74 protein-coding genes, 1 tRNA gene and 1 pseudogene (1 of these 76 cut by a window edge) are annotated in these 83,127 nt (G+C 66.2%); 37 read left to right on the top strand and 39 right to left on the bottom strand.

Translation table 11 applies throughout. The features are described 5' to 3' along the window. The 3 genes and pseudogenes from AC57BR_RS01020 to AC57BR_RS01010 form a co-directional block, all read right to left on the bottom strand. Positions 1 to 202, bottom strand: a pseudogene (locus AC57BR_RS01020) (amino acid permease); the annotation flags it as partial. A 62-nt stretch (positions 203 to 264) separates the two neighbouring features. Then, the gene (locus AC57BR_RS01015) at positions 265 to 1,197 is read right to left on the bottom strand and encodes a glutaminase (RefSeq protein ID WP_496357928.1); all 933 of its coding nucleotides are present in this window, start codon (positions 1,195 to 1,197) and stop codon (positions 265 to 267) included. Next, on the bottom strand, positions 1,194 to 2,792 hold the full coding sequence (locus AC57BR_RS01010; RefSeq protein ID WP_496357927.1) for a PucR family transcriptional regulator: 1,599 nt from the start codon (positions 2,790 to 2,792) through the stop codon (positions 1,194 to 1,196). Before AC57BR_RS01010 ends, AC57BR_RS01015 begins: the two co-directional genes overlap by 4 nt. 199 nt (positions 2,793 to 2,991) lie before the next feature. On the opposite strand from AC57BR_RS01010, the gene AC57BR_RS01005 reads away from it, so the two are divergent. Then, positions 2,992 to 3,657 (top strand): cyclodeaminase/cyclohydrolase family protein, encoded by a 666-nt coding sequence (locus AC57BR_RS01005; protein WP_496357926.1) that lies wholly within the window; start codon positions 2,992 to 2,994, stop codon positions 3,655 to 3,657. 378 nt (positions 3,658 to 4,035) lie between these two features. On the opposite strand, the gene AC57BR_RS01000 is transcribed toward AC57BR_RS01005, so the two are convergent. Then, positions 4,036 to 4,830 carry an MBL fold metallo-hydrolase gene (locus tag AC57BR_RS01000; protein WP_496357925.1) on the bottom strand — a complete coding sequence of 265 codons (795 nt, stop codon included), beginning with the start codon at positions 4,828 to 4,830 and terminating at the stop codon, positions 4,036 to 4,038. 137 nt (positions 4,831 to 4,967) lie between these two features. Between AC57BR_RS01000 and AC57BR_RS00995 the strand changes: the two genes are divergently transcribed. The 5 genes from AC57BR_RS00995 (at position 4,968) to egtD (ending at position 10,095) form a co-directional block, all read left to right on the top strand. Then, positions 4,968 to 5,600: a dihydrofolate reductase family protein gene (locus tag AC57BR_RS00995; protein ID WP_496357924.1), complete on the top strand. Its 633-nt coding sequence runs from the start codon at positions 4,968 to 4,970 to the stop codon at positions 5,598 to 5,600. Positions 5,601 to 5,712: 112 nt separating this feature from the next. Continuing rightward, on the top strand, positions 5,713 to 7,005 hold the full coding sequence (gene egtA / locus AC57BR_RS00990) for an ergothioneine biosynthesis glutamate--cysteine ligase EgtA (protein WP_496357923.1): 1,293 nt from the start codon (positions 5,713 to 5,715) through the stop codon (positions 7,003 to 7,005). Further along, positions 6,995 to 8,344, top strand: coding sequence for an ergothioneine biosynthesis protein EgtB (egtB, locus tag AC57BR_RS00985; protein WP_496357922.1), 1,350 nt, complete (start codon positions 6,995 to 6,997; stop codon positions 8,342 to 8,344). Before egtA ends, egtB begins: the two co-directional genes overlap by 11 nt. A gap of 3 nt (positions 8,345 to 8,347) precedes the next feature. After that, complete coding sequence (egtC, locus tag AC57BR_RS00980) at positions 8,348 to 9,112, top strand: ergothioneine biosynthesis protein EgtC (protein WP_496357921.1); 765 nt, start codon at positions 8,348 to 8,350, stop codon at positions 9,110 to 9,112. Continuing rightward, positions 9,109 to 10,095 (top strand): L-histidine N(alpha)-methyltransferase, encoded by a 987-nt coding sequence (gene egtD / locus AC57BR_RS00975; protein WP_496357920.1) that lies wholly within the window; start codon positions 9,109 to 9,111, stop codon positions 10,093 to 10,095. Before egtC ends, egtD begins: the two co-directional genes overlap by 4 nt. A gap of 39 nt (positions 10,096 to 10,134) precedes the next feature. Here the strand turns inward: egtD and AC57BR_RS00970 are convergent, their stop codons facing one another. Beyond that, a complete protein-coding gene (locus tag AC57BR_RS00970) occupies positions 10,135 to 11,316 on the bottom strand; it encodes an aminotransferase class V-fold PLP-dependent enzyme (protein ID WP_496357919.1) in 1,182 nt (393 codons plus the stop codon). Positions 11,317 to 11,362: 46 nt separating this feature from the next. Here AC57BR_RS00970 and AC57BR_RS00965 point away from each other — a divergent pair, with 46 nt between their 5' ends. Continuing rightward, positions 11,363 to 12,181, top strand: a complete 819-nt coding sequence (locus AC57BR_RS00965) for an alpha/beta fold hydrolase (RefSeq protein ID WP_496357918.1) — start codon at positions 11,363 to 11,365, stop codon at positions 12,179 to 12,181. 146 nt (positions 12,182 to 12,327) lie between these two features. Next, positions 12,328 to 12,636, top strand: a complete 309-nt coding sequence (locus AC57BR_RS00960) for a DUF5956 family protein (protein ID WP_496357917.1) — start codon at positions 12,328 to 12,330, stop codon at positions 12,634 to 12,636. Between the two features lie 450 nt (positions 12,637 to 13,086). On the opposite strand, the gene AC57BR_RS00955 is transcribed toward AC57BR_RS00960, so the two are convergent. Further along, positions 13,087 to 14,529, bottom strand: coding sequence for a GntR family transcriptional regulator (locus AC57BR_RS00955; RefSeq protein ID WP_496357916.1), 1,443 nt, complete (start codon positions 14,527 to 14,529; stop codon positions 13,087 to 13,089). Between the two features lie 165 nt (positions 14,530 to 14,694). On the opposite strand from AC57BR_RS00955, the gene AC57BR_RS00950 reads away from it, so the two are divergent. Both AC57BR_RS00950 and AC57BR_RS00945 read left to right on the top strand, forming a co-directional pair. Then, positions 14,695 to 14,841, top strand: a complete 147-nt coding sequence (locus AC57BR_RS00950; protein ID WP_496357915.1) for a hypothetical protein — start codon at positions 14,695 to 14,697, stop codon at positions 14,839 to 14,841. An 873-nt stretch (positions 14,842 to 15,714) separates the two neighbouring features. Beyond that, complete coding sequence (locus AC57BR_RS00945) at positions 15,715 to 16,947, top strand: amidohydrolase family protein (protein WP_496357914.1); 1,233 nt, start codon at positions 15,715 to 15,717, stop codon at positions 16,945 to 16,947. A gap of 12 nt (positions 16,948 to 16,959) precedes the next feature. Here the strand turns inward: AC57BR_RS00945 and AC57BR_RS00940 are convergent, their stop codons facing one another. From AC57BR_RS00940 to AC57BR_RS00930, 3 genes are all read right to left on the bottom strand, one after another. After that, entirely contained in the window at positions 16,960 to 19,350 is a 2,391-nt protein-coding gene (locus AC57BR_RS00940) for an ATP-binding cassette domain-containing protein (RefSeq protein WP_496357913.1), read from the bottom strand. Between the two features lie 176 nt (positions 19,351 to 19,526). Continuing rightward, positions 19,527 to 19,937: a VOC family protein gene (locus AC57BR_RS00935; RefSeq protein WP_496357912.1), complete on the bottom strand. Its 411-nt coding sequence runs from the start codon at positions 19,935 to 19,937 to the stop codon at positions 19,527 to 19,529. Between the two features lie 9 nt (positions 19,938 to 19,946). Beyond that, positions 19,947 to 20,390 (bottom strand): helix-turn-helix transcriptional regulator, encoded by a 444-nt coding sequence (locus tag AC57BR_RS00930; RefSeq protein WP_496357911.1) that lies wholly within the window; start codon positions 20,388 to 20,390, stop codon positions 19,947 to 19,949. Between the two features lie 110 nt (positions 20,391 to 20,500). Between AC57BR_RS00930 and AC57BR_RS00925 the strand changes: the two genes are divergently transcribed. The 4 genes from AC57BR_RS00925 to AC57BR_RS00910 all read left to right on the top strand — a co-directional run bounded on the left by AC57BR_RS00925 (position 20,501) and on the right by AC57BR_RS00910 (position 24,278). Then, a complete protein-coding gene (locus AC57BR_RS00925) occupies positions 20,501 to 21,682 on the top strand; it encodes a type III polyketide synthase (protein ID WP_496357910.1) in 1,182 nt (393 codons plus the stop codon). 68 nt (positions 21,683 to 21,750) lie between these two features. Then, entirely contained in the window at positions 21,751 to 22,404 is a 654-nt protein-coding gene (locus AC57BR_RS00920) for a class I SAM-dependent methyltransferase (RefSeq protein WP_496357935.1), read from the top strand. Beyond that, positions 22,401 to 23,534: an FAD-dependent oxidoreductase gene (locus tag AC57BR_RS00915; RefSeq protein ID WP_496357909.1), complete on the top strand. Its 1,134-nt coding sequence runs from the start codon at positions 22,401 to 22,403 to the stop codon at positions 23,532 to 23,534. Before AC57BR_RS00920 ends, AC57BR_RS00915 begins: the two co-directional genes overlap by 4 nt. Before the next feature lie 78 nt (positions 23,535 to 23,612). Further along, positions 23,613 to 24,278 carry a peptide deformylase gene (locus AC57BR_RS00910; protein WP_496357908.1) on the top strand — a complete coding sequence of 222 codons (666 nt, stop codon included), beginning with the start codon at positions 23,613 to 23,615 and terminating at the stop codon, positions 24,276 to 24,278. A gap of 26 nt (positions 24,279 to 24,304) precedes the next feature. On the opposite strand, the gene AC57BR_RS00905 is transcribed toward AC57BR_RS00910, so the two are convergent. After that, positions 24,305 to 26,377 carry a S9 family peptidase gene (locus AC57BR_RS00905; protein WP_496357907.1) on the bottom strand — a complete coding sequence of 691 codons (2,073 nt, stop codon included), beginning with the start codon at positions 26,375 to 26,377 and terminating at the stop codon, positions 24,305 to 24,307. A 74-nt stretch (positions 26,378 to 26,451) separates the two neighbouring features. Between AC57BR_RS00905 and AC57BR_RS00900 the strand changes: the two genes are divergently transcribed. The 4 genes from AC57BR_RS00900 to AC57BR_RS00885 all read left to right on the top strand — a co-directional run bounded on the left by AC57BR_RS00900 (position 26,452) and on the right by AC57BR_RS00885 (position 29,785). Then, positions 26,452 to 27,477 carry a putative RNA methyltransferase gene (locus AC57BR_RS00900; protein WP_496357906.1) on the top strand — a complete coding sequence of 342 codons (1,026 nt, stop codon included), beginning with the start codon at positions 26,452 to 26,454 and terminating at the stop codon, positions 27,475 to 27,477. A gap of 122 nt (positions 27,478 to 27,599) precedes the next feature. Beyond that, positions 27,600 to 28,061 carry an NfeD family protein gene (locus AC57BR_RS00895; protein ID WP_496357905.1) on the top strand — a complete coding sequence of 154 codons (462 nt, stop codon included), beginning with the start codon at positions 27,600 to 27,602 and terminating at the stop codon, positions 28,059 to 28,061. A 103-nt stretch (positions 28,062 to 28,164) separates the two neighbouring features. Beyond that, a complete protein-coding gene (locus AC57BR_RS00890) occupies positions 28,165 to 29,142 on the top strand; it encodes an SPFH domain-containing protein (protein WP_496357904.1) in 978 nt (325 codons plus the stop codon). A gap of 295 nt (positions 29,143 to 29,437) precedes the next feature. Then, positions 29,438 to 29,785, top strand: a complete 348-nt coding sequence (locus AC57BR_RS00885) for an RNA polymerase-binding protein RbpA (protein ID WP_003802221.1) — start codon at positions 29,438 to 29,440, stop codon at positions 29,783 to 29,785. Positions 29,786 to 29,892: 107 nt separating this feature from the next. Here the strand turns inward: AC57BR_RS00885 and AC57BR_RS00880 are convergent, their stop codons facing one another. From AC57BR_RS00880 to AC57BR_RS00795, 18 genes are all read right to left on the bottom strand, one after another. Further along, on the bottom strand, positions 29,893 to 30,630 hold the full coding sequence (locus AC57BR_RS00880) for a polyprenol monophosphomannose synthase (protein ID WP_003802223.1): 738 nt from the start codon (positions 30,628 to 30,630) through the stop codon (positions 29,893 to 29,895). Between the two features lie 533 nt (positions 30,631 to 31,163). After that, positions 31,164 to 32,825: an amidohydrolase gene (locus tag AC57BR_RS00875; protein ID WP_496357903.1), complete on the bottom strand. Its 1,662-nt coding sequence runs from the start codon at positions 32,823 to 32,825 to the stop codon at positions 31,164 to 31,166. Positions 32,826 to 32,921: 96 nt separating this feature from the next. Further along, positions 32,922 to 35,816 (bottom strand): DEAD/DEAH box helicase, encoded by a 2,895-nt coding sequence (locus AC57BR_RS00870; RefSeq protein WP_496357902.1) that lies wholly within the window; start codon positions 35,814 to 35,816, stop codon positions 32,922 to 32,924. Between the two features lie 24 nt (positions 35,817 to 35,840). Continuing rightward, complete coding sequence (gene tatC, locus AC57BR_RS00865) at positions 35,841 to 36,635, bottom strand: twin-arginine translocase subunit TatC (RefSeq protein ID WP_496357934.1); 795 nt, start codon at positions 36,633 to 36,635, stop codon at positions 35,841 to 35,843. A gap of 48 nt (positions 36,636 to 36,683) precedes the next feature. After that, entirely contained in the window at positions 36,684 to 36,953 is a 270-nt protein-coding gene (tatA, locus tag AC57BR_RS00860) for a Sec-independent protein translocase subunit TatA (RefSeq protein ID WP_494021288.1), read from the bottom strand. 35 nt (positions 36,954 to 36,988) lie between these two features. Continuing rightward, a complete protein-coding gene (locus tag AC57BR_RS00855) occupies positions 36,989 to 37,357 on the bottom strand; it encodes a hypothetical protein (RefSeq protein ID WP_496357901.1) in 369 nt (122 codons plus the stop codon). Between the two features lie 42 nt (positions 37,358 to 37,399). Beyond that, positions 37,400 to 39,409: a helix-turn-helix transcriptional regulator gene (locus AC57BR_RS00850; protein WP_496357900.1), complete on the bottom strand. Its 2,010-nt coding sequence runs from the start codon at positions 39,407 to 39,409 to the stop codon at positions 37,400 to 37,402. A gap of 222 nt (positions 39,410 to 39,631) precedes the next feature. Further along, positions 39,632 to 40,027 (bottom strand): FKBP-type peptidyl-prolyl cis-trans isomerase, encoded by a 396-nt coding sequence (locus tag AC57BR_RS00845; RefSeq protein WP_307102959.1) that lies wholly within the window; start codon positions 40,025 to 40,027, stop codon positions 39,632 to 39,634. Between the two features lie 47 nt (positions 40,028 to 40,074). Continuing rightward, positions 40,075 to 41,004: an FKBP-type peptidyl-prolyl cis-trans isomerase gene (locus AC57BR_RS00840; RefSeq protein WP_496357899.1), complete on the bottom strand. Its 930-nt coding sequence runs from the start codon at positions 41,002 to 41,004 to the stop codon at positions 40,075 to 40,077. Between the two features lie 108 nt (positions 41,005 to 41,112). Further along, positions 41,113 to 42,477: a Pup--protein ligase gene (gene pafA / locus AC57BR_RS00835; protein ID WP_496357898.1), complete on the bottom strand. Its 1,365-nt coding sequence runs from the start codon at positions 42,475 to 42,477 to the stop codon at positions 41,113 to 41,115. 1 nt (position 42,478) lies between these two features. Then, positions 42,479 to 43,186: a proteasome subunit alpha gene (gene prcA, locus AC57BR_RS00830; protein WP_496357897.1), complete on the bottom strand. Its 708-nt coding sequence runs from the start codon at positions 43,184 to 43,186 to the stop codon at positions 42,479 to 42,481. 1 nt (position 43,187) lies between these two features. Continuing rightward, a complete protein-coding gene (gene prcB, locus AC57BR_RS00825) occupies positions 43,188 to 44,009 on the bottom strand; it encodes a proteasome subunit beta (protein WP_496357896.1) in 822 nt (273 codons plus the stop codon). 84 nt (positions 44,010 to 44,093) lie between these two features. Continuing rightward, positions 44,094 to 44,294, bottom strand: coding sequence for a ubiquitin-like protein Pup (locus tag AC57BR_RS00820; protein WP_076802936.1), 201 nt, complete (start codon positions 44,292 to 44,294; stop codon positions 44,094 to 44,096). An 84-nt stretch (positions 44,295 to 44,378) separates the two neighbouring features. Continuing rightward, complete coding sequence (dop, locus tag AC57BR_RS00815; RefSeq protein WP_496357933.1) at positions 44,379 to 45,998, bottom strand: depupylase/deamidase Dop; 1,620 nt, start codon at positions 45,996 to 45,998, stop codon at positions 44,379 to 44,381. A 50-nt stretch (positions 45,999 to 46,048) separates the two neighbouring features. After that, the gene (gene arc, locus AC57BR_RS00810; RefSeq protein ID WP_496357895.1) at positions 46,049 to 47,794 is read right to left on the bottom strand and encodes a proteasome ATPase; all 1,746 of its coding nucleotides are present in this window, start codon (positions 47,792 to 47,794) and stop codon (positions 46,049 to 46,051) included. 82 nt (positions 47,795 to 47,876) lie between these two features. Continuing rightward, positions 47,877 to 48,944: a tRNA (adenine-N1)-methyltransferase gene (locus AC57BR_RS00805; protein ID WP_496357894.1), complete on the bottom strand. Its 1,068-nt coding sequence runs from the start codon at positions 48,942 to 48,944 to the stop codon at positions 47,877 to 47,879. Between the two features lie 129 nt (positions 48,945 to 49,073). Further along, positions 49,074 to 50,243: a site-2 protease family protein gene (locus AC57BR_RS00800; RefSeq protein WP_496357893.1), complete on the bottom strand. Its 1,170-nt coding sequence runs from the start codon at positions 50,241 to 50,243 to the stop codon at positions 49,074 to 49,076. An 11-nt stretch (positions 50,244 to 50,254) separates the two neighbouring features. Continuing rightward, on the bottom strand, positions 50,255 to 50,983 hold the full coding sequence (locus AC57BR_RS00795; RefSeq protein ID WP_496357892.1) for an HAD family hydrolase: 729 nt from the start codon (positions 50,981 to 50,983) through the stop codon (positions 50,255 to 50,257). Positions 50,984 to 51,144: 161 nt separating this feature from the next. Between AC57BR_RS00795 and AC57BR_RS00790 the strand changes: the two genes are divergently transcribed. Then, positions 51,145 to 52,050 (top strand): PAC2 family protein, encoded by a 906-nt coding sequence (locus AC57BR_RS00790; protein ID WP_003802259.1) that lies wholly within the window; start codon positions 51,145 to 51,147, stop codon positions 52,048 to 52,050. 15 nt (positions 52,051 to 52,065) lie between these two features. Here the strand turns inward: AC57BR_RS00790 and mshC are convergent, their stop codons facing one another. Beyond that, a complete protein-coding gene (gene mshC / locus AC57BR_RS00785) occupies positions 52,066 to 53,358 on the bottom strand; it encodes a cysteine--1-D-myo-inosityl 2-amino-2-deoxy-alpha-D-glucopyranoside ligase (RefSeq protein ID WP_496357891.1) in 1,293 nt (430 codons plus the stop codon). A gap of 15 nt (positions 53,359 to 53,373) precedes the next feature. Beyond that, the gene (locus AC57BR_RS00780) at positions 53,374 to 54,207 is read right to left on the bottom strand and encodes an undecaprenyl-diphosphate phosphatase (protein ID WP_496357890.1); all 834 of its coding nucleotides are present in this window, start codon (positions 54,205 to 54,207) and stop codon (positions 53,374 to 53,376) included. Positions 54,208 to 54,257: 50 nt separating this feature from the next. Here AC57BR_RS00780 and AC57BR_RS00775 point away from each other — a divergent pair, with 50 nt between their 5' ends. Continuing rightward, positions 54,258 to 55,196, top strand: coding sequence for an aldo/keto reductase (locus tag AC57BR_RS00775; protein WP_496357889.1), 939 nt, complete (start codon positions 54,258 to 54,260; stop codon positions 55,194 to 55,196). A gap of 27 nt (positions 55,197 to 55,223) precedes the next feature. Here AC57BR_RS00775 and AC57BR_RS00770 read toward each other — a convergent pair whose 3' ends face one another. Then, the gene (locus AC57BR_RS00770) at positions 55,224 to 55,487 is read right to left on the bottom strand and encodes a hypothetical protein (protein WP_496357888.1); all 264 of its coding nucleotides are present in this window, start codon (positions 55,485 to 55,487) and stop codon (positions 55,224 to 55,226) included. Positions 55,488 to 55,526: 39 nt separating this feature from the next. Here AC57BR_RS00770 and AC57BR_RS00765 point away from each other — a divergent pair, with 39 nt between their 5' ends. Continuing rightward, positions 55,527 to 55,760 (top strand): DUF5703 family protein, encoded by a 234-nt coding sequence (locus AC57BR_RS00765; protein WP_003802269.1) that lies wholly within the window; start codon positions 55,527 to 55,529, stop codon positions 55,758 to 55,760. 61 nt (positions 55,761 to 55,821) lie between these two features. Here the strand turns inward: AC57BR_RS00765 and AC57BR_RS00760 are convergent, their stop codons facing one another. Both AC57BR_RS00760 and AC57BR_RS00755 read right to left on the bottom strand, forming a co-directional pair. Next, positions 55,822 to 56,982, bottom strand: a complete 1,161-nt coding sequence (locus tag AC57BR_RS00760) for an acyl-CoA dehydrogenase family protein (RefSeq protein ID WP_496357887.1) — start codon at positions 56,980 to 56,982, stop codon at positions 55,822 to 55,824. An 8-nt stretch (positions 56,983 to 56,990) separates the two neighbouring features. Then, positions 56,991 to 58,295 carry a M20/M25/M40 family metallo-hydrolase gene (locus AC57BR_RS00755; protein WP_496357886.1) on the bottom strand — a complete coding sequence of 435 codons (1,305 nt, stop codon included), beginning with the start codon at positions 58,293 to 58,295 and terminating at the stop codon, positions 56,991 to 56,993. A 194-nt stretch (positions 58,296 to 58,489) separates the two neighbouring features. Between AC57BR_RS00755 and AC57BR_RS00750 the strand changes: the two genes are divergently transcribed. The 7 genes from AC57BR_RS00750 to AC57BR_RS00720 all read left to right on the top strand — a co-directional run bounded on the left by AC57BR_RS00750 (position 58,490) and on the right by AC57BR_RS00720 (position 69,334). Then, positions 58,490 to 58,572, top strand: a tRNA-Leu gene (locus AC57BR_RS00750). A 346-nt stretch (positions 58,573 to 58,918) separates the two neighbouring features. Then, the gene (locus tag AC57BR_RS00745; protein ID WP_496357885.1) at positions 58,919 to 59,290 is read left to right on the top strand and encodes a DUF3311 domain-containing protein; all 372 of its coding nucleotides are present in this window, start codon (positions 58,919 to 58,921) and stop codon (positions 59,288 to 59,290) included. Beyond that, positions 59,287 to 60,960: a monocarboxylate uptake permease MctP gene (gene mctP, locus AC57BR_RS00740; RefSeq protein WP_496357884.1), complete on the top strand. Its 1,674-nt coding sequence runs from the start codon at positions 59,287 to 59,289 to the stop codon at positions 60,958 to 60,960. The genes AC57BR_RS00745 and mctP overlap by 4 nt, the downstream gene beginning before the upstream one ends. A gap of 112 nt (positions 60,961 to 61,072) precedes the next feature. Next, a complete protein-coding gene (locus AC57BR_RS00735; protein WP_496357883.1) occupies positions 61,073 to 62,191 on the top strand; it encodes an aminotransferase class V-fold PLP-dependent enzyme in 1,119 nt (372 codons plus the stop codon). 380 nt (positions 62,192 to 62,571) lie between these two features. Beyond that, complete coding sequence (locus AC57BR_RS00730; RefSeq protein ID WP_496357882.1) at positions 62,572 to 65,727, top strand: efflux RND transporter permease subunit; 3,156 nt, start codon at positions 62,572 to 62,574, stop codon at positions 65,725 to 65,727. Positions 65,728 to 65,742: 15 nt separating this feature from the next. Continuing rightward, positions 65,743 to 66,198: a hypothetical protein gene (locus tag AC57BR_RS00725; protein WP_496357881.1), complete on the top strand. Its 456-nt coding sequence runs from the start codon at positions 65,743 to 65,745 to the stop codon at positions 66,196 to 66,198. Position 66,199: 1 nt separating this feature from the next. Further along, the gene (locus tag AC57BR_RS00720) at positions 66,200 to 69,334 is read left to right on the top strand and encodes an efflux RND transporter permease subunit (RefSeq protein WP_496357880.1); all 3,135 of its coding nucleotides are present in this window, start codon (positions 66,200 to 66,202) and stop codon (positions 69,332 to 69,334) included. 35 nt (positions 69,335 to 69,369) lie between these two features. Here AC57BR_RS00720 and AC57BR_RS00715 read toward each other — a convergent pair whose 3' ends face one another. After that, positions 69,370 to 69,825 carry an SRPBCC family protein gene (locus AC57BR_RS00715; RefSeq protein ID WP_496357879.1) on the bottom strand — a complete coding sequence of 152 codons (456 nt, stop codon included), beginning with the start codon at positions 69,823 to 69,825 and terminating at the stop codon, positions 69,370 to 69,372. Between the two features lie 169 nt (positions 69,826 to 69,994). Here AC57BR_RS00715 and AC57BR_RS00710 point away from each other — a divergent pair, with 169 nt between their 5' ends. The 4 genes from AC57BR_RS00710 to AC57BR_RS00695 all read left to right on the top strand — a co-directional run bounded on the left by AC57BR_RS00710 (position 69,995) and on the right by AC57BR_RS00695 (position 74,923). Beyond that, positions 69,995 to 70,909 carry a LysR family transcriptional regulator gene (locus tag AC57BR_RS00710; RefSeq protein WP_496357878.1) on the top strand — a complete coding sequence of 305 codons (915 nt, stop codon included), beginning with the start codon at positions 69,995 to 69,997 and terminating at the stop codon, positions 70,907 to 70,909. 137 nt (positions 70,910 to 71,046) lie between these two features. Continuing rightward, positions 71,047 to 72,144: a tartrate dehydrogenase gene (locus AC57BR_RS00705; protein WP_496357877.1), complete on the top strand. Its 1,098-nt coding sequence runs from the start codon at positions 71,047 to 71,049 to the stop codon at positions 72,142 to 72,144. Positions 72,145 to 72,288: 144 nt separating this feature from the next. Then, positions 72,289 to 73,761 (top strand): C4-dicarboxylate transporter DctA, encoded by a 1,473-nt coding sequence (gene dctA, locus AC57BR_RS00700; protein ID WP_496357876.1) that lies wholly within the window; start codon positions 72,289 to 72,291, stop codon positions 73,759 to 73,761. A gap of 1 nt (position 73,762) precedes the next feature. Continuing rightward, positions 73,763 to 74,923 carry a glycerate kinase gene (locus AC57BR_RS00695; protein ID WP_496357875.1) on the top strand — a complete coding sequence of 387 codons (1,161 nt, stop codon included), beginning with the start codon at positions 73,763 to 73,765 and terminating at the stop codon, positions 74,921 to 74,923. A gap of 67 nt (positions 74,924 to 74,990) precedes the next feature. On the opposite strand, the gene AC57BR_RS00690 is transcribed toward AC57BR_RS00695, so the two are convergent. Next, entirely contained in the window at positions 74,991 to 75,188 is a 198-nt protein-coding gene (locus tag AC57BR_RS00690; protein WP_496357874.1) for a hypothetical protein, read from the bottom strand. Between the two features lie 99 nt (positions 75,189 to 75,287). Next, a complete protein-coding gene (locus AC57BR_RS00685) occupies positions 75,288 to 75,752 on the bottom strand; it encodes a GatB/YqeY domain-containing protein (RefSeq protein ID WP_496357873.1) in 465 nt (154 codons plus the stop codon). Positions 75,753 to 75,930: 178 nt separating this feature from the next. Here AC57BR_RS00685 and AC57BR_RS00680 point away from each other — a divergent pair, with 178 nt between their 5' ends. Genes AC57BR_RS00680 through AC57BR_RS00665 form a run of 4 tightly spaced genes read left to right on the top strand, consistent with a single transcriptional unit; the run spans position 75,931 to position 79,180 of the window. Beyond that, positions 75,931 to 76,089, top strand: a complete 159-nt coding sequence (locus tag AC57BR_RS00680) for a hypothetical protein (protein ID WP_214854297.1) — start codon at positions 75,931 to 75,933, stop codon at positions 76,087 to 76,089. Between the two features lie 40 nt (positions 76,090 to 76,129). Further along, on the top strand, positions 76,130 to 76,894 hold the full coding sequence (locus AC57BR_RS00675; protein WP_496357872.1) for a M50 family metallopeptidase: 765 nt from the start codon (positions 76,130 to 76,132) through the stop codon (positions 76,892 to 76,894). A gap of 9 nt (positions 76,895 to 76,903) precedes the next feature. Further along, positions 76,904 to 78,040 (top strand): glutathione S-transferase family protein, encoded by a 1,137-nt coding sequence (locus tag AC57BR_RS00670; RefSeq protein ID WP_496357871.1) that lies wholly within the window; start codon positions 76,904 to 76,906, stop codon positions 78,038 to 78,040. Between the two features lie 18 nt (positions 78,041 to 78,058). Then, positions 78,059 to 79,180, top strand: coding sequence for an FUSC family protein (locus AC57BR_RS00665; RefSeq protein ID WP_496357870.1), 1,122 nt, complete (start codon positions 78,059 to 78,061; stop codon positions 79,178 to 79,180). 40 nt (positions 79,181 to 79,220) lie between these two features. On the opposite strand, the gene AC57BR_RS00660 is transcribed toward AC57BR_RS00665, so the two are convergent. From AC57BR_RS00660 to AC57BR_RS00650, 3 genes are read right to left on the bottom strand one after another with little or no spacing between them, the layout of a single operon-like run. Beyond that, entirely contained in the window at positions 79,221 to 80,132 is a 912-nt protein-coding gene (locus tag AC57BR_RS00660) for a MaoC/PaaZ C-terminal domain-containing protein (RefSeq protein ID WP_496357869.1), read from the bottom strand. Then, positions 80,129 to 81,463 (bottom strand): 3-oxoacyl-ACP reductase, encoded by a 1,335-nt coding sequence (locus AC57BR_RS00655; RefSeq protein WP_496357868.1) that lies wholly within the window; start codon positions 81,461 to 81,463, stop codon positions 80,129 to 80,131. The genes AC57BR_RS00660 and AC57BR_RS00655 overlap by 4 nt, the downstream gene beginning before the upstream one ends. Beyond that, entirely contained in the window at positions 81,456 to 82,808 is a 1,353-nt protein-coding gene (locus AC57BR_RS00650) for an acetyl-CoA C-acetyltransferase (RefSeq protein ID WP_496357867.1), read from the bottom strand. The genes AC57BR_RS00655 and AC57BR_RS00650 overlap by 8 nt, the downstream gene beginning before the upstream one ends. 61 nt (positions 82,809 to 82,869) lie before the next feature. Between AC57BR_RS00650 and AC57BR_RS00645 the strand changes: the two genes are divergently transcribed. After that, on the top strand, positions 82,870 to 83,127 hold the 5' end (the start) of the coding sequence (locus AC57BR_RS00645; RefSeq protein WP_496357866.1) for a TetR/AcrR family transcriptional regulator. 429 nt of this gene lie beyond the right edge of the window; the window shows 258 of its 687 coding nt (coding positions 1-258); its start codon is at positions 82,870 to 82,872; its stop codon lies off the right edge, out of view.

Raw genomic sequence — 83,127 nt, 5'->3', positions numbered from 1 at the left:
GGCCGGCGGCGTTGAGCCGGCCGCCGGCGCCCAGGAACAGGCCGGTGCCGATCGCGCCGCCGATCGCGATCATCTGGATCTGCCGCGGCTTCAGGCTCTTGTGGTAGCCCTTGTCCTCGGCATGGAGAAGGTTTTCGGTGGCGTGCGAATGGCCGCTGTCAGCATCGTACTGGGCAACCTCGTCATTGGGGTTGTTGGACATGGGGGATCCTTTCGACCGGTTGAAGATCTAACTGAGGGTGGAACGGGAGAGTGCGGGAACGCTTAGAAAACAGACCAGCCGGTGCGGTCTGAAAGATCGGCGAGCGCGGCGCTGCCCGCCAGGGAATTGCCTTTTGCGTCCAGGCGGGGACTCCAGACGGAGATGGCGCAGTGGCCCGGGACAATGACCAGGATGCCGCCGCCCACGCCGCTTTTTCCTGGCAGCCCTACCCGGTAGGCGAATTCACCTGCCGCGTCGTACATGCCGCAGGTCAGCATGATGGAACCAATGCGTTTCGCCTCGCTCCGGGACACCACGGTTCCCGAGGGTCCGCGGCCTTCCTGTGCGAGGAAGAGCCCGGCCTTGGCCAGTTCCACACAGGTCATCATGATGGAGCACTGGCGGACATAGTTGTCCACCACAGCTTCGGCGGACCGCCTGAGGTTGCCGAAGTCTTTGAGGAAGTGGGCCAGGGCCAGGTTGCGGCTGCTGCTGGAGAGCTCACTGATCGCGGCGGGCTCGTCGATGAACGGTCCTGGTTCCCCCGTCTGTCCGGTGAGGAAGCGCAGGAGCGAGGTGGCGGCGTCGGGAGTCTCTTCCATCAGGTGGTCGGTGACCACCAGGGCGCCGGCGTTGATGAACGGGTTCCGCGGGATGCCGTGTTCCACTTCCAGCTGGACGAGGGAGTTGAAGGCTGTCCCGGACGGTTCCCGCAGCACGCGGGACCACAGCGTTCCCGAGCTGTCCCGGCGTAGCGCCATGGCCAGGGCGAACACCTTGGAGATGCTTTGGATGGAAAAGGGGACATGGGCGTCACCCGAGGCGAAAACGTCCCCGGCTGCGGTCGCGACAGCTATGCCGAACCTGTCGAAGGGAACGGCCGCCAGGGACGGGATGTTCGCCGGGACAGAGCCAGCTTCCCTCTGCGGTCTGTGGCTGCGGACGATGTCATCGAGGATCGGGCCCAGGGGCGGAGCGTCGAGTGTTGTGGTCATTTCCTACCCTGAATTTGTTTGTGGATGCCAGCCCATTCCTGGACGTGCAGCAGTGCCACCAGAGCATCGCGGGGGTTCCCGAAGTCCAGGCCGGTGACCCTGGCAGCCTTGCTGATCCTGTAGTAGACGGTGTTCTTATGCAGCGCCATGCGTTTGGCGCACTCGGCGACGTCGAGTGAGGCTTCGAAGTACACAAGCAAGGTTTCGGCGAGGTCGCCGTCGTCCCGCAGAAGAGTGGAGAGGCTGCGGTGGCGGAATGTCGAGGACAGAAAATTCCGGACGGCGTCACGGAAGAGGATTTCGCCCTCGAAGTCAGCCACCGTGGCCACGGTGGTGCCAGGGGAGGTGCTGATGCAGTCCAGCAGGGCCTCGGTGATCGGGGTAACCGAGTGGAGAGCCAGCAGATCCGGGGCCACCGGACCGACGGCGGCGAAGGGGCTGATGCCGAGGTGTTTCGCGGCGTCCCGGACGATGGATTCTGCCAGGCTCCGCAGCCCGGGTTCCCCCGCGGTCGATTGCAGGCCGGGGACGATGACGGCAGTGCCGCCCTTGAATTGCCCGACGACGGCGGATGCCTTGTACGCGGCGGCGTGGATGGATGCCAGGCTGGCGAGCTCGCCGTGCTTCAATGCGGCATCATCGGCCTGCACGTCGGCGCGGGACATTCCGATCAGGATCAGTGCGGCGGGACGCTCCACCGGGATTTTCCCGCTGCGTGCACTTGCAGCGGCCTCCGCGGGGCCGGACAGGAGCCGGGCGATTCGGTCTTCGCGCATGTGCACGGACTGCTGGTTGCGGTGGCGGATCAGTTCGGCGGAGGCACGGGCCGCGGATCCCCTCAGAACGTAGTCAACGTCCTCGCCGAAGCCGTCACCCGTCTCCTGTAGCCAGATGTAGCCCATGATCCGGTCACCGGCGCACAGCGTGATGGCCACCCGTTCCCTGAGGCCGTCCTGTGGCCGGGCCGGCACACGCACCGGCAGACGGGTCCTGTGCAGTTCGCGGTAGGCGCCGAGGTCCTTGAGCAGCAGTTCGTATTTTCGCGGGCCCCGCCGGGCCAGGATGGATGCCTTGCGCAGTTCGTCGATATCGTTCGAGACGGTGGAGTAGGCCAGGACCTTGTTGGCGGCGTCCTCGATAACCACATGGCTGGAGGTCAGCCGTGCGGTGGTCTGGGCGATGGCAAACAGGTCCTCTTCCAGCAGTGTCAGCACTTCACTCTGGTAGCTGCGCGGCTGTATCCGGTCTTTGGCGATAGACAGCAGCCGGTCCCAGTCGGCCGCCGGGTCCACGAGCAGCAGCCCGCTGCCCGCCGCGGCCAGCAGCTCTTCGGCATCGGTCAGCTCTTCGCGGGTTCCCTTGACCGCGACAACCGGCGGCGGGTTCTTCAGGAGCCGGCGCAGTGCGGGCAAAGCCGAGCGGCCGCGGACGCCGATCAGCAGGACAAAGGCTGATCCGGCGTCGGAGGTTTCATCGTCGGCGTCGACGATAAGAAATCGTTCGACCGCCGAATGCTCCGGGGCGGGTCGCAGGATGAGGGTAGCGAAACCCAGGGGGAAATCCGAAAGGATATCGTCCACCGTAACCGCGGCCATGGGGTTCCTTCTGCGTCGATCCACCCGGACGACTCTGTCCGGTCACCTCATGCTATCGAGTCGGGATTCGCCGAAATATGTGACGGGACCCAAATAGGGTTGTACGTTTTCGGTTTCCGGTCCAATGCGCCGCACGTTTCAGTTCCCGGCCGGCCCGTCGTCCTGACCGTGCGGCGTGGGCTTCGGGCAGACTGGTGCCATGAGTGATGATTCGAAGGCGGTTACGACTCAGCGTTCGACAGTTGAGGACTGGACGCAGGCGCTGGCGCAGTCCGTTGGTTCTCCAGGTGGTGGGGCCGGGGCGGGCGTGATGCTTGCCATCGCCGCGTCACTGGCATCCATGGTCGCCGGATATACGGAAGCTGACGGACACCAGCGGCACGAACTGGAGGATGTTCACGCGCGGGTGCGTTCGCTGCGGGAGGCCGCTCTTCAGCTGGCTGACAATGACGCGTCAGCATCCCAGGCTTTCGGGGCCGCCTTTCGACTGGACCCGGGGCCGGCACGGGAGGACGCGATACACCGGGCATCGGTGGACGCCGCCAAGGCTTCTGCTGTGCTCGGCGAGCGCGCCATCGATGCCATTGAGGACCTGGAGTGGCTGGCCTCCAACGGGAACGCGGCCCTTGTTGCCGACGTCGTCGTCGCACTCGGGGCCCTCCGGGCAGCGGTGACCGGCGCCCGGACCAACGTGAGTTTTGACCTTGCTGCGCTCACCTCTGCAGGCCGCACGCTTGAAGAGGTCCGGCAAGAGCAGCCGGGCCTGTGGTCGACAGTCGAAAACCTTGACACCGCAGTTGAGCGGATCGACCGGCTGACTGCCGAGGTCAATCACCGTTCCCTTCCTGCCGGGTCCGGTTCATAGGACTGTGACGGGCGGCCGTGATTCAGCCTGCCACCTGGTCAGGTTCCGACGCCGGGACAACAGTGTGACCGAGCGCTGAACCGAACAGTTCACGGGGCTCACACCCGGCAGCCCGTATCCAGAAAAGATCTCCGGATGGCGTGGCAGTTTCCAGGTAGCCCACGCGGATGACCCTTCCTGCGTGTTCCACCCTGACCTCTGTCCCTATTAGGTCGCGGGCATCGTGTTTGCTTGCTGCAGCTGTCCCCGGCGTCACTGTCGGTGGCTCCTTCGCTTCGAATGGCGTCGGCCTGACCCCTGGGGCCAGGCCGAATAAATGAATGACATTCATTTTATGCGACCGGCGCCGTTATTCATAGCGGCCAAGCATGAAGTAGCTCAGGAACCTGCAGGCTTCGGGGCCGGCGCCTGGCTGCGCAACTTTTCCAGTGCGTCGGCCAGAGGCATGCGGAGAGCAGCACCATGGCCCGGCAGCAGCACTGAGGCGTCGGTTTGGTCCAGGCGGTGGGTGGCCGCGAGCGCCTGCGCCGGGTCGGCATGGAACATGCGGTGCAGCATCTGCGGTCCGGCGGTCCGGCTCAGCGGATGGCCGCTGGCGAACGAATCACCAACCGCCATCACACCGGCCTCAGGAAGCAGGAGAGCGGCATTGCCCGGTGTGTGCCCTGGCAGCAGAACGGCTTCCGGCTTGCCGGGAAGGTGCTTCAACGTGTCGGCGCTCCAGGCCTGGGCACCCGTTGCAGGCTTCGCCTTGAGGGCTCCCGACTTGATGACATGGAGCATCCAGCGGAAGACGCGGGGCCGCCAGGCGCGGACGACGACCTGGCCGAACGTGACCTGGTGCTTTTCCTTGCCCTGGACGTGGGCCAGCTCCTCCGGCGCGCACAGGATGGGCGTGCCATATGTTTCGGAGAAGTAGGCCGCTGAACCGGTGTGGTCGACGTGGCCGTGTGTGATGAGCATGGCCCGGGCGTCAGCCGGCCGCAGGCCCAGATGGCGGATGGATTCAAGGACCAGGGGACGGTCGGACGGGTAACCGCTGTCGATGATCATGAATCCGGTCTCGTCGCGGACCACCATCCAGTTCGATGCGGGTCCCTCGACGAAAAAAACTCCGGGAGACGGCTCGGAAGTACGGGAGGAGGCCTGCCACGCATGGCTCTGCTGCTTCACATGCACATCCTAGCCACCGGCCAGCCGGGCGGGGCGCCCATTTCGCCCTCGCGCGGCTACCGCAAGTGTGCTTGTCTGTAGCAAGTAGCGCAGATCCGGCAGGGGTCCGCGGCCGTTGTCCGACGAGGTGACACCACATGAGGCTGACCACCACGACCAACGTCTCCGTCGACGGTGTCATGCAGGGGCTGGGCGGACCCGAGGAGGACCGCAGCGGCGGCTTCGAACGCGGCGGATGGGCCATTCCGCTTCTCGACGCTGAAGCAGGGGACTATCTCAACCAGGTTTATGGCGGCGCGGACGCGTTCCTCCTTGGCCGCCGGACGTACGAGATCTTCGCAGGCTACTGGGGAGCGATGCCCGACCCGGACTCGAACCCGATTGCCGCGGCGCTGAACAGCCGCCCCAAGTACGTGGTGTCCACCAGCCTGGCCGACCCGCAGTGGGCGGGCACGACTGTCCTGCAGGGCGACGTTGCCACGGCCATCGCTGAACTGAAGGCGAATCACGACGGCGAGCTGCTGGTGCCGGGAAGTGGTGCCCTCGTTAGGTGGCTGCTGGCCAATGACTTGGTTGACCAGCTCGACCTGCTCACTTATCCCGTCGTCGTCGGCCAGGGGACACGGCTGTTCTCCGAGTCCGGTCCCGATATCGCGCTCGAGCTGGTCAGCTCGCGGACCACGTCCCGGGGCATCACCATCCAAACTTACCGGCCCCGCGGGCGACCGGAGTATGCGACGTCCACCGCCGACCCCGAAGACGTGGTCTAGCTGCGCCGCCTGGCTCAGCCAGGCCGGTTTCCGATGGCTGGACCGTTGACAAGGCCAAAAGGGGGCTGTTTAGCTTGCCGCCAGAAGATTACCGTCGTCGAAGGAGCGCCGCGTGAACTCCGCTTTGCAGGCAGGGCGTGACATCCGCCCGCTTTCCGAGTCCGAGGCCGAGGTGTATGTGGCGTCGGTGTGTTTTAAGACCGGACCGCCGGGTGCTGCCGGCGTGGAGGTCGAGCGAGTGGTCCACGACGTTGTGAATCCACTGCTCCCCGTCCCGGTGGCACGGCTGAGTCAGGCCATGACGGCATCCCCGGGGCCGCTGCCCGGCGGTGGGATCGTCACCTTTGAACCAGGGGGCCAACTGGAGGTGAGCTCAGCCTGTGCCCCCGGTCTTCCGGCTCTTGTCGCCGCCACCCGGGCAGACCTGGCGGCCGTAGCGACCCGGCTCTCAACGGCTGGTCTTTGCTTTGGACCCATGGCTCTGGACCCTGGCCGGCCGGCTGTGCGGTCATTGGCGCATCCGCGGTATGCGTCGATGGAACGGCACTTCGACGGCTTCGGCCCAGCCGGCCGAACGATGATGTGCTCCACGGCTTCCCTCCAGATTTCACTGGAAGCCGGATTCGACAGTCCGGGGTCCACCGGTGCAGTGCAGCGCTGGGATCGCCTGCATAATCTCCTGCCGGTTCTCGTGGCGATGTTCGCCAATTCGCCTTTCCTTCACGGCGTCCCGAGCGGATGGCACAGCAACAGGCAGCGTACCTGGCTGGACATTGACCCGACGAGGACCGCCGCGGTCCCTCGTTCGGAGGATCCGCGCCAGGCATGGGCGCGCTACGCCCTCGACGCTCTCGTGCTGTGCATCCCGTCAGAGGAGCCATGTTGGGATCCGCCGCGGGGGCTGACGATGAGGGACTGGCTGCAGGGGAGGGGGCCCAGGCCCGCAACGCTGACTGATCTGAATTACCACCTGACAACCCTTTTCCCGCCCGTGCGGCCTCGCGGTTTCATGGAGCTTCGGGTGATCGACGCACAGGCGGGGCATGACTGGGAGCCGGTCACGGCGATTGTCACAGCGCTCATGGATGACGAGCTAGCTGCCGATCTCGCCGCAGAAGCCTGTGCACCCCTTGCCGCGCTGGCCGATCCGATGAGAACCGCCGCCCGTGAGGGGCTGACGAATCCTGTGCTCGCCGCCGCTGCCATCGGCTGCGCGGAGGCTGCCCTGATGGCGCTGCCCCGGTTAGGAGCGGACACCACCACCCGCGCGCGGGTTGAACAGTTCATGGAACGCTATACGGCGCGTGGCCGGTGCCCGGCGCAGGAGCGCCTGGACGTGTGGCGAAGAACCGGCAGCTGGTTTGCCCGACCAGAGCCGGACGAGGAGGACGACCATGCAGAGTGACCTTCCCGGAGCCCCTGCCGATCCCGAGGCTCTCAGGGCCTTCATCGCCGACGGACTGGAAAGGGCCCGGAACCGAACCCATGCGCTGACCAGCTGCGACGACGAAGATCTCCTGAAGCAGCACTCACCGCTCATGTCACCTCTGGTCTGGGACCTGGCGCATGTGGGCAGCCAGGAGGAACTCTGGCTGGTACGTGACGTCGGCAAGATGGAACCGCTGCGGTGCGATCTCGACCAGATGTACGACGCGTTCCAGCATTCGCGAAGCAGCCGGACGGCCCTGCCGCTGCTATCGCCGCAGGAGTCACGGAAATACATCGCCCAGGTCCGCGACAAGGCGCTCGACATCCTGGAGCGGACCCCCTTGGAGGGCTCACCGTTGGTGGACCGGGGATTCGCCTTCGGAATGATCATCCAGCACGAGCAGCAGCATGACGAAACAATGCTTGCCACGCACCAGCTCCGGCACGGGGCGCCGGTCCTCCACGGTCAGCCTTTCGCGTCCGGCGTCGTCCCCCTGGATCCAGCTGTCCTGCCAAGGGAGGTTCTCATCCCTTCAGGGCCTTTCACCATGGGGACGTCGGTGGAACCGTGGGCCCTGGATAACGAACGCCCGTCCCATGCGGTGGACGTGCCCGCCTACTGGATCGACACCGTTCCGGTGACTAACGGCGCCTACCGGCATTTCATGGCGGACGGCGGCTACAGGAATCCCCGCTGGTGGACCGAGGAAGGTTGGGACCACTGCCGGGACGCCGGGCTGGTGGCTCCCAAGTACTGGGAACGCGACGGCGACGGCTGGAGCAGGACCAGGTTCGGCGTCGTCGAGTCTGTTCCGGACGATGAGCCGGTGCAGCATGTGTGCTGGTTCGAGGCGGACGCGTACGCCCGCTGGGCGGGGCGCCGGCTCCCGACCGAACCCGAATGGGAAAAGGCGGCGCGCTTTGACCCCCGGTCCGGGCGTTCCCGGCGCTATCCCTGGGGGGACGATGATCCCGCGCCTCACCACGCCAATCTTGGCGGGTCCAACCTCCGCCCGGCTCCGGCCGGCTCCTTTCCCGCGGGCGCCTCGCCGTCAGGAGCGCGGCAGCTCATCGGCGACGTCTGGGAATGGGTCTCCAGCGACTTCCGCCCGTATCCCGGATTCACGGCATTCCCGTATCCGGAATACAGCGAGGTGTTCTTCGGGTCCGACTACAAGGTGCTCCGGGGAGGGTCCTGGGCGGTCGATCCCGCTGCCTGCAGGGGCACTTTCCGGAACTGGGACTATCCGATCCGCCGGCAGATCTTTACCGGATTCCGCACAGCGCGCGATGCGACACCGATGGAGGTCCGCTAGCCCATGTGCCGTCATTTCGCCTACATCGGGAAGCCGATGCCGCTGGCCGAGCTGTTGCTGGCCCCCGACCATGGGCTCCTGCAGCAGTCGTGGGCGCCCCGCCGCCAACGGTACGGGACAGTCAACGCGGACGGATTCGGCGTCGGCTGGTACGCCCCGGGCGATCCTGTGCCTGCCCGCTACCGCCGTTCCATCCCGATCTGGGCCGACAGGTCCTTCGCCGACGTTGCCCGGGTTACCTCCAGCCGCGCCGTACTGGCAGCCGTCAGATCAGCAACGCCCGGGATGGCGCCGGAGGAGTCAGCCGCCGCGCCGTATGCGCATGGATCCTGGCTCTTTAGCCACAACGGCCGCGTGGATGGCTGGCCGCAAGCGGTAGAAGAACTGGCCGGTTCCCTCCCGCCATCGCGCCTGCTGGCCCTTGAGGCGCAGGTCGATTCTGCGCTGCTCTGGGCCCTCGTACTGGAACGGCTTGCCGCTGGCGATGCCGCCGGGGAGGCGCTGATGCATGTGGTGACCGCTGTCTCAGCCGTCGCTGGAGGCCGATTCAACTTTCTGCTCACCGACGGCGCGGCGATCGCGGCCACGGCCGCCGGCGACAGCCTTTTTTGGCGGAGCGGCACAGGGGGCGTCGTGGTCGCCAGCGAACCATCCGACGACGGCCCGGACTGGCAGCAGGTCCCGGACCGTTCCCTCCTGACTGCCACCGCAGGCAACGTCGAAGTACGTCCAATTCCGGCACTCACGAAGGAACACGCAGCCCCATGAGCCTCTCCGCCGACCGCACCGACATCATTCATCACCTGCCCCCGGACCACCTGGAGCGCAGCCTGCGCGCAGACGTCCGCGCGGGCCTCACCTCGTCACCGAAAACGCTCCCGCCCAAGTGGTTCTACGACAAGGTGGGCAGCGCATTGTTTGAACGCATCACGGACCTTCCCGAGTACTACCCGACACGCGCCGAACGTGAAGTGCTGGAGCTCTTCGCCACCGAAATGGCGGCGGCGAGCCCGGCAGAGACCCTGATCGAACTCGGATCCGGTTCGTCCCGGAAGACCCCGCTGCTGCTGGATGCCTTGAGGAAAGCGGGGCCGCTCCGCCGTTACGTCGCCGTGGATGTCAGCGATAGCGCGCTGCTGGACGCACGCAATGAATTGGCTCCAGCCTTCCCCGACCTTCAGCTGGAGGCTGTGGCAGCGGACTTCGAAACCCAACTGCACGTTCTCCCTCGAACGGGGCGCCGGATGGTGGCTTTCTTGGGCGGCACCATTGGCAATTTTGAGCCCCAGGCCAGGGCACGCTTCCTCTCGGGCATCCGCGAACTCCTCGGCGGCGACGGCGGTTCGCTGCTTCTTGGCACGGATTTGGTGAAGTCACCCCACATTCTTGTTCCGGCCTATGCCGACGCCGAGGGGGTCACCGCGGATTTCAATCGGAACGTGCTCCGTGTCCTCAACTCCCAGCTGGGCGCCGATTTCGAGGTCATGGCCTTTGACCATGTCGCGTTGTGGGTGCCCGAGGAAGAGTGGATCGAAATGCGGCTGCGCGCCAGGAAACCGATGCTCGTTCGTCTGCCGGGAGTGGGGATGGACGTCCGGTTCGACGAAGGCGAGGAACTACGCACGGAGATTTCCGCAAAATTCCGGATCGAGGGCATCGCCAGCGAGCTGGAATCAGCCGGATTCTCGATCGCAGGGCAATGGACCGACAGCCAGAACCTCTACGCGATGACGCTCGCGGAGGCCCTCTAGCCTGGCGGCTGCGGCAACCGGGCAGCGAGCGCACGACGCTCACCAAAGTAAGCGCACGAGCCGCTGAATCTCGGCCTCGGTGTTGTAATAGTGCACCGAGGCCCGCACCACCATGACCGCCGCATGTGGTTTCCCTGCGAGGACAGAGTCGACCTCATCCGAAGGCAGGGGAACCACCGAGACATTGATTCGGTGATGCGCCAGCTTGGCCTTGACGGTGCCCGCATCGCTTCCCCGCACCGAAAACGTGACGATGCCGCACCGGGTCACCCCGACGTCGTGGACAGTTACCGCGGGAACCGTAGATAACGTGTTTCGAAGGAGCTCCGCGAGCCGGGTCACACGCTCCTGCACGGCGTCCAGCCCAAGGGCCAGGGCGTAATCGACGGCGCGGCCCAGACCCAGCCTTCCGGCGACACTGGTCTCCCAGGTTTCAAAACGCCGTGCATCGCCGCGGACTTCAAATCCGCTGTCGCCTGACGGAACGGCCGAGTGCCCGTCCAGCATGACCGGCTCAAGCCGGTCCAGAACCGAGGTGCGCACATACAGGAAGGCAGTGCCGCGGGGACCGCGCAGAAACTTCCGCCCGGTCCCCGCCAGGACATCGCAGCCCAGCGACTCCACGTCCAGCGGCATCTGGCCCACCGACTGGCAGGCGTCGAGTACGAACAACACGCCGGCAGCCCGGCAGAGCCGTCCCACCTGAGTTGCCGGATTAACCAGTCCGTTCGCCATGGGCACATGGGTCAGGGCGACCAGCGCGACGTTTCCGCGCTCGAGCTCCCGCTTAAGGTGCCCGACGTCGACCTGCCCATAAGGGTCGTCGCGGAGAACCACGATCTGCATGTCATGTCGGCGCGCCAGCTGCCGCAGGGCGATGACGTTGCCGGAATACTCCGTGCGGCCAATCAGCAGCCGTGTCCCGGAGGTAAAGGGAAAGCTGTAGACACCCGCACCCCACGCCCGGCTGCCGCTCTCGGCCAGGGCGATCTCGTTTGGCTGGGCCCCGACCAGCCGCGCCACCGACGAGTACACGTCTTCCAGCCGGTCAGCAGCTTCCTCGGCAGCTTCGTAGCCGCCAATTTCCTCCTCACGGCGCAGATGGCCCACCACGGTCTCCGCCACAGGGCGGGACACGAGCGAGCTTCCCGCATGGTTCAGATGGGTCACGTTCTGGACGCCGCGGGTCTCTCGGCGCACCGCTTGCAGATCAATGGACATGAATCACATCCTGCCACTGACCAAGGGCCTAAATTAGGCTGACGCTGTGGAGTACAGAGCACGCGAAATACCAGTACATTATGTCGAGCACGGCGACGGGGCTCCGATCCTGGTGTTACACGGTGCCGGCGTGGATCACCGAGAGATGGTCGGTGCCATGGAGCCGATACTCAGCGGGCTGTTTGATTGTCGGCGCCTTTACCCTGATCTGCCGGGCATGGGGCACACGCCGGCGGGGACCCTGGCCAGTGCCGACGACGTTTTGGACGTCCGGCTCGCCTTCATAGATGGTGTGATCGGTGATGGGCAGTTCCGGCTCATAGGCCATTCCGCCGGAGCGTACTATGCCCGAGCCATCGCCGGCAGGCGCCCGGAGCAGGTGACAGGGCTCGCGTTGATCTGTCCGCTGGGGGAGAACGTTCGGAACCTTCCTGCGCACCAGGTCTTGCAGGCCACGGCGGATCCGCGCGAGACGCTCAGCCCGGCTGAGGAGAGCGTGTTCCGCGACTACTTCGTGGTGCAGACGCAGGCCACGCTGGAGCGATACAAGGAGTACGTCGTCCCCGCCCTTGGCCTGGTGGACGAAGCCGGACTCGAGCGGATTGGCCAACACTGGCTGTTCAGCAACAGTCCCGAAGGGGGCCCGCCGTACTCCGGCCCTGTCCTTATCGTCACCGGACGCCAGGACTCCATCGTGGGGTACGCCAGCCAATGGGATCTGCTCGAGCACTATCCACGGGCTACGTTCGCCGTGCTCGACCGCGCCGGTCATGCGCTGCCGCACGAGCAGCCCGGCCTCACCGAGGCGCTGATCACCGAGTGGCTCGACCGCGTGCGCGAGCAGCGCTTCCGCGCGGACCTGTGATTTCTAAGCGGTTGACCCGTGCGTGCTAGCCGGACCTCGCCTGGCAGCCATGCGAGCACGGCGGCAGGCTGGCCGGTTCGACGAGAAAACAGGCCCATGGACAGGAAACTGGCGACTGCCGGAGCACCATCTGCCAATTCCCTGGCGTGACCGTGCGTGGCCCTGTCATTGTGGTGTCAGGTGGGCGGAATCTCTTCGACGAACGCTTCACGTCCGCTGACCGGCAAGAAGTTGACGACGACATCGACACCTATCTCCGGGACGCCGGCCTCCCACCGAGGCCCAGAGGTTTTATCTGGATGATCCGGGTTCCAGGCGGCTATGCATCGCCCAAAACTTTCCTGGCAGACGTTGATGCAGCCATTCTTCAAACTGCTGACGGTATCGTCGAGCCAAAGCGGCTGAGGCCCCTTTTTAGTGCAGTCCTCAGCGACTTCTATGCCAGAGGCGGCTGATCGGTAAAGCCCAAGAGCAGCCGGCCGGATCCACGGCGGTGTGAATGGATTCGCCGATGCTGCCGAGAGTTGCCAGGACATTCCGTTGTGCGGTGAGGCCGCGTCAGTTCGTAGGCATCCGGCGGGGGAGTGCTGTCTACTAAAAGCTTCAGACTCACGCCTTTTCATCGTTCATTCCGGACTGGCAGACCCGCCATTCCGCGGCGACGAACGGGGATCTAGTATTTTGATCCGTAAAGACTTTGCTGCCCCAGTCCTGACCGTCACCGTCAACGACCGGGCAGTTCTTGCGATCGCCCGCCGGCTGCAGGTGGTCGTGCGCTGCATGCGGCGGCGGCATCGGTTGGGTCCACACCCGCCGACCCGGTATGCGGTGGACTAGGGGTTAGCCGAAGCTTCAACCGGCAGTCACTATCGGCGGCCCGTTGATGCCGGCTTCTTGTGACCCGTTTACAGGGCCTGCCGTGCGTCTTCTCCGGCGTCTCCCGTGCAGAGCCACCATGGGACCCCCGGAAGGGCCCGTCGCGGGACGTGGTTGGTTGCCGGGATGGTTCCGCCGACGAGATGGCCTGTGTTGGTTGCGATGACCGTGCCATGCTGGTCAACGATGCAGGTGTTCGGCGGCAAAGGCCGCAGGAGGGGCTCGAACGCGGTCTGGAGCTGACTGACGCGGACGTCGGCACCGAGGGCTCCGACACATTTACCGGCGATGATGACGCGTTTGCTGAACGTGATGATGTTCTCGTTCGTTCCGCTCGCGTCCACGTAGGCGTGGCTGGTGTGGATCGGATCGTCGTCGTCCGGATCCTCGGGACGCCATGGTGCGGTCGCGAAATCGTAAAGGTCCATGTCGATATAGAGCCGTCGTGGTGATTCCGGGCCCGCCGGCGTGTAGCACCAGGTAATCCAGCTCTCACCGAAGTATGACTGGTCGGCGACGAAGCCCGTTCCGTAGAGAAGTGGAACGCCGATGACCACGGCCCTTCGGGCCGCACCGTAGATGTCCGAGTCGACCCTGTCTCTGCTGACTCCGGACCCGATGCTGGCACGGACCGCTTGCTCGACCTCGCGCATGGATGCCGCAGCGGTTCCGTAGAACATCGCGGCGAGCGAGTCGATGGCGGCCGCAGCGTCGTCGACGGTCGGCCGGTGCGGCGAATCAGCCGCAACGACGTCGAACTCCATTCGCTCGTCGATGACCTGGTTCATGTCCCGTCTGACGTGTTCCTCGGCCAGCGCTCGGGCCCGCTCCGCGTCACCTGCCCTGATCGCCTCGACGATCTGAGCGTGGTCCTCTGCGGCCGCGTCCCTGTGGCCGGCCGGGTCCGCCCAGATCAGCGGGCCCACCTCGGCCTGCAGTGCCACCTCCTGACGGGTGAGGCGGACCGATCCTGAACTGGCTGCGAGCTCGATGTGAAACTTGCTGTCCGCCCGGATCGCGTCCGCCGGATGCTCGCAGTCCCGGATCTCGACCGATGCGTGGTCGAGGCGTCCCATCGAGAGCCGATGGGACTGGTCAGCCGACGCCGCGGCGGCGCAGCCGGCCAGGAAAGCGCGGTACTCCCTTAAATCCCGTAGGTCTTCCAGAGAATAGGCCTCAAGGGACTGGCGCTGCATGCGGGCGATGTCCCCGGTGTTGGCCTTCACGAAGCTCCCGCCGCCTTTGCCGCGCCGGGTTTCCACCAAACCCATCCCGCGCAGTTCGGCCAGCGCGGCCCGCAGCGTCAGAGTGGAAACGCCCATCGCGGACGCAAGGTAGCTTTCGCTGGGCAACTGGGAACCGTCTTCGAGTACGCCGAGTTCGATCGCGTGCCTCAGCCGGCGTCCGACTTCCTCGCCCCGGTCGGCAGCCTCCAACGGCGCGAAGGCGAGCTGTTCCTTCCAAGTGGTCATGTTGACCAGACTCCCGTCGCCTTGACATTTAACCTTGAATGTCTGTTGACCTTTATAAATGAAGGTCTATAGTTAAGGGTATCACTTGGAAGGCTGGAGCGGTCTAGCAGATTCGACGGTGATGACAGTCCTATAACGCAGGAGCCTATGGTGAAAGGAAAGACGATGACACGCGAAGAAGCTTACGCAAGGTGCGCGCCGGACTCGTATGTCGAGTTCTACGGCGGCCGGTGGCTCGTCGTGCCGTTCGCCCAAGTGGAGCAGCCGCGGTTCTTTGTTTGTGCACCGCAGGCGCTCCGCAGCAGCAATTAGGCCGGAGCTGCAAGACATCAGCCTCACCGGCGGAAACTTGTCACCTCCGAAGTGGGGACACGCGGTCGCAGCGCCGCCAGCCCGTAATGCGCTTATCCCAACTACGCCCCACATTTGTTGTTGTTCGTCCGACTGGGCGCTGAAAGCCAACCAGGCTCCAAATGAAGGATCACTCCAGGACGTAAGTTCCGTCATTATTGCCTCCGGATCGGATCGCCGCAGGAACGTGGGGGGAGAGTTGATCATACGTCCGAGGGAGTTATCAGGATTTTACTTTACATAATGCTGATTATCGGCGTTACGAATGGAGGTCCGGAAGGGGGTGTGAAACTTCCGTGGATGGCCACGGCGTAAGTCTTGCCGGGCGACTGAAAGTCGGCAGGTCGGGACGTTTTTAGCCACAGGTGCAGCGCAAGAAGGAACTCAACCGGCGCTGACTTCATGCCGAAGATTTGGCCCATGTGTCTGCTCCGCGGCTGTTGTCTGCAAACGATAACGTGGCTCTGCTGAAACTCGCCGCCAACCCCGAACCGCCGACACTCAATCTGCCTCGAATTCCACTGGGCATGGGTGCCGGGAGGTCTTGGAGGGAATACCCGCCTGCCGGGGTAACTTGACATAATGTCTGAAGATCTCAGCTCCGGCCTCCCGGCTGATGATTGTCCAGGCATCGGCGATCGTTTGTTCACCGAGCTGGAGAATCGTCCGCGTTGCCTTGGTAACCGTCACGGCGGGCTTCGTTGCCGCGGCGGAAATCGCCCTGGTTGCCTTTAACTTCTGCAGATGCTGTTGTGAACGGAAGGGCCAGCCGGCACCCGTACCCTCTCCCCTGCCAGCCATATCCCAACCACTGCCGGTCGTAAGTAAGAAACCATGCTCATCACCAATGTCCGTCCGTGGGGCGGGAACGCCGTGGACGTCGAGATCCGCGATGGGCTGATTGCTGCACTGCACCCCGCGGGGACCGCCGCGGCCAGTACCGCGACTGCCGGTGGCGCAGTGGACGGGCGGCACCGGATCGCCATTCCTGCCTTCACAGACGTCCACGTCCACCTCGATTCGACCCGGATCGGGCTGCCGTTCCGGGAACACACCGGCGCGCCCGGGGTATGGAACATGATGTGCAACGACCGGGAGAACTGGCGCGACACCCCCATCCCCTACCCGGAGGTGGTGGCGGGAACACTGGAACGGATGATTGCGCGGGGCACCACACGCGTCCGCTCGTACGCCCAGATCGACGTCGACTGCAAACTGGAGCGCTTTGAGGCGGTCATGGCCGCCAAGGAACGCTTTGCCCGTGCCGCAACAGTGGAGATCATGGCATTCCCCCAGGCCGGCCTTCTGCTTGAGGACGGTACAGTCCCACTTCTTGAGGATGCCCTCAGGGCAGGTGCCACGACAATCGGCGGCATAGATCCATGCCAGCTCGACCGGGATCCGGCGCGCCATTTGGACATCGTTTTTGGCCTGGCAGAGAAGTACGGTGCCGACGTCGACATCCACCTGCATGAGCCCGGCCACCTCGGTGTTTTCAGCGCGGAACTCATCTTTGAGCGCACCCGGGCGCTGGGGATGCAGGGGCGCGTCTCACTCTCCCACGCCTACGACCTGGCCAACGTCCATCCTGACGTGACCGCCCGGCTCCTGGAGCAGATGGCCGAGCTGGACATTGCCTGGGCGACGGTCGCCCCTGCAAACGGAGGCACCCAGTTCGACCTGGCCCAGATGACTGACGCCGGGATCCGGGTTGGGTTGGGCGAGGACGGCCAGCGGGACTACTGGAGCCCTTACGGCAATTGCGACATGCTCGACCGCACCTGGCAGCTGGCCTTCACCCACCGGCTGCGCAAGGACCGGCTGATCGAGCACTGCGCGGCGATCGCCACCGTCGGGGGTGCCAGCATCATGGACCGCGGAATCCCGCGCCTCACGAGCATCGACGACCGGCCCGGCCTGGCCGTCGGGGACACCGCAGACATCGTCCTGGTCGACGGCGAAACAATCACGAGCACCGTCATGGACCGCGGAGCGGACCGCACCGTCATCCACGGGGGCCGCGTTGTCGCCGACCGATTGTCCGTTCTGCCGGGCCCGGCGGCCTAACCAACCCGCCTGTCAGCTGGCGCCCACGTAGGCTGCGAGGTGCTCTCCGGTCAGCGTTGAACGGCCTGCAACGAGGTCTGCCGGCGATCCTTCGAACACGATTTTGCCGCCGTCGTGCCCCGCGCCGGGCCCGAGATCGATGATCCAGTCGGCGTGCGCCATGACCGCCTGGTGGTGCTCGATGACGATCACCGACTTGCCCGAGTCGACGAGCCGGTCGAGCAGGCCCAGCAGGTTTTCGACGTCGGCCAGATGCAGGCCCGTGGTCGGTTCGTCAAGGATGTAGACGTCGCCCTTGTCTGCCATCTGCGCGGCCAGCTTGAGCCGCTGCCGCTCACCGCCGGATAGCGTCGTGAGCGGCTGGCCGAGGGTCAGGTAACCAAGCCCGACGTCGGCCAGCCGGTCCAGGATCTTGTGGGCGGCCGGTGTGCGCGCATCGCCGTCCTCGAAGAATTCCTCAGCCTCGGCCACCGACATGGCCAGCACCTCGGCGATGTTCCGGCCCCCGAGAGTAAACTCCAGGACCGCAGCCTGGAACCGCTTGCCGTCGCATTCCTCGCAGGTGGTCTCGACCGTGGCCATGACACCCAGGTCCGTGTAGATGACGCCGGCGCCGTTGCACGTAGGGCAGGCACCCTCGGAGTTGGAGCTGAATAAAGCGGGCTTCACACCGTTGGCCTTGGCAAACGCCTTGCGGATCGGCTCGAGCAGTCCGGTGTAGGTGGCAGGGTTGCTGCGCCGTGAACCCCGGATGCCGGTCTGGTCGATCACCACCACGCCCTCGCGCTTGGCGACGGAGCCGCGGATGAGCGAGCTCTTGCCGGAACCGGCAACGCCGGTAAGGACGCAGAGCACGCCGAGCGGAATGTCGACGTCGACATTCTTGAGGTTGTTCATCGACGCGCCGCGGATCTCCAGCGCGCCGGAAGCGGAGCGCACTGACTCCTTGAGCCGCGCCCGGTCATCGAGGTGCCGGCCGGTGATGGTGTCACTCCCCCGCAGTCCGTCGACGGTGCCTTCGAAGCAGACGGTGCCGCCTCCGGTGCCGGCACCCGGGCCGAGGTCGACGATGTGGTCGGCGATGGCGATGCTCTCTGGCTTGTGCTCCACGACGAGCACCGTGTTGCCCTTGTCGCGCAGCTGGAGCAGCAGCGAGTTCATGCGCTCGATGTCGTGCGGGTGCAGGCCGATCGTGGGCTCGTCGAAGACGTAGGTGACGTCCGTGAGCGACGAACCGAGGTGGCGGATCATCTTGGTTCGCTGCGATTCTCCCCCGGACAGCGTCCCCGATGGCCGGTCCAGCGAAAGGTAGCCCAGTCCAATTTCCGCGAACGAGTCCAAAAGGTGCTGCAGCCCGGCGAGCAGCGGGGCCACGGACGGCTCGTCCAGGCCCCGGACCCAGTCGGCCAGGTCGGTGATCTGCATCGTGCAGACGTCGGCGATGTTCTTGCCCTTGATCTTCGACGACAGCGCTTCCTGGCTGAGCCGGGTGCCGCCGCAGTCGGGACAGGTCGTGAAGGTGATGGCCCGCTCCACGAAGGCGCGGACGTGCGGCTGCAGCGCGTCCACGTCCTTGGACAGCATCGACTTCTGGATCTTGGGGATGATGCCCTCGTAGGTCAGGTTGATGCCCTCGACCTTGACTTTCGTAGGCTCCTTGTAGAGCAGGTCGTGCAGTTCCTTCTTGGTGAACTTGTTGATCGGCTTGTCCATGTTGAAGCCGGCTCCGCTGAAGATGCGGCCGTACCAGCCATCCATGCTGTAGCCCGGAATGGTCAGGGCACCCTCGCTAAGCGACTTGCTGTCGTCATACAGCGCCGTAAGGTCGAAGTCGCTGACGTTGCCCATGCCTTCGCAGCGGGGGCACATGCCGCCGAGCCGGTTGAACGTCGCTTTCTCCGCCTTGGTCTTGTTGCCGCGCTCGACGGTGATTGCGCCGCTGGCCTTTACAGTGGGGATGTTGAAGGAGTAGGCGTTGGGCGAGCCGATGTGGGGCTGGCCCAACCTGCTGAAGAGGATCCGCAGCATCGCGTTGGCGTCGGTCGCGGTGCCTACGGTGGAGCGCGGGTTGGCACCCATCCTCTCCTGGTCGACGATGATGGCCGTCGTCAGCCCCTCCAGCACATCGACCTCGGGCCGCGACAGTGTGGGCATGAACCCCTGCACGAAGGCGCTGTACGTCTCATTGATCATCCGCTGCGACTCCGCGGCGATAGTGCCGAACACCAGGGAACTCTTGCCCGAGCCGGAGACACCGGTGAACACGGTCAGCCGGCGCTTGGGGATCTCGACGCTGACATCCTTGAGGTTGTTCACGCGCGCGCCCTGCACCCGGATCAGGTCATGGCCATCGGCGGTGTGCAGTCCGGATGACTGCGTATCCGTCCTCGTGGTTATGGTCATCGTCTCTCCATCTGTTAAGCCGGATAGCAGTTTGAGCGCCATGTCTGATTCTTGTTCGTCGGCGCGGTTGCGGCAACACTAACTCCGCACGACAACCGGCGGACGCAGCAGCCGCGCCCGCCGGTTGTGATCGAAAGTCCGGTCGTGATCGGAGTACGGCCGTGATCGAAAATAACTTAGGGGACCTCGTTGATGCGGATCAGGTTCCCCGCAGGATCGCGGAAAGCGCAGTCGCGGACGCCGTATGCCTGCGTGGTGGGCTCCTGCACCACCTCGGCGCCGCTGGCCTGCACCTTTTCAAAAGTGCCGTCCAGGTCCGGGGTGCCGAGCACGAGGCGGGCGTAGGTGCCCTTGGCCATCATCTCGGTGATGGTGCGCCGCTCGTCCTCGGTGATGCCCGGGTCGGCTGCCGGCGGTTCCAGGACCACAGAGGTGCCCGGCTGGTCCGGAGGACCGACGGTGAGCCAGCGCATCCCGCCGTACCCCACATCGTTGCGGAGCTCGAATCCGAGAGTGTCGCGGTAGAAGGCCAGGGAGGCGTCGGCGTCGTTATGCGGAAGGAATGTCCAGTGAATGGTGAGGTTCATGCCGCCAGTCTAGGTGCGGCCGGACGGGACCGCTTCTCGATTCCTGACCGGTCTGCTCACCTGTTTCACCACGCATGACGCCATGCCCGCCGTCTCCCCCGCCGCCTCTGTCCGGTACACACTGGGCGGCATGCCGACCAGCTCGGTGAAGCGGCTGCTGAACGTCCCCAGGGAGGAACAGCCGACGGCGAAACACACCTCCGTGACGCTGAGGTCGCCCCGCCGCAGCAGCGACATCGCCCGCTCGATGCGCCGCGTCATGAGGTAGGCGTACGGGGGCTCGCCATAGGCTTCCCGGAACTGCCGGCTGAGGTGCCCGGCTGACATGTTCACGCCGCGGGCCAGCGCCTCGACGTCCAGCGGCTGGGCGTACTCCCTGTCGATGCGGTCGCGGACGCGTCGCAGCCGCGCCAGATCGTCAAGGCGCTGTTCTGCGGCGGGTCTGGTGGTCACAATCGAGATGGTGCTACCTCCGGCCCGAGTTGTCCAGTCCCGCGGGGGTTGTCCGGCTGCGGCCGGCCCAATCCATTGTCTTAACCTGCGCTCTCGTTAAGAATGAACGAATGACGGTCTACGTGAGGGCTCTTGAAACTGCAGTTCCGCCGACTTTGCTCATCCAGCATGAGGCCCGTGACGTGTTCGCAGCGCAGCCCGGGCTGACGCGCCTTGGCTCACGGCTTGTGTCCACGTGTTTTGATTCCGCCGCCATCGACACCCGGTACACGGCGGTCCGCGAACTGACCATGGACTCCACCGCCGAAAACCCCCAGTTTTTCGATCCGCAGACCGGCCTGCTCCGGAGCCCCAGCACCAAGGCACGCAACAACCTCTTCGCCGAGGAAGCCACGAAGCTTTTCATTCAGGCGGCGGACACGGCCGTTTCCAAGTGCGACGGCATTGACCCGCCGGACATCACCCACCTCATCACGGTCTCCTGCACCGGCTTTTTCAACCCCGGGCCGGACTACAAAATCGTCCGCGCCCTCGGTTTGAACCCTGCGGTGCAGCGTTACCACCTCGGCTTCATGGGCTGCTATGCAGCCTTCCCGGCGCTCCGGGCGGCCAAATCCTTCTGTGAGGCGGACCCGGCGGCGGTTGTGCTGGTGGTGTGTGCCGAGCTGTGTTCCCTGCATGTCCGGACCTCCAACGATCCCGACACGATCATGGGATCTGCGCTGTTTGCGGACGGTGCGGCGGCAGCCGTCGTGACGGCACGCGAGGACCTGGAATCCCCGCCGCTGCTCCAGCTGGACCACTTCGAGACGGTCCTGACACCGGTGGGTGAGGATTCGATGGCCTGGAACATCGGCGATGAAGGCTTTGAGATGGTGCTCGGCAACTACGTGCCGCACATCATCGACGACCACATTGTTGGCGCGCTCGAGCCGCTGCTGGCACGGGACCCCTCGCTGCGGGAACTCGCGTACCGCGACATCACCCACTGGGCCATCCATCCGGGAGGCCGCAGCATCCTGGACAAGGTGCAGTCCCGGCTGGACCTTACCGATGAGCAGCTGCATCCGGCCCGCGAAACGCTCCGGAATTACGGCAACATGAGCAGCGCCACGGTGCTTTTCGTCCTCAAACACATTCTGGATCTTCCGTGGCGGGAGGGGGACGAACGCATCTGCTCCATGGCGTTCGGCCCCGGGCTGACGGTGGAGACCGGGCTGTTCACCAAGGTGAAGCAACCGGCGGATGAGCCTCATGCGGTGGCCGGCGAGGCCGAGCCGTCCCTGGCCTGACGGAGGTGAGAATCCCCGGAACGGGCCCAGGCATCCTTGGCCGGCGGGACACGGACGCCGTTGAAGACATGGACCGGCCGGACTGCGATCCGGACCGGCTGCAGCGCACTTACCAGCAGTTCGCGCTGGTCAACCGCGTGGTCTCCGGCTGGCACCGGCTGTACCGCACCAGGGTGCGCCCGCAGGTGGCCGGCGTGGGCACCGCAACGCTGCTGGACGTTGGCTGCGGCGGGGGCGACCTGGCCGTGATGCTCGCCCGCTGGGCGTCGAGGGACGGGATCCAGCTTCACGTGACAGGGGTTGACCCGGATGAAAGGGCCCTCCGTTTTGCCGCCGGCCGCGAGCCCGTCCCCGGCGTGGAGTTCCGGCAGGCGAGCAGCGGCGATCTGCTCGCCGAGGGCAAATCCTACGACGTCGTCATCTCCAATCACGTGCTGCACCATCTGACTGCGCCGGAACTGCAGCAGTTCCTGGATGATTCCGCCGGGCTGGCCCGCCGCCTGGCCCTGCACAACGATCTAAGCCGGAGCGCGGCTGCCTATGCGCTGTTCAGTGCCGGCGCCCTCCCGCTCACCGGCTCCTATATCCGCGGGGACGGGCTGACCTCGATCAGGCGCAGCTACACCGTTCCGGAGCTGGCCGCCGTCGTCCCCGCCGGCTGGACGGTGGAACCGCACTCCCCCTTCCACTGCCTGCTCACCTACCGGCGGCGCCCGGCATGACCGGTGTGCTGATCGTGGGAGGCGGGCCGGTTGGACTCTTTCTAGGTTCGCTGCTCCTGCAGCACGGGGTCACGGTGCGGGTCCTCGAAAGGCGGACCGGCCGGAATGCCCACACCCGGGCCATCGGCATCCATCCGCCGGCGCTCGCCGTCCTGGAGCGCATCGGCGTTGCCCAGGAGCTGATCGGCCGCGGCGTCCCCATTTGCCAGGGCTTCGCCGTGAGTAACGGCCGGACGATCGCCAGCATGCCGTTCGCCCCGGTTTCCGACCGGTACCCGTTCGTCCTCGCCGTGCCGCAGCCCGTGACGGAGGAGGTCCTGGAGCGGCGGCTCCGGGAGCTGGACGGCGGCGCGCTCGTCCGTGGCGCCCGGGTGACAGGAATGCACGACGACGGCAGCCGGGTCACGCTGAGCGTCACCACTGACGGTGCCGGCTCCACCCACTCAGCAGCTTTCGCGGTGGGCGCCGATGGCGCCTACTCGACGGTGCGGACACTTCTGGGGGTTGCGGCGCCGGAGAAACTGTATCCGGACCACTACCTGATGGGTGACTTTCCCGAATCCAGCCCTTTCGGCAGCGACGCCGCGCTGTTCCTGGAAAGCGACGGCATTGTGGAGTCCTTCCCGCTGCCCGGCGGAGTCCGCCGCTGGGTAGTCCGGCTGGGCAGACCGCCGGCACGCCCCGATGCGGAGCAGCTGGCCGCACTCGTTGTCCGCAGAACCAGCGTGGCGCTGGACCCCGGCGCGAACACCATGCTCAGCAGCTTCAGTGTCCACTCGCGGCTGGCCGCGCGCATGGTTTCCGGCCGGACAGCGCTCATCGGTGATGCGGCGCACGAGATCAGCCCCATCGGCGGCCAGGGAATGAACCTGGGCTGGCTGGATGCTCAAGCGCTGATGCCGGCGATCCTCGCCGTCGTGCGCAATGAGCCTTCCGCTGAAGCGCTGCGGGGTTTCGATGCCTCACGACGCCGGGCCGCAGCCGCCGCGAGACGCCAGGCCGAGGTGAACATGGCACTGGGCAGACCGCTTCCGGCCGGCCTGCTGCGGCCACGGAATGCGGCGATCGCCGGCATCGCTGCCGTACCGGCCTTCAACGCGTTGGTGGCCCGGCGCTTTACGATGCAATAGCACGGCGCGAGACGGCACGGCACTGCACAACGCGGCACGGCACTGCAGCACTGTGCACCGCAGCACTAGGCTGTCCCCATGACCCACGCATCTCCGCCCACGCCCTACAGCCCCGCACGCATCAGGGAGACCGTGCAGGAACTGCTGGCCGCAGAGGCCCTGCCGCCCATCGTGCAGGCCGGGCACCCGGTCCTGAGGCAGCACGCGGCTCCCTTCGAGGGCCAGCTGGAGCCCGAGGAACTCAGCCGGCTGATCGTCCTGATGAGGAAGGTCATGCATGCCGCACCCGGCGTCGGCCTGGCAGCTCCGCAGCTGGGCATTCCCCTGCAGCTGGCCGTCCTCGAAGACCAGTTCGAGATCGACGAGGTCACGGCCGCGGCCCGGGGCAGGGCGCCGCTGGAGTTCTTCGCCATGCTGAATCCGTCCTACTCGCGCCTGGGCAACGGCACGGCCGCCTTCTTCGAAGGCTGCCTCTCGCTGTCCGGACTGCAGGCTGTGGTTGAGCGTCCCGAAAGCGTGCGGCTGGAGTATCTAACGCCCGACGGCGGGCATGTCACCAAGGACTTCAGCGGCTGGCAGGCGCGGATCGTGCAGCACGAAACCGACCACCTCCACGGCCGGCTCTACATCGACCGGGCCGAGCTCCGCTCACTCAGCACGAACAGTGAGTACGCCACGCGCTGGGCCGCGCCTGGCATCGCTGCTGCCAGCGGCGAGCTCGGGTTCCCGGCCGGCACGGACTAGGCGGTACTGGATTAGCCGGCGCCGGATTAGGCGGTGCCGGCGCGGTTGCTGTCCGTCGGCAGGTACTTCGCCCACCAGGCCAGGATATGTTCGAACCGCTGCCGCCGGTGATGCGGCGTCCCCGAGCGTGACAGCTCGTGGTCCTCGCCCGGGAACACAAGGAACGCCGAGTCCACGCCCTGTTGCTTGAGGGCGGTGAAGTAGCGCTGGCCCTGTTCCACCGGGCAGCGGAGGTCATCTTCGCTGTGGATCACCAGCGTGGGCGTCCTGACGGCGGCAACCGTTGCCATGGGGCTCTGCGCGGCCACCTGCCCCGCCGCCGAGCCGACGTACTCGCCGCCGAAGAACCAGCCGATGTCCGACGAGCCCGTGAAGCTCACCGGATCCAGGAAACCCCGCTCCACGATGGCCGCCTGGAACCGGTGGTCCTGGCTGATGGTCCACGCCGTGAGGTATCCGCCATAGGAACCGCCCATGATCCCGAGAGCGCCGGCGTCCAGGGAAGAGAACTTCTCAAGGCCTCCGTCCAGGAACGCGAGCACGTCCTGCATGTCCACGGTGCCCATCCGCTCCTTGATGGACCGGCCGTGGGCTTGGCCGTAACCGGCCGAGCCGCGCGGATTGCACATCAAAACGGCGTATCCGGCCGCGGCATAGACCTGTGCCTCATCGAAGAACGCGGTGGTGTACTGCGAGAACGGTCCGCCGTGGATGTTCAGCAGCACAGGGTGCGGGCCCTTCCCCGGCGGCAGAACCAGCCAGCCGTGGACCGGGTAGCCGTCAGGGGCAGGGAACGTCAGCTCCTGCGGCTCGATGATGCCTGCTTCGGTCCGCAGTGCTGCCGAGAAATCACTGAGCAGCCGGAGCTGGCCGTCCTCGAGGACCCCCACATCCCCTGCCGTAGCGGCGTCGCTGTAGCTGATGAAGACCGTGCCCGCACCGTCCCCGGCCCCGGCGACCACCCGGTCACCATGAACAAGGAGGGAATGGTCACCCGTGGCGCTGAATTCGAGCAGCTCCACCGTTCCCTGGGCATTGTTGAGTACTAGCGCACTGTCGTTGCCGCGGAGGCCGATGGTGGCACCGGGCGCTTCGACGTCCATGTTCTCCGCGTCGCTCAAGGCGGTGGCGTCGCCACCGGCGGCGGGCATGACGTGGAGGACCGTATTCTTGGCAACGAAGTCCTGACGGGTGCTGCCCAGGTCCTGGGAAGTGAAGAACAGCCAGCGTCCGTCGGCCGACTCCCGGACGTCGGAAACGGTCTGGGCGCCCAAGTTGGCGTGCGGCACCAACGCCGGCGTGCCGCCGTCGGCCGCTACGCGGTAGATCCCGGACACCAGGTCCTGGTCGGCATCCTCATGGAGTGCTGCCACGAAGTAGATGGCACTGCCGTCGCTGCTGAAGGTGGCGCCGGTGTGGTCGGTTGCCGACGTCGTGAGCTGGCGTGCCTCCGGGAACCCGCCGGAATCCTCGCCGGATTCCGCCGAACGTTCACTCTCGCCCTCGCTCGTGCCCTTCCCGATGTCGCTCCGCTTGGCGGCGCGCCCCACTGGCTTGACCCAGGGTTCCCCGCCCAGTTCCGGAACCTCGAGCATGAACAGCTGCAGCGGCTTGTCCCGCGTGTAGCCCACGCCGTTCATCCTGTACTTGTAATCCGCGATCAACCGGGCGTCCTCCGCGCCGGATCCAACGCCGTCGAGCGATCCGTAGCGGCCCTCTTCCGGTTCCCTCGAACCGAAGACGACTCGGGTGGAATCCGGCGACCAGGCGAAAAACGTGACGCCCATTTTCCTGTCGGTCAGGGCCTGTGGTTCCCCGCCCGCGGCCTCCACCACATGAAGCTGGGGTTTGCCGCCCGGGGCGGCGCGGAGGAAAGCCAGCACCCGGCCATCCGGCGAAAAGGCCGGCGCCGTGTCGCGGAAGCCCCGGGTCACGCGGCGGGGCAGCTTTTCCGGGTCCCGGGGCACGCTCCACAGCTGGCCAACATAGGAGTCGGCGTCAAAGTCCGGACGGACCACAGACACAACCGCCCTGGTGCCATCGGGGTGGACGGCGGGGGCGGAGACGGAGTTGAGCAGCGGCAAATGTTCAGGCTTCACCCACGTGAGCCTAGCGGGTCGGGCAGCGGCACGGAACGCCGGCCGCCGAAAACATCTGCCCTAGGATTGTCCTCATGCTTTCGCGCCTGCCCGTTCTGCTTTGTCCCGTCTGCCGCCAGCAACTCCAGCCCGTCCACGACGGCGGCAACGGCAGGCTCCGGGCACTGGCGTGCCCGGAGCGCCATAGCTTCGACGCCGCCCGGCAAGGGTACTTCAACCTGCTGGTGGGCAAGGGAACCGCCTTCGAATCGGATACCGCGGAGATGGTTGCGGCGCGGGCAGCCTTCCTCGACGCCGGTCATTACCGGCCCCTGGCCGCCGCGCTGGCCAAGGCAGCCCGGCCGGCACTGAACGGGCCAGCTCCAACTGTCCTTGACTCCGGCACGGGAACGGGACATTACCTGCGCGCGATCCTTGATTTTCTGGACAGCGATGCTCATCTGGGCAGTGACGATCATCTGGGCAGTGACGATCATCCGGACAGTGACGATCGTCCGGAAAGCAGCGATTACTTGAAGAACAGGGAATCCGCGGACGGCGCCGCCCCGGTGGACGGCACCGCCCAGGTAGACGGCACGGACGGCGTGGCCGCCGTCGGGCTGGACATCTCCAAGTTCGCCCTGCGCCGCGCCGCCAAACTCAATCCGGACGCCATCAATCTGGTGGGTGACGTCTGGCAGCCGCTGCCCCTGCCTGACGCCGCCGTCGACGTCGTCACCGTGGTGTTCGCGCCCCGCAACGCTGCCGAGTTCGCCCGCGTCCTCAAGCCCTCAGGCAGGCTCATTGTGGTGACACCGCGAGCCGGCCACCTCGGGGAAATTGCCAGCCAGGCCGGAATGCTGGGCATCGACCCTGACAAAGACGAGCGCCTGGCCGAGGCGCTCGCAGGCCGCTTCTCGCCGCTGTCGGCAGAGGACATCGACGTGGAGCTGACGCTTTCCCCGGAGGACGTTACCAACCTTGCCCTCATGGGACCCGCCGGCCACCACACGGACCGCGCCACAGTGACCGACCGGCTCGCCGGCCTCCCGCCAACAACCAGGGTCTCCGCCCGGTTCCGGATCAGCATCTTCGTCCCGGCGAATATCCCCGCTCCATAACGGCTTGGCCACGTTCCTGTGCTGCCCGCCATTCCCCTGCCGGGCGCTCCGGCTTCGGTCTACGATGGAAGAAAGTTACTGAGGGTCTGCCCCGCAGCCCTCGGGATCAAGGGGGAAACGCGATGTTTGAATGGCTTGGCCAAAACTGGTGGGCACTGTGGCTCACCCTCTTCCTGGTGTTCGCCGCCGTGGAGATGCTGACCCTTGATCTCTTTTTCATCATGCTGGGCGGAGGTGCCCTTGCCGGCCTGGTGGCGGACTTTGCCGGCGCTGATTTCTGGCTTCAGATCGTGGTGTTCTGCGTCGTCTCGCTGCTCATGATTGCGTTCGTCCGACCGGTGACACTCAAGCACCTGCACAAGGGCGCGCCGGAACAGCGCACCAACATTGACCGCCTGATCGGCGAATCAGCGCTGGTCCTGGAAGCAGTAACGGCCACCGGCGGACGCGTGAAGATCGGCGGCGACATCTGGAGCGCCCGCTCGCAGTCCGGCGTCCTTCCCGAAGGCCAGCGGGTGATCGTCTCGGCCATTGAAGGTGCGACGGCGGTCGTCTCACCTCAGGCTGAGACCGCCGTCCAGTAGGCGGCTCCACTACGGGTTTCTGCCCCCGCCGCGGCGGAGCAGCAGATTGCGGCGAGTTTTCGCCAGGTTAGAGCTTCACTGAAAGTTGGGGACAAGGAGAAGTATGGATAGCCCAGGAGGAATCGCACTCACGTTCGTGATGGTGGTTCTGATCATTTTCGTCATCATCGTGCTGGTCCGCTCGGTGCGGATCGTGCCGCAGGCCCGGGCCGGCGTCGTGGAACGGCTGGGGAAGTACCAGCGCACGCTGAATCCCGGCCTGACGCTCCTCATTCCCTTTGTTGACCGGCTCCTGCCGCTGCTGGACCTGCGCGAACAGGTGGTCTCCTTCCCGCCGCAGCCCGTGATCACCGAGGACAACCTCGTGGTGTCCATCGACACCGTTGTCTACTTCCAGGTCACCGACCCGCGCGCCGCCACCTACGAGATCGCCAACTACATCCAGGCCGTGGAGCAGTTGACCACCACCACCCTGCGTAACGTGGTGGGCGGCCTGAACCTGGAAGAGGCGCTCACGTCCCGCGACCAGATCAACGGCCAGTTGCGCGGTGTCCTGGATGAAGCCACAGGCCGCTGGGGTATCCGCGTCTCCCGGGTGGAGCTGAAGGCCATCGACCCGCCGCACTCCATCCAGGACTCGATGGAGAAGCAGATGAGGGCAGAACGTGACCGCCGCGCTGCCATCCTGACCGCCGAAGGAACCAAGCAGTCCGCCATCCTGACCGCCGAAGGGCAGCGGCAGGCCGCCATCCTCAAGGCCGAGGGTGACGCCAAAGCTGCCATCCTGCGCGCAGACGGTGAGGCGCAGGCCATCCAGAAGGTGTTCGACGCCATCCACAAGGGCAACCCGGACCAGAAGCTGCTGGCCTACCAGTACCTGCAGACCCTGCCGAAGCTCGCCGAGGGCTCCTCCAACAAGCTGTGGATCATTCCCAGCGAAGTCGGTGAGGCACTGAAAGGCATCGGCAGCGCTTTGGGCGGAACCAACCCTGATCCCCGCTCCGGCGACCTGTTCGGTGCCGAAGACGGCGCCCAGACTGGCGCCCAGACTGGCGAGGCACCGGCACGGACCCAGGCCTAGCGTTCCAAGGCAAAGCAACGGGAGGTGGGCCGCAGCGGCCCGCCTCCCGTTTTCTTGTGCACGCGGCTGCGCTGCCGCACTCTCGGATTGCTGCGCGGGCCGGATTGCTGCGCCCCGCTGGAATCCGTATAATGGGATATTTGTCCGGCCGGATCAGTCCGTACGGAACAACAATGCTTGGCGAAGCGTTTCACCTAGTGATGCTACGTGAACCACACCGTAGTCCGGAGGCGCCCTTACCAGGGCTTCCGGCTAGCGCGGAGTCCGCTCCGCGAACCGATTAGAGGGAGAAATCATGAGCGATCGCAGCCTGCGAGGCATGCGTCTTGGCGCCCAAAGCATGGAGACCGAATCCGGCGTGGAGCCGGCTCCGCGTCAGCGGGTTGAGTACCGGTGCGAGGACGGCGAACAGGTTTTTGTCACCTTTTCCTCCGAAGCCGAAATTCCCCCTGTCTGGGTTTCCAAGACCGGCAAGGAAGCGCTGCTCGTTGATGGCGAACGCCCGGACACCAGCAACGAAAAGGCAGTCCGTACGCACTGGGACATGCTGCTGGAGCGCCGCTCGCTTCCCGAGCTGGAGCAGATCCTCGAAGACCGCCTCACCATTCTGCGCGAGCGTCGCGGCGAACGGCGTTCAGCCTAGCTGCTGCTAGCCAGCAGGCAGGCGCTACAGCCAAAAGGCCGGATCCGCTGCATCCACGGATGCAGCGGATCCGGCCTTTTGGGTACCAGCCTGGTTCTTTGTGGCAGCTAGTCGCGCGGACTCTTGCCCGTCAGCTTCTTCCAGCGGGCGGTCAAGCCCCACTTCGTTACGTTGATCATGGCCTCAACCACAATGTTGCCGCTCATCTTGGAGGCGCCGAGTTCCCGCTCCACGAAGGTGATGGGGCGCTCCACGATGTTCAGGCCCATCTTCGCGACGCGCCATGCCAGGTCCACCTGGAAGCCGTAACCGACGGAATCAACCTGGTCCAGGTTCAGCTTCTCCAGCGTGGTGCGCCGGAACGCACGGTAGCCGCCGGTCACGTCCTTGATCTTGAGGCCGAGCATGATGCGTGCGTACGTGCTGCCGGTCCGCGAAATGGCCTGGCGGTACAGGGGCCAGTTCACCACGCTTCCGCCCTTCACCCAGCGCGAACCCATGGCGAGGTCGGCGCCCTGGTCCACGGCCTCAAGCAGCGAAGGAAGCTGTTCGGGCTGGTGCGAGCCGTCGGCGTCCATCTCCACCAGGACGTCGTAGCCGGCGTCCAGTCCCCACCTGAAGCCCGCGATGTAAGCGGCGCCCAGGCCTTCCTTGCCCTTCCGGTGCAGGACATGGACCTGGTTGTCCCCGGCAGCGATGCTGTCCGCCAGCTGCCCGGTGCCGTCCGGGCTGTTGTCGTCAACAACGAGGACGTCCGAAGCCGGCACGGCAGCGCGAAGGCGTCCCAGAGTCTTGGGAAGCGACTCCAGCTCGTTGTAGGTGGGGATGATGGTGAGGACACGCACAGGGAGGCCTTTCCTGGATGGGAGCGGTCAGTACGCGGAGAGCCCGGCGGGAACGCCGGCTCGTAAAGCGCAACTCCCCATTATACGGGCCCCGCGGAGCGCTTCCGTGCGCGCAGCTTTTCTGTCCGCGCGGCAGGCCATGGGGCCGCAAGTGTGCGTTCGCGCTTGTCGCCCAGCGGCAGGGGCGGGCCCCGCGGAGCTTAAGTGTGCGTTCGCGCTTGGCTGGCAGCACGGGGTGGTCAGGACGCAGTGGTCAGGACGAGGTGGTCAGCTCGCGGGCTCCGCCACGGGCGGGTCCGTGCGCTACGGGCCAGTTCCTGGTGCCGCGATAAGCGGATGGAGGAACTGTTTTCTGCTGCGCTTTGGACCCGCCCCCGGAAGCTCAATGCTACGGACTGGCTGGGGGCTGTCAACAGCCCCCTGACCTGCCCGTTCACGTATCGCCGCAGGTCAGAGGCGTATTTCTGCAGTTCTTGGACGGTCATTGTGGCGGGCAATAGCTCCATGTGTCGCCGGGTTAAGCCTGGTGTCGGTCAGGCCCGGAAGGCTTCTGCGGAGAACAGCTCCAGCCCGTTACGCACGGTCTGCAGGCACCGGGGATCCGTTCCCGTGTCCAGTGCGGGCAGCAGCGGCGTGCGGGCACGGGGATCCGTGCTCCAGGACTGGACCCTGTTGTCGGCCACCTGGACCATGAGCTCATCGACTTCCCAGACGGCGAAGGTTGCCGGTGCGCCCGGTACCAGCTGGCCCGCCATGGGGTTTTCGTAGCGGGCGGCGCGCCAGCCGGCCCGCGTGTGGCCGAGGAAGGCCGCCCGGGCAGAGATCCGCTGGCCGGCGTCGTGGTGCTCGAGGCACGCCCGGACGCTGGACCAGGGACGGAGCGGCGTCACCGGGGTGTCGCTGCCGAAGCAGATGGGGACGCCGGCTGAATAGAACGACGCGAACGGGTTCATGCCCTGGCTGCGGGATCCGAGCCGCCGCTCGTAGAGCCGGCCCTGGCCGCCCCACGCGGCGTCGAAAGCCGGCTGTGCGCTGACCGTCACTGAGTACTTCGCCAGGCGGGCGATGGCGTCGGCGTCGGCCATTTCAACGTGCTCGAAGCGGTGCCCGGCTGCCCGGACCCGCTGCTCCCCCACTTCAGCGGCTGCTTCCTCGAGGGCCTGCAGGGCTGCATCGAGGGCGGCGTCACCAATGACGTGGAATCCGCCCTGGATACCCAGGAGGGAGCACGCCGCCAGATGCGCGGCCGCCTCAGACACGGACAGGTACGTCGTCCCGGTCTCCCCGGGTGCGTCCGCGTAGGGTTCGCGCAGGGACGCCGTTCGGGAGCCGATTGATCCGTCGATGTTCAGGTCCCCGGCAAATCCGCGGACCCGGACCCCAAGCTCAGCAAGGAGCGCCTCGGCGTCGGCCGCCGTCGGCGTCAATTGTCCCCAGTACGGCAGCACCTCGGGCGCCGGGCGGGAGCCTGCCGCGTCGTTCCATCCCACGGCCAGTCGCAGGTCATCGACGCTGCTGATTTTTGGTGCGCCCATCTCGGCCAGCGCCACATACCCGTTGGCCGCAGCCTCGTCCAGGGCACGCCGCTGGTAGTCCTGCAGCGCGGCCACTGATAGGCGGCGGGTGGCCTGCCGGGCGGCAGTGTGGGCCTGGCGCCGCACATGGCCGCCCGGCGCGTAGCCATCCAGCTCCGCCAGCCCGGCACTGGCAACGAGTGACGGCGAGACAAGTGCCGAATGAACGTCCACCCGGGAAAGATACACGGGCCGGCCGGCGGCAGCCCGCTCCAGCTCTCCGGCATCCGGGAGCGTGGGATCGTCCCAGAGCGACTCGTCCCAGCCATGGCCCAGCACCGCGCCTTCCCCGCCCGAAGCCGCAACGGCGTCCAGCAGCTCGCGTGCCGACCGCACACCGCCCAGCTGCAGTGAGCCGAGCGCTATGCCGGTCTCGGTCAGGTGGGCGTGGGAATCGACAAAACCAGGAGCAACGAGGGCACCGCGGAGATCGACGATGTCCATGGAGCTGTCGGCGATCGAGGTGGCAGCCTGTTCCGAACCGACCCACGCGACGGTGTCGCCGTCCACCAGCATGGCCGTGGCGAAGGGATCAGCCGCGGTGTAGACGGAACCGTTGCGGTACAGCGTGACCTTTGACGGTCCGGTCCCTTCCTGCGGGCGGGCGGGGGCATCGGCCATGGAGGCGCTCCTTGGAGAGTTCAAACGGGGTGTTGGGTACGGAAGTGTTCAGTACGGAAGTGTTCAGTGCGGAGGCTGGGACTGGAGGGCGGGCAGTCAGCCCACTGTGGAGTAGGCGACGACGCCCCGCCTGATCAGCTTGATGGCCTCGGCGCAGAGCCGGGCCAGCCGGGGGTCCAGGCCGGGAATCTTGGCCAGCTGGTCCAGCAGGTCGATCACCTGCTTCACCCACCGGACGAAGTCGCCGGCGGCCAGGTCCGTGCCGCTGAGCACTTCCTGCAGATGGCGGCCGCGGGCCCACTTGTACATGGGCCAGATCAGTCCCAGTTCGGGTTCGCCGGTGAGGGGGAGCTTGTTCTGTTCCTCCACGTCCTCCAGCGCAGACCACTCGCGGACCACGATATCGACGGCGGTCTCCAGGGAAACGCTGGGCATGCGGGGCCGCAAGCCGCGATCCTCACGTTTGGCCTGGTACACCAGCACGCTGGCGAATGCAGCCACCTCCACCGCGTCGAGGTCATCGAACGCGCCCTGCCGCAGGGCCTGCGAAATCAGCAAGTCCTTTTCGCCGTAGATCCGGCGCAGCCGCTGGCCGTCGGTGCTGATGCGGTGCTGTCCGTCCCCGGTGGACTCGAGGTATCCGTAGGCCGACAGGACATCGCAGACCCGGTCGAACGTCTTGGCAATGGTGTTGGTGCGGCCCTGGATCTGGCGGACCAGGCCGTCGGTTTCCTTGCGCAGCTTCCACCAGCGTTCTGACCATCTGGCGTGGTCCTCGCGTTCGCTGCAGCCGTGGCACGGGTGGGCCCGCAAGGCACGCCGCAGGTCGGCGATCTTCTTTTCCTGGTTCTGCAGGGCGGAGCCAAGCCCGAAGTCGGTGTTGCGGCTGCTCCCCCTGGCCGGGGGGCGGTTCTCCCGCAGCGCGTTCCGGACCGACGAGGCCAGGTCCCGCCGCGACTTGGGAACCTTCGCGTTGAATGACTTGGGGATCCTGATCCGGGTCAGCGGCGCAATGGGGCCCTCCAGGTCGTCGACGCCGATCCGGCGCAGCTGGCTTTCCAGCGTCAGGACCGCTGGCCTTGGCTCGCGGGAGCTGTGGTCCGAGCTGAGCACCACGGCGAATCCGGGGGCCCTGCCTGCCGGAACATCCACAACGTCGCCCGGCAGGAGACGGCTCAGGGAGTCCTCGTTGAGTGATTTGCGGGCCCGTGATTTGCTCCGCGAACTGAAATTCTCGGCGTCGGAAAGTTCCCGCCGCAGCCGGGCGTACTCGGTGAAATCGCCAAGATGGCACGTCATGGATTTTGCGTAGCCGGCCAGCGACTCTTCGCGGCTGCGGACCTGCCGCGCCAGCCCGACCACCGACCGGTCAGCCTGGAACTGGGCGAAGGAGGACTCCAGGATTTCCCTGGCCCTGGGCCGGCCGAACTGGGCGAGCAGGTTGATGCTCATGTTGTACGTGGGCTGGAAGCTGGAATTCAGCGGATACGTCCGGCGGGAGGCCAGGCCGGCTACCGCGGCAGGGTCCGTCCCCGGCTGCCACAGGACCACGGCATGGCCTTCGACGTCGATGCCGCGCCGGCCCGCCCTGCCGGTGAGCTGGGTGTACTCCCCTGCCGTGATGTCCACGTGGGCTTCGCCGTTGAACTTGTCCAGCTTCTCCAGCACCACTGAACGGGCCGGCATGTTGACGCCGAGGGCCAGCGTCTCGGTAGCAAAGACCGCCTTCACGAGGCCGTCGGCAAAGAGCTTTTCGACCACTTCCTTGAACGTGGGAAGCATGCCGGCATGGTGGGCAGCGATGCCGCGCAGCAGCCCGTCACGCCAGTTCCAGAAGCCCAGCACCTCAAGGTCGTCGGACGGGATGTCCTGGCCGGCCTCGTCCACCCGCTGGGCGATGATTTGCTGCTCCCGCTCCGTGGTGAGCCAGAGCCCGGACGCCACGCACTGGGCGACGGCGGCGTCACAGCCGGCCCGGGAAAAGATGAAGGTGATGGCGGGCAGCAGGTCCTGCCGGTCAAGGCTGGCGATGACCTGCGGCCGGCTGGCCCGCCGCACAGCGGTCCGGGTCTCCTGCTGGGGTTTGTCGCCATAGCGCTGGCGCTGCTGCCGCCGCTGGCTCCGGCCGCCGTGGCCGAAGCGGCCCTGGAAGTTGAGCTGGCTTTCAGCCCTCGAAAGGGTCAGCAGTTCCGGGTTGACCTCGAAACCGCGCTGGCCGGCGTCGGCAGGTGTTGGCGCCAGGGGCAGGGCAGCGGCCGCTGCGGGGCTGCCCGCGGGGGCGATTTCGTCAAAGGTGGTCTCGCCGGCGAAAAGATCCACAATGTCCCGGCCCACCATGACGTGCTGCCAGAGCGGCACGGGACGGTGTTCGGAGACGATCACGTCGGTATCGCCGCGGACCGTGTCCAGCCAGGCGCCGAACTCCTCGGCGTTGGAGACTGTGGCGCTGAGTGACGCGACCTGCACCTCGCTGGGCAGGTGGATGATGACTTCCTCCCAGACGGCACCCCGGAAGCGGTCGGCCAGGTAGTGGACCTCGTCCATGACCACAAAGCCCAGGTCGAACAGGGTGTCGGAGTCGGCGTACAGCATGTTCCGCAGGACCTCGGTGGTCATCACCACCACGGGCGCGTCGCCGTTGATGCTGGTGTCGCCGGTCAGGAGCCCGACGTTCTCCTCGCCGTACTTCTCCGTCAGCTCGGTGAATTTCTGGTTGCTGAGCGCCTTGATGGGCGTCGTGTAGAAGGCTTTCAGTCCGCGCTGCAGCGCCAGGTAGACGGCGAACTCACCAACGATGGTCTTGCCGGCTCCGGTGGGCGCGGCCACAAGGACCCCGCGGCCTTCCTGGAGCGACTTGCACGCCTGCCGCTGGAAGTCATCCAGTTCAAAGCTGAGGGTGCGGGCGAATGCACCCAGGTGGGTCTTTGCTTCCGCGGCCCGTTCGGCGCTGGCGCGGTACCGTTCGGAAGGCGACGGAGTGGTGGTGGACATGCCTCAAGCCTAGCGGGGGCGCACCTAGAGATTCTTCAGCTCACTGCTCGGAGTCGCGATATCGGCTGTGGCCTCGGTCTCAGCGGCCCGCTTCTCTGCCCGGCGGGCACGTCGGCGGTCGTTCAGGACGCACAGGCCGATGGCCACGAAGAAGAGCAGGAGCATGGGACCGGCAAGGTAGAACATGCTCATTGCGTCGCCGCCGGGCGCGGCCATGGCGGCGAACAGGCAGACAAGGAACACGGTGATGCGCCAGCTCTTGATGAGCTGCTCTCCGCGGAGGAGTCCGGCGAGGTTCAGCCCCACCAGGACCACAGGGAGCAGGAAGGCAATGCCGAAGGCGAGCAGCAGCCGCAGCACGAAGGACAGGTAGACCTGCGCGCTGATGAAGTTGGACCCGCCGGAGGGCGTGAAGTCGGTGAGTACGCGGACGGCATTAGGCAGGACAAGCCATGCCATTGTTACGCCGCCCACGAAGAGCGGCACCGCGGCCGCCACGAAGGACAGCGCCAGCCGGCGCTCCTTCTTGTGAAGGCCGGGGACGATGAACGCCCACAGCTGGTACAGCCAGACCGGGCTGGCCAGAATGACGCCCAGGAAGACGGACACCTGGATCATGAGGTCGAAGGAGCTCGCCACGCCGTCGAAGTTGAGGGACGCCTGCCTGCCCTGGCTTTCGTTGAGGTCCCGGATCGGTTTGATCAGGGCCGCGAGCATGGGCTGGTAGACCATGAAGCCCGCAACGGTGGCGAGCACAACGGCAATGGCGGACTTGAACAGTCTGTTCCTGAGTTCGCGCAGATGGTCCAGCAGAGCCATCCGTCCCTCAGGATTGGAGCGACGACTCATGGTTAGTGCCACGTGATCTTAGGCGCGGTTGGGAGGCGGAACGTCGTTTCCGTCGGCAGGACGGTTATCCGTCGTGGAGGAACGCGGGTGGTTGACGACGGTGCCTTCGACGGGATCTGAGCCGTCCTTGGCTTCCGGGGCGCCGTCCTTCTTCATTTCGCGGACTTCCGACTTGAAAATGCGCATCGACTGGCCGAGGCTCCGGGCCATGCCGGGCAGCTTCGGTGCCGCGAAGAGCACCAAAGCCAAGACGATGATGATGATGAGATGCCAGCCTTCAAGCCTCATGGTGGGTGTTCCTTTCGTTTAGTAACATCCTACGTTTATCTGAATTCGATGTCGCGCAGCGACTGGGGCTGGCCCCGTTCGGTCTTCCGGCGGACCCTGCGCTGGCGCCGGGCTTCCCTGCGGGCCTCTTTGGATGCGTGGTAATCATGGCGCATCTGGTGTGGCGAGGCAAAAGGGGCGCTTCCTGGTGCAACCCCGGCGACGTCGGAATCAGCTGCAGCCGCCGGGACGCCTGCGGACGCCGCGGCGGGAACCGGAAGGCGGGTGAGTTTGTCCCCGGCTTCACCGAGCTCCTTGACCGTCGCCATGAACTGGCGGAACAGGCGGACACCCATGAGAACGAAGAACAGCAGGGACAGCGACACAAGTGCCACCCAAATAAGGATCCAGGACCACCAAGGCATGCTGAGTAGTCTAGCTGGCGTACTGGCTAGCCGTTGTACTGGCTATCCGTTGTATTGGGCCAGGGCGGCTTGGATCCAGTCCCGCGAGGCGCGGGCAAGCGCCTCCGGTTCCAGGATCCGTGCCGTTCCGCCGTGCTGGGCCACAAACATGGGCAGCCATGCCGTGTTGCCGAACCGGATATCGGCCACCAGGCCGCCGTCCGGAAGCGGCGCGGTCCGCTCGGCATAATAGTCGTCCGCGAGGCCGGCACCGCGGGCGGTGAGCTGCACGGTGACCAGGGTGTCGTCGTCGTTGGGGGTGAACAGCTTTGCCGGGAACCCGCCGTCGGGCTTTATCCCGGAGGAGACCGGCTTGCCGGTCGGGGTAAGCGCCTCGATCCGGTCCAGCCGGAAGTTCCGGAGGCCGGCCGCCGAATGGCAGTAGGCCTCGAAGTACCAGGTGTTGTCCATGGAATAGAGCCGGAGCGGATCCACGTCCCGCTCCGACAGGGTGTCCTTCTGCGCGGAAAGGTAGACAAGGTGCAGCTGGGACCCTGATTCAATCGCGTCGCGGATGACCTCGAGGTTGGCTGAGTTGCCGGGCCCGACCTCCGGCCCGGACAGGGCAGCGGCACGGAGCCCCTCCTCCCCCGCCGCTGCCATCAGCTTGAGTGTCACTGATTCCAGGGCACTGCCCTCGGCCAGCTCCGGCAGGCCGTTGAGGGTCTCGAGGCCAGTGAGCAGCGCGCAGGCCTCGTCCACGGTGAATCGGACGGGCCGGTTCAGCTCCATGGACTGGCTGATGAAAACGTGTCCTTCCTCCCACTGGATGTCCAACAGCTCGTCCGGGTACCCCTGCGGCAGCCCGGAGCAGATCAGGATCAGCAGATCACCCTCGAGTTCTTGCCGGGTCACCCCGAACCTGTCGGCGACCTCCTCGATGGGCAGGCCCTGGTTGCGGACCAGGAACGGGACCAGCTGCAGCATCCTCTTGAGCTGGTCTTCCGACGTGCGCTTGCGGGTGCGCTTTCCCGTCCCGGCATGACCGAATGAATAAGCCGGCGCCGGAGCGTCGACGAAGGCGGCGGCATTCGCCAGGCGGCGCTGCACGGCAGCGGACAGGTCCGCGGGCGCCACCACCCTGACGTTCGGCCCGTAGGAGGCCAGTTCCTCTCCAAGCACCTCAGCGTCACGGTAGGGAACGGAAAGGCGGTCCCAGCCGGCGTCGGCGTCTGTGCCCGTGTTGGCCTCTGCATGTGCGTCCTCGGACGCAGCGGCCCCGGCGGCACGCTTCCGCAGTCCCAGCAGCTTGCCGCTGCGGACATCCACGACGGCGGTGCTGACCGGAAGCTCCGGAAGGCTGTTCAGCTGGGCGCGGACGTTGAAGCCGGCGGGCGGCGTGAAGGCCTCCCTCTCTAGAATTGTGACGGCGGAGGTGAAGCGCGACAGCCGGAAGAAGCGCTTGGCGCTCCGGCCCCGGTCAAAGCCGACGAGGTACCACTGGCCGAAGCGGCTGCCCAGGCCCCACGGTTCAACGACGCGTTCCTCTTCGCGGCCCGTGCTGCCGGCCAGGTAGAGGAAGCGGACAGCGTGCTGGGCGTGCATGGCAGCCACCAGGTCCTCGAACGCCTGGCCCGCCGGTTTGATGCGCGGCTGCACCCCGGCCGGAAGCTCGACGTCGGCCAGGCCGCCCGCTGCCTGCAGCTTGCGGAGGGCGTTGCTTGCCGCCGTTCCCAGCGCCGCCTGCTCCCAGAGCTGCGAAGCCAGCAGCAGGACCGTCCATTCGTCCGGGGTCAGTTCCACATCCGGCAGGCGGTTGGATTCCTTGCCGATCCGGTACCTGGTGGTGCCGGGATCGTCCGAACTCCAGCCCAGGTCTGTGACCGTTTCGACGTCGAAGCCGAAGTCGCGAAGGTCGTTCTTGTCACGTTCGAACATGCGGCCAAAGGCGGCGTCGCTGGCCGCGCCGCCGGCATAGATTTTCTCCCGCAGCTCACTGCGCCGCAGGCCGTACCGCGAGTTCAGCAGGGCAATCAGGAGGTTCAGCAGGCGTTCAGTTCGTTGGGCGGACACCCTCGTTAGGTTACTAAAGCCCTTCCGGCAAAATCGCGAAAGCGCGGCAACAATCCGGAAAATCCTTCCGATTGTTACCGCGCTTCCGCAGTACAGCGGCCCGCGGGTGGGCCCACGCGCGCCGGGTTCCCTGTCCGAACTTGTGATGACAGGCGGCGGTGGGTGGGCCCACGCGCGCCGGGTTCCCCGTCCGAACTTGTGAGGACAGGGGGCGCGTGGGGACTAGCGGACGCCCACCAGGTCCACGACGAAGATGAGTGCCTCGTTCGGGCCGATGGCTCCGCCGGCACCGCGCGAGCCGTAAGCCAGCTCGGAGGGGATCTCAAGGCGGCGGCGTCCGCCGACCTTCATGCCGAGCAGTCCCTGGTCCCAGCCTTGGATGACCTGGCCGACGCCGACTCGGAAGTCCAGCGGGGCACCGCGGCCCCATGAGGCGTCGAACTCTTCGCCGGTGGACCAGGCCACGCCGACGTAGTGCGTGGAGACGGTGTCGCCTGCCTTGGCCTCGGGACCGTCGCCCTCAATGATGTCCGTGATGACGAGTTCCGTGGGCACCGGGCCTTCGGGGAAGTCGATTTCCGGCTTTTCACGGTCGAGCTTGCGCTGGCCAAATGACATGGTTGCTCCTTCTGTTTGTGGGAACTTGGGTATTCGGGTTGGTACTTTTACTTGGCACCCAGGATGTCGACGACGAACACGAGGTCGCCCTTGGCGTCACCCTGGCCGGAGTCGCCGTAGGCGAGATCCTTGGGGATGACGAGCAGGACGCGCGAGCCGACCGTCTTTCCGGCCAGGCCCTGGGTCCAGCCCTTGATGACCTGGTTCAGCGCGAAGGATGCCGGCTTCTTGCGGTCAAAGCTGGAGTCGAACTTCTTGCCGCTGGCCAGGGCCACACCGACGTAGTTCACGGTCAGGGTGTCCGTGGCCTTGACGGCTGTGCCCTTGCCCTTGATCAGGTCCTGGGCGATGAGCTTCTTCGGGGCTGCGACGCCCTTGACCGAGATCTCCGGGACGCCGTCCTTCTCGGTGACGGTGGGCAGGCCGGCGGGCGGGGTGACCGGATCGCCTTCAGGCTTGTCGAGGACCTTCGGGGCTTCCTTGGCCGAGAGCACCTTGATGATCAGGAGCTGGGTCGGCTGGGCAGCGGCACCTTGTGCAGCGGCCTTGCCCGGGATGGCGAGGGCGAGCTGGGAGCCCACCTTGGCGCCGACAAACGCGTTGTAGACGATCGCGCTGCCGGTCTTGAGTTCATCGTTCAGTTCAAGGGGCTCGGGATCGCGGGGGAAGCTGTCGTCCAGCGTGGAGCCGTCCTTGGCATTGAGGGCAAGAACGGAAATCTCGGCGATCTGGTTGGCCTTCACGCGGTCCCCGCCGCCTTCGGTGACAACCTTGACGGTGGGTTCGGCAACCTCGAGGGGCTTGGTGAACTCGACGCCCGGGGCTTTTTTGTCCCCCTTGTCCGTCAGCTTGAGCGAGTCGAGCTTGGCGGTCTCACCCGCGGACTGGCTGGTCGGTTCCGGGGCTGCGGGCTCCTGGCCACCGCAGGCGGTCAGGAGCAGCAGCGCGGGAAGAAGGATTGCTAGTAGTCGGCGCACGTAAGAACTTTCGTCGGGGCAAGATGGATGCCTGCCGGGATGTTGGACACGGCAAGGCAGTCAGGACCGCAGAACGGCCTCTTCCAGAGTAACGCGGAAAGCTGGGTATCAGCCCATAGATTCCAGAAGGGCATCCACCCGCTCGTCCTCGTTGCGGAACGGGTCCTTGCACAGAATGGTCTGGTGCGCGCGGTCGTTGAGCTTCAGATGGACCCAGTCCACGGTGTAGTCACGGCCCAGCTCCTGCGCCTTGCGGACGAAGTCGCCACGCAGCTTGGCCCGTGTGGTCTGCGGCGGGGCATCCACGGCGTCCTTGATGGCCGTTTCCTCCGTCACCCGGCGGACTGCCCCGCGCGACTGCAGCAGGTAGTACAGGCCGCGGGAGCGGGAGATGTCGTGGTAGGTGAGGTCCAGCTGCGCGATCCGGGGGGCGTCCAGGCCCAGGCCGTGGCGCCTGCGGTAGCTGTCCATCAGCTTTTTCTTGATCGCCCAGTCGATTTCGGTGTCGATGGTGCTGGAGTCGCCGCTTTCGATGGCGCGCAGCGTCCGCCCCCACAGGTCCAGAATCAGCGGGACGTGCGGGTTGTGGGCTCCGTTCTCCTCGACAAACGCCGTGACTTTGCTCAGGTACTCCTGCTGGATCTCCAGCGCTGTGAGCTGGCGGCCGTTGGCGAGCCGGACAAGCGCGCGGCCGCTCAGGTCATGGGAGATCTCCCGGATGCTGCGGATGGGATTTTCCATCCGCATGTCCCGCATGATCACTCCCGCCTCGATCATCCGCAGGATAAGGTCCACGGTGCCCACCTTGAGCAGCGCCGTGGTCTCGGACATGTTGGAGTCCCCTACGATCACATGCAGGCGGCGGTAGAACTCGGCATCGGCATGCGGCTCGTCGCGGGTGTTGATGATGGGCCGCGAACGGGTGGTAGCGGAGGACACGCCCTCCCAGATGTGGTCAGCCCGCTGCGAAAACGCGTAGGTGGCTCCGTGCGGCGTCTTCAGGATCTTGCCGGCACCGGCAATGAGCTGGCGCGTGACGAGGAACGGGATGAGGATCTCGGCCAGCCGGGTGAACTCGCCGCGGCGGGGAATGAGGTAGTTCTCGTGGCTGCCGTAGGAGTTGCCCGCAGAGTCAGTGTTGTTCTTGAACAGGTACACCGTACCGTTGAAGCCCTCGGCAGCCAGCCTGGACTGGGCCTCGTCCACGAGGTCGTCCAGGATGAGCTCCCCGGCGCGGTCATGTGCAATCAGCTGGGCGAGGTCGTCGCATTCTGCCGTTGCATATTCCGGATGCGAGCCCACGTCAAGGTACAGGCGGGACCCGTTGGTGAGGAACACGTTGGAGGACCGTCCCCAGCTGACCACCTTGCGGAACAGGTAGCGGGCCACTTCCTCCGGGGCGAGGGGGCGGGAGTCCGGGCTCGAATAGGAAATCCCGAATTCGGTTTCAATGCCGAAGATCCTCTTGTCCATGTCAGCTCTCCTCAGCCAGCAGTTCCACAACGTCTTGGTCGGACAATCTGCGGAAAGCCCTCCGCGTCCCCCTGTTGCTTTCCGAACTGCGGTCCAGCACCGCCACTTCCAGGGCCTTGGCCGGCAGGTCGGGTGCCTCGTTGTCCGTCACGAGTCCCCTGACGGCGAGCCGGATCGCCGCCGCGAACGGGAGGTCGCGCTGCCAGCCGCCCTCGATCGCCCCGGACACCTTGTCCGCCTGGCCGCCCATCACAATGAAGTTGTGCTCGTCCGCGATCGAGCCGTCGAACGTGAGGCGGTAGAGGTGGTCGAGGTCCTGGCTGGCTCCGACTTCGGCCACGGCCAGTTCCACCTCGAACGGCTTCTGCTCCGCGGTGAAGACGGCGCCCAGGCTCTGGGCGTAGACGCTGGCCAGTCCCCTGGCCGTGACGTCCTCGCGGTCGTAGGAGTAGCCGCGGACGTCGGCGTAACGCACCCCGGCCTGGCGGAGGCTCTCAAACTCGTTGTACTTCCCGACGGCGGCGAAGGCGATCTTGTCGTAGATCTCGCCGATCTTATGCAGCGACGGGGACGGGTTCTCCGCCACCAGCGCAATCCCGTCCTCGCAGCTGATCACGATCACGGACCGGCCCCGGGCGATGCCTTTCCGTGCGAAATCCGCACGGTCCTTCATCAGCTGTTCGGGAGAGACATAGAACTGCTGTGTCATATCAGGCCTCCCTGCGGGCAGCTGCCCTGGACTCGATGATGTTTCCGGCCATGGCTGCGAGTTCCCGTTCAGATACCCGCCGGGCTCCGGCCCGGTTGACGGCGTACACCACGGGCCAGAGTTGCCGCACGGGGTCGGGGCCGCCGGTGGCGGAGTCGTCGTCGGCTGCGTCGTACAGGGATTCGACGGCTACTGAGATCGCTTCGTCCTCGGGCAGGTTGGGCCGCCAGAGTTTCTTAAGGGCGCCACGGGCGAACATTGATCCGGAGCCCACGGCATGGTGTTCCTGTTCCTCATAGCGGCCGCCGGTCACGTCATAGGAGAAGAGCCTGCCTACCCCGGCGGCAGTGTCGAAGCCTGCGAACAGCGGGACAACGGCGAGGCCCTGCAGCGCCATCGGCAGGTTGCCCCGGATCATGGCCCCGAGCCGGTTTGCCTTGCCGTCCAGGCTCAGGAGGGTGCCCTCGATCTTCTCGTAGTGCTCGAGCTCCACCTGGAACAGCCGCGTCAGGTCGATTGCGATGCCCGCGGTGCCGGCGATTCCGAGGACTGAATACTGGTCGGCGGGAAAGACTTTTTCGATGTGCCGGCTGGCAATGATGTTGCCCATGGTGGCCCGGCGGTCGCCGGCCATGACAATGCCGCCGGCGTAGGTCATGGCCACGATGGTGGTGGCGTGGGGCACGGCGAGGGGCTGGCCGGCGGGCGTGCCCGCCGCAAACGGTGCGTATTGGGGAAGCAGTTCCGGACGGTCGCGTTGGAGATGCTCAGTGAACGACGACGTCGCGTGGGCGGCTACCTTGTTGGCTGTTGTCTCCTGCACTGGTGCACTCCTTCAACGTGATACTTCAGCGGCTGTCCGGTACCTCTGGCCTCCGTGCCCGGTGCGGGTGGTGTCGCTGCCGGTCTACTGGCCGCCCTTTTGCACGAATGCCCGGACGAATTCCTCCGCGTTGGACTCCAGGACGCCGTCGATCTCGTCGAGGAGATCGTCAACACCCTGCGTCGAGGCGGATGCCTGTCCTTCTGCGGGCGCCGGCGGTACGGGGACCTCTTCCTCGACCTCGGTGTCGCGTGGCTGCGGCTGCTGCTGCTCCTGGCCTGCCATGTCCTTCTCCTTCATCCAGTCCCCCATTACGGAGGGACATCCTGTATGCCCATATTGCCATGCAAAGGGCCTTTGCGGGGTGCTTTATGCCTGTGGCGGAGGCGGTGCAGATCCGAGGAGTTCCGCAAGGAACGGTCCCGCCTCGCGATGCCTGGCGAACAGCCCGCCCGTAAGCGCTTTCGTGCCGCGCAGCGGTTCCCGGGTGGGCACGCGCTGCAGCCTTCCGTAACCCGGCACGTCGAAGATCACCGAGTCCCAGCTGGCACCCACCACGTCCTTGCTGAAGCTGCTGACGCAGCGTCCGCGGAAGTACGCGCGGGTGTCCGACGGCGGTTCCGTCACCGCTGCTGCGATGTCGGCGTCGTCCACGATCCGCTGCATCCGGTTCCGGGACAGCAGGCGGTAGTAGAGCCCCTTCTCGGGCCGGAGGTCAGCCCACTGCAGGTCCACCAGGCCAAGCCGGGCGTCATCCCACTGGAGTCCGTCGCGTTGCCGGTAGCCCTCCAGGATGGACAGCTTGGCCAGCCACTCCACCGAGGTAGCGGCGGCGGCCCTGTCGTTGTCCAGCTGGGTGAGGGTGGTTGCCCACCGCTCCAGCACGGCATGGGTGTGGCCGTCGCCGTCAACGGCGTCCGAGACACCCGTGTCCTGGGCGAGCTTGGCTGCGGCCTCGTGGTACATCCACTGCAGGTCCAGGGCCGTCACCCGGCGGCCGTCCATCAGCCTGACCTTGGTGGTGAGGGTGGTGTCATGGCTGATGGCCTGCAGTGCGGCCACGGGCTCGTGGACCTCGATGCGGGGCGCGAGGCCCGCCTCTATCAGACTCAGCACCATGGCTGTGGTTCCGAACTTCAGGTAGTTGGAAACCTGGCTCAGGTTGGCGTCACCGATGATGACGTGCAGCCGCCGGTACTTGTCTGCCGTTGCATGGGGCTCGTCGCGGGTGTTGATAATGGGGCGCCGGATGGTGGTCTCGAGTCCCACTTCCGCCTCGAAGAAGTCGGCCCGCTGGCTGACCTGGTAGCCAGGCCGGGAGCTGTCCTGGCCCATGCCCACCCGCCCCGAGCCGCAGATGATCTGCCGCGACACGAAGAACGGGGTCAGCCCGCGGACAATGTCGCCGAACGGCACCGACCGGGGCATCAGGTAGTTTTCGTGCGACCCGTAGGACACGGACTTGTTGTCGGTGTTGTTCTTGTAGAGGTTGACGGCGGGAAGTTCCGTGTCGCTGGCCAGCCTGCGGACCGCGGCAAGGCCCACCAGGTCCCCGGCCGCGTCCCAGGCCACTGCCGCGGCGGGGTTGGTGACCTCCGGGCTGGAGTACTCGGGGTGGGCGTGGTCCACGTAGAGCCGTGCCCCGTTGCCGAGCACCATGTTCATCAGCAGCGAGCCCGATTCGTCCTCGCCGTCGAGCTCAAGCTCTTCCCGGCCGTAGGCAAGCGCCACGGCCTCGGCGTCCAGCACGGGCGGCTGGTCCGTCAGCTGGCTCGGGTGGGCCTGGCCGCGTTCGAGCGTCCAGCCGCGGGCGTCGTGCAGCGGCTCCTCGTCCGTGTAGTCCCAGCGGGTTTCGGCGCCGCCGGCGGCCCGGAGCCGGGTGACCTGGGCGTAGGCCTGGACCACCCGGGCGGACATCATCGTGGCGTTGGCGCCCGGTGCGGCCGGCGCGTGAATCCCGTATTCGGTTTCCGAGCCCATGACCCGCATGGCGCCGCCGGCCGGCAGGCCACCTCCCAGCGCTGATTCGGAGCCGGCCGTCACAGGTACTGGCCCGTGTTGGGCATGGTCTCGATGGATTTGCCGGGCTCCTGGCCGGCCTTGCCCTGGACGATGGTGCGGATGTACGTGATGCGCTCACCCTTCTTGCCGGAGATGCGTGCCCAGTCATCGGGGTTGGTGGTGTTGGGCATGTCCTCGTGCTCGCGGAACTCATCGACGACGGCACGCAGCAGGTGGTCGATGCGCAGGCCCTTCTGCTGCGTGGTCAGGAGGTCCTTGATGGCGTACTTCTTGGCACGGTCCACGACGTTCTGGACCACGGCCCCGGAGTTGAAGTCCTTGAAGTACAGCATCTCGGTGTCGCCGTTGGCATACGTGACTTCCAGGAACTCATTGGACTTTTCGGTGGAGTACATCGACTCCACGGTGCGCTGGACCATGGCATCGACAGTGGCCTGGATGTCGCCGTCGTGCTCCACCAGGTCATCCTCGTGGAACGGCAGGTCGGGGGTGATGTACTTCCGGAAGATGTCCGCCGCGGCTTCGGCGTCGGGACGCTGGATCTTGACCTTCACGTCGAGGCGCCCGGGGCGCAGGATGGCGGGGTCGATCATGTCCTCGCGGTTGGAGGCACCGATGACAATCACGTTGTCCAGCCGCTCCACGCCGTCGATCTCACTCAGCAGCTGCGGCACAATCGTGGTTTCGACGTCGGAGGAGATGCCGGTGCCGCGGGTGCGGAAGAGCGAATCCATCTCGTCGAAAAAGACCACTACGGGGCTGCCGTCCGACGCCTTTTCGCGGGCCCGGGAGAAGATCAGCCGGATGTGGCGTTCGGTTTCGCCGACGTACTTGTCGAGGAGTTCGGGACCCTTGATGTTGAGGAAGTAGCTCTTCAGGTCAATGTTGCCCGAGCGTTCCGCGGCACGCGCGGCAAGGGAGTTTGCCACGGCCTTGGCGATGAGGGTCTTGCCGCAGCCCGGAGGGCCGTAGAGCAGGATGCCCTTGGGCGCCTTAAGCCCGTGTTCGCGGTACAGGTCCGGATGCAGGAACGGCAGCTCGATGGCGTCCCGGATCTGTTCGATCTGCGGGCCGAGGCCGCCGATGTCCTCGTAGGTGATGTCCGGGACTTCCTCCAGGACGAGGTTCTCGACCTCGGACCGCGGGACCTTTTCGAGGGCGTACCCGGTGCGGGAATCGATGGACAGGGCATCGCCTACGCGCAGCTTCTCGCTCAGCAGCGGGCCGGCGAGCCGGATGACGCGTTCCTCGTCGGCACGGCCGAGCACCAGGGCCCGGTCAGGGCCGAGCATCTCCTTGAGCGTGACGAGTTCGCCCGCGCGCTCGTAACCGAGGCCGGCCACCACCAGGAGAGCCTCGTTGAGGAGGACCTCCTGGCCGACCGCCAGCTGGTTGATGTTGACCAGTGGGCTGATGCCAACCCGCATTTTGCGCCCGGCGTTGAAGATGTCCACCGATTCCTCGGTGGCCGCCTGGCCGCTGCCGGCAGCCTGCCGGCGCGGATTCAGCTGGAGGACGGTGCCGAAGCTGTACGGCGGCTGCCCCTCCTGGTCCAGGGCGTTCTTCAGCCGGAGTATTTCGGCCTTGGCAGTTTCCAGCATTGCCACGAGCTTGGTGTTGTTCTGTGTGGCAGCTGCCAGCTGGCGGTCGATATGCCTCAGTTTGTCCCTGAGGATATTGACCTGCCGGTCCGCGACAGACAGTTCGTTGGCGCCAGCCTGCTCAGCCGGCGTAGGCACGGAGTCCTTGTTTGGCGTCTCCATGATGCATCAGCCCCTTCCTGCGCTCTTCTTAAGACGATAGCCCCAAGTTGGCTGGTAGAGCCGACGACATCCGAAATACGGACTAGTTTGTGATCTCCGGATCGTCCTTCACGTTGGTGCCCGCGATCGCGTCCCGCGCCGCCCGGCGCAGCTTTTTGTCCGAGACCAGGCGTTCCCCCACGGCGCCCGGTGTCCAGGCGTTGACGTCCTCTTCGTTGAACTCGGTCTTGGACGGACGCCGCTTAACGGAGATGCCGGTGACGCCGTCGGCGAGCCGCCGGGTGACCAGCAGGAAGCCGGTGTGGGCGACCATGCGGTGGTCGGGGCGCACGGCGAGTCCTTCGAGGTGCCAGCCGCGGACCATGGATTCCCAGGCGTCCGGTTCGGTGAAGCGGCCGTCGGCGCGGATAGCTTCGGCCGTGCGGGAGAGCTGGGTGACGGTGGCGACGTAATTGATCCAGACGCCGCCGGGGGCCAGGACCGTGGCCACAGCGTCGAGGCATTCCCAGGGCGCCAGCATGTCCAGGACCACGCGGTCGACGGACCCGGGCTCTTCGGCGCGGACCACTTCCTCCTGGAAGTCCCCGAGGGAGATCTGCCAGGCGGGGTGCGGGCCGCCGAAGATGGTCTCGACGTTGCCGCGGGCGATGGCGGCGAATTCCTCGCGGCGTTCGAAGGAATGCAGGTAGCCCTGGTCCCCCACCGCCCGCAGCAGTGAGATGGAGAGTGCACCTGAGCCCACGCCTGCCTCCACCACGCGGGCACCCGGGAAGATGTCAGCCATGGTGATGATCTGGCCGGCGTCCTTGGGGTAGACCACGGCGGCGCCGCGGGGCATGGAGAGGACAAAGTCGGACAGCAGCGGGCGGAGCGTCTGGTACTGCTGGCCGACGTTGTTAACCACCACCGAGCCGTCCACCTTGCCGATGATGTCATCGTGGTTGAGGAAACCGCGGTGGGTGTGGAAAGCTCCGCCGGCCTCAAGGCTGATGGTGTTCATGCGCCCGCGTTCGTCGGTCAGCTGAACCCGTTCGCCTTCGCGGAAGGGGCCGCGCCGCCGGGCAGCGCCGACCGGCTGGTCCGCCGTCCCGGCTGCAGTGCCGGAGGAAAGGCCCGTGCTGGTTCCGTTGGCGGCAGATTCGCTGCTCATGACTGTGTCCTCGCTCCTGTGAAAGCTGTCTTGGCGTGCACCGTGGCGGTCCGGCAGGGCGCCGTGCACCTGCTGCCGATTTCACGACCGGCACGTAACTCTACCGGTTCTGGCCGCGACGGCGCGTGTTTAGCGGGGGGCCTTGCCTGTTATGGCCGTCACCACGGTGGACTGCCGCAGCAGGCCGGTGACCCGGCCGTTGTGGTCGACCACCGCGTAGTCGTGTCCTTCGAGCTGCGCCAGGTACTGGAGCAGCTCCTGGCCTTTGGACCATTCCGGCACGTAGGCGCCGGCGCCGAGCGGGTAGGCGACCGCTCCGGCGGGGGTGGTGCCGGCCACGGCGGCAGGCACCGCGGCCAGGGCCGCGGGATCCACCACGCTGTTGGGCCTGCCGTCCGGAGCGCAGAGCACGACGGCGGTCCGGCCGCCTGCCGACACGCGCAGGACGTCGCTGACGCTCACCGTTTCGGAAAGGCCGACGGCGGGTTCGGCCAGCGCGGCCGCGCTCACCAGATGGAGCCGGCTGCGCAAGCGGCCCTGCTGGATTGACGCCGACGCGCCCATCCAGAGGAAGCCGCCGACCAGGATAGTGATGAGCAGCATGCTGGTGTCCGGGACGTCTCCGCTGAGCAGCGGCCGGACAACGAAATACAGCCCCAGGGCGATGACGATGATCCGCCCGCCCCAGCCGGCGGCGACGGTGCCCTTGGCGTGGCTGCCGGTGGCCTTCCAGACCGCGGATTCCACCAGGCGGCCGCCGTCCAGCGGCAGCCCGGGCAGCACGTTGAAGATGCCGATCACGAGGTTCGCCCAGAAGAAGATGTTCAGAAGGGTGTCCGCCACGCCGGACAGGCCGCCCGCGGAGATCACCAGCCACGCTGCGCCTGCGAGCACGAAGTTGGCGGCGGGCCCGGCCAGGGCCACCAGCACGGACCGTCCGGGGGTGGCGGTGAAGCTTTCAAACTGGGTGTGGCCGCCCCAGAGGTTGAGCACGATTTTCTCGCTGGGCCAGCCATAGATCTTGGCCGTCAGCGCGTGCGCCAGCTCATGGACGAGCACCGACAGCAGGAGCAGGACCGCGTAGGCGAATGCCACGTAGTACGCCCCGATCCCCAGCGAGGGGGTGCCGTGCTGCAGCACCGGTCCGTACACGATCACCGTGAACGCGGCGATGATGAACCAGGAGTAGGCCAGGATGATGGGAATGCCGGCGATCCTGCCGAGCGGGATGCCCTCGCGCCGGCTGTTCTTGGTCTGCACACTCGGGGGCTGCTGACCGGATCCCGCGGGATCAGACACGTTCCGGCTCCTTAGTTAACGTTTTCGAAGGTTGCCGCCGGTTCGCGCGAGCCGAGGCGGAGCCTCACCAGCTCCTCGAGTTCGGCCACGCTGCGGTCCGCGAGGGTATCCCACGTGGTCCTGCGGGCGTCGTCCGGCAGCGGCACGATATGCGGAATGGCAACGGTCACGGCGCCCGATGCCACGGCAGCGGCAACGCCCGGCGCCGAGTCCTCGAGCGCCACGCAGTGGTCGACGGTGAGCTCAGGGTCCTGCTGCTTCAGCAGGTCCACAGCCTTGAGATAAGCCTCCGGGTGCGGTTTGCCCTGGGTTACCGTGTCGCCGGTAACAAGGAACTCGAAGTAGGGCCGGGGAAGGCTCGCCACAATTTCGCGGGCCAGCGGTGCCTCTGACATGGTCACAAGGGCACAACGTACGCCGGCGCTGAAAAGTTCATCCAGCAGCTCCCGCGCCCCCGGCCGCCATGGCACGTTTTCCCGGACGCGGCTGATCACCTGGGCGGTGAGCGTGTCGATGATCTCGCGGATCTCCAGGCGCACGCCGGCGCGCTGGAGGATGCCGGCCGAGTGGACCAGTGATTGCCCCACGAGCTGCATGGCCTGCTCGTGCGACCACGTCCCCCCGTGGGCCTCGACAAGGTTGTGTTCGGCTTCGATCCAGTACGGTTCCGTGTCAACGATGGTGCCGTCCATGTCCCATAAAACGGCTTTGAGCAAGGGCTGAGTGGCGGCAGGTTCCATGCTTTCCACTGTACCGGGCCGCCCGGTGGCGCCCTGCAGCGGGCCCCCGACATACGCCGTCGGCGAATTTCCCCGTCCCTGCGCGGCGGGGATGGGGTTTGTCCGGATCTGCGGCGGTTCGTTCTATGCAACAGCAACACTTGTGGACGTAGGGTGAAGGGATGAATAGCTTCGACGGAGACACCAACGAACCGGGCACCGCGCCTGAGACGGAGCAGCTGCTGCAGCCTGTTCCCGAGGGTCAGCGCATTACTGTGATGCTGGCTGCGTTCGAGGGCTGGAATGACGCGGGGGAAGCCGCCAGCGATGCGCTCCGTTACCTGAACAAGCTGTGGGGCGGGAAGAAGGTCGCGTCCATCGACGCCGACGAATATTACGACTTCCAGTTCACCCGGCCCACCGTCCGGCGCACGGCCTCCGGCGAACGCAAGATCAAGTGGCCGTCCACGCGGATCTACAAGGCCAGCGCCCCCGGCACCAACGTCGATGTGATTTTCATCCAGGGCACGGAACCGTCCTACAAGTGGCGCGCGTATACGGCGGAACTGCTGGTTCACGCCGAAGCGCTTCATGTGGATTACGTGGTCCTCGTGGGTGCACTGCTGGCGGACGTGCCGCACAGCCGCCCCATCCCGGTCAGCACGTCCACCGACGACGGGGCGCTGCGGGAACGGCTCAACCTCGAAGCCTCGCAGTATGAAGGGCCCGTGGGGATCGTCGGCGTGCTGTCCGAGGTATCGCTGCTCGCCGGCATCCCCACCGTCTCGCTCTGGGCCGCCGTGCCGCACTACGTCGCGCAGGCCCCGTCACCCAAGGCGCAGCTGGCGCTCCTGCACCGCATCGAGGAACTCCTCCAGGTTCCGCTGGACACCCATGAACTGGCCGAGGAGGCCGAGGCATGGGAGCGCGGCGTCAACGAACTGGCCACCGAGGATCCCGAAATTGCTGCCTATGTGCGGCAGCTGGAGGAGGCGAAGGACACCGCCGACCTGCCCGAGGCCAGCGGTGAATCCATTGCGCGCGAGTTTGAGCGCTACCTGAAGCGGCGGGGCAAGGACAAGCCCTAACGTTCCGCCGGGGCGTTACAGTTCGACGCCGAGAAGGGCGTTGACGGCGTCGCGCACCAGTGCCTGGTCTGCTTCGGACACGCTGCCCGTATTATCAGGCGCTGTGTTGTTAAGGGCAGAGTCTGTCCACCGGTCCACGGCGGCCAGCGCTGCCGGGGCGTCCAGGTCGTCAGCCAGGGCCGAGCGCATCTGCCTGATGAGTTCCTCACCTGATCCGGCCGGCGCCGCGGCCACGGCCGAGCGCCACCGTTCGAGGCGGGCCTTGGCCTGCTCGAAGCCTTCCGCCGTCCAGGACCAGTCGGAGCGGTAGTGGTGCGCAAGGATGGCCAGGCGGATGGCGGCGGGTTCTTCGCCCGCAGCGCGAAGCTTGGAGACCAGGACCAGGTTGCCCTTGGACTTGGACATCTTCTCGCCGTCCAACCCCACCATGCCGGCGTGGGCGAAATGCTCGGCGAGGGGAACCCCGGACAGCGAGTAGGCGTGTCCGGCACCCATCTCGTGGTGCGGGAAAATCAGGTCCGAGCCGCCGCCCTGCACGGTGAAGGGCGCGGGCAGGTACTTCTGGGCGATCACGGTGCACTCGATGTGCCAGCCCGGCCGGCCCTCCCCCAGTTCACCGCCAGGCCAGCTGGGCTCGCCGTCACGGGCCACGCGCCACAGCAGTGGATCGAGGGCCTGGCGCTTGCCTGCCCGGCCGGGGTCGCCGCCCCGTTCGGCAAACAGCTCCAGCATCTCGGCTTCCGGCAGTCCGGAGACCGCGCCGAGGCTCCAGGCATCCACGCCGACGGCGTGCTTGCTGGCGGCCTCGACGTCGTAGTAGACGTCGCCGTCGGGCTCTCCCGGGGTGCCGCTAACTCGGTAGGCCAGTCCCTGGTGCAGGAGCCGCTCGATGGCTGGGACGATCAGCGGCATGGCTTCGACGGCGCCGACGTAATGATCGGGGGCGATGACGTTGAGGGCTTCCATGTCCGTGCGGAAGAGCTCGATCTGGCTGGCCGCCAGTTCGCGCCAGTCGACGCCGGTGGCGTCGGCGCGCTCCAGCAGCGGGTCATCGACGTCGGTGACGTTCTGGACGTACGCAACCTGCTGGCCGCCGTCGCGCCAGGCGCGGTTCAGCAGGTCGAACGCGACGTAGCTGGCGGCGTGACCCATGTGGGTCGCGTCATACGGGGTGATTCCGCAGACATACATCGACTTTTCGCCATCGGCGTTCAGGGTTACAGCGCGGCCTGCGGTTGTGTCAAACAAGCGGAGCGCGGGCATTTCCCCCGGCAGTACAGGCACGGGGCGGGAGATCCAGGACTTCACAGACCAAGCCTAGTGCTAGGCGCTGATGACATTGAAACCGAGCAGCAGGTACAGGGCGAGGCCCAGGAAGATGCGGTACCAGACAAACAGCCGGTAGCTGCGCGTCGAGATGAACTTCAGGAACCAGCCGATGATGACGTAGCCAATGGCGAATGCAATGACCGTTGCCAGTGCCGTCTCCCCCAGTCCGAAGGGACCGCTCACACCGTCCTTGGCCACCACCTTGAACAGCTGGTAGAGGCCGCTGCCAAACACCGCGGGGATGGCAAGGAGAAAGGAGTAGCGCGCGGCGGCTTCACGCGTGTAACCCATCAGGAGCCCGGCCGTGATGGTGCCGCCGGAACGTGAAACGCCGGGAATCAGGGCCATGGCCTGGGCAAGCCCGTAGAGGATGCCGTGCTTATACGTCAGGTGCGTCAGGTCCCGCTTCTGCTTTCCGACCGCGTCCGCCACGGCCAGGATCAGGCCGAACACTATGAGGGTCGTGGCGACGATCCACAGGCTGCGCAGCACCGATTCGATCTGGTCCTGGAACAGCAAGCCCAGGACGATGATGGGCAGGCTGCCCAGAATCACCAGCCAGCCCATCCGGGCGTCCGGGTCCTGGCGCGAAACCCGCCCGGACAGCGAGCCGAACCAGGCCTTCACGATCCTGACGATGTCCCGCCAGAAGTAGACAATGACGGCGGTTTCCGTGCCGAGCTGCGTGATGGCGGTGAAGGCCGCACCGGGGTCCGCCGCATTCGGCAGGAAGGAGCCCACAATCCGCAGGTGCGCGCTCGATGAAATAGGGAGGAATTCGGTCAGTCCCTGCACAAGACCCAGCAGGGCCGCTTCAATCCAGTTCACGCTAAGACCCTACGTCATGATGCGGGTGGTTTCCCCGTAAGCTAACTGCTATGCAGCAGCGTTACATCGGCAACAGCGGGCTCCGCGCCTCCTCCCTCTCCCTGGGCACCATGTCGTGGTCCCGCGAAACGGACGAGCAGGATGCATCGGAGCTGCTGCGCACCTTCGTGGACGCCGGCGGGACCCTCGTGGACACCTCGGCGTCCTACGCCGACGGCCAGGCCGAAGCCATGCTCGGGTCTATGCTGGGCGACATCGTCTCCCGCACGGAGGTGGTCATCTCCACTAAAGCAGGGGTGTCGCCGTCGGACGGGCGGCAGCGCGTGGACGCGTCCCGGAACGCAATGCTGTCCGGCCTGGACGCCAGCCTGGCGCGGCTTGGCACCGACTACGTTGACCTCTGGCTCGCCCAGGCGTGGGACCCCAATGTCCCGCTCGAGGAGACGTTGTCCGCCCTCGACTTTGCCGTCCGCAGCGGACGGGCCCGCTATGCGGGAATCGCCAACTACAACGGCTGGCAGACTGCCAAAGCCGCCGCAGTGGCCGGGTTCCCGCTCGTGGCCAACCAGTCCGAGTACTCGCTGCTCCGCCGCAAGCCCGAGGCGGAACTGGTGCCGGCCATCGAGGATGCCGGCCTGGGGCTGATGGCGTGGGCGCCGCTGGGCCGCGGCGTCCTCACGGGCAAGTACCGCGGCCATGTGCCGTCCGACTCCCGGGCAGCCGGCACGCGGCTGGCCACGTACGTGGAGCCATACCTTGAGCAGCCCTCATCGCAGGTGGTCGAGGCGGTTGCCATGGCGGCCCGGGGCCTGGGGCGGTCGTCCCTGGATGTTGCGCTGAGCTGGCTGCTGTCCCGGCATGGTGTGGCGACCGCCATCGTGGGCGCGCGCACGCCGGTCCAGCTCAAGGAAATCCTGGACGCCCAGCTCACGCCGCTGCCGGCCGAGATAGCACGCGCCCTCGAGGACGTCTCCAGCAACCAGGTCTAACCGGGGCCGGGCCCGCATCGGGCAGGTTTACTCCTCGACGATTTCCAGGTCCTCTTCGTCGGCTTCTTCGTCTTCCTCTTCGTCTTCCTCGTCATCGAAAACCTGGAGCGGCGTCACTTCGTTGTAGGCCTCATAGAGGGCGTCCTCGTAGACTTCGAAGGCATCGGCAACTGCAAAGAATGCCGCCTCCACTGAGGGGTCACCATCCCCGCGGCGGGCCGAGGCGGCTGCAAGGTGTTCTTCCAAAGCGGCAGTCAAGGACTGAAGCGCGACACGCGGATCGATGCTCATGCCTTCACGTTAGCGGGAAAAGGACGAAAATGGAGAGCAATGAAGGAACATTTTCTGACCAGCTCGGTCCTGCGGGAAAGGGACTATGCCCGTCAATACGAGTACCTCGTATTGACCGTCGGTCCTGACGATTCCCTGCCCGAAGCCCGGCGCCGGCTCGTGGAACACTCCGAGTACGGCAAGTGGGAACTCGAGCGCAGCAGGCTCTACGTGGGCGGCGGCAGGCGCTTCTGGCTTCGCCGCCGGGTCACGCAGGTGCAGCGCACCGTCTAGGCCGCTCCGGCCCTCCGGCGCGCACCTCGATGGTGCGCGCCCGCTTCCACATTGCGGCCTGCTAGTCTTCGAGCGGGCCCAGCCAGGCGTTGGCCACGGTGTTGTGCGCCGACTCGTCATCCGAGGGATGGAACATGCCGGCCAGGACGTCCCGGTACAGGCGCTCCAGCTCCGAACCCCTGAAATAGCTCGAGCCGCCGGAGACCCGGATGGCAAGATCCACCACCGTCCGCGCCGTCTCCGTGGCCCGGACCTTCACGCCCACGAGCTTCGGAAACCACTGGCTGCCATGGTCCGCCAGGCGGTCCACGTCTCCGGCCACCACCGAAAGCTGCGGGTACAGGCCATCCATGGCCAGGGCAGCCTCGGCCACCTTCCAGCGGATATCAGGGTCCTGGGCCAGGCTCCGGCCGCCATTCTTGAATGATGTCCTGCGCCTGGCGGCTTCCACCGCCAGCACCAGCGCCCGCTCCCCGATGCCGGCGTAGACGCCCGCAAGCAGGGTCTCAAAACAAGCGAAGATCGCGAAGATCAGCGGATCGGCGTTGGGTCCCACGGGCAGCTTCCGGAAGATGCGGCCGGGCGGGACAACTGCACCGTCCAGGATGGTGGTGTTCGACTGGCTTGCGCGCATGCCCAGCGTGTTCCAGTCCTCCAGGATCCGGTAGCCGGGAGTGTCCCGCCGGATGAAGCCGTGCACCAGTTCCCCGTCGCCGTCCCGTCCGGCAGGGTCCTTGCCGAAGATGCCCAGGCGTGTCCACGCCGGCGAGAGGCTCGTGAAGATCTTGGTGCCCGTGAACGAGTAACCGCCGTCCGGCAGGGGCGTGGCGGCTGTCAGCGAATCGAACAGAACGGAGTCGTTGCCGGCCTCTGAGTTGCCGAAGGCGAAGATCTCCCCCGCCGCTGCCTCCTGCAGCACGAAGTCCAGCGAGGAGTCGCCGCGTCGGGCCAGGACGCGTGCCACTCCTGTCCAGACCAGGTGCATGTTGACGGCCAGCGCCGTGGCCGGGGCCGCCGTCGCCAGCCGCCGCTGGCAGCGGACCGCAGCCTCCAGGCCAAGGCCCGCCCCGCCGTTGGACTCCGGCACAAAAAGCTTCAGGTACCCGGCGGCGGCGAGTTCCTCAAGGTCCTCGGCGAAGAAGCGGTTCTGTTCGTCATACTCCGCGGCTCTCCCGCGGATCCGCTCGAGCAGGCCGTCAGGAAGCAGCTGTTCCGGTTCCACCGCCGGCCTCAGTAGTTGGTGAGCAGCGTGTTCAGGACGCGGGCGCCGAACTTCAGGGATTCCGCGGGAACCCGTTCATCGACTCCGTGGAACATACCGGTGAAATCGAGGTCGTCAGGCAGCTGCAGGGGCGCGAAGCCGTAGCCGGTAATGCCGAGCTTGGAGAGCGATTTATTGTCGGTGCCGCCGGACAGGGTGTACGGCAGAACCTTCGCACCCGGGTCCTCGGAGTGCAGGGCGTCGATCATCGAGTCGACCAGGTTGCCGGCGAACGGCACCTCCAGGGAGACATCGTTGTGCACGTAGCTGACGTCAACGCCGCTGCCCGCCAGCTCCCGGACGATCTCGAGAACCTGGTCCTGCTGGCCCGGGAGGGTCCGGCAGTCCACCAGTGCCTCGGCGGACTCGGGGATGACGTTGTGCTTGTAGCCACCGTCCAGGAGCGTCGGATTGGACGTGTTCTGCAGCGTGGCGCCCACGAAGCGGGCCACCGTGCCCAGTTCCTTCAGCAGCAGCTCCGGGTTGTCGGGATCGAATTCGACGCCGGTCAGTTCCGTCACGCCGTCCAGGAACTGGCGCGTGGTGGCGGTCAGCTCGATGGGCCACTGGTACTCGCCGATGCGGGTCACCGCGCCGGCGAGACGGGTGATGGCATTGTCGGTGTTGATCTGCGAGCCGTGGCCGGCGCGGCCGTGCGCCACGAGCCGCAGCCAGGAGATGCCCTTTTCCGCCGTCTGCAGCAGGTAGGTGCGCTGGCCCCCGATGGTGGTCGAAAAGCCGCCAACCTCCGAGATGGCCTCCGTCGCACCCTCGAACAGCTCGGGCCGATGCTTCACCGCGTACTGGGCGCCGTGCACGCCGCCGGCCTCCTCGTCGGCAAAGAACGCAAAGACGATGTCCCGCTTGGGCTTGCGCCCGGTGCGGGCGAAGCTGCGCAGCACGGACAGGATCATCGCATCCATGTCCTTCATGTCCACTGCGCCGCGGCCCCAGATCAGTCCGTCTTTGAGCTCACCGCTGAACGGGTCCACGGACCACTGCTCGCGGAGGGCAGGCACCACGTCCAGGTGGCCGTGGACCACGAGGGCGCTGGCGGAGGGATCCTCACCGGCCATCCGGGTGACCACGCTGGCCCGGCCGGGTTCCGATTCGAAGATTTCTGCGTCCAGCCCCACGTCAGTGATCAGGCCGGCGGTGTATTCGGCGGCCGCACGTTCGCCGGGGCCCGAGCCGTCCCCATAGTTGGATGAATCGATGCGGATGAGCTCCTGGCAGATGGTGACGACTTCATCCTCAGGCCGAACGTGAGACATTGATCACTCCTAATAGCGGGGAAAACGCGGATTCATGCGGGTTGTGGCGGCTTTTGGCTGCCGGAACACCCGGGTTCAGCCTACCCAGTCCGCTCGATTCCATCTTTCCCGAAAGTTCGTGTTAGAGTTTTTCTCGCTGCTTCGGAGAGAAGCGAACCGCTGAAAGGCGGCGAGAGTCCTCCGAAATACCACCTGCGCGGGTGGCGGAATGGCAGACGCGCTAGCTTGAGGTGCTAGTCCTCGAAAGGGGGTGGGGGTTCAAGTCCCCCTCCGCGCACAAAGGGAAAACCCCGGGAATCCAATGGATTCCCGGGGTTTTTTCGTTTCTCCGTGAACAGCAGGAACGCACGCGGCCGCTAACGCAACGGCGAAGCCACACTTGAGTCCGACGGCGTACAGGGCGGCAGAGCTCTTCTGGTGGCTCCACGAAAAGACGCCGGAAAATGCGCTGAAGATGACCGGGAAAGTCAGGCGCGTTACTGACTGTGACGGCGCTGTCCGCGCTCTTCCCGAGCGCCTCCGAGGGGCGTAAAAAGGAACTGGAGGGCAACATTTGTAACCTTCGCCTCACCGTTCTCCGGGAACGCGGAGCGCGGGAGACGGGCTGACAAGGAGGTCGTCAGGTGTCCCATCAAGATCGTCCTGACCCGAAACAGCGCCCCGTCCCAGGGGCTCCCCCGGGCGCCGGACAGCCAACCCGCAATACTGCAACCCGTGGTCCGGCACGGCGCGTGCCGTACGTCATCGCCGGCGTACTGCTTTCCGTGGCGATCCTGCTCCCCCTCATGCCGCAGACCTACTCGTTCAATGCCCCGACCCTGGGCGGCATGCCGTTCTTCTACTGGTACCAGCTGCTCTGGGTTCCCATTTCCGCAGCCTTGAGCGGAGTGGCGTACTGGCTCGTGACGACGGAAGACCGGCGACGGCGGGCAGCGGCCCGCGCTGGCGCTACCGGGCTGGACGGCGAGGCAGCAAACGGAGATGAACGGCCATGAACGGGCGCGAGATCAACTGGATCGCCCTCATCATCGTGGTGGTGCTCTTCGTCGTGGTCGCCGTCATGGGCTTCCTGGCCGCGCGGTGGCGCCGGACGGCGGAGAGTGAGGGGCTGCACAGCCTGGACGAGTGGGGGCTTGGCGGACGCGGCTTCGGTACGTGGATCACGTGGTTCCTGCTGGGCGGCGACCTCTACACCGCCTACACGTTCGTTGCGGTTCCCGCCGCGATGTGGGCCACCGGCGCCGTCAGCGGCTTCTTCGCGGTGCCGTACACGATCGTTCTGTACCCGATCATCTTCATCATCATGAGCCGGCTCTGGTCCGTGTCCCACCGGCACGGCTACGTCACCTCGGCAGACTTCGTGGGTGGCCGCTACGGGAGCCGGTGGCTGTCCCTTGCCGTCGCCGTCACCGGCATCGTGGCGACCATGCCCTACATCGCCCTGCAGCTCGTTGGCATCAAGGCTGTCCTCACCGTGCTTGGCCTGGGCAGCTCCGAGAACGTGCTGCTGACGGACCTGCCACTCATTCTGGCGTTCGTCGTGCTGGCCGCGTACACCTATACCTCGGGGTTGCGGGCGCCGGCAATGATCGCCGTCGTCAAGGACCTGCTCATTTATCTCGCCGTGTTTGTCGCGGTCATCTATCTGCCGATCAAATTCGGCGGGTGGGACGAGATCTTCGGAGCGGCGAAGACGAAGCTTGACACCGTGAACGAAGCGACGGGGAAGCCCTCCGGCGTGTTCATCCCGTCGGCTGCGAACTTCTCGGCCTACTGGACACTGGCACTGGGGTCGGCGCTGGCGCTGTTCATGTACCCGCACTCCATCACCGGTGTGCTCGCGTCCAAGGGGCGGAACACGATCCGGCGCAACGCCGCGATTCTGCCGCTGTACTCCCTCATGCTCGGCTTCCTCGCGCTGCTGGGGTTCGTGGCCATCAAGGCCGGCACCAGGCCCATCGACCTCAACGGCTCGGTCAACCCCCAGCTCGTGGTCCCGCAGCTGTTCCTGGACCACTTCCCCGCCTGGTTCGCCGGCGTCGCCCTGGCGGCCATCGCCATCGGGGCGCTGGTACCGGCAGCGATCATGTCCATTGCCGCGGCGAACATGTTTACCCGCAACATCTACCGGGACTTCCTCCGGCCTGATGTCGACCCCAAGACAGAGGCGAAGGTGTCCAAGATCGTCTCCCTGGTGGTGAAGGTCGGCGCGCTTATTTTCGTCATTGCCATGGACCAGTCCGCGGCCATCAACATGCAGCTGCTGGGCGGCATCTGGATTCTGCAGACGTTCCCCGCGGTTGTCGCAGGGCTCTACACGCGGTGGTTCGACCGGTGGGCGCTGCTGGCCGGATGGGCCGTGGGCATAGCCTTCGGCACCGCCTCGGCCTACAACGTCATCAATCCTGTCACGCACGCACACTTCGGCGGCTCCATTGCGCCCATCCCGGGGACCGACTTCACTGTGTACATCGCAGTCTCGGCGTTCGTGCTCAACCTGGTTGTCGCCGTCGTACTGACCCTGGTGCTGCGCGCACTCAAGGTGCCCCAGGGAGAGGACAAGACGCGCCGGTCTGACTACGGCGCTGACGAAACGGACCCGAAGGTTGTGGAGATCGAGCGGACCCAGCGTTTCGTGGAACCCGGAGGGCCGTCACCGGTGTAGCGGGCCAGGGGCGCACGTGGGAGTCGGCGCGCGGGCGCTTGAATCTGCCATGGACGAAGATGAGGAGAAGCAGGATGTCGGTCCCTCTAGCCGCACCCGACAGGCGGGCACTATGAACGTCAGCGACATCCGGGGGCTTTTCCCCGGGCTCAAAGACACCATCTACCTCAACACCGCCACTATGTGCGTCGGCTGCGCCCCTGCCAGGAAAGCCTACGAACTGGCCGTAGAGCGCTGGTCCGCCGGGCGGTTCGACTGGATGGCAGCAGAGCAGGCGGGTGAGAACGCGCGCGGCATGTTCGCGGAGATCATCGGCGCCACAGCGGCAGACATTGCCATCGTCCCCGCCGTCAGCACCGCGGCGGGGATTGTGGCCGCCAATCTGCCGCCCGCCAGAACCGGGGAGAACATCGTTGTGGCCGAGAACGAATTCGCCTCTAACTACTACCCCTGGCTCCTGCTCCGGGAGCGCGGCTACGACATCCGTGCCGTCGCTCCGGAAAGGGATGTGGTGCCGGCCGAGGCCCTCAGCCGGGCGGCCGACGGCGGAACCCGCCTTATCGCCGTCAGCGCCGTACATCCCGTCACCGGATTTCGGGCTGACCTGGCGTCGATCGGCCGCATTGCGGCCGATTCAGGAGCATGGTTCTTCGTTGATGCGTGCCAGGCGGCCGGTGCCGTGCCCCTTGACGTGGCGCGCGACGGTGTGGATTTCCTGGCCACGGCCAGCCACAAATTTTTGCTCGGGTCCCGGGGCATGGGCTACCTCTACGTCCGGCCCGGGCTGATCGACGGCCTTCGGCCCGTCGTGCCGGGCTGGAAGGCTGCCCGGCTGCCGCTCGAAAGCTTCCTTGGTCCGGACATGGACCTGTCGCCGACGGCGTCGAAGCTGGACGCTTCCTTGGCATGGTTCCCGGCGCTGGCCGACCAGGCGGCGCTTAATGTTCTTCGCAGGTTCGGCATTGGCGCCGTCCTTGAGCGTAACGCCCGGCTTGCCCTTCACCTGCGTAACGCGCTGGAAGCGGAGGGCCTCAGCTTCCTGTCCTTCCCCGAACGGCACCGATCCACCATCGTCTCCGTTCCGGTGAACGATCCGGACGCCGTTATGGCCAGGCTGCGCCACGCGAACGTGGTTGTGTCCGTCCGGGCCGGCAGGATCCGGCTGGCGACCCACTTCTACAATCTCGAGGAAGAACTGGTCCGGGTCGCAGAGCTCATCGCAGGCCGGTGAGCGGAGGGTTGCCCACGAATCCAAATCCCCGGCGATTCTTTGTGTCCTCGCGCTGTCGGCTGATAAGAGGCACGTGCTGAAAAAAAGTTGCCCGAGGCATTGACGTGGCCTCTCGCAAGGACCACCATTCTGCTAGACGTTTGGGGGGCGCGAAGGCAGTAGCAATGGAGCCGCGCCGTGAACATTTATTCTGCAGTTGAGACTTTTTTCCCCGGTCACCTCAGCGTAGACCTGAACGTGAACCCACAAAAATGGCTTCCTGAAACGCAAAGAACAGCTGGAATGCCCGGCCAACACCGACATCGCCGCCGGCCCGGCCGCTCTCCCCGCCCTTCGTTGCCCGCTGAGTCAGCGGCTATGAAGTTGGCGGTGAACAGGCCATGATGGGCGCAGTTTTCGGCTGGGTCCTGCAGTTCCGGATCCTTGTCCTGGTAGTCGCTGCCGGCATCCTCGGGTACGGCTTCACCGCACTGCCCAGCATGTCCGTCGACGCCTTTCCCGAGTTCGCACCGCCGCAGGTCGAAATCCAGACCGAGGCCCTGGGGCTCTCCGCGGCTGAAGTCGAACAGCTCATCACCTCCCCCATGGAGGCCGACCTGCTTAATGGCGTGGCGTGGGTGGAGGCGATCCGTTCCAAGTCGCTTCCCGGCCTGTCCTCGATCCAGCTGGTCTTCCAGCCGGGTACGGACATGTTCCGGGCACGCCAGCTCGTCGCCGAGCGCCTGACCCAGGCCAGGGCGCTGCCCAACGTGTCAGCAGCACCCGTGCTCATGCAGCCGCTGTCCTCGACCAGCCGGGTGATGATGGTCAGAGTGACATCAACGGACATGTCCCCCATCGACATGTCGGTGCTCGCGCGGTGGACCATGAAGCCCGCGCTGCTGGCCGTTCCTGGCGTGGCGAACATTTCCATCTGGGGCCAGCGCGACCAACAGCTTCAGGTGCTGGTGGACCCCAAGCAGCTCGAAGCCAAGGGGGTGACCCTGGACCAGGTCATCAGGACCACGGGCAACTCCGTGTGGGTGTCTCCGCTCAGCTACCTTGAGGCCTCCACACCGGGGACGGGCGGCTTCCTGGAGACCGGACATCAGCGCCTCGGCGTCCAGCATGTCCTTCCCATTACCACTCCCCAGGACCTCGGCAAAGTCAGCGTCCAGGGCAGCTCCAGCAAGTTGCTCCTGGGGGATGTCGCCCAGGTCCAGACTGATCATCAGCCGCTGATCGGTGATGCGCAGCCCGGCCAGGACGCCGAGCTCTTGCTGGTGATCGAGAAGTTCCCGGAGACAAACACCGCGGACGTGACGCGCGGGCTCGACGAGACCCTGCGCGGCCTTCAGCCCGGGTTGCCCGGAGTGACCGTTGACACCACCGTGTACCGGCAGGAGTCGTTTGTCGAGCAGGAAATGGGCACCCTTGGCGTCGCGCTGCTCGTCACGCTGTTGCTGGTCGCAGCGGCGTTCGGAGTGGTCTTCCGCTCCTGGCGCAGCGCACTCATCAGCCTGATCAGCATTTCCCTGTCACTCATTACGGCGGCCTTGCTGCTCTCCCTGCGCGGTGCCGGGCTGAACACCATGGTCTTCGCCGGCATGATCGTCGCACTCAGCGTCATCGTCGGAGACGTGGCGGAAGACCTGAACTGTGCCGCCAGGACTTACCGTGCATCCCGGGGAACGGACACGGCGGATTCGAGGGCCGCGATGCTTGCGGGAGCCCTGCGGCCGGTCCGGACCTCCCTGTTCTACGCGCTGCTGATCATGGCGCTGAGCGTGCTGCCCCTGCTCTTTGTCCCCGGCGAGAACGGGGCAATGTTCGGGCCGCTGGTACTCACCTACCTGCTCGCGCTGGCAGTCGCCATGATCGTGGCGCTCACGGTGACAGCTGTCCTGGTGTTCCTCCTGCCCCCGGCTTCAGCGTCCCCGGGGCGCGAGCGCGAAGCGATCCAGCGCCTCCGTAGCCGGTACGGGCGGACCCTTACCCGCAGGCCGGGCAGTGCAGTGGTTGTCTTCGCCGCCGCCGCGGTCCTGGCACTTGGTGCGCTGGCGTTGGCGCCGCAACTGGTGTCCAACAACCCTGTGGTGCCCGTGCTGGCAGACAACACACTGGTCATACAGTGGAGTGCCGCGCCTGGCACTTCCGACCAGGAAATGGTCAGAATCACCGATACCGCGGCCCGCGAACTGCGCGCGGTGCCGGGCGTTTCCAATGTGGCTGCCGAGGTTGGTCGTGCCGTCACGTCCGACCAGGTGGGAGACGTCAGTTCCGGTGAACTGTGGGTGGGCGTGGCAAAGGATGCCTCCTACTCCAGCACCGTGGAGGACGTACAAAAGGTTGTGGCCGGGTACCCGGGACTGAGCGCAACTGTTTCAACTTACCCGCAACAGAAAATCGAACAGATTCGGGCAGCCGCCGATTCCGGCTTCGGTGTCAGGGTCTACGGCGTGGACATGGCCACCCTCCGTGCGAAGGCCGAAGAGGTGCGGCTGGTTCTCGCACACACAGCCGGTGTGGTGAATCCCCGTGTCGATGCCCCCGTCGAACAGCCGACCGTCCAGGTCAAAGTGGACCTGGCGAAAGCCCAAAAGGCAGGAGTCATACCGGGCGACGTCCGCCGCGCTGCGGCGGCGCTGCTTCAGGGCATCGAAGTCGGCAACGTCTACGAACAGCAGAAGGTCTTCTCCGTCGTCGTGAAGGGAACGCCTGCAACACGGAACAGCCTCACCAGCGTACGTGAGCTGCTGATCGACACCCCCAGGGGCGGCCATGTGCGTCTTGGCGACGTTGCCCAGGTCAGCATCGTTCCAAACGATGCGGTCATTCTGCATGACGATACCTCCCGGCGCGTGGATGTGAAGGCGGACATCCAGGGGCGCGGGCTGGCTGACGTGCAGCAGGACATCGAAAGGGGCCTGCAGCAGATCCAGTTCCCGGTTGCCTACCACGCGGAGATCCTCACCCGGTTTGCGCAGCAGCAAGCTTCCTTCCAGTGGCTGTGGCTGCTGACAGCGGTAGCATCCTTTGGCATCCTCGTGCTCCTGCAGACAGCGCTGGGCGGATGGCGGCTCGCAGCGGCCGTTTTCCTCGGACTGGTCGCTTCCCTGTCCGGCGGCGTCATCGCCGCCCTGGCTGACGGCGGAGCCAACTACCTGGCGGCGTTTGCCGCCTTCTCGGCCGTCCTGGGAATCGCAGCGCGCAACTGCCTCCTGCTCGCCGCCGAGGTCCGGAATCTCCGGACCCGGGAAAGCGCAGGGGCGGGGCCCGCCCTCGTGATCCGCGCCGCACGCGACAGGCTGAAGCCGACCCTCGCATCAGCCGTGATCACCGCCGTCGCCCTTGTTCCGCTCGTTCTTCTGGGCGGCGTGACAGGCACGGAGGTCATTCAGCCGATTGCCATCATCATCTGGGGCGGGCTGCTGACCACCACCCTCTTCGTCCTGTTCGTGCTCCCGGCCATTCTTCTCCGCTTCGAACGCGGCCAGGCAGGGACAGGAACCGCAGGGACACAATCCGCAGTTGCCGACGCCCAAACGGGCATCTGAAAGCCGGAATACATCATGACAACGACCTCGCCGCGGGTGCGCGGCCTGATGGTTCTTACCCTCCTGGGTCTCCTGACCCAGGCATTGCCGGCCTGCAGCCAGCCGGCCACCGAGTCTGCGGCAGCCGGCGACGCTGCCGCGAGCCTTGAGGAGGTGCCCGGGACCGACCTGAAGCGCATCACGCTCAACGAACACGCCGCCGGGAACATCGGCCTCCAGACGTCGGCGACGAAACTGGATGCCAAGAGCGGGAAACTCACCGTCCCCTACCTGGCAATCCTCTATGACAGTGAAGGCAGGACCTGGGTCTACACCATTGCCGGCCCGCGCGTCTACGTCCGCCAGCCCGTCACCGTGGAGCGGATCGACGGCGAACGGGCCACGCTGAGCGACGGCCCGGCCCCGGGCACCACTGTGGTCACCCTGGGGGCGGAAGAGCTGTTCGGCGCTGAACTGGATGTGGCGAGCTGACATGCGGTGGATCGTAGGAATCAGCCTCAGGTTCAGGACGATCGTTGTTGCCCTCGCGTGCGTGGTGATGCTGCTGGGATCCGTCCAGCTCAGCAAGGCATCCTTGGATGTCTTCCCGGAATTCGCGCCTCCGCAGGTCGAGATCCAGACGGCATGCCTGGGGCTTACAGCCCAGGAGGTGGAGGAGCTCGTCTCCGTGCCGATCGAGGCGTCCCTTTCCGGAATGCCGGGCCTGGATGAGCTGAGGTCAAAGTCAGTGCCCCAGCTCTCCTCGATCATCCTGATCTTCAAGCAGGGCACAGACCTGCTCAATGCGCGTCAGCAGGTTTCCGAGCGGATGGCCGCCGTGACGGCGGCCCTGCCTACGTGGGCTGCTCCCCCGGTGATGCTGCAGCCGCTGTCTTCGACCAGCCGCGTCATGAAAATCGGCATGACGTCCGCCAAACGGTCCATGATTGAGATGTCGATGCTGTCCTACTGGACCATCCGGGCCCGGCTGCTGCGGGTCCCGGGCGTAGCCAACGTCGCCATCTGGGGCGAGCGGCTCCAGATGCTGCAGGTCCAGGTTCAGCCCGAGCGGCTCAAGGCCAAGAACGTCTCGCTCAACCAGGTCATGGAAGTAACGGCCGGGGCCGTTGACGCCGGTCTGCTTCAGTACTCAGCCGGCAAGTTCATCGGCACGGGCGGCTTCGTCGGCAGCCCGAACCAGCGGATGAGCATCCGCCACGTCCAGCCGATCACCAGCCCGGAGGACCTGGCCCGGGTGACCATCCGTGAGGACCACGGCACCGCCCTGCACCTGGGCGATGTGGCGCGGGTGGTCGAGGACCATCAGCCGCTGATCGGCGACGCCGTCATCAACAACGGCCACGGACTGATGCTCATTGTCGAGAAGCTGCCCTGGGGCAACACGCTCGACGTGACCAAGGGCGTTGAGGAAGCCCTCCACGAACTTCAGCCCGGCTTGAGCGGGATCAACTTCGACACCACCATCTTCCGCCCGGCGAGCTTCATTGAGGAGGCCATATCCAACCTCAGCCTCGCCCTCCTCCTTGGCTGCCTGCTGGTGGTCATGATCCTGAGCGCGTTCCTGTTCCAGTGGCGGACGGCGCTCATCAGCCTGATCGCCATTCCACTGTCCCTCCTCACCGCCGTCATGGTGCTGTACCTGACGGGCGGTTCAGTGAACACCATGATCCTGGCGGGGCTGGTCATTGCGGTGGGGGTCGTTGTCGACGACGCGATCATCGACGTCGAAAACATCATGCGCCGGCTGCGGCAGCATCGCGCCTACGGCGGCGGTGAATCGACGGCGTCCGTGGTGCTGAGGGCCTCCCTGGAAATGCGAAGCCCCATTGTCTACGCCACCTTGATCATCGTGGTTGCCGCCCTGCCCATATTTTTCCTGGACGGGCTGACCGGAGTGTTCTTCAGGCCGCTTGCCGTGTCGTACACGCTCGCCGTTCTCGCCTCGATGCTCGTGGCGCTGACCGTTACCCCGGCCCTTGCCCTGATCCTGTTGGCCAGGGCGAAGCTGGAACAGCTCGATCCGCCGCTGGTCCGGGTGCTCAAGCGCTGGTACCACGCGGTACTGTCCCGCATCATGAACCGGCCGCGCTACGGCTACGCCGGTTTCGGGGCGCTCGCCCTGGTGGGTCTGGCGATCGCACCCCTGCTCGGACAGTCGTTGTTCCCAACATTTAAGGAACGTGACTTCCTGATGCACTGGGTGTCGGAACCCGGCACGTCGGCGGCAGAGGAATACCGGATTGCCCAGCGGGGATGCGCGGCGTTCCTCAAGGTGCCCGGGGTCCTTAACTGCGGAACGCATATTGGCCAGGCCTTCCAGGCCGACGAAATAGTCGGCGTCAATGCCGGTGAGCACTGGATCAGCATTGACCGGCATGCCAACTATGAGAAGACGGTCGCGGCCGTCCAGGAGGTCGTGGACGGCTATCCGGGGCTGCACCGCGACGTGCAGACGTATCTGAAGGAAAGGATCGAAGAGGTCCTGACGGGGGCCAGCGAACCCATCCTGGTCCGGGTGTACGGCGATGACCTCGACGTGCTGCGTGAGCAGGCCGCGCGGGTCAAGCAGGTCCTCAGCGAGATCCAGGGGACCGAGGATCCCCATATTTCCCTGGAAGTCGACGTCCCCCAGATCACCGTCAAAGTGAACCTGGCCGCGGCGGAGAAATACGGCCTCAAGCCCGGGGACGTGCGGCGCGCTGCTGCGACCCTCGTGGCCGGGGAGGAAGTCGGCGACGTCTTCCGGGACGGTCGCGCCTACGACGTCCAGGTCTGGAGTACGCCGGAGACGCGGGCAAGCGTCACCAGCATCCAGGACCTGCCCATCGATACGCCGAGCGGGAAGAGTGTGCGCCTCGCCGACGTCGCCACCGTCAGCGTGCAGGCCACCCCGAACCTCATCGACCGCACGAACGGGTCCCGCAGGGTGGAGGTTGGCTCCTTTATCGACGCCAAAGCGGACCTCGGCACTGTGGTCACAGAGCTGCAGGATCGCCTGGAAACCCTGAACCTGCCTGCAGGCTACAGTGTCCAGCTCTTGGGCGAATACACGGAGCGGCAGGCCGCCACTGACCGCCTGGCGATTTTCGCTGTTGCGGCGCTGGTCCTGATCCTCGTGCTCCTGCAGGCGTCGTTCCGCAGTTGGCGCCTGGCCCTCCTCGCGCTCCTGACATTGCCTATTGCACTCGTGGGAGGAGTCCTGGCCGCGTATTTCACCGGCGGCGTGTTGTCGCTGGGCTCGCTCGTGGGGTTCCTGACGGTGATGGGAATCGCGGCCCGGAACGGCATCCTGCTCATCAGCCACTGCCAGCACCTGGAGAGGATTGAGGGGGTTCCGTTCAGCGGCTCGCTCGTGCTGAGGGGGGCCGGTGAAAGGCTCTCCCCGATCCTCATGACCACCCTTGCCACCGGACTTGCGCTGGTGCCCCTGGTCGTCATGGGGGATGTGCCCGGCCATGAGATCGAATACCCGATGGCCGTTGTCATCCTGGGCGGACTCCTGACGTCCACGCTGCTCAACCTGTTCATCGTGCCGTCGCTCTATCTTCGGTTCGCCCAGTCGAAGAAATCGCGGAATGCTGCAGAACTGGAGCCCGCAGTTCAGTAGGCACGGGTCAGCGGCGCAGTTCGACCGCCGGAGCGTCATTCAGCCCGGGCTCCGGCGGTCAGGTGCAGGTTGCGCGTCTCAATGAGCTTGCGGAGGTAGCGGCCCAGGAAGAGTTTCTCCGCCAGGCGTCCCAGGAAACCGAAGGGCGCCGCGAAGTCGATCCGGTCCACCATGACGCTTCCGGCCGGGTCTTCACTGAATTCGTGGACGTGACGAAAGCGGAGGAACGGCCCCCGGACCTGTTCATCAACGAAGTAGCGGGGCGCCTCCATTTCCGTGATCCGGCTCGTCATGCGTACCGGCAGCCCGAAGTGCCAGGCGCGCCAGGTCACCTCCTGCCCCAGGGAAATCAGCCCGGACGTGACGCCGCCAACGGCTTCCTCCCGGGAGTCGGCCATCGACTGCTTGTGCGCATCAATGCTCCGGGAGAGGTCAAACAGCTCGGTCAACCCGATCGTAGTCCGCGTGGTGCTTTCGAAGGTGACGGCCATGCTCAGAGTATGCCAGCAGATCCACCCGCACGCGGACAGCCCTTAAACCCACGCCCCGGGCCGCTGATAGGCGTAAGCTATCAGGGCCTCGGCAGGCGGCTCCACCGCAGTCGGCATCGCAGGGCCGGGTCCGGGGCAAACGGCAAAGCGGACCGGGATGGGAGCTGGCGTGGACACGCGGAAGCTGAAGTATTTTTTGGCGGTGGTTGACCATGACGGATTCAACCGCGCGGCCGAGCACTTGCTCATTGCGCAGCCGTCCCTGTCCCAGACCATCGCGAGCCTGGAGAAGGACCTGGGCGTGCCGCTCTTCCACCGGATCGGGCGCCGGGCGGTCCTCAGCGAAGCCGGAAAGGAACTTGTGGGCCCCGCCCGGCTGGTGATGCGCGACCTGGACGCTGCCCAGTCCGCCGTGCAGTCACTCCGCGGCGTACGCAGCGGCCGGCTGGACATCATCAGCATGCCCTCCCCCGGCATTGAGCCGCTGACGTCCATGATCGCCGGGTTCACCCGGCTGCACCCCTCCGTCCGCCTCAACGTCAGCGCAGCATTTACGCCGGAGGAGGTCATTGAATCCGTCCGGACCGGCAGCACGGAGATTGGGCTCGCCGGCTCAGCAAGCCCCATCCGGGTCCCGGGAATCAACGTGCTGGACCTCGAACGCCAGCCGCTGATCCTCATCGTGAACCCGCAGGCGGACACGTTTACCCCAGGGTCCACCATCCAGCGGGAAGACCTGGGCGGCCACCGGCTGATCGCCAGCCAGCGCGGTTCGCTGATGCGCTGGCTCGTGGATGACGCGCTGGCGCGGGGCGTGAACACCGAAATCGTCGTCGAGGTGGCACACCGGACCTCCATCCTGCCCCTGGTGCTGGCCGGCGTCGGACACGCGGTCATGCCTTCCTCCTGGGCGCCGACGGCGCACAAGGCGGGGCTTCGCACGCTCCAGATCGAACCGGTTTCCCACCTCGATGTTGCGATTTTGAGCAGGCGGGAAGACCTGACGCCTGCCGCCCGGGCGTTCCTGAAGGTTGCTGAGCTGCACGTGGCACAGGATCCCGACGCCGGTCAGGTTCCGGACTGATAGGCAGATCCTATCTCCCGTATCGAAACTTAGTCTTGGACGCGCGCAGCCGCCGGACCGTCTACTTGAAGAGGAAGGAAACGGTGTGACCCCGCCAACGGGATCACGCCGTCAACACACTCAACGAGGAGGTCGGCATGAGCGCCAACCAGACATTCAGCATCGCTTCAATCCCCGCAGACGGCGTCGGCAAGGAAGTCGTTTCCGCAGGCCGCCGCGTGCTGGACGCCCTGGCAGAGAACTCCGGCGGCAAGTTCGCCTTCCAGTGGACGGAGTTCCCCTGGGGCTGCGGCTACTACGAAAAGACCGGCCAGATGATGGACCCCAACGGCCTGGAAGCACTGAAGGACTTCGACGCCATCTACTTCGGCGCCGTCGGCTGGGAAAACGTCCCGGACCACATCAGCCTCTGGGGCCTGCGCCTCAACATCACCCAGAACTTCGACCAGTGGGCCAACATCCGCCCGGTCAAGTTCCTCCCCGGCGTCCAGTCCCCGCTGCGGAAGGCGGACAACACCGAACTCGACTGGATCGTGGTCCGCGAGAACAGCGAAGGTGAGTACGCCGGCCTCGGCGGCCGCAACCTCAGCGGCCGCGGCCCGGGCAACGAAGTCGCCCTGCAGACAGCACTGTTCACCGAGAAGGGCTGCGAGCGCATCATGCGCTTCGCCTTCGACCTGGCCCGGACGCGCACGGTCAAGAAGGTTTCCTCGGTCACCAAATCCAACGCCCAGCAGTACGGCATGGTCCTCTGGGACGAAACCTTCAACCGCGTGGCTCTGGACTACCCGGACGTCCAGACCGAGAGTGTCCTGGTCGATGCCATGAGCGCCAAGTTCATCCTGCGCCCCGAAGACCTCTCCGTCGTCGTGGCCTCGAACCTGAACGCGGACATCCTTTCGGACCTGGGCTCGGCCCTGGCCGGCAGCCTCGGACTGGCGGCCAGCGCCAACCTGAACCCGGAGCGCCGCTTCCCGTCCATGTTCGAACCGGTCCACGGCTCCGCCCCGGACATCGCCGGCCAGGGCATCAGCAACCCGATCGGCGCGATCGCCAGCGCCGCCCTGATGCTGGACCACTTCGGCCTGCACGAGGAGGCCCGTCAGGTTGAGGCGGCCATTGAAGCAGCAACAGGCGCCGGCCACCTGACGCGCGACGTCGGAGGCGAGGCCAACACCGACGACGTCACCGAGGCCATCATCAAGGCCCTGACCCTCGCCCCGGTCACCGTCTAACTGAAACGTTCGACGGCGGCCGGTGGGCCGCCGTCGAACGATCCCGTACTTATAGGCGGCGTCCCGAGGGCCCCGACGCGAGCTTGCGAGCGTTGGGAAGGGACCTCCGCGTCTCCAGCGACATTCCACAATGAGGTAGGAATCATGGATCACATCACCACCGCCGGCACCGCGCCGGCCCGCAAGACCCGCTGGTACAAGCAGCTGTACTGCTGGGTGCTGACCGCCATCGTCGTCGGCATCCTCGTCGGATGGCTTGCGCCGAGCACCGGCATTGCCATGGAACCCATCGGCACCACCTTCGTCAACGCGATGAAGATGCTCATCGGCCCGATCGTGTTCCTCACGATCGTGGGCGGCATCGCCAGCGTCGCAGACCTGAAAAAGGTGGGCATGACGGGCCTGAAGGCCCTGACATACTTCCAGATCGGCACCATCTGTGCCATGACCTTCGGCCTGGTGGCCATCAACATCTTCCGGCTCGGCGAAGGCGTCAACGCCGATGCCAGCAAGATCGAGACCTCGGAATCTGCCGCGAAACTCATCGACGCCGGCCAGAACCAGCAGTGGTGGGAGTTCCTCACCCACATCATCCCGAAGAGCATCGTGGGTCCGTTCGTCGAGGGCGATATCCTGCAGATCATCTTCATCGCCGTCGTCTTCGGCATCGCACTGAACGCCATGGGCAAGGTGGGCGCACCGGTCCTGGATGGCGTGCAGCGCCTGACCGGGGTGATGTTCAAGATCCTGAGCTTCATCATGAAGGCCGCGCCGATCGGTGCCTTCGGTGCCATGGCCTACGCGGTGGGCAAGTTCGGCGTTTCGTCCCTGACCAGCATGGGCGGGCTGATCGCCCTGTTCTACGTCACGTCCATCCTCTTCGTGGTGATCGTGCTCGGATCGGTCATGGCGTTCCTGAAGCTGAACATCTTCAGGATGCTCCGGCACTTCAAAGAGGAATACATGCTCATCCTCGGCACCTCCACCGCCGAACCGGCCCTCCCCGGCCTGATGCGCAAGCTCGAGCACGCCGGCGTGAAGAAGGAAACCGTGGGCCTCGTTGTGCCCACCGGCTACAGCTTCAACCTCGACGGCGCCGCCATCTACCTCTCCCTGGCCGCGCTTTACATCGCGCAGGCCACCAACACCGACCTGACCATCGGCCAGCAGCTCGGCCTGCTCGCCGTCATGCTGCTGACGTCCAAGGGTGCGGCAGGCGTGGCCGGCGGCGGCTTCATCGCCCTCACCGCGACCCTGACCACCATCGGCACGATCCCCGCCGCGGGCATCATGCTCATCTTCGGCATCGACAAGTTCATGTCCGAGTGCCGGGCGCTGGTGAACTTCACCGGCAACGCCGTCGCCACCCTCTTCATCGCCTGGTGGGACCGGACCCTGGACGCCGACCGTGTCCGCCGCGTGTTCAACGGCGAAACCGTCGAACCGATGCCCTCTGAGGACCCCGTGCACCTCGACGAAGTCACCGACATCGACGACGACCTGGCCGAATACGGCCACCACGCCCCCAAGGAAACCGGTGCCAGGCATGCAGGACCCGCCGCCGACGCCGCACCCGCCACGAACGACCGCCGCCCCGCCTACTCGGAACCCGTCTGAGATGACCAGCCCAACCGCCCCGAAAACCGTCCGGACCCTCATCGCACCCGACAAGTTCAAAGGCAGCCTCACCGCCGGCGAGGTAGCCGAGGCCCTGGCAGCCGGGCTGCGCTCCGTAACTGATGTGTCCGGCAGCGCCGGAGCGGTCCGCTGCGAACTCCTCCCCCTGGCAGACGGAGGTGACGGCAGCGTCGATGCCGCCGTCGCCTCCGGCTTCACCCGCCGCAGCTACACCGTGGCCGGGCCCACCGGACAGCCCGTCCAGGCAAGCATCGCGTTTGACGGAACCACCGCCGTCGTCGAAGTCGCCAACACCTGCGGTTTGGCGCTGCTGCCTAACGGGAGGCTGGAACCGCTGAATGCCTCCAGCCGCGGCTTCGGCGAGGCGGTCCTGTTCGCCCTCAGCCTCAACCCGGCCAGGGTCGTCATGGCCCTGGGCGGCAGCGCCAGCACCGACGGCGGCATGGGCATGCTCACCGCCCTCGGCTACCGCTTCCTGGATGCAGAGGGCCGCCAGCTCCACGGCAGCGGCAAGTCCCTGGCGCAGATCCACTCCGTCGAGCGGACCGGTCTGCCGGAACTGGCCGAGACGGAACTCATCGTCGCCAGTGACGTCCACAACCCGCTGCTTGGCTTCCAGGGCGCTCCCGCGGTGTTCGGACCGCAGAAAGGTGCGGGAGCGGAGGAGATTGCAGCGCTCAACATCGGATTAGCACACTACGTGTCCAAACTGGCCGAGGCAGGCGACCTCCGGGCCGAAGCCCTGGCCGGCCACGAGGGTGCCGGAAGCGCCGGAGGGCTCGGCTTCGCCTGCCTGCTGCTGGGGGCCACGCAGGTGTCGGGCGCCGATTACTTCCTGGACCTGCTGGACTTTGACACCAGAAAGGACAGCTGTGACGTCGTTATCACCGGCGAGGGAAGCATCGACGAACAGACCCTGGCCGGGAAACTTCCGGCCGCCGTCGCCCGGCGCTCGGGCGGCCGCCCGATCATCGCCGTGGCTGGACGGTCGCTGCTCCCAAGGGAGCGCTGGGCCGAGATGGCGTTGAGCCGGGTCTACACGCTGGCGGAGTACACGGACCGGGACTCCGCCAGGGACCCCGGGCTGTCCGCTGCCCTGCTGCGCCGGATCGGGCAGGACATAGCGGCAGGCCTCCTGTAGCAGAAGACCCAAAGCGTGAAAGGCAGAAAGAAAGGCCCCGCCGAAGCGGGGCCTTTCCTTGCTGTGCCTACGCGTTCTCGCGGATGCGGTCAGGCTTACGGTCAGCGGTTTCCTCCAGCCGGGCGAGGTAGGCCCACATCCTGCTTTCCTCTGCCTGCACCTGGGGTTCAGGGGTCTCGGCCGGCCTTGCTTCCGGGCGTCCCTCGGCCTCCTTGGCCGCTTCCTTTCTGTAATTCCGCCATCCCTCACACGATGAATAGCACATCACCGACCTCCTAACAGTGGGTGTACCTTTATCGTCCTCCCATTGCCGGACAGTGTCGATTGCCTGGAGGTTGCCTCGCGGTCGTGGCGCCCGGCTTGCTCAGATGAGCCGCTGACGGACGATGTCGCTTACGGCCTTTCCGTCGAAGCGGCCTGCCACCCTGGCCGTCACCGGCTTCATCACGGCGCCCATGTGCCGCACGGACAGCTCCGTGCCGTCAGCCCGCAAACCCTCGATGACCTCGTCCACGATGCTTTCCACTTCAGCGGCGGAGAGGGCCTTCGGCAGATAAGCCTCAATGACCTCCGCTTCGGCGACTTCCGCCGCGGCCCGCTCCGATTCCCCGGCTTCCGTGTAGATGCGGGCCGTGTCGCGCCGTTTCGCGGCCTCTTTCTGTAAGAGGGCCGTCACCTGCGAGTCGTCGAGCTCCACCGGCGTCTTGCCGGACTTCTCCCGGGTTTCGATCTCGCCCAGGACGCTGCGCACGGTGCCCAGGGCCACCTTGTTGTGCTCCTTCAGATGTGCAACGACGTCCCCGTGCAGGCGTTCCTTCAGCGTGGCCATGATGTCCTTCTCTCGGGATTTGTGTGTACCTCAATCGTGGACCCCGGCCGGGCTGCACTGCTAGAACCTACCCCACTGCGAGAACCCCGGACTGCATTTTGGACCGGCAACCCCCGGGATCAGGTGTTGCCGCGTGTCTTTCGCCACTGCCGGCAGCGTTCGCACATATGTTCTAGGTATGGAAGAGGAACATCCCGGTGAACTTGCCGGGCAGATGTCAATCAATGAGCTCCTTGTCGCGATGGGCGAAGCCCCCGTGGAAAGCATGCTGCATCTGGTGGTTCCGGACGACGCTTCATCCCTAATGGAGGATCCGCCCACGCTGCCCGGGCTGTGAGCCGGGCCCGAAAGGCAAGGCCCCTGTAGCCTTGACTCCTATGGTTTATGTGCAAGTCCCCGGCCCGTCCCTGCCCGAACAATGGTGGGACCGGGTGGCTGCCGGATTCACCCAGGCAGCCGTTCCCGCGGTCTCTGTCACCGAGCTCCTGGCTGTGGTGCTCATTGCGGCGGTGCTGTCCGTTCCCCGTGCCACGTGGCGCTATTTCGGCCTGCTCGCCACGGTCACCCATGAACTGGGGCACGCCTTTGCTGCCCTGACGAGCGGCCAGCGGCTGGGCGGCATCCGGCTGCAGCTCAATCACGGCGGCACCACCACGTCCTACACACGGGGACGTGCCGCAGCAGTCTGGTCAGGTTTTTGGGGCTATCCCGTTCCGGGCGTGACCGGCGCCGCGCTGGTGTGGGCGGGCTTCAGCGGCTGGGGCCCGGCCGCCCTGTCTGCGGGCCTGCTGGTCCTGCTGGCCTCGCTGATCTTCATCCGCAACGCCGCTGGCGTGCTCATCCTGCTGGGGGCAGTGGTGGCCGTGGCGGCCATGATCATCAATGTGCCCGCCGCATTCACCGGCCACGTGGCCATCATCCTGGGCCTGGCCCTCCTCGTTGCCGCCGTCCGGGACCTGCTGAAGCTCACCAACGTCCATCTCCGCCGCCGCGACCAGCTGCGGTCCTCCGACGCCTACATCCTCTACCGCGCCACCGCCGTGCCGTCCGGCGTATGGATCGCCCTGTTCTCGCTGGTGGTGGCGGCCTGCTGGCTGGTTGCCTGGCTGCCGATGTCGCGGGTCTTTGGGGCGGCAACATAGTCTGGTGCCATGAGTGAGAAGACCAGCACAGTCGAAGGACACGGCAGGGGACGCCACGCCGCGGAATCTCAAAGCACGGAATTCCACAGCGCGGAGCCGCGCAGCACGGAACCCCACAGTACAAAGGGCGCGTACGTCACCGGCGGCGAGTTCACCCGGGACACCAACTACATCGAGGACCGCATCACCCGGGACGGCACCCCCGGGCCGAACGGTGAACCAGGCTGGCCGGTGGAGCCGGGGCGCTACCGGCTGATTGCCGCGAGGGCGTGCCCGTGGGCCAACCGCACCGTCATCGTCCGCCGGCTCCTGGGACTCGAGGACGTCATCAGCCTCGGCCAGCCCGGCCCGACCCACGATGCCCGGTCCTGGACCTTTGACCTGGACGCGCACGGCAAGGACCCCGTGCTGGGCATCAAGCGGCTGCAGGAGGCCTACTTCCGCCGTTTCCCGGACTACCCGCGAGGCATCACGGTTCCTGCTGTGGTGGACACCGCCAGCGGCGCGGTGGTAACCAACAACTACCCCCAGATCACCCTGGACTTCTCCACGGAATGGACGGACTTCCACCGTCCGGGTGCGCCGCAGCTGTACCCGGAGCACCTGCGCGGGGAAATCGACAAGGTTAGCAAGCGCGTCTTCACCGAGGTCAACAACGGTGTCTACAGGTGTGGCTTCGCCGGGTCCCAGGAGGCCTACGATGCCGCCTACACCCGGCTGTGGGACGCGATGGACTGGCTCGAGGAACGGCTTACCGGCCAGAGGTACCTGGTGGGCGACTCCATCACCGAGGCGGACGTCCGCCTCTTCACCACCCTCGTGCGCTTCGATGCCGTCTACCACGGCCACTTTAAGTGCAACCGGAACAAGCTCAGCGAATTGCCGGCGCTGTGGGGTTATGCCCGGGACCTGTTCCAGACACCCGGCTTCGGCGACACCATCGACTTCGTGCAGATTAAGCAGCACTACTACATCGTGCACGAGGACATTAATCCCACGCAGATTGTCCCCGCGGGCCCGGAGCTGTCCGGGTGGCTGACCGCCCACGGCAGGGAGTCCCTGGGTGGCAGACCCTTCGGCGAAGGCACTCCGCCGGGACCGGTCAAGGCGGGCGAGGAAGTGGCCCCCGGCCACGGAGCCGGCTAGCACCGCAGGGTAGGCCCGATGAGCACCTCGAAACAGCACCAGGCAGCCGCCCGTGACCCGCTGCCGCGCAGGATCTGGCAGTCAGTGTCTACCAGGGTTGCCCGGGCCCTCGCCGCACCGCGCCTTCAGCTCGCCGCCAAGGCGGGACTGGCGGCCGGCATCGCGTTTTGGGTGGCCCCTCTCATGCCCGGTGGCGCCGCCCACTACGCGTACTACGCCCCGCTCGGCGCACTGGTGGCAATGTACGAGAACGTGTCTGGCTCCATGCGCCAGGGCTTCCAGACCCTGGTTGGCCTGGGAGCGGGCATCGGCCTGGCTTTCCTCCTCCTCAGTTTCGGGGCCACGCCCCTCACCGTGGCAGCGGTCATGGCACTGGGCGTCCTGCTCGCCGGGCTCCCGCGCCTGGGAGCGGGCCGGGACTGGATACCGACGGCGGCCCTGCTGGTGCTGCTGGTAGGCGGGCAGAATCCGGACGATTTCTCCTTCGGCTATCTGCTGCAGATGGGCGTGGGGGTGGTGGTCGGCATTGCCGTCAACCTGCTGGTGTTTCCGCCGCTGCACTTCAACGCGGCCGCCCTCAGCCTCGCTGAGCTGCGGCTGTCCCTGGCCCGCCAGCTGTCCGACATGGGCGCCGCGATGCACGAAAAATGGCCGCCCGAACACGAGGACTGGTCGCGCCGGTCCGAGGACCTGGCCCAGTCGGCCCGCTCGGTCCGGGCAGCCGTCCAGAAGGCTGACGCGAGCAGGGCGAAAAACCCGCGGCGCCGTTTCCATCCGCGTGACGTGGACAAGGACTACCGCAGCGTCCGCGACCTGGAGCAGATCACCTTCCACATCCAGGACATGACAGAGGTTCTTGCCGACGTCATCTGGAGCGAGGACATGCCTTTTACCATCCCCCTGCCCTACAGCGAACCGCTTGCGGAGGCTCTTTCCGCCGTGGGTGAGGTGCTCCGCTCGGCGGAGGAGGACGACGCCGACCGGCAGGCAGAGCTGTTCGAGGCGGCCCACGCGGCGGTGGCCTCCCTCGAGGACCGCACCGCCGCCGATGGCAACGGGGCCGGCCCGCCGGGCGCCGCAGGATCAATCCTGCTCAGCCTGCACCGCATCCTCCGGGTCGCCAACCCGAACGGCAAGTAGCCCCGCACGGCATCCCTGCCGCGCTGCAGCACACCTCGTGCTACAGCGCCGCCACCGATCCGCTGAAGTGCTTCCGGCCGGACCGCGGGCTCCAGGCCACATAGTCGGACCGCAGCCAGCCGCCGTCCCCGGCTACCGCCGTCGAAATGTCCAGCGCCACCCGTGCGGGCAGGAAAACCGGAGCCTCGAACCCCACGTCCCAGCGGAAGGAGTCGCCTTTGGCCGCGCCCACATCCGCCAGCGCCCTCGATGCCAGGTACATGCCGTGGGCGATGGACCGGCGCAGGCCCAGGGCCCGGGCGGAAAGAACACTCAGGTGGATCGGGTTGAAGTCCCCGGACACGGCAGCGTAGGCGCGGCCGGTGTCCACTCCAAGCTGCCAGAGACCGGTGGGGTCCGGAGCCGAGAAACCCTGCGGCGCGGCCGCTACCGAGGCCTTGTCGATGCCGGGCAGGAACACGCCCTTGGCGAGATAGGTGGACACTCCGCACCAGCACACAGCGCTGTCGCCGGCGGCGCGTACCTCCACCGCAATATCCACCAGGGTTCCGGCGCGGTGCGCCCGGAGCGTCTCCGCCCTGGCCACAATATCCAGCGGCTCAGTGAACCTGACCGGCCGGCGGTACTCAATCACGTTCCGCAGATGGATCATTCCCAGTAGGGGCAGCGGAAAGTCGTCACGGTTCATGACGCTCATGGCCACGGGGAACGCCAGCGCATGGAGGAACCCTGCCGGCAGCACGTCACTGGCAGTCTCCCCCAGCAGGTGCTGGTATGCGGTGAGGTTTTCGACGTCTGGACGGACGTCCCGGACCTCGTGGCTGGTGGCAGGCAGCACGGCGGCGGCATGAGAACCCAGGATCCTGCGGCGGGCCGCCGATGCCGCGGCGTTTACGTACAGCTTGGAGAGGGACGGCATCTCCCCCAGGATGAGGGGCTGGCCGCCGGTCATGCCCCCACCAGGTTTTGTCCGCACACCCTCAGCACCTCTCCGGAAATGCCTCCGGCGGAATCGCCCGCGAGGAAGGAAATGGCCTCGGCAACGTCCTCCGGCCGCCCGCCCTGCTGCAGGGAATTCAGCCGCCGGGCAATTTCCCGGGTGGCGAAGGGAATCCGTGCCGTCATCTCTGTTTCGATGAATCCGGGCGCCACGGCGTTGATCGAACCGCCGTACTGTGCCAGGAGCGGTGCGGTGGCCCGGACCATGCCCATGACCCCGCCCTTGGACGCCGCATAGTTGGTCTGTCCGCGGTTGCCGGCGATGCCGCTCGTGGAGGCAACTGAAACGATGCGCGGCGCGGAACGGAAGTGCTCGGAGGCGAGGAGGGCCTCATTGATGCGCAGCTGGGCGGCGATGTTCACATCGATAACCGAACCCCAGCGGGACTGGTCCATGTTGACCAGCAGCTTGTCCCGGGTGATGCCGGCATTGTGGACCACGATGTCGAGCCGGCCGTGGCGGTGCACGGCGTGGTCGATGATTCTGTGCCCGGCGTCGTCGCGCGTGATGTCCAGCTGCAGCGCAGTCCCGCGGATCCCGTTGGCAACATCCGCCAGGTGGTCCCCGGCCGCGGGAACGTCCACAGCCACAACGGTGGCCCCGTCACGGTGAAGTGTCCGGGCGATGGCCGCACCGATGCCGCGGGCCGAGCCGGTCACAACGGCGACCTTTCCCGCGAGCGGCGCGTCGGCGTCGTCGGGCAGGCTGCCTTCCGCGGAACTGACCCGGACGAACTGGCCGTCCACGAACGCTGCCCGGCCGGAGAGGAAGAAACGCAGCGCCCCCAGGGCCGAGGGGGCGGTGGGGCTGACGTCCTCGGCCAGGAGGATGCCGTTGCCGGTGGAGCCCGCACGCAGTTCCTTGGCCAGGGACCGGAGCAGCCCGTCCACTCCTTGCCGGGCGGCGGCGGTGGCCGGCGTTCCGCCGGGCACACGCGAGACAGTCACCACCCGCCCGCCGGGCGCAAGGTCGCGCAGTGACGGCGCTGCCGCCAGGACGGGCTGCTCCAGGTCGCCGGGGGCCTCGAGGGCATCGAGGACCAGCACGATCCCGCCGAGCCGTTCCTTGGGAACAGCGTGGCGGCGGACATCGAGTCCCCACGAAAGCAGCGCCGCCGCGGTCCCGTCGGCACCGGGTCCGACGCCACCAACCAGGACCGGTCCGTCAATCAAGGGCAGGCCGGGCCGATAGCGCCGCAGTTCGGCCGGCTGCGGCAGGCCGAGCTTCCGTGCCAGATCCCGTCCGAGGCCGTGGTTGACCAGCCGTGCGTAGGTGTCAGTCATGGATGTCCCCCGCGGTGTTTCCTTCGGAGTACGCTTCGAGCAGCCCGACGACGCCCTGGCCGCCTGCGGCGCAGACGGACACGAGTCCCAGGGCGGGGCGCCCGCCGGCATTGCCCTTCTCATGCAGCATTTTGGCAAGCGTGGCCACGATGCGTCCGCCCGTGGCAGCGAACGGGTGCCCGGCTGCCAGCGATGATCCGTTGACGTTCAGCTTGGACCGGTCGACCTTGCCGAAGGCGCCATCCAGTCCGAGGCGCTCGCGGCCGAACTTGTCGTCCTCCCAGGCGGCGAGCGTGCTCAGTACCGTCCCGGCGAAGGCTTCGTGGATCTCGAAGTAGTCGATGTCGTCCAGGGTGAGGCCGTTGCGTGCCAGCAGGCGCGGGACGGCGAACACAGGTGCCATGAGCAACCCGTCCTTGCCGTGGACGAAATCCACGGCGGCTGCCTCGCCGTCCAGGACGGTGGCGAGCTTGGGCAGGTCGTGCCCGTCCGCCCAGTCCTCCGAGGCGAGCAGCACGGTGGAGGCGCCGTCGGTCAGCGGCGTGGAGTTGCCGGCCGTCATGGTGGCTTCCGATCCGAGGTTACGGCCGAAGACCGGTTTCAGCGACGCCAGCTTTTCGGGGCTTGTGTCCGGCCTGAGGTTGGAGTCCCGGGTGAGCCCCCGGTATGGCGTGAGGAGATCGTCGAAGAACCCGGCATCGTAGGCGGCGGCCAGGTTCCGGTGGCTGTTGAGTGCGAGCTCGTCCTGCGCCTCACGGGAGATGTTCCACTGGGCTGTGGTCAGGGCCTGGTGCTCGCCCATCGACAGCCCGGTCCTGGGCTCTCCGGTGTTCGGCGCGTCCGGGGCGAGGTCCTTGGGGCGAAGGCGGGCGAGGATCTGCAGCCGCTGCGGGAGTGTCTTGGCGCGGCTGAGGTCCAGCAGCACCTCGCGGAGTCCTTCGCTGACGGCGATGGGGGCGTCCGAGGCGGAGTCCACGCCGCCCGCGATGGCGGACTCCAGCTGGCCGAGCCTGATCTTGTTGGCCAGGCCCAGCACTGTTTCCAGGCCGGTGGCGCAGGCCTGCTGCAGGTCATACGCGGGAGTTTCCGGTGACAGCGCCGAGCCCAGGACTGCTTCGCGCGTCAGGTTGAAGTCCCGGGAGTGCTTGAGGACGGCGCCCGCGGCCACTTCGCCGATGCGCTCCTCCTGTAGGCCGAAGCGTGCAATCAGGCCGTCCAGGGCTGCGGTGAGCATGTCCTGGTTGGACGATTTGGTGTACGCACCGCCCGTCCGGGCGAACGGGATCCTGTTGCCGCCGACCACCACGGCCTTCCGAACGGTTTGAGGCTGACGATCCACGGGCATGTGCTATCTCCTTTGATCCGGCTGGTTATCGATACCCAGCGTACCTGATACGCTGGGTATCGTGAACTTGATTCCTCCGGCCGCGTCACCGGACTCCCCCTCAGAAGCCGTCGACGGCCGCGCCTCGCGCTGGCAGGGGCACCGGGAAGAGCGCAGGCGTGAACTCATCAAGGCCGCCCGGCGGGCCGTGCACACGCTCGGCAGTGACGCGTCGATGGAGGACATTGCCGCCGCGGCCGGCACCTCCAAGTCGGTGTTTTACCGGTACTTCGGCGACAAAGCCGGCCTGCAGCAGGCCGTGGGGGAAGTGGTGCTGGGA

Source organism: Arthrobacter sp. BGA-UO-ETr-C19, from assembly GCF_059568005.1.
Note: the sequence above shows the minus strand (reverse complement) of the source record. Positions and strands in the feature narration are given on the sequence as shown.

What these genes read in the sequence shown, in the direction of transcription:
- AC57BR_RS01015 (WP_496357928.1), bottom strand. Translation starts at nt 1,197, where the DNA reads ATGACCACAACACTCGACGCTCCGCCCCTGGGCCCGATCCTCGATGAC.
- AC57BR_RS01010 (WP_496357927.1), bottom strand. Translation starts at nt 2,792, where the DNA reads ATGGCCGCGGTTACGGTGGACGATATCCTTTCGGATTTCCCCCTGGGT.
- AC57BR_RS01005 (WP_496357926.1), top strand. Translation starts at nt 2,992, where the DNA reads ATGAGTGATGATTCGAAGGCGGTTACGACTCAGCGTTCGACAGTTGAG.
- AC57BR_RS00995 (WP_496357924.1), top strand. Translation starts at nt 4,968, where the DNA reads ATGAGGCTGACCACCACGACCAACGTCTCCGTCGACGGTGTCATGCAG.
- egtB (WP_496357922.1), top strand. Translation starts at nt 6,995, where the DNA reads ATGCAGAGTGACCTTCCCGGAGCCCCTGCCGATCCCGAGGCTCTCAGG.
- egtC (WP_496357921.1), top strand. Translation starts at nt 8,348, where the DNA reads ATGTGCCGTCATTTCGCCTACATCGGGAAGCCGATGCCGCTGGCCGAG.
- egtD (WP_496357920.1), top strand. Translation starts at nt 9,109, where the DNA reads ATGAGCCTCTCCGCCGACCGCACCGACATCATTCATCACCTGCCCCCG.
- AC57BR_RS00970 (WP_496357919.1), bottom strand. Translation starts at nt 11,316, where the DNA reads ATGTCCATTGATCTGCAAGCGGTGCGCCGAGAGACCCGCGGCGTCCAG.
- AC57BR_RS00955 (WP_496357916.1), bottom strand. Translation starts at nt 14,529, where the DNA reads ATGACCACTTGGAAGGAACAGCTCGCCTTCGCGCCGTTGGAGGCTGCC.
- AC57BR_RS00950 (WP_496357915.1), top strand. Translation starts at nt 14,695, where the DNA reads ATGACACGCGAAGAAGCTTACGCAAGGTGCGCGCCGGACTCGTATGTC.
- AC57BR_RS00945 (WP_496357914.1), top strand. Translation starts at nt 15,715, where the DNA reads ATGCTCATCACCAATGTCCGTCCGTGGGGCGGGAACGCCGTGGACGTC.
- AC57BR_RS00940 (WP_496357913.1), bottom strand. Translation starts at nt 19,350, where the DNA reads ATGACCATAACCACGAGGACGGATACGCAGTCATCCGGACTGCACACC.
- AC57BR_RS00935 (WP_496357912.1), bottom strand. Translation starts at nt 19,937, where the DNA reads ATGAACCTCACCATTCACTGGACATTCCTTCCGCATAACGACGCCGAC.
- AC57BR_RS00925 (WP_496357910.1), top strand. Translation starts at nt 20,501, where the DNA reads ATGACGGTCTACGTGAGGGCTCTTGAAACTGCAGTTCCGCCGACTTTG.
- AC57BR_RS00920 (WP_496357935.1), top strand. Translation starts at nt 21,751, where the DNA reads ATGGACCGGCCGGACTGCGATCCGGACCGGCTGCAGCGCACTTACCAG.
- AC57BR_RS00915 (WP_496357909.1), top strand. Translation starts at nt 22,401, where the DNA reads ATGACCGGTGTGCTGATCGTGGGAGGCGGGCCGGTTGGACTCTTTCTA.
- AC57BR_RS00910 (WP_496357908.1), top strand. Translation starts at nt 23,613, where the DNA reads ATGACCCACGCATCTCCGCCCACGCCCTACAGCCCCGCACGCATCAGG.
- AC57BR_RS00900 (WP_496357906.1), top strand. Translation starts at nt 26,452, where the DNA reads ATGCTTTCGCGCCTGCCCGTTCTGCTTTGTCCCGTCTGCCGCCAGCAA.
- AC57BR_RS00895 (WP_496357905.1), top strand. Translation starts at nt 27,600, where the DNA reads ATGTTTGAATGGCTTGGCCAAAACTGGTGGGCACTGTGGCTCACCCTC.
- AC57BR_RS00890 (WP_496357904.1), top strand. Translation starts at nt 28,165, where the DNA reads ATGGATAGCCCAGGAGGAATCGCACTCACGTTCGTGATGGTGGTTCTG.
- AC57BR_RS00885 (WP_003802221.1), top strand. Translation starts at nt 29,438, where the DNA reads ATGAGCGATCGCAGCCTGCGAGGCATGCGTCTTGGCGCCCAAAGCATG.
- AC57BR_RS00875 (WP_496357903.1), bottom strand. Translation starts at nt 32,825, where the DNA reads ATGGCCGATGCCCCCGCCCGCCCGCAGGAAGGGACCGGACCGTCAAAG.
- AC57BR_RS00870 (WP_496357902.1), bottom strand. Translation starts at nt 35,816, where the DNA reads ATGTCCACCACCACTCCGTCGCCTTCCGAACGGTACCGCGCCAGCGCC.
- tatC (WP_496357934.1), bottom strand. Translation starts at nt 36,635, where the DNA reads ATGGCTCTGCTGGACCATCTGCGCGAACTCAGGAACAGACTGTTCAAG.
- tatA (WP_494021288.1), bottom strand. Translation starts at nt 36,953, where the DNA reads ATGAGGCTTGAAGGCTGGCATCTCATCATCATCATCGTCTTGGCTTTG.
- AC57BR_RS00855 (WP_496357901.1), bottom strand. Translation starts at nt 37,357, where the DNA reads ATGCCTTGGTGGTCCTGGATCCTTATTTGGGTGGCACTTGTGTCGCTG.
- AC57BR_RS00845 (WP_307102959.1), bottom strand. Translation starts at nt 40,027, where the DNA reads ATGTCATTTGGCCAGCGCAAGCTCGACCGTGAAAAGCCGGAAATCGAC.
- pafA (WP_496357898.1), bottom strand. Translation starts at nt 42,477, where the DNA reads ATGGACAAGAGGATCTTCGGCATTGAAACCGAATTCGGGATTTCCTAT.
- prcA (WP_496357897.1), bottom strand. Translation starts at nt 43,186, where the DNA reads ATGACACAGCAGTTCTATGTCTCTCCCGAACAGCTGATGAAGGACCGT.
- AC57BR_RS00820 (WP_076802936.1), bottom strand. Translation starts at nt 44,294, where the DNA reads ATGGCAGGCCAGGAGCAGCAGCAGCCGCAGCCACGCGACACCGAGGTC.
- dop (WP_496357933.1), bottom strand. Translation starts at nt 45,998, where the DNA reads ATGCGGGTCATGGGCTCGGAAACCGAATACGGGATTCACGCGCCGGCC.
- arc (WP_496357895.1), bottom strand. Translation starts at nt 47,794, where the DNA reads ATGGAGACGCCAAACAAGGACTCCGTGCCTACGCCGGCTGAGCAGGCT.
- AC57BR_RS00805 (WP_496357894.1), bottom strand. Translation starts at nt 48,944, where the DNA reads ATGAGCAGCGAATCTGCCGCCAACGGAACCAGCACGGGCCTTTCCTCC.
- AC57BR_RS00795 (WP_496357892.1), bottom strand. Translation starts at nt 50,983, where the DNA reads ATGGAACCTGCCGCCACTCAGCCCTTGCTCAAAGCCGTTTTATGGGAC.
- AC57BR_RS00790 (WP_003802259.1), top strand. Translation starts at nt 51,145, where the DNA reads ATGAATAGCTTCGACGGAGACACCAACGAACCGGGCACCGCGCCTGAG.
- AC57BR_RS00775 (WP_496357889.1), top strand. Translation starts at nt 54,258, where the DNA reads ATGCAGCAGCGTTACATCGGCAACAGCGGGCTCCGCGCCTCCTCCCTC.
- AC57BR_RS00770 (WP_496357888.1), bottom strand. Translation starts at nt 55,487, where the DNA reads ATGAGCATCGATCCGCGTGTCGCGCTTCAGTCCTTGACTGCCGCTTTG.
- AC57BR_RS00765 (WP_003802269.1), top strand. Translation starts at nt 55,527, where the DNA reads ATGAAGGAACATTTTCTGACCAGCTCGGTCCTGCGGGAAAGGGACTAT.
- AC57BR_RS00755 (WP_496357886.1), bottom strand. Translation starts at nt 58,295, where the DNA reads ATGTCTCACGTTCGGCCTGAGGATGAAGTCGTCACCATCTGCCAGGAG.
- mctP (WP_496357884.1), top strand. Translation starts at nt 59,287, where the DNA reads ATGAACGGGCGCGAGATCAACTGGATCGCCCTCATCATCGTGGTGGTG.
- AC57BR_RS00735 (WP_496357883.1), top strand. Translation starts at nt 61,073, where the DNA reads ATGAACGTCAGCGACATCCGGGGGCTTTTCCCCGGGCTCAAAGACACC.
- AC57BR_RS00730 (WP_496357882.1), top strand. Translation starts at nt 62,572, where the DNA reads ATGATGGGCGCAGTTTTCGGCTGGGTCCTGCAGTTCCGGATCCTTGTC.
- AC57BR_RS00725 (WP_496357881.1), top strand. Translation starts at nt 65,743, where the DNA reads ATGACAACGACCTCGCCGCGGGTGCGCGGCCTGATGGTTCTTACCCTC.
- AC57BR_RS00720 (WP_496357880.1), top strand. Translation starts at nt 66,200, where the DNA reads ATGCGGTGGATCGTAGGAATCAGCCTCAGGTTCAGGACGATCGTTGTT.
- AC57BR_RS00715 (WP_496357879.1), bottom strand. Translation starts at nt 69,825, where the DNA reads ATGGCCGTCACCTTCGAAAGCACCACGCGGACTACGATCGGGTTGACC.
- AC57BR_RS00705 (WP_496357877.1), top strand. Translation starts at nt 71,047, where the DNA reads ATGAGCGCCAACCAGACATTCAGCATCGCTTCAATCCCCGCAGACGGC.
- dctA (WP_496357876.1), top strand. Translation starts at nt 72,289, where the DNA reads ATGGATCACATCACCACCGCCGGCACCGCGCCGGCCCGCAAGACCCGC.
- AC57BR_RS00695 (WP_496357875.1), top strand. Translation starts at nt 73,763, where the DNA reads ATGACCAGCCCAACCGCCCCGAAAACCGTCCGGACCCTCATCGCACCC.
- AC57BR_RS00690 (WP_496357874.1), bottom strand. Translation starts at nt 75,188, where the DNA reads ATGTGCTATTCATCGTGTGAGGGATGGCGGAATTACAGAAAGGAAGCG.
- AC57BR_RS00685 (WP_496357873.1), bottom strand. Translation starts at nt 75,752, where the DNA reads ATGGCCACGCTGAAGGAACGCCTGCACGGGGACGTCGTTGCACATCTG.
- AC57BR_RS00680 (WP_214854297.1), top strand. Translation starts at nt 75,931, where the DNA reads ATGGAAGAGGAACATCCCGGTGAACTTGCCGGGCAGATGTCAATCAAT.
- AC57BR_RS00675 (WP_496357872.1), top strand. Translation starts at nt 76,130, where the DNA reads ATGGTTTATGTGCAAGTCCCCGGCCCGTCCCTGCCCGAACAATGGTGG.
- AC57BR_RS00670 (WP_496357871.1), top strand. Translation starts at nt 76,904, where the DNA reads ATGAGTGAGAAGACCAGCACAGTCGAAGGACACGGCAGGGGACGCCAC.
- AC57BR_RS00665 (WP_496357870.1), top strand. Translation starts at nt 78,059, where the DNA reads ATGAGCACCTCGAAACAGCACCAGGCAGCCGCCCGTGACCCGCTGCCG.
- AC57BR_RS00660 (WP_496357869.1), bottom strand. Translation starts at nt 80,132, where the DNA reads ATGACCGGCGGCCAGCCCCTCATCCTGGGGGAGATGCCGTCCCTCTCC.
- AC57BR_RS00655 (WP_496357868.1), bottom strand. Translation starts at nt 81,463, where the DNA reads ATGACTGACACCTACGCACGGCTGGTCAACCACGGCCTCGGACGGGAT.
- AC57BR_RS00650 (WP_496357867.1), bottom strand. Translation starts at nt 82,808, where the DNA reads ATGCCCGTGGATCGTCAGCCTCAAACCGTTCGGAAGGCCGTGGTGGTC.